The organism is Bacillus sp. JZ39, assembly GCF_053903145.1.
The window spans coordinates 3,766,219-3,881,561 of sequence record NZ_CP096389.1 but is presented as its reverse complement, the minus strand read 5'-3'; the positions used below and the strand labels follow the sequence as shown (position 1 = coordinate 3,881,561).

At 45.6% G+C, this 115,343-nt stretch carries 114 protein-coding genes, 5 pseudogenes and 4 riboswitches (2 of these 123 only partly in view); of the genes and pseudogenes, 86 read left to right on the top strand and 33 right to left on the bottom strand.

Going from position 1 to position 115,343, the window contains the following annotated elements; all coding sequences use genetic code 11:
* The 4 genes from M1D65_RS19895 to iolR form a co-directional block, all read right to left on the bottom strand.
* Window positions 1-79 carry the beginning of a YxcD family protein gene (locus M1D65_RS19895; RefSeq protein WP_003227046.1) on the bottom strand. 230 nt of this gene lie to the left of the window's left edge, so only the first 79 of its 309 coding nucleotides appear in the window; its start codon is at window positions 77-79; the stop codon falls past the left edge of the window.
* 3 nt (window positions 80-82) lie between these two features.
* Complete coding sequence (locus M1D65_RS19890; RefSeq protein ID WP_003244225.1) at window positions 83-733, bottom strand: hypothetical protein; 651 nt, start codon at window positions 731-733, stop codon at window positions 83-85.
* A 261-nt stretch (window positions 734-994) separates the two neighbouring features.
* Window positions 995-1,927: an aldo/keto reductase gene (locus M1D65_RS19885; protein ID WP_003243075.1), complete on the bottom strand. Its 933-nt coding sequence runs from the start codon at window positions 1,925-1,927 to the stop codon at window positions 995-997.
* A 53-nt stretch (window positions 1,928-1,980) separates the two neighbouring features.
* A complete protein-coding gene (iolR, locus tag M1D65_RS19880; protein ID WP_003227050.1) occupies window positions 1,981-2,736 on the bottom strand; it encodes a myo-inositol utilization transcriptional regulator IolR in 756 nt (251 codons plus the stop codon).
* Window positions 2,737-3,152: 416 nt separating this feature from the next.
* Between iolR and iolA the strand changes: the two are divergent.
* From iolA to M1D65_RS19805, 15 genes and pseudogenes are all read left to right on the top strand, one after another.
* Window positions 3,153-4,617, top strand: a pseudogene (gene iolA, locus M1D65_RS19875) (methylmalonate-semialdehyde dehydrogenase).
* Window positions 4,618-4,691: 74 nt separating this feature from the next.
* Window positions 4,692-5,507 (top strand): 5-deoxy-glucuronate isomerase, encoded by an 816-nt coding sequence (gene iolB / locus M1D65_RS19870; protein ID WP_041338083.1) that lies wholly within the window; start codon window positions 4,692-4,694, stop codon window positions 5,505-5,507.
* Window positions 5,508-5,530: 23 nt separating this feature from the next.
* Window positions 5,531-6,508, top strand: coding sequence for a 5-dehydro-2-deoxygluconokinase (gene iolC, locus M1D65_RS19865; protein WP_014478485.1), 978 nt, complete (start codon window positions 5,531-5,533; stop codon window positions 6,506-6,508).
* Window positions 6,509-6,540: 32 nt separating this feature from the next.
* Window positions 6,541-8,454 carry a 3D-(3,5/4)-trihydroxycyclohexane-1,2-dione acylhydrolase (decyclizing) gene (gene iolD / locus M1D65_RS19860; protein WP_003242642.1) on the top strand — a complete coding sequence of 638 codons (1,914 nt, stop codon included), beginning with the start codon at window positions 6,541-6,543 and terminating at the stop codon, window positions 8,452-8,454.
* 15 nt (window positions 8,455-8,469) lie between these two features.
* Entirely contained in the window at window positions 8,470-9,363 is an 894-nt protein-coding gene (gene iolE / locus M1D65_RS19855) for a myo-inosose-2 dehydratase (RefSeq protein ID WP_003227062.1), read from the top strand.
* 14 nt (window positions 9,364-9,377) lie between these two features.
* Window positions 9,378-10,694, top strand: a complete 1,317-nt coding sequence (iolF, locus tag M1D65_RS19850; protein WP_095252481.1) for a myo-inositol transporter IolF — start codon at window positions 9,378-9,380, stop codon at window positions 10,692-10,694.
* A 22-nt stretch (window positions 10,695-10,716) separates the two neighbouring features.
* On the top strand, window positions 10,717-11,751 hold the full coding sequence (gene iolG, locus M1D65_RS19845) for a bifunctional inositol 2-dehydrogenase/D-chiro-inositol 1-dehydrogenase (protein ID WP_003244482.1): 1,035 nt from the start codon (window positions 10,717-10,719) through the stop codon (window positions 11,749-11,751).
* 19 nt (window positions 11,752-11,770) lie between these two features.
* Complete coding sequence (locus M1D65_RS19840; protein WP_064671729.1) at window positions 11,771-12,640, top strand: sugar phosphate isomerase/epimerase family protein; 870 nt, start codon at window positions 11,771-11,773, stop codon at window positions 12,638-12,640.
* An 85-nt stretch (window positions 12,641-12,725) separates the two neighbouring features.
* On the top strand, window positions 12,726-13,562 hold the full coding sequence (gene iolI / locus M1D65_RS19835; RefSeq protein WP_049140862.1) for a 2-keto-myo-inositol isomerase: 837 nt from the start codon (window positions 12,726-12,728) through the stop codon (window positions 13,560-13,562).
* 20 nt (window positions 13,563-13,582) lie between these two features.
* Window positions 13,583-14,455: a 6-phospho-5-dehydro-2-deoxy-D-gluconate aldolase gene (iolJ, locus tag M1D65_RS19830; protein ID WP_014478478.1), complete on the top strand. Its 873-nt coding sequence runs from the start codon at window positions 13,583-13,585 to the stop codon at window positions 14,453-14,455.
* Window positions 14,456-14,562: 107 nt separating this feature from the next.
* Window positions 14,563-15,252: a two-component system response regulator YxdJ gene (gene yxdJ / locus M1D65_RS19825; protein ID WP_003243527.1), complete on the top strand. Its 690-nt coding sequence runs from the start codon at window positions 14,563-14,565 to the stop codon at window positions 15,250-15,252.
* On the top strand, window positions 15,249-16,226 hold the full coding sequence (yxdK, locus tag M1D65_RS19820) for a two-component system sensor histidine kinase YxdK (RefSeq protein ID WP_021481026.1): 978 nt from the start codon (window positions 15,249-15,251) through the stop codon (window positions 16,224-16,226). The genes yxdJ and yxdK overlap by 4 nt, the downstream gene beginning before the upstream one ends.
* A gap of 143 nt (window positions 16,227-16,369) precedes the next feature.
* Entirely contained in the window at window positions 16,370-17,143 is a 774-nt protein-coding gene (gene yxdL / locus M1D65_RS19815) for an ABC transporter ATP-binding protein YxdL (RefSeq protein WP_014115765.1), read from the top strand.
* Window positions 17,118-18,986, top strand: coding sequence for an ABC transporter permease YxdM (gene yxdM / locus M1D65_RS19810; protein WP_456270706.1), 1,869 nt, complete (start codon window positions 17,118-17,120; stop codon window positions 18,984-18,986). Before yxdL ends, yxdM begins: the two co-directional genes overlap by 26 nt.
* Window positions 18,987-18,999: 13 nt before the next feature.
* A complete protein-coding gene (locus tag M1D65_RS19805; protein WP_021481023.1) occupies window positions 19,000-19,347 on the top strand; it encodes a YxeA family protein in 348 nt (115 codons plus the stop codon).
* A 40-nt stretch (window positions 19,348-19,387) separates the two neighbouring features.
* Here the strand turns inward: M1D65_RS19805 and M1D65_RS19800 are convergent, their stop codons facing one another.
* Complete coding sequence (locus M1D65_RS19800; RefSeq protein ID WP_015250857.1) at window positions 19,388-20,353, bottom strand: iron-hydroxamate ABC transporter substrate-binding protein; 966 nt, start codon at window positions 20,351-20,353, stop codon at window positions 19,388-19,390.
* 177 nt (window positions 20,354-20,530) lie between these two features.
* On the opposite strand from M1D65_RS19800, the gene M1D65_RS19795 reads away from it, so the two are divergent.
* The gene (locus M1D65_RS19795; RefSeq protein WP_003227087.1) at window positions 20,531-20,929 is read left to right on the top strand and encodes a hypothetical protein; all 399 of its coding nucleotides are present in this window, start codon (window positions 20,531-20,533) and stop codon (window positions 20,927-20,929) included.
* Between the two features lie 43 nt (window positions 20,930-20,972).
* Here M1D65_RS19795 and M1D65_RS19790 read toward each other — a convergent pair whose 3' ends face one another.
* Both M1D65_RS19790 and cotNE read right to left on the bottom strand, forming a co-directional pair.
* Window positions 20,973-21,326, bottom strand: a complete 354-nt coding sequence (locus tag M1D65_RS19790; protein ID WP_003236356.1) for a hypothetical protein — start codon at window positions 21,324-21,326, stop codon at window positions 20,973-20,975.
* Between the two features lie 247 nt (window positions 21,327-21,573).
* The gene (gene cotNE, locus M1D65_RS19785; RefSeq protein WP_003227093.1) at window positions 21,574-21,939 is read right to left on the bottom strand and encodes an inner spore coat protein CotNE; all 366 of its coding nucleotides are present in this window, start codon (window positions 21,937-21,939) and stop codon (window positions 21,574-21,576) included.
* Window positions 21,940-22,029: 90 nt separating this feature from the next.
* Between cotNE and M1D65_RS19780 the strand changes: the two are divergent.
* The 17 genes and pseudogenes from M1D65_RS19780 (at window position 22,030) to M1D65_RS19700 (ending at window position 38,559) form a co-directional block, all read left to right on the top strand.
* Window positions 22,030-22,463 (top strand): annotated as a pseudogene (locus M1D65_RS19780) (DUF3255 family protein).
* Window positions 22,444-23,001, top strand: a complete 558-nt coding sequence (locus M1D65_RS19775; RefSeq protein ID WP_003242636.1) for a hypothetical protein — start codon at window positions 22,444-22,446, stop codon at window positions 22,999-23,001. The pseudogene M1D65_RS19780 and the gene M1D65_RS19775 overlap by 20 nt, the downstream one beginning before the upstream one ends.
* A gap of 39 nt (window positions 23,002-23,040) precedes the next feature.
* Window positions 23,041-23,853, top strand: a complete 813-nt coding sequence (gene yidA, locus M1D65_RS19770; protein WP_161986572.1) for a sugar-phosphatase — start codon at window positions 23,041-23,043, stop codon at window positions 23,851-23,853.
* Window positions 23,854-24,008: 155 nt separating this feature from the next.
* Window positions 24,009-24,995 (top strand): penicillin V amidase, encoded by a 987-nt coding sequence (gene yxeI, locus M1D65_RS19765; RefSeq protein WP_456270705.1) that lies wholly within the window; start codon window positions 24,009-24,011, stop codon window positions 24,993-24,995.
* A gap of 430 nt (window positions 24,996-25,425) precedes the next feature.
* The gene (locus M1D65_RS19760; RefSeq protein WP_049140871.1) at window positions 25,426-26,751 is read left to right on the top strand and encodes an LLM class flavin-dependent oxidoreductase; all 1,326 of its coding nucleotides are present in this window, start codon (window positions 25,426-25,428) and stop codon (window positions 26,749-26,751) included.
* 13 nt (window positions 26,752-26,764) lie between these two features.
* Entirely contained in the window at window positions 26,765-27,262 is a 498-nt protein-coding gene (snaB, locus tag M1D65_RS19755) for a sulfur-containing aminoacid acetyltransferase SnaB (protein ID WP_003242734.1), read from the top strand.
* Between the two features lie 24 nt (window positions 27,263-27,286).
* The gene (locus tag M1D65_RS19750; RefSeq protein ID WP_456270704.1) at window positions 27,287-28,081 is read left to right on the top strand and encodes an amino acid ABC transporter substrate-binding protein; all 795 of its coding nucleotides are present in this window, start codon (window positions 27,287-27,289) and stop codon (window positions 28,079-28,081) included.
* 22 nt (window positions 28,082-28,103) lie between these two features.
* A complete protein-coding gene (locus M1D65_RS19745; protein WP_015715006.1) occupies window positions 28,104-28,778 on the top strand; it encodes an amino acid ABC transporter permease in 675 nt (224 codons plus the stop codon).
* Window positions 28,779-28,790: 12 nt separating this feature from the next.
* The gene (locus tag M1D65_RS19740; protein WP_456270703.1) at window positions 28,791-29,540 is read left to right on the top strand and encodes an amino acid ABC transporter ATP-binding protein; all 750 of its coding nucleotides are present in this window, start codon (window positions 28,791-28,793) and stop codon (window positions 29,538-29,540) included.
* A 15-nt stretch (window positions 29,541-29,555) separates the two neighbouring features.
* Window positions 29,556-30,698, top strand: a complete 1,143-nt coding sequence (sndB, locus tag M1D65_RS19735; RefSeq protein WP_276354398.1) for an N-acetyl-sulfur-metabolite deacetylase SndB — start codon at window positions 29,556-29,558, stop codon at window positions 30,696-30,698.
* Window positions 30,695-32,032, top strand: coding sequence for an MmgE/PrpD family protein (locus tag M1D65_RS19730; RefSeq protein ID WP_276354397.1), 1,338 nt, complete (start codon window positions 30,695-30,697; stop codon window positions 32,030-32,032). The genes sndB and M1D65_RS19730 overlap by 4 nt, the downstream gene beginning before the upstream one ends.
* A gap of 69 nt (window positions 32,033-32,101) precedes the next feature.
* On the top strand, window positions 32,102-33,214 hold the full coding sequence (eutH, locus tag M1D65_RS19725; protein ID WP_029318596.1) for an ethanolamine utilization protein EutH: 1,113 nt from the start codon (window positions 32,102-32,104) through the stop codon (window positions 33,212-33,214).
* A 72-nt stretch (window positions 33,215-33,286) separates the two neighbouring features.
* Window positions 33,287-34,114 (top strand): DUF1206 domain-containing protein, encoded by an 828-nt coding sequence (locus M1D65_RS19720; protein ID WP_015385093.1) that lies wholly within the window; start codon window positions 33,287-33,289, stop codon window positions 34,112-34,114.
* A gap of 133 nt (window positions 34,115-34,247) precedes the next feature.
* On the top strand, window positions 34,248-35,189 hold the full coding sequence (gene deoR / locus M1D65_RS19715; protein WP_003227124.1) for a DNA-binding transcriptional repressor DeoR: 942 nt from the start codon (window positions 34,248-34,250) through the stop codon (window positions 35,187-35,189).
* A gap of 105 nt (window positions 35,190-35,294) precedes the next feature.
* Window positions 35,295-35,966 carry a deoxyribose-phosphate aldolase gene (gene deoC / locus M1D65_RS19710; RefSeq protein ID WP_003227127.1) on the top strand — a complete coding sequence of 224 codons (672 nt, stop codon included), beginning with the start codon at window positions 35,295-35,297 and terminating at the stop codon, window positions 35,964-35,966.
* 80 nt (window positions 35,967-36,046) lie between these two features.
* Entirely contained in the window at window positions 36,047-37,228 is a 1,182-nt protein-coding gene (gene nupC / locus M1D65_RS19705; protein ID WP_003227130.1) for a nucleoside permease NupC, read from the top strand.
* A gap of 29 nt (window positions 37,229-37,257) precedes the next feature.
* Window positions 37,258-38,559 (top strand): pyrimidine-nucleoside phosphorylase, encoded by a 1,302-nt coding sequence (locus tag M1D65_RS19700; RefSeq protein ID WP_003227132.1) that lies wholly within the window; start codon window positions 37,258-37,260, stop codon window positions 38,557-38,559.
* A gap of 43 nt (window positions 38,560-38,602) precedes the next feature.
* Here the strand turns inward: M1D65_RS19700 and M1D65_RS19695 are convergent, their stop codons facing one another.
* From M1D65_RS19695 to hutP, 6 genes are all read right to left on the bottom strand, one after another.
* Window positions 38,603-40,030 carry an amino acid permease gene (locus M1D65_RS19695; RefSeq protein WP_124072581.1) on the bottom strand — a complete coding sequence of 476 codons (1,428 nt, stop codon included), beginning with the start codon at window positions 40,028-40,030 and terminating at the stop codon, window positions 38,603-38,605.
* Window positions 40,031-40,105: 75 nt separating this feature from the next.
* A complete protein-coding gene (gene hutG, locus M1D65_RS19690) occupies window positions 40,106-41,065 on the bottom strand; it encodes a formimidoylglutamase (protein WP_064671742.1) in 960 nt (319 codons plus the stop codon).
* Window positions 41,058-42,323, bottom strand: a complete 1,266-nt coding sequence (gene hutI / locus M1D65_RS19685) for an imidazolonepropionase (RefSeq protein ID WP_456270702.1) — start codon at window positions 42,321-42,323, stop codon at window positions 41,058-41,060. Before hutI ends, hutG begins: the two co-directional genes overlap by 8 nt.
* A 12-nt stretch (window positions 42,324-42,335) precedes the next feature.
* Window positions 42,336-43,994, bottom strand: coding sequence for a urocanate hydratase (gene hutU, locus M1D65_RS19680; protein ID WP_064671744.1), 1,659 nt, complete (start codon window positions 43,992-43,994; stop codon window positions 42,336-42,338).
* Window positions 43,991-45,517, bottom strand: coding sequence for a histidine ammonia-lyase (gene hutH / locus M1D65_RS19675; RefSeq protein ID WP_015385086.1), 1,527 nt, complete (start codon window positions 45,515-45,517; stop codon window positions 43,991-43,993). The genes hutU and hutH overlap by 4 nt, the downstream gene beginning before the upstream one ends.
* Window positions 45,518-45,629: 112 nt before the next feature.
* Entirely contained in the window at window positions 45,630-46,076 is a 447-nt protein-coding gene (hutP, locus tag M1D65_RS19670) for a hut operon transcriptional regulator HutP (RefSeq protein ID WP_003243875.1), read from the bottom strand.
* Window positions 46,077-46,393: 317 nt separating this feature from the next.
* Between hutP and M1D65_RS19665 the strand changes: the two are divergent.
* The 23 genes and pseudogenes from M1D65_RS19665 (at window position 46,394) to dbpA (ending at window position 64,836) form a co-directional block, all read left to right on the top strand.
* Window positions 46,394-46,556 (top strand): annotated as a pseudogene (locus M1D65_RS19665) (hypothetical protein).
* Between the two features lie 135 nt (window positions 46,557-46,691).
* Window positions 46,692-48,101, top strand: a complete 1,410-nt coding sequence (abnB, locus tag M1D65_RS19660) for an arabinan endo-1,5-alpha-L-arabinosidase AbnB (protein ID WP_064671745.1) — start codon at window positions 46,692-46,694, stop codon at window positions 48,099-48,101.
* A 305-nt stretch (window positions 48,102-48,406) separates the two neighbouring features.
* A complete protein-coding gene (locus tag M1D65_RS19655; RefSeq protein ID WP_456270701.1) occupies window positions 48,407-48,772 on the top strand; it encodes a YwqH-like family protein in 366 nt (121 codons plus the stop codon).
* 11 nt (window positions 48,773-48,783) lie between these two features.
* Complete coding sequence (locus tag M1D65_RS19650; protein ID WP_064671747.1) at window positions 48,784-49,053, top strand: YwqI/YxiC family protein; 270 nt, start codon at window positions 48,784-48,786, stop codon at window positions 49,051-49,053.
* A gap of 19 nt (window positions 49,054-49,072) precedes the next feature.
* Window positions 49,073-50,689, top strand: coding sequence for a T7SS effector LXG polymorphic toxin (locus M1D65_RS19645; protein WP_064671748.1), 1,617 nt, complete (start codon window positions 49,073-49,075; stop codon window positions 50,687-50,689).
* Window positions 50,690-50,705: 16 nt separating this feature from the next.
* Window positions 50,706-51,044 (top strand): hypothetical protein, encoded by a 339-nt coding sequence (locus M1D65_RS19640; RefSeq protein WP_015250873.1) that lies wholly within the window; start codon window positions 50,706-50,708, stop codon window positions 51,042-51,044.
* 419 nt (window positions 51,045-51,463) lie between these two features.
* Entirely contained in the window at window positions 51,464-53,293 is a 1,830-nt protein-coding gene (bglP, locus tag M1D65_RS19635) for a PTS beta-glucoside transporter subunit IIABC (RefSeq protein WP_064671749.1), read from the top strand.
* 21 nt (window positions 53,294-53,314) lie between these two features.
* Window positions 53,315-54,724: an aryl-phospho-beta-d-glucosidase gene (gene bglH / locus M1D65_RS19630; protein ID WP_064671750.1), complete on the top strand. Its 1,410-nt coding sequence runs from the start codon at window positions 53,315-53,317 to the stop codon at window positions 54,722-54,724.
* A gap of 102 nt (window positions 54,725-54,826) precedes the next feature.
* A complete protein-coding gene (locus M1D65_RS19625; protein ID WP_003227162.1) occupies window positions 54,827-55,273 on the top strand; it encodes a universal stress protein in 447 nt (148 codons plus the stop codon).
* A 151-nt stretch (window positions 55,274-55,424) separates the two neighbouring features.
* A complete protein-coding gene (locus M1D65_RS19620; protein ID WP_038828926.1) occupies window positions 55,425-56,360 on the top strand; it encodes a DMT family transporter in 936 nt (311 codons plus the stop codon).
* Between the two features lie 636 nt (window positions 56,361-56,996).
* Window positions 56,997-57,290, top strand: a complete 294-nt coding sequence (locus M1D65_RS19615) for a DNA-binding protein (RefSeq protein ID WP_250607779.1) — start codon at window positions 56,997-56,999, stop codon at window positions 57,288-57,290.
* Between the two features lie 46 nt (window positions 57,291-57,336).
* Complete coding sequence (locus tag M1D65_RS19610; RefSeq protein WP_015714980.1) at window positions 57,337-57,753, top strand: YxiG family protein; 417 nt, start codon at window positions 57,337-57,339, stop codon at window positions 57,751-57,753.
* A 119-nt stretch (window positions 57,754-57,872) separates the two neighbouring features.
* Window positions 57,873-58,199, top strand: a pseudogene (locus M1D65_RS19605) (DNA-binding protein); the annotation flags it as partial.
* A 72-nt stretch (window positions 58,200-58,271) separates the two neighbouring features.
* Window positions 58,272-58,745: a hypothetical protein gene (locus M1D65_RS19600; RefSeq protein ID WP_282627224.1), complete on the top strand. Its 474-nt coding sequence runs from the start codon at window positions 58,272-58,274 to the stop codon at window positions 58,743-58,745.
* Window positions 58,742-59,230: a DUF2716 domain-containing protein gene (locus M1D65_RS19595; protein WP_456270700.1), complete on the top strand. Its 489-nt coding sequence runs from the start codon at window positions 58,742-58,744 to the stop codon at window positions 59,228-59,230. Before M1D65_RS19600 ends, M1D65_RS19595 begins: the two co-directional genes overlap by 4 nt.
* Before the next feature lie 25 nt (window positions 59,231-59,255).
* Window positions 59,256-60,014: an Imm26 family immunity protein gene (locus tag M1D65_RS19590; RefSeq protein WP_456270699.1), complete on the top strand. Its 759-nt coding sequence runs from the start codon at window positions 59,256-59,258 to the stop codon at window positions 60,012-60,014.
* A 20-nt stretch (window positions 60,015-60,034) separates the two neighbouring features.
* The gene (locus M1D65_RS19585) at window positions 60,035-60,517 is read left to right on the top strand and encodes a hypothetical protein (protein WP_125121039.1); all 483 of its coding nucleotides are present in this window, start codon (window positions 60,035-60,037) and stop codon (window positions 60,515-60,517) included.
* 65 nt (window positions 60,518-60,582) lie between these two features.
* Complete coding sequence (locus tag M1D65_RS19580; RefSeq protein ID WP_224588569.1) at window positions 60,583-60,867, top strand: hypothetical protein; 285 nt, start codon at window positions 60,583-60,585, stop codon at window positions 60,865-60,867.
* 18 nt (window positions 60,868-60,885) lie between these two features.
* Entirely contained in the window at window positions 60,886-61,182 is a 297-nt protein-coding gene (locus M1D65_RS19575) for a YxiJ family protein (protein WP_120027644.1), read from the top strand.
* Between the two features lie 15 nt (window positions 61,183-61,197).
* Complete coding sequence (locus M1D65_RS19570) at window positions 61,198-61,650, top strand: hypothetical protein (protein WP_456270698.1); 453 nt, start codon at window positions 61,198-61,200, stop codon at window positions 61,648-61,650.
* A 17-nt stretch (window positions 61,651-61,667) separates the two neighbouring features.
* Window positions 61,668-61,796, top strand: a pseudogene (locus tag M1D65_RS19565) (hypothetical protein); the annotation flags it as partial.
* Between the two features lie 370 nt (window positions 61,797-62,166).
* Entirely contained in the window at window positions 62,167-63,315 is a 1,149-nt protein-coding gene (locus M1D65_RS19560) for a rhamnogalacturonan acetylesterase (protein WP_456270697.1), read from the top strand.
* 81 nt (window positions 63,316-63,396) lie between these two features.
* Window positions 63,397-64,836 (top strand): ATP-dependent RNA helicase DbpA, encoded by a 1,440-nt coding sequence (dbpA, locus tag M1D65_RS19555; protein ID WP_163135975.1) that lies wholly within the window; start codon window positions 63,397-63,399, stop codon window positions 64,834-64,836.
* 18 nt (window positions 64,837-64,854) lie between these two features.
* Here the strand turns inward: dbpA and M1D65_RS19550 are convergent, their stop codons facing one another.
* A complete protein-coding gene (locus tag M1D65_RS19550; protein WP_163135973.1) occupies window positions 64,855-66,141 on the bottom strand; it encodes an MFS transporter in 1,287 nt (428 codons plus the stop codon).
* 206 nt (window positions 66,142-66,347) lie between these two features.
* On the opposite strand from M1D65_RS19550, the gene M1D65_RS19545 reads away from it, so the two are divergent.
* From M1D65_RS19545 to M1D65_RS19520, 6 genes are all read left to right on the top strand, one after another.
* A complete protein-coding gene (locus tag M1D65_RS19545; protein WP_010886641.1) occupies window positions 66,348-67,028 on the top strand; it encodes a hypothetical protein in 681 nt (226 codons plus the stop codon).
* A 95-nt stretch (window positions 67,029-67,123) separates the two neighbouring features.
* On the top strand, window positions 67,124-67,957 hold the full coding sequence (gene licT, locus M1D65_RS19540; protein WP_003242598.1) for a transcriptional antiterminator LicT: 834 nt from the start codon (window positions 67,124-67,126) through the stop codon (window positions 67,955-67,957).
* 295 nt (window positions 67,958-68,252) lie between these two features.
* A complete protein-coding gene (gene bglS / locus M1D65_RS19535) occupies window positions 68,253-68,981 on the top strand; it encodes a beta-glucanase (RefSeq protein WP_021480986.1) in 729 nt (242 codons plus the stop codon).
* Between the two features lie 205 nt (window positions 68,982-69,186).
* Window positions 69,187-69,387 carry a hypothetical protein gene (locus tag M1D65_RS19530; protein WP_276354364.1) on the top strand — a complete coding sequence of 67 codons (201 nt, stop codon included), beginning with the start codon at window positions 69,187-69,189 and terminating at the stop codon, window positions 69,385-69,387.
* Between the two features lie 361 nt (window positions 69,388-69,748).
* Window positions 69,749-70,492: a hypothetical protein gene (locus tag M1D65_RS19525; protein ID WP_243571685.1), complete on the top strand. Its 744-nt coding sequence runs from the start codon at window positions 69,749-69,751 to the stop codon at window positions 70,490-70,492.
* 69 nt (window positions 70,493-70,561) lie between these two features.
* Entirely contained in the window at window positions 70,562-70,849 is a 288-nt protein-coding gene (locus tag M1D65_RS19520; protein WP_276354362.1) for a DUF5316 family protein, read from the top strand.
* A gap of 117 nt (window positions 70,850-70,966) precedes the next feature.
* On the opposite strand, the gene citH is transcribed toward M1D65_RS19520, so the two are convergent.
* The gene (citH, locus tag M1D65_RS19515; RefSeq protein WP_276354360.1) at window positions 70,967-72,250 is read right to left on the bottom strand and encodes a citrate transporter CitH; all 1,284 of its coding nucleotides are present in this window, start codon (window positions 72,248-72,250) and stop codon (window positions 70,967-70,969) included.
* Between the two features lie 200 nt (window positions 72,251-72,450).
* Here citH and M1D65_RS19510 point away from each other — a divergent pair, with 200 nt between their 5' ends.
* From M1D65_RS19510 to M1D65_RS19500, 3 genes are all read left to right on the top strand, one after another.
* Window positions 72,451-74,511, top strand: coding sequence for a catalase (locus tag M1D65_RS19510; RefSeq protein ID WP_021480985.1), 2,061 nt, complete (start codon window positions 72,451-72,453; stop codon window positions 74,509-74,511).
* 49 nt (window positions 74,512-74,560) lie between these two features.
* Window positions 74,561-74,851, top strand: coding sequence for a hypothetical protein (locus tag M1D65_RS19505; protein ID WP_014478421.1), 291 nt, complete (start codon window positions 74,561-74,563; stop codon window positions 74,849-74,851).
* Between the two features lie 144 nt (window positions 74,852-74,995).
* The gene (locus M1D65_RS19500) at window positions 74,996-75,667 is read left to right on the top strand and encodes a DUF3298 and DUF4163 domain-containing protein (protein WP_285299734.1); all 672 of its coding nucleotides are present in this window, start codon (window positions 74,996-74,998) and stop codon (window positions 75,665-75,667) included.
* A gap of 41 nt (window positions 75,668-75,708) precedes the next feature.
* Here M1D65_RS19500 and M1D65_RS19495 read toward each other — a convergent pair whose 3' ends face one another.
* Window positions 75,709-76,902, bottom strand: a complete 1,194-nt coding sequence (locus tag M1D65_RS19495; protein WP_014478419.1) for a NupC/NupG family nucleoside CNT transporter — start codon at window positions 76,900-76,902, stop codon at window positions 75,709-75,711.
* 127 nt (window positions 76,903-77,029) lie between these two features.
* Window positions 77,030-77,131: riboswitch (purine riboswitch) on the bottom strand.
* Between the two features lie 386 nt (window positions 77,132-77,517).
* On the opposite strand from M1D65_RS19495, the gene M1D65_RS19490 reads away from it, so the two are divergent.
* From M1D65_RS19490 to M1D65_RS19470, 5 genes are all read left to right on the top strand, one after another.
* The gene (locus M1D65_RS19490) at window positions 77,518-78,366 is read left to right on the top strand and encodes a methyltransferase domain-containing protein (RefSeq protein ID WP_064671765.1); all 849 of its coding nucleotides are present in this window, start codon (window positions 77,518-77,520) and stop codon (window positions 78,364-78,366) included.
* Between the two features lie 153 nt (window positions 78,367-78,519).
* The gene (locus M1D65_RS19485) at window positions 78,520-79,938 is read left to right on the top strand and encodes a GntP family permease (RefSeq protein WP_003243205.1); all 1,419 of its coding nucleotides are present in this window, start codon (window positions 78,520-78,522) and stop codon (window positions 79,936-79,938) included.
* Window positions 79,939-79,961: 23 nt separating this feature from the next.
* Window positions 79,962-80,678, top strand: coding sequence for a CoA transferase subunit A (locus M1D65_RS19480; RefSeq protein WP_064671766.1), 717 nt, complete (start codon window positions 79,962-79,964; stop codon window positions 80,676-80,678).
* Window positions 80,675-81,325: a succinyl-CoA--3-ketoacid CoA transferase subunit B gene (locus M1D65_RS19475; RefSeq protein WP_043858944.1), complete on the top strand. Its 651-nt coding sequence runs from the start codon at window positions 80,675-80,677 to the stop codon at window positions 81,323-81,325. Before M1D65_RS19480 ends, M1D65_RS19475 begins: the two co-directional genes overlap by 4 nt.
* A 16-nt stretch (window positions 81,326-81,341) precedes the next feature.
* Window positions 81,342-82,115, top strand: coding sequence for a 3-hydroxybutyrate dehydrogenase (locus M1D65_RS19470; RefSeq protein WP_014481333.1), 774 nt, complete (start codon window positions 81,342-81,344; stop codon window positions 82,113-82,115).
* 52 nt (window positions 82,116-82,167) lie between these two features.
* Here M1D65_RS19470 and M1D65_RS19465 read toward each other — a convergent pair whose 3' ends face one another.
* The 9 genes from M1D65_RS19465 to M1D65_RS19425 form a co-directional block, all read right to left on the bottom strand.
* The gene (locus M1D65_RS19465; protein ID WP_064671767.1) at window positions 82,168-83,304 is read right to left on the bottom strand and encodes a 5-methyltetrahydropteroyltriglutamate--homocysteine S-methyltransferase; all 1,137 of its coding nucleotides are present in this window, start codon (window positions 83,302-83,304) and stop codon (window positions 82,168-82,170) included.
* Window positions 83,305-83,381: 77 nt separating this feature from the next.
* Window positions 83,382-83,488: riboswitch (SAM riboswitch) on the bottom strand.
* Window positions 83,489-83,556: 68 nt separating this feature from the next.
* Window positions 83,557-84,690, bottom strand: a complete 1,134-nt coding sequence (locus M1D65_RS19460; RefSeq protein ID WP_317906383.1) for a 5-methyltetrahydropteroyltriglutamate--homocysteine S-methyltransferase — start codon at window positions 84,688-84,690, stop codon at window positions 83,557-83,559.
* 81 nt (window positions 84,691-84,771) lie between these two features.
* Window positions 84,772-84,878: riboswitch (SAM riboswitch) on the bottom strand.
* Window positions 84,879-84,943: 65 nt separating this feature from the next.
* The gene (locus tag M1D65_RS19455; protein ID WP_047183417.1) at window positions 84,944-85,432 is read right to left on the bottom strand and encodes an LURP-one-related/scramblase family protein; all 489 of its coding nucleotides are present in this window, start codon (window positions 85,430-85,432) and stop codon (window positions 84,944-84,946) included.
* A gap of 128 nt (window positions 85,433-85,560) precedes the next feature.
* The gene (locus M1D65_RS19450) at window positions 85,561-85,824 is read right to left on the bottom strand and encodes a hypothetical protein (RefSeq protein WP_072173222.1); all 264 of its coding nucleotides are present in this window, start codon (window positions 85,822-85,824) and stop codon (window positions 85,561-85,563) included.
* 289 nt (window positions 85,825-86,113) lie between these two features.
* A complete protein-coding gene (locus tag M1D65_RS19445; RefSeq protein WP_003227241.1) occupies window positions 86,114-86,242 on the bottom strand; it encodes a hypothetical protein in 129 nt (42 codons plus the stop codon).
* 104 nt (window positions 86,243-86,346) lie between these two features.
* On the bottom strand, window positions 86,347-87,579 hold the full coding sequence (gene pepT / locus M1D65_RS19440; RefSeq protein ID WP_038429865.1) for a peptidase T: 1,233 nt from the start codon (window positions 87,577-87,579) through the stop codon (window positions 86,347-86,349).
* A gap of 49 nt (window positions 87,580-87,628) precedes the next feature.
* On the bottom strand, window positions 87,629-88,285 hold the full coding sequence (gene yxjL / locus M1D65_RS19435; RefSeq protein ID WP_064671768.1) for a two-component system response regulator YxJL: 657 nt from the start codon (window positions 88,283-88,285) through the stop codon (window positions 87,629-87,631).
* Entirely contained in the window at window positions 88,272-89,495 is a 1,224-nt protein-coding gene (locus tag M1D65_RS19430) for a sensor histidine kinase (protein WP_456270696.1), read from the bottom strand. The genes yxjL and M1D65_RS19430 overlap by 14 nt, the downstream gene beginning before the upstream one ends.
* 17 nt (window positions 89,496-89,512) lie before the next feature.
* Window positions 89,513-89,986 (bottom strand): DUF1453 family protein, encoded by a 474-nt coding sequence (locus M1D65_RS19425; protein ID WP_017697230.1) that lies wholly within the window; start codon window positions 89,984-89,986, stop codon window positions 89,513-89,515.
* 228 nt (window positions 89,987-90,214) lie between these two features.
* Between M1D65_RS19425 and galE the strand changes: the two genes are divergently transcribed.
* The gene (gene galE / locus M1D65_RS19420) at window positions 90,215-91,234 is read left to right on the top strand and encodes a UDP-glucose 4-epimerase GalE (RefSeq protein WP_064671770.1); all 1,020 of its coding nucleotides are present in this window, start codon (window positions 90,215-90,217) and stop codon (window positions 91,232-91,234) included.
* A gap of 74 nt (window positions 91,235-91,308) precedes the next feature.
* Here galE and M1D65_RS19415 read toward each other — a convergent pair whose 3' ends face one another.
* On the bottom strand, window positions 91,309-91,851 hold the full coding sequence (locus M1D65_RS19415) for a DUF4352 domain-containing protein (protein WP_120028571.1): 543 nt from the start codon (window positions 91,849-91,851) through the stop codon (window positions 91,309-91,311).
* 388 nt (window positions 91,852-92,239) lie between these two features.
* Window positions 92,240-92,342: riboswitch (guanidine-I (ykkC/yxkD leader) on the top strand.
* Between the two features lie 76 nt (window positions 92,343-92,418).
* Between M1D65_RS19415 and M1D65_RS19410 the strand changes: the two genes are divergently transcribed.
* Complete coding sequence (locus M1D65_RS19410; protein WP_003242615.1) at window positions 92,419-93,255, top strand: YitT family protein; 837 nt, start codon at window positions 92,419-92,421, stop codon at window positions 93,253-93,255.
* Window positions 93,256-93,296: 41 nt separating this feature from the next.
* Here M1D65_RS19410 and M1D65_RS19405 read toward each other — a convergent pair whose 3' ends face one another.
* Complete coding sequence (locus tag M1D65_RS19405) at window positions 93,297-94,754, bottom strand: aldehyde dehydrogenase family protein (RefSeq protein ID WP_456270695.1); 1,458 nt, start codon at window positions 94,752-94,754, stop codon at window positions 93,297-93,299.
* A gap of 183 nt (window positions 94,755-94,937) precedes the next feature.
* Here M1D65_RS19405 and M1D65_RS19400 point away from each other — a divergent pair, with 183 nt between their 5' ends.
* The 3 genes from M1D65_RS19400 (at window position 94,938) to M1D65_RS19390 (ending at window position 97,995) form a co-directional block, all read left to right on the top strand.
* A complete protein-coding gene (locus tag M1D65_RS19400) occupies window positions 94,938-95,831 on the top strand; it encodes a PucR family transcriptional regulator (protein WP_032725100.1) in 894 nt (297 codons plus the stop codon).
* 120 nt (window positions 95,832-95,951) lie between these two features.
* On the top strand, window positions 95,952-97,049 hold the full coding sequence (msmX, locus tag M1D65_RS19395) for a maltodextrin ABC transporter ATP-binding protein MsmX (RefSeq protein WP_003242648.1): 1,098 nt from the start codon (window positions 95,952-95,954) through the stop codon (window positions 97,047-97,049).
* Between the two features lie 106 nt (window positions 97,050-97,155).
* Complete coding sequence (locus M1D65_RS19390; protein WP_031315443.1) at window positions 97,156-97,995, top strand: polysaccharide deacetylase family protein; 840 nt, start codon at window positions 97,156-97,158, stop codon at window positions 97,993-97,995.
* 12 nt (window positions 97,996-98,007) lie between these two features.
* Here M1D65_RS19390 and M1D65_RS19385 read toward each other — a convergent pair whose 3' ends face one another.
* The 3 genes from M1D65_RS19385 to cimH all read right to left on the bottom strand — a co-directional run bounded on the left by M1D65_RS19385 (window position 98,008) and on the right by cimH (window position 101,425).
* A complete protein-coding gene (locus M1D65_RS19385) occupies window positions 98,008-98,205 on the bottom strand; it encodes a hypothetical protein (RefSeq protein WP_041850355.1) in 198 nt (65 codons plus the stop codon).
* A 57-nt stretch (window positions 98,206-98,262) separates the two neighbouring features.
* Entirely contained in the window at window positions 98,263-99,951 is a 1,689-nt protein-coding gene (locus M1D65_RS19380; RefSeq protein WP_326153544.1) for a M56 family metallopeptidase, read from the bottom strand.
* 121 nt (window positions 99,952-100,072) lie between these two features.
* A complete protein-coding gene (gene cimH, locus M1D65_RS19375) occupies window positions 100,073-101,425 on the bottom strand; it encodes a citrate/malate transporter CimH (RefSeq protein WP_456270694.1) in 1,353 nt (450 codons plus the stop codon).
* A 553-nt stretch (window positions 101,426-101,978) separates the two neighbouring features.
* Between cimH and cydA the strand changes: the two genes are divergently transcribed.
* The 5 genes from cydA to M1D65_RS19350 all read left to right on the top strand — a co-directional run bounded on the left by cydA (window position 101,979) and on the right by M1D65_RS19350 (window position 108,728).
* Entirely contained in the window at window positions 101,979-103,385 is a 1,407-nt protein-coding gene (gene cydA / locus M1D65_RS19370) for a cytochrome ubiquinol oxidase subunit I (RefSeq protein ID WP_003243795.1), read from the top strand.
* Entirely contained in the window at window positions 103,369-104,385 is a 1,017-nt protein-coding gene (cydB, locus tag M1D65_RS19365) for a cytochrome d ubiquinol oxidase subunit II (RefSeq protein WP_003244559.1), read from the top strand. The genes cydA and cydB overlap by 17 nt, the downstream gene beginning before the upstream one ends.
* Complete coding sequence (gene cydD / locus M1D65_RS19360; RefSeq protein WP_456270693.1) at window positions 104,385-106,088, top strand: thiol reductant ABC exporter subunit CydD; 1,704 nt, start codon at window positions 104,385-104,387, stop codon at window positions 106,086-106,088. The genes cydB and cydD overlap by 1 nt, the downstream gene beginning before the upstream one ends.
* Window positions 106,085-107,812 (top strand): thiol reductant ABC exporter subunit CydC, encoded by a 1,728-nt coding sequence (gene cydC, locus M1D65_RS19355; protein WP_456270692.1) that lies wholly within the window; start codon window positions 106,085-106,087, stop codon window positions 107,810-107,812. The genes cydD and cydC overlap by 4 nt, the downstream gene beginning before the upstream one ends.
* Before the next feature lie 85 nt (window positions 107,813-107,897).
* Window positions 107,898-108,728: an NAD(P)H-hydrate dehydratase gene (locus M1D65_RS19350; RefSeq protein ID WP_029318638.1), complete on the top strand. Its 831-nt coding sequence runs from the start codon at window positions 107,898-107,900 to the stop codon at window positions 108,726-108,728.
* Window positions 108,729-108,742: 14 nt separating this feature from the next.
* On the opposite strand, the gene M1D65_RS19345 is transcribed toward M1D65_RS19350, so the two are convergent.
* Window positions 108,743-110,116 (bottom strand): cytosine permease, encoded by a 1,374-nt coding sequence (locus M1D65_RS19345; protein ID WP_021480965.1) that lies wholly within the window; start codon window positions 110,114-110,116, stop codon window positions 108,743-108,745.
* Window positions 110,117-110,327: 211 nt separating this feature from the next.
* Here M1D65_RS19345 and sigY point away from each other — a divergent pair, with 211 nt between their 5' ends.
* From sigY to M1D65_RS19315, 6 genes are read left to right on the top strand one after another with little or no spacing between them, the layout of a single operon-like run.
* Entirely contained in the window at window positions 110,328-110,864 is a 537-nt protein-coding gene (gene sigY / locus M1D65_RS19340) for an RNA polymerase sigma factor SigY (RefSeq protein WP_014481313.1), read from the top strand.
* Window positions 110,857-111,177 carry a YxlC family protein gene (locus M1D65_RS19335; protein ID WP_021480964.1) on the top strand — a complete coding sequence of 107 codons (321 nt, stop codon included), beginning with the start codon at window positions 110,857-110,859 and terminating at the stop codon, window positions 111,175-111,177. The genes sigY and M1D65_RS19335 overlap by 8 nt, the downstream gene beginning before the upstream one ends.
* A complete protein-coding gene (gene yxlD / locus M1D65_RS19330) occupies window positions 111,174-111,380 on the top strand; it encodes a sigma Y negative regulator YxlD (protein ID WP_014481311.1) in 207 nt (68 codons plus the stop codon). The genes M1D65_RS19335 and yxlD overlap by 4 nt, the downstream gene beginning before the upstream one ends.
* Window positions 111,377-111,565 (top strand): sigma Y negative regulator YxlE, encoded by a 189-nt coding sequence (gene yxlE, locus M1D65_RS19325; protein ID WP_021480963.1) that lies wholly within the window; start codon window positions 111,377-111,379, stop codon window positions 111,563-111,565. Before yxlD ends, yxlE begins: the two co-directional genes overlap by 4 nt.
* A gap of 6 nt (window positions 111,566-111,571) precedes the next feature.
* The gene (locus tag M1D65_RS19320) at window positions 111,572-112,459 is read left to right on the top strand and encodes an ABC transporter ATP-binding protein (protein WP_064671779.1); all 888 of its coding nucleotides are present in this window, start codon (window positions 111,572-111,574) and stop codon (window positions 112,457-112,459) included.
* Entirely contained in the window at window positions 112,456-113,232 is a 777-nt protein-coding gene (locus M1D65_RS19315) for an ABC transporter permease (protein ID WP_041850362.1), read from the top strand. The genes M1D65_RS19320 and M1D65_RS19315 overlap by 4 nt, the downstream gene beginning before the upstream one ends.
* Here the strand turns inward: M1D65_RS19315 and M1D65_RS19310 are convergent.
* Both M1D65_RS19310 and katX read right to left on the bottom strand, forming a co-directional pair.
* Entirely contained in the window at window positions 113,229-114,431 is a 1,203-nt protein-coding gene (locus tag M1D65_RS19310) for an MFS transporter (RefSeq protein WP_064671780.1), read from the bottom strand. The genes M1D65_RS19315 and M1D65_RS19310 overlap by 4 nt on opposite strands.
* A gap of 104 nt (window positions 114,432-114,535) precedes the next feature.
* A protein-coding gene (gene katX, locus M1D65_RS19305) for a catalase KatX (protein WP_014478383.1) crosses the window boundary here: on the bottom strand, window positions 114,536-115,343 show its 3' portion. It continues 836 nt past the right edge of the window; 808 of the gene's 1,644 nt are visible here — the last part of the coding sequence; its start codon lies off the right edge, out of view; its stop codon occupies window positions 114,536-114,538.

Sequence of the window (115,343 nt, the reverse complement as noted above, 5' to 3'; positions counted from 1 at the left end):
CAGGGTAGATATCTTCTTCATTGGAAATATACACGCAAATTCCGTCTACAATTTCTTGCTCATTTAATATTAATCTCATTGCCTAAAATCTCCTTCTGTACGTCTTCGGTGCTTTAAATGCGCGAATCAATGCGATGACAATGATTAAAATAATAATCAAAGCGATGATATCAACGATCCAGGCAATGGGTGAAGCGCCATAAGAAACATAACCGGGGCCTCCGACTGGATGATAGGTGTAACCCCATGGGTGCATCATGCTGATCATGAACATACCCATTGTAAATCCGCTATAATATCCAAACCATCCTGATGGCGCGAAACCTGCGTGATAGTAATGATTGACTGAAACATATCGTCCGCCAACATAGGCTTTAGACGTTTTTCCGCTGTATGTCTTTCCGGTTACTTTTGATGTAGCGCCGGAAAAGGTGCCTGACGATTTTTTAGAGCTTGAGGAACTTGCCTTTTCCGAAGGCTTCTTTTTAAGCGAAATCGATGATGATGAATCGTCAGACGTCTTGGATTTTTTGCTAGAAGAGCTTGATCCTGAGCTGTAGCTTGATTTCGGGCTTGATTTATAGCTTCCGCTGTATGACGAGCTTGAACTTCGGCTGCTGTAACTAGATGATGAGCGGCCGCTAAAGCTCTTTGCATGAGAAATCGTTGATGGCAGCAGTACACCTAAAGCAACGGTTACTGCAACTAAGGCTTTTACATATTTAAGTTTCATTCTGTTTCCTCCATAGACCATCGAAACGGTCCGCTATTCTGACCAGCAAATAAAAGAAGCTGGGTCAGCTTTATTTCATATGAGCTGGATGATATGAACGTTTCATACTTTTGCTTTCTCAATCACTTTCTTTCTGAGATAAACTACCTTTATTTTATCGGATTTATGGCTCATTTTGTAAGGTTTTGCTTCAAAATCAGTTATTTAGGAATTTATCGCACAAAAAAACAGCCTTCTCCATTGGAGAAGGCTGCTTTCTTCTTATGCGAACAGCTTATCAATAAATGAAATATCCTCTTGAGAAAGCGTCACGTCGGCTGTTTTGATGTTATCAATCAGCTGATCGGCACGTTTTGCTCCCGGGATTAAAATATCAATTTCCGGTCTTGCTAAATACCAGGCCAATACGATGTGAGGGATATCCACGTTGTGTTTTTCGGCAATCGGCGCAAGCTTGTTGACCTTTCTGATATTTTCTTTGAAACGCTCACCCTTGAAGTGTTCCTGTTCGTTTCGCAGGTCGCCTTCTGGGAACGTTGTATCTTCTGTATACTTTCCTGCCAATAAACCTGATACGAGCGGGAAGTAAGGGATAAATGAAATATTATGCTCCTTCGTATACGGGAAGAATGTTTTTTCCGCTTCACGGTTTAACAGGTTGTATTCGCCTTGCAATACATCTACCAAACCGTCTTTGTTTGCTTCTTTCAATTGCTCTAAAGAGAAGTTGGATACACCGATGGAACGGATTTTTCCGGCTTTCTTCATCTCATTCAGCGCGTTAACGGCTTCATCCTTAGGCGTATGTTCGTCAGGGAAGTGAATGTAGAACAAATCGATATAATCGGTATTCAAGCGCTTCAGGCTTTCATCAACTGATTTTTTAAGAAAATCTGGTGAATTATCAAAGACAAAGTCATTGCCTTGTTTTCTGTGAGCGGCTTTTGTCGCGATGACAACATCTTCACGGTTGAATTCACGCAGCACTTCACCAATTAATTCTTCGGAACGGCCGATCCCGTAAATGTAAGCGGTGTCTAACATTGTCACGCCATTACGGATCGCCTCGCGCACCAATTCTTTTCCGGTTTCTTCATTTAGGTTCGGGTAGAGGTTATGTCCTCCGACAGCATTTGTTCCTAATCCGATAGGGAATACCTGCAAGTCTGATTTTCCGAGCTTCGCTTTTTTCATGATCTGCCTCCTAGAATAAAATGGATGATAGACTCTCAACACTATTGTAAACGTTAGGCCAGATGAATGCCGATTTGATGCTCATTGCAGTACTGCGTGTACTCGTCGTCTAATGGCTGAGAGGTCACAATGCAATGCAGCCTGTCAAACGGCGCATATGTCAGAAGCGTTGATTTTCCGAATTTAGAATGGTCAGCCAATAGATACACTTCTTTTGCTTTTTCCGAAATCCTCTTTTTAATTTCATACTCCAGCAGATCCGAGTTGGTCAATCCGTGTGTCAGCGTCGTTCCGGTAGCGGACATAAAGGCTTTGTTGATATTGTACTTATCAAGCATAGCCGGGTCGTCCATGCCGACAAAGGAGCGGGTTTTTCTCTTATAGTTGTTTCCGATAATGATTAAGTTGATATTCTTCAAAGCTGACGCCGCATTGATAATGTCTAAACTGTTGGTTAAGATGGTGACATTTTTGGCTGGATCAAGCGTATCAAGAATAGACTTTGTCGTCGTTCCTGAATCAATGAAGACCAAATCGTGATCTTCAATAAATCGGGAAGCATAATGGGCGATTTTTGTTTTTTCATCCTGGTGTTGAATGGTGCGATTTTCAAAAGGAACTAATGCGGTTTTTTCAATAGATGTTACGCCGCCGTATACTTTTTCAATCGCACCCTTTTCTGTAAGCTTGTTGATATCACGTCTGACTGTGTTTTTGGAGACATTGAACACCTGGCACAGCTCATCTAAGGAAACAGTGCCATGCGATAAAATGTACTCCTCCATTTCCTGAATCCGCATCAGTTTCATATTAAAAACTCCTTCTTGAATCTTTACGTAACATAAATATATAATAAAAACCAAAAGTTAATCAATAGTTGCTTAAAAAATGATAACATCGGTGTATATCTTTTGCAAGATTCGGCGGGCTTCTCTTACCTCTCTTACTTGATTAAAAGATTAATATAATAAAAATAATGAAAAAATTTAGTGTTTATGATTGACTTATGGGTATTATGCGATTAGAATATAACCAAGAAATGACCAAAAAGTAACCTGTTGTGCATGAAATGGTTGCTTGTATGTAAATATGCATCCGCCATTTATTTTTTTGGTTTTTTTGAAAGCGTTTAATTCTTGGCTTGCTGAAAAGTGGATATTGATATGAATCTATCCGGAACCATCCATACAAGTGTATGTGTTTACTAATGAAGGAGGCAATAAGAATGGCAGAAATCAGAAAATTAAAAAACTACATCAACGGTGAATGGGTTGAAAGCAAAACAGATCAATATGAAGATGTCGTCAATCCGGCGACGAAAGAAGTACTATGCCAAGTGCCGATTTCTACACAAGAGGATATTGATTACGCAGCGCAAACGGCTGCTGAAGCATTTAAAACATGGTCAAAGGTGGCGGTTCCGCGCCGTGCCAGAATTCTATTTAACTTCCAGCAGCTGCTGTCTCAGCATAAAGAAGAACTTGCTCATCTAATTACCATTGAAAACGGAAAAAAACACGAAAGAAGCTTTAGGTGAAGTGGGACGCGGGATTGAAAACGTAGAGTTCGCCGCTGGAGCACCTTCCCTGATGATGGGTGACTCACTTGCTTCCATCGCAACGGACGTTGAAGCGGCGAACTACCGTTACCCAATCGGAGTTGTCGGCGGAATCGCGCCATTCAACTTCCCGATGATGGTTCCTTGCTGGATGTTCCCGATGGCGATCGCGCTCGGCAACACATTTATTTTAAAGCCATCTGAGCGGACTCCGCTGTTAACAGAGAAATTGGTTGAGCTTTTTGAAAAAGCGGGCCTTCCGAAAGGGGTGTTCAACGTCGTATACGGTGCGCATGACGTTGTGAACGGCATCCTTGAGCATCCCGAAATTAAAGCAATTTCATTTGTAGGCTCCAAGCCAGTAGGCGAATACGTCTACAAAAAAGGAAGCGAAAACTTAAAACGCGTTCAATCTCTGACTGGCGCGAAAAACCATACGATTGTCTTGAACGATGCGAATCTTGAAGACACGGTCACAAACATCGTTGGAGCTGCCTTCGGTTCTGCCGGTGAACGCTGCATGGCTTGTGCGGTTGTGACAGTTGAAGAAGGAATCGCCGATGAATTTATGGCGAAGCTGCAGGAAAAAGTGGCGGACATTAAAATCGGTAATGGCCTTGATGACGGCGTGTTCTTAGGACCGGTGATTCGCGAAGACAACAAGAAGCGCACGCTCAGCTATATCGAAAAAGGTCTTGAAGAAGGTGCCAGACTCGTATGTGACGGACGTGAAAATGTGTCAGACGACGGCTACTTTGTCGGCCCGACGATCTTTGACAATGTCACAACAGAGATGACGATCTGGAAAGATGAAATTTTCGCTCCGGTCTTATCTGTCATTCGTGTGAAAAACCTGAAAGAAGCGATTGAAATCGCCAATAAGTCTGAGTTTGCGAACGGCGCCTGCTTGTTCACATCCAACTCAAACGCAATCCGCTACTTCCGTGAAAACATTGATGCGGGAATGCTAGGAATCAACCTTGGGGTGCCGGCTCCAATGGCGTTCTTCCCATTCTCAGGCTGGAAATCTTCATTCTTTGGAACGCTGCATGCGAACGGAAAAGACAGCGTCGACTTCTATACACGTAAAAAAGTGGTAACGGCAAGATATCCGGCACCTGATTTCAACTAAACGACGAACAGCCGAACGGCGTCCATGTGCGCTGTTCGGACTCATTCTGCCAATAGAAAGAGGAGGGCTTCACTATGAGTTATTTGTTGCGTAAGCCGCAGTCGCATGAAGTGTCTAATGGGGTCAAACTCGTGCACGAAGTAACGACATCCAACTCTGATCTCACTTATGTAGAGTTTAAAGTGTTAGATCTTGCATCAGGTTCAAGCTATACAGAAGAATTGAAAAAACAAGAAATCTGTATTGTGGCGGTAACGGGAAAAATTACAGTGACAGATCATGAGTCGACTTTTGAGAATATCGGCACGCGTGAAAGCGTATTTGAACGAAAACCGACAGACAGCGTCTATATGTCAAATGACCGTGCATTTGAGATCACAGCGGTCAGCGACGCAAGAGTGGCGCTTTGCTATTCTCCATCGGAAAAGCAGCTTCCGACAAAGCTGATCAAAGCGGAAGACAACGGAATTGAACATCGCGGGCAATTTTCAAACAAACGTACTGTTCATAACATTCTTCCGGATTCAGACCCTTCAGCTAACAGTCTATTAGTAGTTGAAGTCTATACAGACAGCGGCAACTGGTCCAGCTACCCGCCTCACAAACATGATCAAGACAACTTGCCGGAAGAATCTTTCTTAGAAGAAACGTACTACCATGAGTTAGACCCGGGACAGGGCTTTGTATTTCAGCGCGTATACACAGATGACCGTTCTATTGACGAGACAATGACTGTGGAAAATGAAAACGTTGTCATCGTTCCTGCGGGATACCACCCGGTAGGCGTTCCGGACGGATACACATCCTACTATTTAAATGTCATGGCAGGGCCGACGCGAAAATGGAAGTTTCATAACGACCCGGTGCATGAGTGGATTTTAGAACGCTAACAAGTGAGGAGTGGCTGTTTACGATGAAGTATACATTCAATGAAGAGAAGGCTTTTGACATTATTGCCATCGGCCGGGCATGTATTGACCTGAACGCAGTGGAATACAACCGCCCAATGGAAGAGACGATGACATTTTCCAAATACGTCGGCGGTTCACCTGCGAATATCGCGATCGGCAGCGCGAAGCTTGGCTTAAAAGCGGGCTTCATCGGCAAAATTCCGGATGACCAGCATGGAAGATTCATAGAGTCCTATATGAGAAAGACCGGCGTTGATACAACACAGATGGTTGTTGATCAAGATGGACACAAAGCAGGCCTTGCATTTACAGAAATCCTCAGCCCTGAAGAATGCAGCATTTTAATGTATCGCGATGATGTGGCGGATCTTTATCTTGAGCCTTCAGAGGTAAGCGAGGACTATATCGCAAATGCGAAAATGCTGCTTGTTTCCGGGACAGCGCTCGCCAAAAGCCCGTCACGGGAAGCGGTATTAAAAGCTGTTCAATACGCGAAGAAGCATCAGGTTAAAGTGGTGTTCGAACTGGATTACCGCCCGTATACGTGGCAGTCATCAGATGAAACAGCCGTTTATTATTCTTTGGTTGCCGAGCAGTCTGATATCGTCATCGGCACACGCGATGAATTTGATGTGATGGAAAACCGCACAGGCGGAAGCAATGAAGAATCCGTCAATCATTTATTTGGCCATTCAGCCGACCTCGTTGTCATCAAACACGGCGTCGAAGGCTCTTACGCATACAGCAAATCCGGCGAGGTATTCCGCGCCCAAGCGTACAAGACAAAAGTGCTGAAAACCTTTGGAGCTGGTGACTCCTATGCGTCAGCCTTTATCTATGGCCTTGTCAGCGGAAAAGACATTGAAACGGCATTGAAATACGGCAGTGCTTCAGCTTCCATTGTGGTGAGCAAGCACAGTTCGTCAGAAGCGATGCCGACTGCGGAAGAAATCGTACAGCTTATTGAAGCACAGTCATAATTGAAAAAGATCGAGTAAAGGTGGGATCGTTTGTGGGTAAGAAAATTCGCTTAACAACAGCGCAGGCGCTGATTAAATTCTTAAACCAGCAGTACATCCATGTTGATGGAAAGGAAGAGCCTTTTGTCGAAGGGATTTTCACAATTTTCGGTCATGGAAACGTATTAGGGATCGGGCAAGCGCTTGAGCAGGATGCAGGCCATTTGAAAGTCTATCAAGGGAAAAATGAGCAAGGAATGGCGCATGCGGCCATGGCGTACAGCAAGCAAATGCTGAGAAGAAAAATATATGCAGTGTCTACATCCGTCGGACCGGGAGCGGCTAACTTGGTGGCGGCAGCCGGTACTGCATTGGCAAACAATATCCCAGTTCTCTTGATTCCGGCAGACACATTTGCGACAAGACAGCCAGACCCTGTACTGCAGCAAATGGAGCAAGAATACAGCGCGGCGATTACGACAAACGATGCATTGAAACCTGTATCGAGATACTGGGACCGCATTACGCGCCCTGAGCAGCTGATGAGCAGTTTGCTGCGCGCGTTTGAAGTCATGACTGATCCGGCAAAAGCAGGTCCGGCAACGATTTGTATTTCTCAGGATGTTGAAGGGGAAGCATACGATTTTGATGAAAGTTTCTTCGTCAAACGGGTTCACTATATTGATCGCATGCAGCCGAGCGAGCGCGAGCTTCAAGGTGCGGCGGAGCTGATTAAATCCAGCAAAAAACCTGTGATTCTCGTCGGCGGAGGCGCAAAATATTCCGGTGCGCGCGATGAATTGGTTGCCATTTCTGAAGCCTATAACATTCCGTTAGTTGAAACGCAGGCAGGAAAGTCTACCGTTGAGGCAGATTTTGCGAACAACCTTGGTGGAATGGGCATCACAGGTACACTTGCGGCAAACAAAGCGGCCCGCCAAGCTGATTTGATTATCGGCATCGGCACAAGGTATACAGATTTTGCGACATCCTCTAAAACCGCTTTTGATTTTGATAAAGCGAAGTTTTTGAACATTAACGTCAGCCGAATGCAGGCGTATAAACTTGATGCATTCCAAGTGGTGGCGGATGCGAAAGTGACGCTTGGCAAACTGCACGGCTTGCTTGAAGGCTATGAGAGCGAGTTCGGCACAACGATCCGGGAGCTGAAGGACGAATGGCTAGCTGAACGCGAGCGTCTCAGCAAAGTGACGTTTAAGCGGGAAGCATTTGATCCGGAAATCAAAAATCACTTTTCTCAAGAGGTCCTGAATGAATATGCTGACGCGTTGAATACGGAGCTTCCGCAAACAACGGCATTGCTGACAATCAACGAGACGATTCCTGAAGACAGCGTCATCATCTGTTCAGCAGGCTCACTCCCAGGAGATTTGCAGCGTCTGTGGCATTCTAATGTTCCGAATACGTATCACCTGGAGTATGGATATTCTTGCATGGGCTATGAAGTGTCCGGGACACTCGGTCTTAAACTGGCCCACCCTGACAGAGAAGTGTATTCAATCGTCGGAGACGGCAGCTTCCTGATGCTTCATTCTGAATTGATCACGGCGATTCAGTACAACAAGAAAATCAATGTGCTGCTCTTTGACAACTCAGGATTCGGATGCATCAACAACCTGCAAATGGATCACGGCAGCGGCAGCTACTATTGCGAGTTCCGCACAGATGACAACCAAATCCTGAATGTCGATTACGCGAAAGTCGCTGAGGGATACGGCGCGAAAACCTACCGCGCAAACACAGTAGAAGAATTAAAAGCGGCGTTAGAGGATGCGAAGAAACAGGATGTATCAACATTAATTGAAATGAAGGTGCTGCCTAAAACAATGACGGACGGCTATGATAGCTGGTGGCATGTCGGGGTGGCAGAGGTATCTGAACAAGAAAGCGTTCAGAAGGCATACGAAGCAAAAGAGAAAAAGCTGGAATCTGCGAAGCAGTATTAGAGGGGAGGCACCAAGATGGGCAAAAATGAAATCCTGTGGGGAATCGCTCCCATTGGGTGGCGGAATGATGACATGCCTGAAATTGGAGCGGGAAATACACTTCAGCATTTGTTAAGTGATATCGTTGTCGCACGTTTTCAAGGCACGGAGGTCGGGGGCTTTTTCCCCGAACCTGCCATCCTGAACAAAGAGCTGAAGCTTCGGAATTTACGCATTGCAGGAAAGTGGTTCAGCAGTTTTATTTTGCGTGACGGACTTGGTGAAGCGGCAAAGACATTTACCCTGCATTGTGAGTATTTGCAGCAAGTAAACGCGGATGTCGCAGTTGTCTCTGAACAAACGTACAGCGTGCAAAGCTTGGAGAAAAACGTGTTCACAGAGAAGCCGCACTTTACGGATGATGAATGGGAGCGGCTTTGCGAAGGGCTGAATCACCTTGGCGAAATTGCCGCTCAGCATGGCTTGAAGCTTGTCTATCATCATCATCTCGGCACTGGTGTCCAAACAGCGGAAGAAGTGGACCGCCTGATGGCAGGAACTGACCCTGCGCATGTACACCTCCTCTATGATACAGGCCATGCGTATATTTCTGACGGCGATTACATGGGGATGCTTGAGAAGCATATCGGCCGCATTAAGCATGTGCACTTTAAGGATGCCCGCCTGAATGTCATGGAACAATGCAGGCTCGAAGGACAATCGTTCCGGCAATCATTTTTAAAAGGCATGTTTACGGTTCCCGGTGACGGCTGCATTGACTTTAGAGAAGTATATCAGCTGCTGTTGAAGCACAGTTATTCCGGATGGATTGTCATTGAAGCTGAACAAGACCCCGATGTTGCAAACCCGCTGGAGTATGCATTGATTGCGAGAAACTATATTGATCAGCAGTTGTTGGATCTGGCTTAATGGGGAATAAACATATGGGCAATACCAATGGAGATTCAGCCTTCAATAAACGGACAATCGCGGCAGCATTGGCCAACTATATTGATGCCGGTTCAATTGTGGCAGGCTCCGCCGGTTTATCATTATGGGTCAGTTACCTTAAGCTATCCGATACGCAAATCGGGCTGCTCGGCGCGCTGAGCGCAAATGCGATTTCTGCCGCTGTCGGTGCGCTGCTTGGCGGGTTTCTGGCTGATAAAGTCGGACGGAAGGCTGTTTATACCAATAGTATGCTGGTTTATGCACTAGGGATTTGTTTGGTCTTGTTCGGGGTTAATTTCCCCATGTTGTTAAGCGGTTACATCATTATCGGTTTATCAGTAGGAGCTGACATAACCGCGTCATGGACCATTATTGCGGAAAATGCGCCAAAGAAGAATCGGGCCAGGCATTGCGGCGTAGCACAAGTCGCTTGGGCCGCGGGCGCTGTCGTTGTACTGCTACTCTCCGTACTGGCCGGTGACTTGGGACTCCTGGGAAATAAAATTGTATTTGCCCACCTGCTTGTGATTGCGCTGATTACGTACATCCTGAGAATCAGGCTTCCGGAATCAGACGCCTGGCAGACAAAAAATCAGCCGGAGGATGCTCAGGCAGAGAAGCCGGCTGTACTGAATAAGACATCGTATTTTGATTTGCTCAAGCCTATGTATCTAAAAAGCATATTGTTTTTGATGGGTGTGTACTTGGTTTGGAACTTAGCTGCCGGGGTCATGGGCTTCTTTATGCCATACATTTATCAGCAGGTCGGCGGTGTATCTGCCAACATGGCCAACCTTTTGCAAATGGGGCTGTTTATCTTCACAGGATTGGGGGTCGCCTTGATCTTCATGCCCTTTGCCGACAAATATAGAAAAACCGTATTTGGAATCGCCGCTTTCATGGCGGTGATTGGGTGGACACTGTTTCTGCTGCCAGTTGAAGGCCTGCCGATTCTGCTCCTGTTTATTGTCGTGATCGGCATCAATAACGGAGCAGGGCAGCAAGCGAACTATCAGTTATGGGCCAGTGAAATCTTTCCTACGCAATATCGTGCTTCCGCACAAGGACTGATGTTTTTTCTTGTCCGTATTTCAATAGGGATTTGGAGTCTGTTTGTCCCAATGATTATCACCAATTTCGGCATTGGAACGATGGCTGCAATTCTTCTCGGATGTGTGACGGCCAGTATGATCATCGGGCTGCTCTTTGCGCCGAATACGTCTGGCAAGTCGCTTGAACAAATTCAAGAGGAACTCTACGGATTTCCTCAGAGCCAAGTAAAGCAAGGAACAGAAAGCAAAATCATGTAACCAACAGAAGGAGTGGCTGTCAATGAGTTTACGTATTGGCGTAATTGGAACTGGAGCAATCGGAAAAGAACATATTAACCGCATCACGAACAAGCTGTCCGGCGCAGAAATTGTAGCTGTAACGGATGTTAATCAAGAAGCTGCACAAAAGGTCGTTGAGCAATACCAATTAAACGCGACGGTTTATCCGAATGATGACAGCTTGCTTGCAGACGAAAATGTAGACGCTGTCTTAGTGACAAGCTGGGGGCCTGCGCATGAGTCAAGCGTGCTGAAAGCGATTAAAGCCCAGAAATATGTGTTCTGTGAAAAACCGCTCGCGACAACGGCTGAAGGATGCATGCGCATTGTCGAAGAAGAAATCAAAGTGGGCAAACGCCTTGTTCAAGTCGGCTTCATGCGCCGTTATGACAGCGGTTACGTACAGCTGAAGGAAGCACTCGATAACCATGTGATTGGCGAACCGCTTATGATTCACTGCGCGCACCGCAACCCGACTGTAGGAGATAACTACACAACCGATATGGCCGTAGTCGACACGCTCGTTCATGAAATTGATGTACTGCACTGGCTCGTCAACGATGACTACGAGTCCGTTCAAGTCATCTACCCGAAAAAATCGAAAAACGCGCTGCCGCATTTAAAAGATCCGCAAATCGTCGTGATTGAAACAAAAGGCGGTATCGTCATCAATGCTGAAATCTATGTGAACTGTAAATACGGCTATGACATTCAATGTGAAATCGTCGGAGAAGACGGCATCATCAAGCTTCCAGAACCATCAAGCATCAGCTTGAGAAAAGAAGGCAGATTCAGCACAGATATTCTGATGGATTGGCAGAGACGCTTTGTTGCTGCGTACGATGTGGAAATCCAAGACTTTATTGATTCGATTCAAAAGAAAGGCGAGGTCAGCGGACCGACGGCATGGGACGGCTATATTGCTGCTGTCACGACTGACGCGTGTGTAAAAGCCCAGGAATCTGGACAAAAAGAAAAGGTTGAATTGAAGGAAAAACCGGAATTCTATCAATCTTTTACAACAGTTCAAAACTAAAAAACAGAGGAGTGAAAATATGAAGTTAGCATTGGATCCATCCATGTATCGTGATGATTTAACTTTAGAGGAAACGGTCTATAAAACGGCGGAGCTTGGCTATGAATATATCGAGTTGTCTCCGCGTGAGGATTTTTGCCCGTTTTATAAATATCCGAAAGTCGATTCAGCAAAGATCAAACAATTAAAGCGCCTTTTAAGAGATACAGGTGTTAAGCTTTCATCGCTTCTTCCTCTTTACCACTGGGCGGGTCCTGATGAAGACCGCCGGCAGGCAGCGGTGCGCAATTGGAAACGGGCAATCGAAATTGCGGTTGAACTTGAAGTGGATTTGATGAACAGCGAATTCAGCGGTTCAAAATATGATCCTTTAACAAGTGAAGAAAAATTTATCAAATCCATGGATGAGCTTCTGCCAGTCTTTGAAAAAGAAGGTATTAAACTTAATCTTCAAGCCCACCCATACGATTTTATCGAAACGCACAAAGGTGCGATGGATATGATCCGCGCGCTTGACAAGGATTGGATCAATCTTGTCTACTCGACTGCGCATACGTTCTTCTATGATGACGGCAAAGGCGACATCGAGACCATGTTTGACGAAGCCGGCGACCGCCTCACACATGTTTTATTTGCAGATACCTATAATCATAAAGCGGCTCATGGTCTTCGCTATATCGTCAATCCGCCTGACGCGAAAGTAACGGTTCACCAGCATTTGGACATTGGTCAAGGCGAGGTTGATTTTGATACGATTTTCAGAAAACTGAGAGAGATGAAGTTCGACGGAATTGCGACGAATGCCGTATTTGCTTGGGTCGATGAAAGAGCGGATGAATCAAGCCGATTTATGCTTAAGAAAATAAAAGAAGAATTAGGTCTGGCATAAGCTGAGCATGGAGTTCGGCGGGATATGGCGACAGCCTTCCTGCCGAACTCCCTTCATATCTAAAACGCAGATGGGGGAGTCTGGCATGAAACTTTGTTTTAATGAAGCGACAACATTGGAAAACTCAAACCTTAAACAGGATTTAGAACTATGCGAAAAGCACGGCTATGATTATATTGAAATCCGCACAATGGATAAGCTGCCGGAGTACTTAAAAGATCATTCATTGGCAGATCTTGCGGAATATTTTCAAACCCATCACATCAAACCGCTTGCTTTAAACGCGCTTGTTTTCTTCAACAACCGTGATGAAAAGGGCCACAACGAGATCATCACTGAATTTAAAGGCATGATGGAAACATGCAAAACCCTCGGTGTGAAATATGTGGTGGCCGTTCCGCTTGTGACAGAGCAGAAGATTGTAAAAGAAGAGATCAAAAAGAGCAGTGTAGACGTGCTGACTGAGCTGTCAGATATCGCGGAGCCGTACGGCGTAAAAATCGCACTTGAATTTGTCGGCCATCCGCAATGTACGGTCAATACGTTTGAACAGGCGTATGAGATCGTAAACACAGTTAACCGTGACAATGTCGGGCTTGTCCTTGACAGTTTTCACTTCCATGCAATGGGTTCAAATATTGAGAGCTTAAAGCAGGCGGACGGAAAGAAAATCTTCATCTATCATATTGATGATACAGAAGATTTCCCAATCGGCTTTTTAACAGATGAGGATCGTGTATGGCCGGGACAAGGGGCAATTGACTTAGATGCCCACTTATCAGCACTGAAGGAAATCGGCTTCTCTGATGTTGTATCGGTTGAGCTCTTCCGGCCTGAATACTATAAGCTGACTGCTGAGGAAGCCATTCAAACAGCGAAAAAAACAACAGTGGACGTCGTATCAAAATACTTCAACATGTAATGGATAAAGGAGGGGTGGACATGGCTTTTGTATCGATGAAAGAGCTTCTTGAAGATGCAAAGCGGGAGCAATATGCAATTGGCCAGTTTAATATCAACGGCCTGCAATGGACGAAGGCGATTTTGCAGGCGGCGCAAAAGGAGCAATCACCGGTCATCGCCGCGGCTTCTGATCGCCTGGTCGACTATTTAGGCGGATTTAAAACGATTGCCGCCATGGTAGGGGCGTTAATAGAGGACATGGCAATTACCGTTCCGGTCGTGCTTCATCTCGATCACGGCAGCAGTGCGGAACGCTGCAGACAGGCCATTGATGCCGGATTCAGCTCAGTGATGATTGACGGCTCCCATCAGCCGATTGACGAGAATATCGCAATGACAAAAGAAGTCACCGATTATGCCGCAAAACACGGCGTATCAGTAGAAGCCGAAGTCGGCACGGTCGGCGGAATGGAAGACGGACTGGTCGGCGGGGTCTGCTATGCCGATATCACGGAATGTGAGCGGATCGTCAAAGAAACCAATATCGACGCGCTGGCCGCCGCCCTCGGCTCTGTACACGGCAAATATCAGGGTGAGCCGAATCTCGGATTTAAGGAAATGGAGGCTATCTCCCGCATGACTGATATTCCCCTCGTTCTTCACGGGGCATCCGGGATTCCGCAGGATCAGATCAAAAAAGCCATCACGCTCGGCCACGCGAAGATCAATATCAATACGGAATGTATGGTAGCGTGGACAGACGAAACACGCCGCATGTTCCAGGAAAACAGCGATCTGTACGAACCGCGCGGCTATTTGACACCCGGCATTGAAGCCGTGGAAGAGACAGTGCGAAGCAAAATGAGAGAGTTCGGATCAGCCGGTAAAGCAGCTAAGCAGCAGGTCGGCTAAAGAGACCAGAAACCGCCGAGATGGCGGTTTTTTTGTGCGGTGTTGCGTCCATACGCCCAAAACGATTATGATGATGGCAGCAGTGTAAGAAACGGGAGTGGTTCAGTTTGAATAAAATCATGATTGTGGAAGACAGTGAAGACATTCGCGGACTATTGCAGAATTACCTTGAAAAATACGGATATCAAACAGTGGTCGCCGCGGATTTTACAGCTGTTCTTGATGTCTTTTTGCGGGAAAAGCCCGATGTGGTGCTGCTTGATATCAATTTGCCGGCATATGACGGATATTATTGGTGCCGGCAGATCCGCCAGCACTCCACAAGCCCGATCATCTTTATTTCTGCCAGAAGCGGGGAAATGGATCAGGTGATGGCGATTGAAAATGGGGGAGACGATTATATCGAAAAACCGTTTTCTTATGATATTGTGCTGGCGAAAATCAAAAGCCAGATCCGGAGGGCGTACGGGGAGTACGCTGCAAAGCAGGGAGAGAAAGTGGTTGAATATGCTGGCGTTCAGCTCTTTGTGGAACGGTTTGAACTGCGTTTTCAGGATGAAAAAAGCGAGCTTTCTAAAAAAGAAAGCAAGCTTTTGGAAGTGCTGCTTGAGCGGGGAGAAAAGGTGACGAGTCGGGACCGTCTCATGGAAAAGACGTGGGACACCGACATATTCATCGATGATAATACACTTAACGTGTATATCACGCGGCTCAGAAAAAAACTGCGGGAGCTGAATGCGCCTGTTTCTATTGAAGCGGTGCGGGGCGAAGGCTACCAGCTGAGGGCGCAGTCATGAAGCTGTTTCTCCGGTCTCATGCAGTGCTGATTCTGCTTTTTCTCCTTCAAGGGCTGTTTGTCTTCTTTTATTACTGGTTTGCGGGTCTTCATTCTTTTTCTCACTTGTTTTACATATTGGGCGTGCAGCTTCTTATTTTGGCGGGCTATCTTGCCTATCGCTGGTACAAAGACCGCGGCGTGTATCATTGGCTCAGCTCGGGGCAGGAAGGGACGGATATCCCGTATCTCGGTTCTTCAGTGTTCTGTTCAGAGCTGTATGAAAAGCAGATGGAGCTGATCCGGCTGCAGCACCAGAAGCTCCATGAGACCGAAGCCAAGCTGGACGCGCGGGTGACGTATATGAATCAATGGGTGCACCAAGTAAAGACGCCGCTGTCGGTCATTAATTTAATCATTCAAGAAGAGGATGAGCCCGTTTTTGAACAAATCAAAAAAGAAGTCCGGCAGATTGAATTCGGGCTGGAGACGCTTCTTTATTCTTCAAGGCTCGACCTGTTTGAAAGGGATTTTAAAATTGAAGCGGTTTCCCTGTCCGAGCTTCTCCAATCAGTTATTCAAAGCTATAAACGATTTTTTATTCAATATCGCGTTTATCCGAAAATGAACGTTTGCGATGATCATCAGATTTACACCGATGCCAAATGGCTCAAATTTGCGATCGGCCAAGTGGTCACAAATGCGGTCAAGTATTCAGCAGGCAAGAGTGACAGACTTGAGCTGAATGTCTTCCGCGATGAAGACAGGACGGTGCTTGAAGTTAAAGATTACGGTGTCGGGATTCCCTCACAAGACATCAAGCGGGTGTTTGACCCTTATTACACCGGTGAAAACGGGCGGCGTTTCCAAGAATCTACGGGAATCGGCCTCCATCTCGTCAAAGAAATTACAGGTAAGCTCAATCATACGGTGGACATCAGCTCGTCTCCCGGTGAAGGGACGTCAGTTCGATTTTCATTTCTTACAAAAATGTAAGGCTGCGTTAAGAAAACAACATAGCCCGCTTTGTTTCCCCTTGATAACATGGATTTATGTCAAGGGGATTTTTATGTTGAACGTCCCGGCACTACATGAAAGCAGCCCAGATCAACAAGAATAAAACCATAAGGAGGATTTTCATGGCGAATATGCTTGAAGTCAAACATATAAATAAAACCTATAAAGGACAAGTATCCTATCAAGCCTTAAAGCAAATTTCATTTTCAATAGAAGAAGGCGAGTTCACGGCGGTGATGGGGCCGTCCGGGTCCGGAAAAACAACGCTTTTGAATATCATTTCAACGATTGACCGTCCAGATTCAGGCGATATCCTGATTCACGGAGAAAACCCGCATCGCCTGAAGCGGACAAAGCTCGCTCATTTCCGCCGCAAGCAGCTCGGATTTGTGTTTCAGGATTTCAACCTTCTGGACACGCTGACGATCGGTGAAAATATCATGCTGCCGTTAACGCTTGAAAAAGAAGCGCCGTCTGTCATGGAAGAAAAACTGCAAGGCATCGCGGCAAAGCTCGGAATCGAAAACCTGCTCAACAAACGGACGTTTGAAGTATCCGGAGGACAGCGCCAGCGTGCCGCCATCGCAAGAGCGGTCATTCATAAGCCGTCACTCATCCTGGCCGATGAACCGACTGGCAACCTTGATTCCAAAGCGTCAAAAGACGTCATGGAAACGATGCAGAGCCTGAATCAGGATGATCATGTCACGGCTTTGATGGTGACCCACGATCCTGTTGCGGCAAGCTACTGCCGCCGCGTCATCTTTATAAAAGACGGCGAACTGTTTAATGAGATTTACCGCGGGGAAAACCGCCAAGTATTTTATGAACAAATTCTCGATGTGCTGTCTATGCTGGGGGGAAACGCAAATGACCTTTCTTCAGTTCGCTTATAAAAACGTCACGAGAAACAAAAGGGCCTATCTTGCATTCTTTTTAAGCAGTGCCTTTTCCGTTTTGATTTTCTTTACCTTTGCGATGTTCTTGTTTCATCCGGCATTAAAGGAAGGCTACCTGAATAATATCGCCAAAAAAGGCTTAACCGCTGCGGAATGGATGATCTTTGTTTTTTCTTTCTTATTTGTTCTGTATTCGGTTAACGCATTTTTGAAATCGAGAAATAAAGAATTCGGCATTCTGCTCATGCAGGGCATCACGCCGGGGCAGCTGAGAAAGCTCATTACGGCGGAAAATATGATCATCGGCGTCATGTCAATTGCAGCCGGCATTATCGGAGGGTTCATTTTTTCAAAGACGTTCTTTACGGTCGGCGCTTATATTTTAGAAATGGACGCGCTGCCTTTGTATATGCCTTGGAAAGCGCTCGGTATTACGGCCTGCGGATTTCTGCTCTTATTTCTCTTTTTATCGCAGTTTACGATCCTTTTTGTCAGATCAAATACGGTTATCAAATTAATAAAGGGCACTGGCAAGGTTAAGCCGGAGCCTAAGCCGTCCGTGCTTCTGTCCTTATTCGGCATCGCCTGTCTGTGCGGCGGGTACGGCATGGTTCTGAAAGGCAATGTCCACGGGGCCGAACCGTTTATCATTTTACTGCTCACCGTCATCGGAACATATTTCTTTTTCAGCCAAAGCAGCATATGGATTCTGCGCGCGCTGAAGAAGTGGAAAACCTTTTATTTGCGCGGGAAAAATGTCATTTGGGTTTCTGACCTTGTCTATCGTCTAAAAGACAACGCCCGCCTGTTCTTTATTGTCAGCATTATTTCCGCGGTTGCGTTTACTGCGACAGGCGTGCTCGCAATGTACAAATCGACCGTCGGAGCGGAAGAGTCCGCTTATGAAATGGAGTATTTATCTTACAGCAATAATCCAAAAGAACAGACTCATTTGAAAGATATTGACCATGAACTGAAAACACACGGCTTTACGTATAAGAAAGACAAAATAGATGTTTCCTATGTTCGCTATCAGGAAGGAGAAACTGTTCCCCCTGTTTACATGATCAGTGAATCGGATGCGGCAAAATACTTCCATGTCAAAGTGAACGGCCTGAAAGAAGACGAGGCTGTCTATTTCCCGGGAACGTATGACCGCAATTTCAAAAACGAAGCGCCGGATCAGCTGAAGCTGCTGAACCAAAAAGGGGAGCTGTCTGATCAAAAACTGTCGGTAAAAGAAGTCAAAAAACCGCTGATCTCATTGAATGCCATCATCGCGGTGAATGATCAAACCTTTGATCAGCTGAAATCACTCGGTGATAAAGCGTCATTATACGGCTACAGCTATGATCATTGGAAAGACAGTCTTGAGATCAGCCAATCCTTGCAAAATGAGATTTACGGCAATTATATCGACGTGCATTCTGATTTTGCTTCAAAAGCCGGGACTTACTATGATACGGTGCAGCTGCCGAGCCTGAGTTTATTTATCGGCCTGTTTATCGCAATTGTATTCTTTGTCGCGGCAGCAAGTTTCTTATATTTCAGGTTGTTCACTGATTTAGATGAAGACCGGGAGCGCTACCGTTCACTGGCCAAAATCGGCCTGAGTGAGCGTGAAATGGCACAAAGCGTGACAATACAATTGGCGATTCTTTTCTTCTTTCCATTTGCCATTGCCGTCATGCATACACTGTTTGCCTTGAGAACATTGGCTGTGGAAGGCTATTCTGATGTCGCGGGGCCGCTCAGTCTCACCATCGGAGGGTTTTTCATTTTTCAGCTTCTATTCTTCCTCGCGGTGCGGTCAAGCTATTTGAAAAAAATGAACAAGTAAGGGGAGTGCAAAGATGAAAAAAGCAATGGCAATCCTGGCCGTCTTGGCGGCTGCTGCCGTAATATGCGGGCTTCTCTTTTTTCATAACGATGTTACAGACAGATTTAATCCGTTTATTCACCAGCAAGATGTCTATGTTCAGATTGATCGAGATGGCAGACATCTTAGTCCGGGCGGTACTGAATATACATTAGACGGATATAATGCATCCGGGAAAAAAGAAGAAGTGACCTTTTTCGCCGGCAAAGAGCTTCGGAAGAACGCGTATTTGAAGGTGAAGGCGAAAGGAAAGTATGTCGAGACTTGGGAAGAAGTCAAGTTTGAAAATATGCCGGACTCCGTACAGTCAAAATTAAAGTGAATCATCAAAAACGGCACAGCGTCATGACTGTGCCGTTTTTTTATTTTTTATTTTCTTCGGCCCGTTTGATCAGCATGTCGGTGATGATATCCACCTGTTTGCTGACAGAAATCGGGTCGTACGGGTAGAACGTGTCAAAGTCATTGATAAACACGCGATTATGTTTAACAGCGTCAAGATTTTTCCAAATAGAGGAATTCTCCAGCTTGTCGAGTGTTTTGCTTTCGCCTTTCGGGTTGTAATCCGTAATGAACATATAATCTGCGGCATACTCAGGAATAACCTCTTGAGAGAGCTGTTTCATCTCTCCTTTTTTGATGACATCTTGCTCAATTTTTTCAGGCGCTTTTAACCCAAGTGCATTGTATACAGCTTGGCCGCCGCGTCCGCCATTGTCATTGAACACCCAGAATTCGCCCTTGTCTGTGTTTTCATAAATGCCGAAGGTCGCATCTTTGTCGATGACGCCGGCAATTTTCTTCTTAGCTGCTTCCGCTTTTTTGTTAAAGTCAGCCATAAAGGATTTTGCTTTGTCTTTCGCTCCGGCGATTTCTCCGAACATGCTGACTGTGTCTTCTACGTTTTTCGCTGTGTTATAAGGTATGACAACAGTCGGAGCGATTTTCTTTAATTTATCAACATTCTCTTCATTCATGACAACAATTAAGTCAGGCTGAAGCTCCATCACTTTTTCAACGCTGATTGGATCACCGACATCCTTCACATTTTTCAGCTTTGATTTTAAAAACGGATTATCAAATGACCATGAGCCTGAGCCGACCACATTGGCCCCGACAGACAGCAATTCACCGGCATAAAAATCAGTGACGATGCGTTTCGGATGTGCAGGAATGTTGACGTTCCCTTTTGGTGATTTGTATGTTCTCATTTCTGTTTTTTCGGAAGCAGAATCGCTTGAGCTCCCTTTAGAAGCCGTGCCGCTGCAAGCGCTGACAAACATGAGAAGCAGCACAAGCATGCCCACGAGCAATATGTTCTTTTTCATCAAGAACCCTCCCACTATGTATCTCAATAGATTAGTAATGATTATCATTATCAATTAATAATATAGCAAGAAACCTGTTCCCCGTCTATCACTATTTTTAAGGGAGAAAGTTTTTCCCGTTTATGGGTGACGCGGTATGCCTAATCGATTATTATAGGTAAATAGGAGGAGAAAAATATGGGAATTACAAAAAGAGGTTCCGCTTGGGAATGGCTGCATAGCTGGTGGATGCTGTTTATTTTCATGCCTTTTGCCATTACCAGTTTTTTTGCCTTTTTATTTATTGGCATCAAGGTTAGAAATAGAAAGTGGATCATGTACGGCATCATTTATTTTTTCATTTTTGCGTTTGGTTTTGTATTGCCCGATCTGCCCGGTGTTTTTATTGTGGTCCCGTTATGGGCGGTGACCATTATTCATGGATTTAAAGTGCGCCCGCTGTATTTGATTCAGCTGGATGTCTACAAAGATCATGTGGAGGCGCGGGCTTTTGCCGAGGCAAGAAGTGAAGCCGAGAGCAGATTTCATGCACCGAAACAGTCTATTCAGGATATACATATTCGCAAAGAACAGTAAGAAAAAAAGCTCAACACTCGCATTGTGTTGAGCTTTTTATATGTTACTGCTGATAGGATTGCTGCTGAAATGGCGTGTTTTGGCCGAATGGAAGTGTAGACACATTCGTATTCATGACGCTGGATTGTCCAGTAAGTTCCTGTTGCATTTGGTTGCACATGTTGACAACCTGCTGGCACTTTTGAATCGCCATGTCATGCCCGTGCAGTGCTTGCTGAATGGTATGTGCAGCTTGTTGTTCGTGGTTTAGAATCTGCTGCAGCATTTGGATGTTTTGCTGTTCCTGATGAAGCATTTGGCGATATTGCTGGCTGCTTTGCTGTGTTTGCTGAATGAGCTGCTGAGCAGTCTGGCGGCATTGATTCAGCTGCTGCAAGCCGTGTTGTGTATTATGCATGAATGATCCCTCCATGTATCGATTGACGTGAGTCGGTATTATCATGCAACCTGAATGAAAAGAAATTCTGCAAATGAGGAACTACAATTATTTTCCTCAGCCCCTCTGTCTTTGAATGAAAACGGTAAAGATTGTATACTGGGTACAAACCCTTTTTATGTAAATGTTCCGTTTTAACATATAAGAATGGCGGAAAACGAAACCCTGAGATGGGAGAATCGTATTCCGCTTTTTTTCTTTGTTTCGCTCAGAAACCGCCTTCCCCTGCAGTAAATGGGATATTCAGCCGGTTTTCTACTGTACGGAGGCGCTGATTGAGCCGGTTTAAGCGGCGTGTATGGCGTTCAACAGCCTGGCTTAGCTGATTGACCTGTTCGGCAATCCGTGCAATTTCCCGATTTTGACGGCGGTCTTCGTTTGTCAGACGGGTTAATTCTCTTGACTGCTGTTCATTTTGCCGTTCAAGTGCTGCGATTCTTCTTTCCAATGCCGGCTGTCTGTCCATTTGGTATGGATCGTATACATCCTGCTGCGGATAAGGATTGTACTCATAGTGGCTATAGTAAGGTTCCTGCTGAGGCAGCTGAGGGCTGTAATATTGATAAGGGTTCATTATGATCAATCTCCTTGTGGGTGAATTCCTTATAACTTATGTAGTCATTGGCACAGTGGCACGGCATTCGCCCAAAAAGAGGAGGAAAGGATGGTGATCCCCTTGAGAAACAAATATGGCATTTGTTTTTAATTGCTGTATGCATCATGGTATCGGGCTGCCAGCAGCAAAAAGAAGAGACGCCGTTTTATTACGGAACGTGGGATGAGGGGCTTGCCCCCGGGCCAACGGACGGCGTGAAATCAGCAACAGTCACATTTACTGAAGACGAGGTTGTGGAAACGGAAGTGATGGAAGGAAGAGGAGAGGTACAGCTGCCTTTTATGGCATACAAGGTGATTTCCCAAAGCACTGACGGGTCTATCGAGATTCAGTACCTCGGCCCCTATTATCCGCTCAAAAGCACGCTGAAAAGAGGAGAAAACGGGACATTGATATGGGAGCAAAATGGCCAGACAAAAACGATGACAAGAATCGAATCAAAGACCGGCAGGGAGGAGAAAGATGAGAAATCAAAAAGCTGAAAGACTGGTGGCAGCGGGGCTTGTTTTACATATCATTCAATGGATATTTATATTATGGGCTTTTCTCAAAGTCAAACATTTATTTAGTGACTATACGATCTATAACCCTAATGTCATCAGCGGCTCCATGCAGTCCTTATCGTTTATACAAATGATGCGCGCTATGATGTACTCAGGGGCAATCGTGAATTATGTTTTGTTTTTTGCCCTTGTATTGCTGATTTATGGCATAGTGCTTCATGCCATCCTGATCGTTCTGGAAATGGCGGCTTACGTCATGATCAGACGGAATCCATCATCTTCATGGGGGTTCTTTTTCATCGCGGCGGGTGTGAAGCTTGCCATCTTGAATATAACCGGCATTCCTTTTCTAGCTGCCGGCTTTCTGCTGATGAAACAGAAAAAAGCAGAAAACGGCGTCAAGGCAGAAAGAAAGCGGAAACCGCGCTTGCGTATCCGAAGACAAGGGCGGCGTCTAAACAGAATCCGGAGAAAACCATCTCTTCCGGTTGAATATCAAAAAGAAAAAACGATATGATGGGACTATAGCCTGAAAACGACATGAAGGAGATGCAGGATGTACAAACTAATTGCAATTGATATGGATGGAACACTTTTAAATGATCATCATGAAGTAACAGAGGAGGTCCGCGACGCCCTTCACGCGGCAAAAGCGGAAGGTGTCAAAATTGTGCTTTGCACCGGCCGGCCTATCGGGGGCGTGCAGAGATATTTAGATGAACTGAATTTAATTGAAGAAGGCGACTATGTTATTGCGTATAATGGAGCGCTTGTTCAAAATACGCATACAAATGAAGTGGTCTCGGAGCTGTCTCTCGGTTATGATGATTTGACTTCATTATATGACCTGAGCTTAGAGCTGAAGACGCCGATGCATTTCTTTGACTCATCTAACCTGTATACGCCTAACCGGGATATTAGCGAATTTACCGTATACGAATCCTATGTGACACAGGTGCCGCTTCATTTCCGCAAGATTGACGAGGTGCCAAAAGATATTCTCATCCCGAAAGTGATGTTTATTGATAAACCGGAGAACTTAAGCCGCGTCATTACATCGATTCCAAAAGACGTGAGAGAAAAATATTCAATGGTCAAAAGCGCGCCTTTCTTTTATGAGATTCTGCACCCGGAAGCCAGCAAAGGAAATGCTGTACGCCAGCTGGCTCAGCTGCTTGGAATTGAACAGGCGGAAGTCATGTGCATAGGCGACAATGGGAACGACCTGACAATGATCGAATGGGCGGGCTGCGGGGTTGCCATGGCAAACGCCATCCCAGAAGTATTGGAAGCCGCAAACTTTCAAACGCGCTCCAATAATGAACATGGCGTTGCACATGCGATTCACGAGCTTGTTTTGGCTAAATAATAAAAAATCCAGCCTCTTAGAAGGCTGGATTTTTTCGTTTTATTTGATGTAATGTCAATTCTTTGACGAACCAATTTGACTTTCGTTATGCTGATAAAACCAATTCGTTCACAATATGTATGATATTAATCTGAATTGAAAAGGGGACTGATCAAATGTGCACAAGTCTTACATTGGAAACTGCTGACCGTAAACATGTATTAGCGAGAACAATGGATTTTGCATTTCAGCTGGGGACGGAGGTCATTCTCTATCCGCGCCGTTACAGCTGGAAGAGTGAAGCTGACGGAAAGGCCCATCAGACACAGTACGCGTTTATCGGTATGGGGAGAAAACTTGGAAATATATTATTTGCCGACGGTGTTAATGAAAGCGGTTTATCGTGTGCTGCACTTTATTTTCCTGGCTATGCGGAGTACGAAAAAACGATACGGGAAGATACCGTTCACATTGCCCCGCATGAGTTTGTGACATGGGTGCTGTCAGTCTGTAAGTCTTTGGAAGACGTAAAAGAAAAGATTCGATCTTTAACGATTGTAGAGAAAAAATTAGATCTATTGGATACAGTTTTACCGCTTCACTGGATATTGTCAGACCGGACGGGCCGAAGCCTGACGATAGAACCGAGAGCAGACGGCCTCAAAGTCTATGATAATCAACCTGGTGTCATGACGAACAGCCCCGACTTTATATGGCATGTAACCAATCTGCAGCAATATACAGGAATCAGACCGAAGCAATTAGAGAGCAAAGAGATGGGCGGATTAGCCCTTTCCGCTTTTGGCCAAGGCTTAGGAACTGTTGGTCTGCCGGGGGATTACACACCGCCTTCCCGGTTTGTCAGAGCTGTTTATTTGAAAGAACACCTAGAGCCGGCGGCCGATGAAACGAAAGGTGTAACAGCCGCTTTTCACATTTTGGCAAATATGACGATACCAAAGGGCGCAGTGATAACGGAAGAAGACGAAACTCATTATACGCAATATACTTCCGTGATGTGCAACGAAACTGGAAACTACTATTTCCACCACTATGACAATCGGCAAATCCAAAAAGTGAGTTTATTTCATGAAGACCTAGACCGCCTTGAGCCTAAAGAGTTTTCTGCTAAAGCAGAAGAGAGTATTCTAGAACTTAATTAAGATTCAATTAGCTGATTTCGGTATGAATCCGGGATCAGCTTATTTTTTTATGTGATGTCTCAGCTTCTGAATGAGTTGGAAAATGGACCGTTCTACGACGGCGACACGCGCGTTTATTAGCAAAGAGCAAAAGCGACGGCAAAATGCGTATGGTCGGAAGTAGAGATAAGGTACAAGCTACATTTATATAAAACTTGGATCAAAACGAGGTTCAGCATCAGACTGGTTTTGCCAGTATACAGGTTGCACAAATGCCGTCCCATGATACTGCGAAATTCTTTTCAGCTTAAAAAGAAAAATTTAATCTTAACTCATTGACAAACGTCCAAGACAAAGGTACATTTTGATTTATTCATATTAAACGACTAGGAATATAGGAGTTTATTTTTCGGATTATTCAGCCTAAAAACATGATAAAAGGAGTATCGTCATGACAAGCAAAAAGAAACAAATCAAATTAGGGGTATTTTTAGCAGGTACAGGCCATCATGTTGCGTCTTGGCGGCACCCGGACGCGCCGTCAGATGCGAGCATGAATTTGGATTATTTTAAAGAGCTTGCGAAAACAGCGGAGCGGGGCAAGCTGGATATGCTGTTTTTAGCGGACAGCCTTTCAATTGACAGCAAATCACATCCAAATGTATTAACAAGGTTTGAGCCATTCACCCTGCTCTCTGCTTTGGCGCAGGTCACATCAAAAATCGGACTGACAGCAACAGCCTCCACTACATACAGCGAGCCATTCCATATTGCCAGACAGTTTGCGTCATTGGATCATTTGTCCAATGGCCGTGCCGGATGGAACGTCGTCACTTCATCTATTGAATCCACAGCGCTGAATTTCAGCGGTGAAAAGCACCTTGAACACCATTTGCGCTATCAGCGGGCAGAGGAATTTGTCGAGGTTGTAAAGGGGCTTTGGGATTCATGGGAAGAGGACGCCTTTATCCGTAATAAAGAAACGGGTGAATTCTTTGACAAAGAAAAAATGCACGAGCTGAACCACAAAGGAGAATATTTCTCGGTTCGCGGACCTCTGAACGTTTCAAGAACGCCGCAGGGCCAGCCGGTCATTATCCAGGCAGGATCATCAGGAGACGGAAAAGCGCTGGCTGCCAGAACAGCAGAAGTGATCTTCACAGCACAAAACCACCTGGAATCAGCTCAGGAATTTTATCAATCTATTAAAGAACAGGCTGCGGAATTCGGACGTGATCCAGAAAAAATTGCCATTATGCCGGGTATTTTCCCAATCATTGCCGATACAGAAGAAGCAGCGCAAGCCAAATACAAGGAGCTCCAAGATCTGATTATCCCATCTGTCGGTCTGCAAATTCTCCAAAATTACTTAGGCGGAATTGATTTGTCGGCATATCCGCTTGATGGGCCGCTGCCGAAGCTTGACGCCGAAGCTTCCAATGCGGTGAAGAGCCGCTTCAAGCTTGTTCAGGAGATGGCTGAACGTGAAAATATGACGATACGAGAGCTTTACAAATACGTTGCAGGCTCCAGAGGCCACCATATCTTCGTCGGCACGCCGGAGCAGCTCGCCGACAAGATGCAGGAATGGGTGGATAAGAAAGCGTGTGACGGGTTTAACATCATGCCTCCGCTTCTTCCAGAAGGAATTGAAGTGTTTGTTGATCAAGTGGTTCCGATTTTACAGGAGCGCGGCGTGTTCAGAAAAGAATATGAAGGCACAACATTACGAGAGCACTTCGGTTTGGAAAAGCCGGTAAACCGCTATGCAAAGTAAGGAGGAACGCTAGATGAAGCCACGATACCGCCTTGCAGTTGAACGTGATGCCGAACAGCTTCTCGAGCTGACATTGCGGGCTTATGAACCGATTCGAAAGCTCGGCATTCGTTTTGCTGCCGCTCATGCGGATTTGGATTTGGTGCTGAAAAATATTCGGGAAAATGCTTGCTACGTCATGGAAGAAGACGGGCGGATCATCGCGACCATCACCTTGAGAATGCCTTGGGGAAAACAGCCGGGACCGTATGGCGTCCCGCATATCTGGTGGTTTGCTGTGGACCCCGACACCGGTAAAAAAGGAATCGGAACAAAGCTGCTTCAATGGCTGGAGGAAACAATCCTTCGCGATACGTTAAAGGTTCCGTTTGTCTCACTCGGAACAGCGGATAAGCATCCGTGGCTGATTGAGATGTACGAACGAAAAGGATATGTCCGCTCAGGTGAACAAGACCTTGGAAAAGGGCATATCACAGTCTATATGAAAAAACAATTGCGACATGATCTATAAAAATAGAAAAGGCGGGAAAATCAAATGAAGATGAAAAAATGGACAGTGCTGGTCGTTGCTGCATTATTAGCGGTGCTCTCAGCTTGCGGCAATGGAAACAGCAGCAGTAAAGAGGATGACAATGTGCTTCATGTCGGTGCGACAGGACAAAGTTACCCATTTGCTTATAAAGAAAACGGAAAGCTGACAGGCTTTGACGTGGAAGTGATGGAAGCAGTCGCTAAGAAAATTGACATGAAACTGGACTGGAAGCTGCTTGAATTCAGCGGGCTGATGGGAGAGCTTCAAACAGGCAAGCTTGACACCATTTCCAACCAGGTAGCTGTGACAGACGAACGTAAGGAAACGTATAACTTTACGAAACCATACGCTTATGCGGGAACACAGATTGTCGTCAAAAAAGACAATACAGACATCAAATCAGTAGACGATTTAAAAGGCAAGACAGTCGCAGCCGTTCTCGGTTCAAACCACGCGAAAAACCTTGAAAGCAAAGATCCTGATAAAAAAATCAATATCAAAACGTACGAAACACAAGAGGGTACGCTGAAGGATGTTGCGTACGGCCGTGTAGACGCTTATGTCAACAGCCGAACTGTATTGATCGCGCAAATCAAGAAGACCGGTTTGCCATTAAAGCTTGCAGGAGATCCGATTGTTTACGAACAGGTTGCATTCCCATTTGCCAAGGACGATGCGCACGACAAGCTCCGCAAAAAAGTCAATAAGGCGCTAGATGAATTGCGTAAAGACGGAACACTGAAAAAACTCTCTGAAAAATACTTTAATGAAGATATCAGAGTAGAACAGAAGCATTAAGAAACGGCGGTGAATCACCAGAATGAACACGATTGATTGGGAATTCATGATATCAGCGTTCCCGACTTTAATTCAGGCCCTTCCGATCACCTTGTTTATGGCAATAGCAGCTATGATTTTTGCCATTATCGGAGGACTTATTCTCGCACTCATTACAAAAAACAAAATTCCAGTGCTTCATCAGCTGTCAAAGCTGTATATATCCTTTTTCCGAGGCGTGCCGACACTTGTACAGCTGTTCTTAATCTATTACGGGCTGCCGCAGCTGTTTCCAGAGATGAGCAAAATGACAGCTCTCACAGCTGCCATCATCGGGTTAAGCTTAAAAAACGCAGCTTATTTGGCAGAAATCTTCCGGGCCGCCCTCAATTCTGTTGATGACGGGCAGCTGGAGGCGTGCCTGTCTGTCGGTATGACAAAATTTCAGGCATACAGACGGATTATTTTGCCGCAAGCGATCCGAAATGCGATCCCGGCAACGGGCAATACATTTATCGGGCTCCTGAAAGAAACGTCACTGGCCTTTACATTAGGGGTCATGGAGATGTTCGCCCAAGGGAAGATGTACGCTTCAGGAAACCTCAAATATTTTGAGACGTACTTGGCGGTTGCGATCGTCTATTGGGTTCTTACCATTATCTACAGCATGTTGCAGGACTTGTTTGAACGTGCCATGAGCAAGCCATACCGGACTTAGAGGTGAAATCAGTTGATAACAGTAAAAAATATTCGCAAAGCGTTTAAAGATCTCGTCGTGCTCGACGGAATCGATCTAGAAGTGAAACGCGGAGAAGTGGTGGCAATCATCGGTCCGTCCGGTTCCGGAAAGTCAACGCTTCTCCGGTGCTTAAATTTATTAGAGCGTCCGGATCAAGGACTTATTGAAATCGGAGAAGCCAAACTGAACGCGGAAAAGTTTACACGCAAGGAAGCATATCGGCTTCGCCAGCAAACGGCCATGGTCTTTCAAAACTACAATCTGTTTAAAAATAAAACGGCTCTGCAAAACATTACAGAAGCTTTAATCGTGGCTCAACATAAACCACGCGACGAAGCGAAACGTATTGGAATGGAGATTCTGAAACAAGTCGGTCTGGAGCATAAGGCTGACAGCTATCCGATCACAATGTCCGGCGGCCAGCAGCAGCGAATCGGCATTGCGCGGGCGCTTGCGGTCAATCCGCATGCGATTTTACTGGATGAACCAACGTCAGCGCTTGACCCTGAGCTCGTCACAGGGGTGCTTCAGGTCATCAAGTCCATTGCGGAAAAACAAACAACGATGATCATTGTTACACACGAAATGGCGTTTGCAAAAGAGGTTGCTGATCAAGTGATTTTTATGGCAGACGGCCATATTATCGAGCAGGGAACGCCAAAAGAACTGTTTGACCATCCGAAAAACGAACGGACGAAACGATTTATCAAGCAGGTGGGAGAGCCTGCAGAGCTTATATAAGAAGGGAGAAGAACAATGGCCGACACAGCGTTTCATACCTGTTTAATCAATATGCGGCGTGATCTTCATGAACATCCTGAGCTGTCATTTCAAGAGGTTGAAACGACGAAAAAAATCCGCCGCTGGCTTGAGGAGGAGCAAATCGAAATACTTGATGTTCCTCAATTGGAGACTGGCGTGATTGCAGAAATCAAAGGACGGGAAGACGGCCCCGTGATAGCAATACGAGCGGATATTGACGCGCTCCCGATCCAAGAACAGACGAATCTCCCGTTTGCATCTAAGGTTGATGGCACAATGCATGCGTGCGGACACGATTTTCATACTGCTTCTATTATTGGCACAGCGATGTTGCTGAATCAAAGAAGGGCCGAGCTGAAAGGTACAGTCCGCTTTATCTTTCAGCCGGCCGAAGAAATTGCCGCAGGAGCAAGAAAGGTTCTAGAAGCTGGCGTACTTAATGACGTTTCTGCGATTTTCGGCATGCACAATAAGCCGGATCTGCCTGTCGGAACCATTGGTGTAAAGGAAGGTCCGCTTATGGCAAGTGTTGACCGGTTTGAGATCGTCATCAAAGGGAAAGGCGGACACGCCGGCATCCCGAATAACAGTATTGATCCAATCGCTGCAGCCGGACAAATCATCAGCGGGCTGCAATCTGTGGTCAGCCGCAATATCAGCTCACTGCAAAACGCAGTCGTCAGTATCACAAGAGTACAGGCGGGCACCTCGTGGAACGTGATTCCAGACCAAGCTGAAATGGAGGGGACGGTTCGAACCTTTCAAAAAGAAGCGCGGCAGGCTGTTCCGGAGCATATGAGACGAGTGGCTGAAGGAATTGCAGCGGGCTATGGGGCACAAGCAGAATTCAAGTGGTTTCCTTATTTGCCTTCCGTTCAGAATGACGGCACATTTTTGAATGCGGCATCCGAAGCTGCGGCACGGCTTGGCTATCAAACCGTTCACGCTGAGCAGTCTCCGGGCGGAGAAGACTTCGCTCTGTATCAAGAGAAGATTCCGGGATTTTTTGTCTGGATGGGAACGAACGGGACGGAGGAGTGGCATCATCCGGCCTTTACACTGGATGAAGAAGCCCTTACGGTTGCCTCTCAATACTTTGCGGAGCTGGCGGTTATTGTATTGGAGACCATCAAATGAGCAAACAAGGGCTGACAGCAGGTCTTGCAGCGGCTGTGAGAACGTCACAACCTGAGCATTCAGTTGACGCGATTCGCGAAGCAAAAAAAGGATTACTTGATTTTACTGCCGCTTCATTCGCAGGAAGAGAAGATAAAGGAATTCAAAAGCTCCTCCGTCTGATAGAGGATGAAGGAGGCCGGCCCCTTGTTCCTATTATCGGACAGGGCAAAAAGGCCGCGCCATTACAATCCGCGATGCTGAATGGATTTATCGCCCATGCATTGGATTTTGATGATGTCCACTCCGATGTAAGAGGACACCCCAGTGCCGTCATCGTACCGGCCCTTATTGCATCTGCCGCTCGCGGACATGACGAGCGGCTTCTTGGCGCTTATATTGTTGGTGTTGAAGTGATGGCACGGCTGGGAGAATCAATTGGCAGCCGCCACTATGAAAAGGGCTGGCATAATACAGGAACGCTTGGTGCCATCGCTGCTGCCTGCGCCGTAGGTTATGCTGAGGAGCTGACTCAGGAAGAGCTGGAAAAAGCAATTGGTTTTGCGGCTACGCAATCTGCTGGGATGAGGGTGCAATTTGGAACAGAAATGAAACCGCTGCACGCCGGTTTGGCGGCTCAGGCTGGCTTGCTGGCCGTTAAGCTGGCCCAATCAGAATTTGGCGGGTCCCGCACGGCATTTGATGGAGAAACTGGTTTCTTCAGTCTGTACGGTGACGTTGAAAAAGCACAACACACTTTGCTAAACGATTGGGGGGCACCGTGGAGAATTGTGCAGCCGGGTCTATGGTTTAAAATCTATCCATTTTGTTCCGCGGCACACCATGCTGCAGATGCGGTACGACAGCTTATCTCCGAAGAAACCATTTCTGCTGCCAATACCGAACGTATTGAAGTGATATTTCCGCCAGGCGGAGATGCTGCATTGACGGAAAGATCTCCAAAAACTGGAGAGGAAGGCCGTTTCAGCGTTGAATATGTGATTGCTCTTGCTTTGCATGGACACGGCCTGACCGTTGAACATTTCAGCAACCAGCCGATCCCAAGCGGGGTTCAAACGACAATGGGGCGAATTCAGCGCATATATGACAATGCTATTCAGCCGGCTCCTCATGCCGTTCCAAAAGGCCGTTTCACGATTGTCCGGGCCTATTTATCAGACGGCCGGATTTGCGAAGCGCGTGTGGACTGCCCAAAAGGGGCGCCAGGAAATGAGCTGTCGGAAGAAGACATAATAGAAAAATTGACATTAACGGTCCCGCAAGAAAAAGCGCGGAGCATCATAACAGCCGTTGAAAAAGCCGATATAAAAGAATTTTTAGCTCATATTGAATAAGATCAACTCTATTCGGTGATTTCAGATGATATGATAAAACCAATCATACGTTTGAAAAAGGAGAAAACCATGACGGTGAATGACGCGGTTGTATTCATTTTGGCTGCCTTTTTACTATGGGGAGCGGCGGATTATTGTTTGGGAAACAGATGGGGGCTAGGCGAGCGGTTTGCGGACGGCTTTAAGGCTATGGGGCCGCTGGCGCTGTCCATGATCGGAATTGTGTCGCTGGCGCCCGTGCTGGCAGCAATCCTGATTCCCATTGTTGCTCCGTTTTACACGGCGATTGGCGCGGACCCTTCTTCCTTTGCGAACACCATTTTGGCGATTGATATGGGAGGATATGCGCTGGCTGGAGAAATGGCGAAAGATCCGCAGGCCGGGCTGTTTTCATGGGTGTTTTTAGGAACAATGATGGGGCCGGCAATCGTCTTCACGATTCCCGTCGCTCTTGGCATCATCGAAAAAGAGGATCATCCGTATTTTGCGAAAGGCATATTAATCGGGCTGTGCACAGTGCCGATCGGTTGCTTAATCGGCGGATTATGCGCAGGCTTTGACATCGGCATGATAGGTAAAAATCTTCTGATCCCGAGTCTGTTATCTGCTGTGATCGCTTTTGGGTTATGGCGATACACCGACAGAATGATTCAGTTGTTTCATCTCTTCGGGAAAGCGGTCAGTGTGGTTGCGATTATCGGGCTTGCAGCTGTTTCTGTTGAAACGATGACCGGCATTGTGCTGATTCCGGGAATGGAGAATGTCGAGACAGGGATACAAACGACAGGGACCATCGCCATTGCCTTGGCAGGGGCGTTTCCAATGACGGCTTTTATTACAAAAACCTTTAAAAAACCGCTTCAGGCCCTGGGGAAACACCTTCATTTAGATGAGACAGCAACAGCAGGATTAGTGACCTCTTTGGCGCATCATATCCCGATGCTGGCTTCATTAAAGAATATGACGCCGAGAGGAAAGGTTATCAATGTCGCGTTTGCGGTCAGCGGCGCCTTTGTACTCGGCAGCCATCTCGGTTTTGTAGCTGGAATGAAAAAAGAAATGGCGGCGGCCATGATCATTGGGAAATTAGCAGGCGGAGTCACAGCTGCCGCAGCGGCTGCTTGGATGACACCTGCACAATCAGCTAAACAGCAAAAACGTATCTCAGCCAGCCATAGCTGAGGCAGAAGCTGTTTCAACTTTGTCCAATCGGGAATGTTACAGTAAAGATTTCTGTGAAAGAGGGTTGGACACATGGCGGTGAAAGACCGGTACATGTCAAAAATAAAACAGGAAACCAAGCCTTGGATCAAACGATTCGGGAGGCTTGGTTATTTTGCATTCGGCGGCGTTTTTATTCTGCTTGGGGTTTTGGCTTTTATGACGGCTGCCGGGGCAGGCCGCGCGAAAGATTCGAGCGGAGCGCTCCAAACGCTATCACGCATGCCGTATGGGTCACTATTGCTTTTTTTAATAGGCATCGGCCTTATCGGCTATGTAATCTGGATGGTGTTAAGTGCGATCAAGGACACGGAGGGGCACGGAAACAGCAGGCGAGGCCTGTCACGGAGAATAGGAAACTTTTTCAGTGCCGCCGTTTATACATCCATCGCTTGGAATGCCTTGCGATTTGTGTTTGGCCAAGGGGACGGCGGCACTTCAGAACAGACGTGGTCCGCTTATGTATTGGCGCAGCCATTCGGCCAATGGCTCACAGGGCTTACGGGTGCGGGTTTTATCGTATTTGCGATTGTTCAATTTATGAAAGGCGTTCGGGCTGCTTTTATGAAAGAATTCGATACATCAAAAATGAACAAACAGATGATATGCATCACGAAAAACACCGGGCGCGCAGGCAATATCGCCCGCGCCATTATTTTCTCAGCCATCGGCTATTTTCTCATCAAGACAGCCATGACCGCTGATCCTGACGACACAAGAGGCTTTGACGGTGCGCTCGCCGAACTCGCGCAGCAGCCGCATGGCAAATTGATTCTATCTATATTGGCATTAGGCCTGATCCTATATGGAATGTACGCCATTATGAAAGGCATTTATCAGCATATGACCTGGGAGAAGTAAGCTCTGGGCAGGTCCGCGCCCAGAGCGTTTTTCAGTTTCTTAGAAATCAGGTGGATGAAAGTCGGCGCCAGCCTGTATAATAAAAGCAAATCAAAAGCAGTTTTATCAGGACTGATCCACAGGGAGGTGCAGAATGGATCGGGAAAAACAACAATTAAGCATAGAAGCGGCAAGGCTTTACTATCAGTCTGACTACAGTCAGCAGCAAATTGCTGAGCAGCTCAACATTTCAAGGCCAACCGTTTCCCGGCTGCTGCAATATGCAAAGGAAAAAGGGTATGTCCAGATTCGCGTCATGGACCCTTTTGAGGATTTGGATGCGCTCGGTTCCATACTTGAAGAGAAATACGGGCTCCTTGAGGCGCATGTTGTGTTTTCCCCGACACCCGATTATGCAGGAATTACACATGACCTAAGCCGCTATGGTGCAGAATATATGCATGAAACGGTAAAAGACGGCGACATTGTCGGCGTCAGCTGGGGAACCACCATGTATCAAATCGCGCAAAACATGCAGCCGAAGCAGGTAAAAGGCGTCGAGGTCGTCCAGCTAAAAGGCGGCATCAGCCATTCCCGGGTAAACACGTATTCGGCTGAAACGATTCAGCTGTTTGCAGAGGCTTTTCAAACGATGCCGCGCTATCTCCCGCTTCCCGTCGTGTTTGATAATGCGGATGTGAAGCGAATGGTGGAGAAAGACCGTCATATTGAGCGGATCATCGAGATGGGAAAGCAGGCGAATATCGCTCTCTTCACGGTGGGGACTGTCCGTGATGAAGCGCTGTTGTTCCGACTCGGATATTTTAACGAAGAAGAGAAAGCCCTGCTGAAAAAACAGGCCGTGGGGGATATTTGTTCACGCTTTTTTGATGCGAAAGGGAATATTTGCAGCAGCGCCATCAATGACCGGACCATCGGTGTTGAGCTTCAAGACCTTAGACTGAAGGAACGCTCCATTTTAGTTGCCGGCGGAAGCAGAAAAGTATCTTCCATTCACGGAGCATTAACCGGAAAATATGCCAACGTTTTAATCATTGACCAGCATACCGCGAGGGCGCTTGTTAATGATTTGTGACACGTTCAAACCTTCCGTTGAACAAAATTTCAATTACCAATTTACATATGTTCAAAAGTCGGTTATGCTAAAAAATATCTTAACAAAAAAGGAAGTGTGCGAAGGATGTCATTAGCCAACATAATTGATCATACAGCTTTGAAACCGCATACACAAAAAGCGGACATTCTAAAACTAATTGAAGAAGCGAAAACATACAAATTTGCTTCAGTATGTGTCAATCCGACATGGGTGGAGCTTGCTGCAAAAGAGCTTAAGGGAACTGGAGTCGACGTTTGTACGGTCATCGGCTTCCCGCTCGGTGCCAATACAACTGAAACAAAAGCGTTCGAAACGAAAGACGCCATTTCAAAAGGCGCCACTGAAGTGGATATGGTCATTAATATTGCCGCTTTAAAAGACAAGGAAGACGATGTAGTGGAAGCTGATATCCGCGGTGTAGTGGAAGCTGCAGCCGGAAAAGCGCTTGTCAAAGTCATTATCGAAACGTGCCTTCTGACTGATGAAGAAAAAGAACGTGCATGCCGTTTAGCGGTGTCTGCGGGAGCGGATTTCGTAAAAACATCAACAGGCTTTTCTACAGGCGGCGCAACGAAGGAAGATATCGCCTTAATGCGCAAAACAGTAGGGCCTGATATCGGCGTCAAAGCATCTGGCGGCGTCAGAACGAAAGAAGATGTAGACACAATGGTAGAGGCCGGAGCAAGCCGAATTGGCGCCAGCGCAGGCGTTTCTATCGTAAAAGGAGAAAATGCATCAGGCGGAGACAACTATTAAGAGCTGACGGAAGGCAGACTGCTTTCCGTTTTCTGAGGAAACAGTGATTGTAAGCGAATACAAATAAAGGAGAAACACATATGAAGTATTTGATTGGGATTATCGGTTTACTCGTGTTTTTAGGCCTCGCGTGGATCGCGAGCAGCGGCAAAAAAAGAATTAAGATCCGCCCAATTGTTGTTATGCTCATTTTGCAATTTATTCTTGGCTACATTCTCCTCAATACCGGAATAGGGAATTTCCTCGTGGGAGGATTTGCAAAAGGATTCGGTTACCTGCTTGAATACGCGGCAGAGGGAATTAACTTTGTGTTTGGCGGCTTGGTGAATGCGGACCAAACGACATTCTTTATGAATGTTCTCTTGCCAATCGTGTTTATATCCGCTCTGATCGGGATTCTGCAAAAGTGGAAAGTCCTCCCGTTTATTATTAGATATATTGGCCTTGCCCTCAGCAAGGTAAACGGTATGGGAAGATTGGAATCGTATAACGCAGTGGCTTCTGCGATTTTAGGGCAGTCAGAAGTATTTATCTCCTTGAAGAAAGAACTCGGTCTTTTAAATCAGCAGCGCTTGTACACGCTTTGCGCATCTGCGATGTCAACTGTGTCAATGTCGATTGTCGGCGCGTATATGACAATGCTGAAACCGGAATATGTTGTAACAGCGCTGGTCTTGAACTTATTTGGCGGTTTCATAATTGCTTCTATTATTAATCCGTACGAGGTTGCAAAAGAAGAGGATATGCTTCGTGTTGAGGAAGAAGAAAAACAATCCTTCTTCGAAGTGCTCGGAGAATACATCCTTGACGGTTTCAAAGTAGCGGTTGTCGTCGCTGCGATGCTGATTGGATTTGTCGCGATTATTGCCTTGATCAATGGCATTTTTAATGCAGTATTCGGTATTTCGTTCCAAGGCATTCTTGGATATGTGTTTGCTCCATTCGCTTTTCTTGTGGGTATCCCATGGAATGAAGCTGTTAATGCGGGAAGCATTATGGCAACAAAAATGGTATCGAATGAATTTGTCGCCATGACGTCGCTTACGCAAAACGGTTTCCATTTCAGCGGCCGTACAACAGCGATCGTATCGGTATTCCTTGTGTCATTTGCGAACTTCTCCTCAATCGGAATCATTGCCGGTGCCGTAAAAGGACTGAATGAAAAGCAAGGAAATGTCGTCGCTCGTTTCGGCTTGAAATTATTATACGGTGCTACTCTTGTCAGCTTTTTATCAGCAGCAATTGTGGGCTTGATTTACTGAACTTAATCGAAAAGGATCGGTGACCAAACATGAGAATGGTAGATATCATCATCAAAAAACAAAACGGAAAAGAACTCACCACTGAAGAAATTCAATTTTTCGTGAACGGCTATACAGACGGAAGCATTCCTGATTATCAGGCAAGCGCGCTTGCTATGGCGATTTTCTTCCAGGATATGAGTGACCGTGAACGCGCGGACTTGACGATGGCTATGGTGAACTCCGGTGAAACGATTGATCTTTCTGCCATTGAAGGAATTAAAGTGGATAAACACTCCACCGGCGGCGTCGGCGACACGACAACACTCGTTCTCGCTCCGCTTGTTGCGGCTCTTGACGTGCCGGTTGCCAAAATGTCCGGCCGCGGCCTCGGCCATACGGGCGGCACGATTGATAAGTTAGAGGCAATTGACGGCTTCCACGTGGAACTGACGAAGGATGAATTTATTAAACTTGTGAACCGCGACAAGGTTGCGGTCATCGGCCAAAGCGGCAATTTAACGCCGGCTGATAAAAAACTGTACGCGCTTCGTGATGTAACGGGAACGGTCAATTCCATTCCGCTCATTGCAAGCTCGATTATGAGCAAAAAAATCGCTGCCGGGGCGGACGCCATCGTGCTTGACGTAAAAACGGGAGCGGGCGCCTTCATGAAAACAGAAGAAGACGCAGCTGAACTTGCCAAAGCGATGGTACGCATCGGAAATAACGTCGGCCGTCAAACAATGGCTGTCATTTCAGACATGTCCCAGCCACTCGGCTTTGCGATTGGAAATGCGCTTGAAGTCAAAGAAGCGATCGACACACTCAAAGGCGAGGGGCCTGAGGATCTTCATGAGCTTGTCTTAACGCTCGGCAGCCAGATGGTTGTGCTTGCGAAAAAAGCCGATACATTGGACGAAGCGAGAGCGAAGCTGGAAGAAGTCATGAAAAACGGCAAAGCGCTTGAGAAATTCAAGGATTTCCTGAAAAACCAAGGCGGCGACAGCTCAATTGTTGACGATCCGTCTAAGCTTCCGCAAGCCGCATATCAAATTGATGTGCCTGCCAAAGAAGCGGGTGTCGTCTCTGAAATCGTTGCGGACGAAATCGGCGTCGCGGCGATGCTGTTAGGTGCCGGCCGCGCCACAAAAGAAGACGAAATCGATTTAGCCGTCGGCATCATGCTCCGCAAAAAGGTCGGCGACAAAGTAGAAAAAGGGGAACCGCTCGTAACGCTTTACGCCAACCGCGAAAACGTTGATGAAGTCATTGCAAAAGTCTATGACAACATCCGCATCGCCGCGGAAGCGAAGGCGCCGAAGCTGATTCATACGTTAATTACAGAATAAAAAATAAAGCACATCCCATGCTGGGCGGGGTGTGCTTTTTTAATTATAGGATGTGATCGGCCGGATATTCCTCTTGGCTGATTTTTTTCGCTTTTGTAACATTTCTTTTGAAATGGTAGATGAGATAGCAAAGGATGATACAAGGAACTCCGCAGAAAAGTGCGATTCTTTGATTGGGATCAAAAGCAAGACCGATACAAGAAGCAGAACATAATAAGAGAGCGGCTATAGGCATAAGAGGATAAAGCGGCGTGCGAAATGTCAGCTCTTTTACATTCCCCCCTTTTTTCAGAAATCTCTTTCGAAACAAGAGCTGGGACAAGGCAATGCTCATCCAGACCACGACTCCTGCAAATCCAGCAATTGCGACCATCACCACATAGACAGTTCCAGGGGCCACGATACTGGAAACGAGAGATAAACAAGATACAGCCATACTGATCATTAAGGCATTTAAAGGAATGCCTTTAGAGGTCACTTTCTTAAAACGGGAGCTGATCATGTTTTCATTTGCTAACGACCACATCATACGGGTCGAAGCATATAAGCCTGAATTGGCGACGGACAGCAAGGCTGTTAATATTACGAAATTCATAATATCACCGGCGTAAGGGATTCCGATCTCCGCAAATACGGCGACAAACGGGCTTTCAATGACTCCTGCTTCCTTCCACGAAATTAACCCGGATAATACGAACACAGCGCCAATGAAAAAAATCACGGTTCTCCATGCGACATTACGGATGGATCGCGGAATATCCTTTTGAGGATTTGCTGATTCACCTGCTGTGACTCCGATTAATTCTGTTCCGGAAAAGGCAAAGCTCACAGATATCATCGCGATAAATACGGCGAGAAAGCCATTTGGAAACAATCCTCCATGATCTGTGAAATTTGACAACATAGGAGCATCAGCCGTCCCGTTTAAAGAGATCAAGCCAAACATGGCGGCTCCTCCTAAAATGATAAATAAAATGATGGTGACAATCTTCACGCTGGAAAACCAAAATTCGGTTTCCGCAAATAACTTGACTGAGAATGCGTTGCATACGAAAAGGAGAGCTGCAAAAATCGCACTCCACATCCATACGCTGCTGTCAGGAAACCAGCGCTGCATGAGAATACCGGATGCGGTAAACTCAGAGCCTACCGTCACCACCCAATTGATCCAGTACATGATGCCGACCATAAAACCGGTAGATGGACCGATAAATGTTGTAGCATATTTTTGAAAAGAGCCGGTCACCGGCATGGCAACCGACAATTCGCCGAGACATTGCATGACGAGGTACATCATCAACCCGCCGATTACATAAGCGAGTATCGTACCGCCGGGTCCGGCTTGATGTAGCGTATAGCCCGTACTGAGGAAAAGTCCTGTGCCTATGACGCCTCCCAATGAGATCATAAATAGGTGCCTGCTTTTCATTGTGCGTTTTAGCTGTTGGCTGCTGTTCTCCTGAAGATTCACTGTCTCGCCCTCCTTTTAGCTGCCATTCCTTAGGCAGATGAGTTTCTTATACCCAAAATACAACCTGCCAGAAGATCACTTGAATGGGGAGAGTTTCATTCCTTTTAATGCGTGTAACAGAACATGAGCTGCAGCTCTGCTTGTCATATCTCGAAAATCGAGGGTAGGATCGACTTCAACAATTTCAATCCCGGCAACATTGGGCTGTTGTGCGATGTACTTGACTGCTTCAAGCAATTCGTCTGTATAGAGGCCGCCCGGGCCAATCGCTGGACAGCCGGGTGCATGGGACTGGTCTAAGACATCCATGTCAACAGATATAAAAATGAAATCTGTTTTATCTTGAACAACAGGCAAAATCTCTTTTATCGTTGGGATTAGTCCTGTTTCCCGGATCATGTCCATCGTGTGAATGTTCACGCTATGTTTTTTTGCATATGCTTCATAGGCCTGGCTGTTGCTGAATTCTCTGATACCCAGCTGGATCAAATGTTGACCTTCAATGATCTCTTCATCCAAAAGGCGGCGGAAGGGGGTGCCGTTTGTCGGCCCCCCGTCCTCCGTATTGCGAACATCGTGATGGGCATCAAATTGAATCACTGCTGCTGTTCCTTTCGTTTGTGCTATCGCTTTTATAGTGGAGTAGCTGATCGAGTTATCTCCCCCGAGAATGAGCGGCACCCAATCCGGATGGTCCGAAAGCAAAGCGTGCATGGTTTGGAAAATGTGATGATGTGACTTTGCGATATCAGTGACATGAATATCGATATCCCCCAGATCATATAGAAGCTCCGATACGACGTGCTCTCCAAGCTCAGCAGAATAGGCTGATGAATGTTTCAGAGACTGGCGTATTGTTCCGGGTGCAAAGCAAGCGCCTGAATGACTGATGGATGATTTTGATAGGGGGACACCTATCAACGCCGGTCCCTTAATGTCTTGGCCGTCCCATGTTGCGATCAGGTCGCTCATTTTTGTGACATCCCGGTCTTTAAACGAAGACCCGGCTTCTCTGAGAAAAGGGTACTTATCCAAGAATAGCTCCCTCCCTATTGACAACAATTGTTCCGTTTTTCATGACTTGATGTACATGATTGACCCCGTAGTGATACGGAATATACATATAGTTCGAGGCTTGCCAAATGACTAGATCAGCTGAGCGGCCGACTTTGAGCTGACCGGCTTCTTCTCCTTTCCCTATGGCGTATGCGGCATTGACTGTGACCGCGTGCCATATTTCTTCTGCAGTCATCTTCAGATGAAGCGCGGCAATCGACATGATCAGCTGGATATTTTCAGTCGGCGAGCTGCCAGGATTAAAATCCGTTGCCAAGCTGATACATACCCCTTCATCAATCATAGCTCTTGCCCTGGCGTATGTGCTTTTGCCAAGATAAAATGTCGTGCCCGGCAAGAGGACGGCGATCGTTCCTGCCTCAGCCAATTTCTTTATGCCTTCGTCCGATGCACCTACCAAATGGTCGGCTGAGACGGCCTTTAGCTCACCTGCTAATTCAGCACCTCCAAGCGGATCGATTTCATCTGCGTGTATTTTTAATCCGAAGCCTGCCTCAGCTGCTTTTTGTAAATAACGGCGGGATTGGCTGACTGTAAAAACGCCTGTTTCTGTAAAGATATCAGCGAAGCTGGCGAGCTCCAGCTCTTTGATTTCCGGCAAAAGGGAAAGCATTTGATCCAGAAATTGATCTGGATCGTTTTGATATTCGGGAGGAATCGCATGGGCTCCCATAAATGTGGAAACAAGGTCAACAGGCTGGCTTTCATGCAGTTTTTTTGCGACACGCAATTGTTTGAGCTCTGTCTCTTTTTCCAAGCCGTAGCCGCTTTTCACTTCTGCTGTGGTTGTGCCGTAGGACAGCATTCTTTGCAGATGAAAATGGGCTTTTTGCAGCAGCTCTTCTTCTGAAGCCGCCCTGGTATCCTTGACTGTAGACAGAATCCCGCCGCCCTGCGCCAGAATATCCAAATATGAAATGCCCTGAAGCTTAAGGTTCATCTCCTTTTCACGAGATCCGCCAAATACAAGATGGGTGTGCGGATCAAGGAGGCCAGGCGTTACAAGGCGTCCCGAACAGTCAATGATTTCGTCTGCCTCGTAACCGGCTTCAGCCCCTTTTTGTCCGGCGAACACAATTTTCTGTTCATGGATGCCGACAACAGCGTCTTCGATCACATGAAGATCCTGCATGCTTTTGCCTGCCCGCGGGCCGCTGCTTTCCATCGTCAAAAGCTGACCGATGTTGATGAGAATCGTATCAATTTGCTTTGGCATGTCATCACTCCTTTATTTTTGCATCGGCACGATAATGTCCTGTTCCTTCGCTACTTCAACGGCACGTTCATAACCCGCATCCGCATGACGGATAATGCCCATTCCTGGGTCGCTCGTTAAGACCCGCGCGAGCCGCTCGTCAGCCAGCTCACTTCCATCGGCCACTGCAACCATGCCGGCATGCAGGGAATAGCCCATTCCGACGCCGCCGCCATGGTGGAAGGAAACCCAGCTTGCACCCGCCGCCGTGTTGACAAGCGCATTTAGCACAGCCCAATCACCGACAGCGTCACTTCCGTCCTTCATCGCTTCTGTTTCCCGGTTTGGAGAGGCGACAGACCCGCAGTCCAAATGATCTCTCCCAATAACGACAGGCGCTTTTAGCTCCCCGGTTCTAACCAGCTCGTTAATGGCGAGGCCCATCTTTTTTCGTTCTCCATATCCAAGCCAGCAGATACGGGACGGCAAGCCTTGGAAGGTGACTTTTTCCTGTGCCATATCAATCCAGCGGTGAAGGGCTTTATTTGTCGGGAACAGCTCTTTTAATAACGCATCCGTACGGTAAATATCTGCCGGATCTCCGGAAAGCGCCGCCCAACGGAACGGCCCTTTTCCTTCACAGAATAAGGGGCGGATGTAGGCAGGGACAAACCCCGGAAAATCGAAGGCATTCTCCAGCCCTTCATCCTTTGCGACTTGCCGGATATTGTTGCCGTAGTCAAATACAATAGAGCCCTTTTGCTGAAAGGCCAGCATGGCTTCGACATGTTTTTTCATGCTTTGCTTCGCAAGGCGCACGTAAAGCTCTGGAGTGTCTTGACGCAAACGGTCAGCTTCATCAAGGGAATAGCCCTCGGGAACATAACCGATTAAAGGGTCATGGGCAGATGTCTGATCTGTCACAATATCAATTTTGACGCCTCGGTTCAAAAGTGTGTGATGCACCTCAGCTGCGTTTCCGAGAAGTGCAATGGACAAAGGTTTTCCTGCCCGCTTTGCCTCTTCAGCCCAAGCTAAGGCTTCCTCAATCGATGCTGTTTTTCGATCGCAGTATTTTGTTTCGATCCGCTTGTCGATGCGTTTCTCGTCAACCTCGACGGCAATCACGACGCCTTCATTCATCGTGACTGACAGCGGCTGGGCGCCTCCCATTCCGCCGAGACCCGCTGTCAGCGTCAACGTTCCTTTTAAGCTGCCCCCGAAGTGCTGTCGCGCCAGCTCAGCGAAGGTTTCATAGGTTCCTTGCAATATGCCTTGTGAGCCAATGTAAATCCAGCTGCCAGCCGTCATCTGTCCGTACATCATTAACCCTTTTTTCTCAAGTTCGTGGAAATGCTCCCAGTCTGCCCACTTCGGAACAAGAACAGAATTTGCTAGGAGCACGCGCGGAGCCTGCGGGTGTGTACGGAACATGCCAACGGGCTTTCCGGATTGCACGAGCAAGGTTTCATCATTTTTTAATGTTTTCAAGGAATGCTCAATGGCGTGAAATGCGTCCCAATCCCGTGCGGCTTTGCCGATCCCGCCATATACGATGAGGTCCTCCGGCTTCTCGGCGACTTCTGGATCAAGGTTGTTTCGAAGCATCCGAAGCACTGCCTCTTGCTCCCATCCTAAGCATTCAAGCTCTGTTCCTCTGTTGGCACGGATTGATTTTTTTACATCAGTCATATGTTCATCCCCCTTAGTTCTTTATTCTGATGATCAGGTATTAAAGATTCTTTCTTCAGCCAGTCAGTCAAGCGTTCAATGTCATAGGAAAATACACGGTCCTGCTGAATGGACGGCACGACTTTTCTCATTTCTTGAAAAAGTTGTTTCGTATAGGACGCTGCATGTTCTATGCCTCTGTATTCAACCGCCTGCAATGCGCAAATCGCTTCGATCGCAATGACTCTCCTTGTATTTGCAATTACCTGATAAGCATGCCGAGCGGCGATGGTTCCCATGCTGACATGGTCCTCTTGGTTGGCGGATGACGGAATGGAATCCACACTTGCAGGATGGGCCAGTGTTTTATTTTCAGAAACGAGTGAGGCCGCGGCGTACTGCATGATCATTGCACCGGATTGCAGACCGGGATGAGGGCTCAGGAACGGCGGCAGGTCATTCAGCTGCGGATTCACAAGTCGTTCGATCCTGCGCTCTGCGATATTCGCAAGCTCTGATATTGCGATTTTCAGAAAATCCATGGCAAAGGCGATCGGCTGTCCGTGAAAGTTTCCGCCGGAAATCACTTTGTCACCGTCATTGAAAATGAGTGGATTGTCTGTAGCTGCGTTCATTTCAATCTCTAATTTTTCTTTGACATAGCCTAGTGTCTGCCAAGTCGCACCGTGTACTTGCGGAATACAGCGCAATGAATAGGCATCCTGAACCCGCAGTTCTCCCTGGGAGGTTGTCAGGCCGCTGTCAGATAGATAAAAGCGAATTCGTTCTGCGACATCGATCTGCTCCTGATAGCCGCGGGCTGAGTGAATATCCTCGTCAAATGCATCGATAATTCCCCGCAAACCTTCAATCGTTAAGCTGGCAATGCGTTCTGTTTGATAGGCTAGTTTCTCAGCTTCAATGTAGGCGACCACTCCCATTGCAGTCATGGCCTGAGTCCCGTTAATCAAGGCAAGCCCTTCCTTGGATGTCAGCGTTACCGGTTGAATACCTGCTTTTTTCAAGCCTGTCATTGCCGGCATTCTTTCCCCCTCAAAAAAGACTTCTCCTTGCCCGATCAGCGCAAGCGCCAGGTGGGAAAGCGGCGCCAGATCTCCGCTTGCGCCAAGTGATCCCTGCTGGGGGATGACAGGATGGACGCGTTTATTTAAAAAAGCAAGCAACTGTTCGATCAGCTCAGCGCGTACACCGGAAAAGCCTTTTAACAGCGCATTGGCACGCAAAAGCAGCATTGCCCTGGAAACACACTCAGGAAAAGGGTCGCCGACTCCGCAGGCATGAGAAAGGATTAAATTCAGCTGCAGCGCCGCCGAGTCTTCTTTCTGAATCAGGACATCGCTGAATTTGCCAAATCCGGTGTTGATGCCGTAGATTGTCTTTTCGTCGCGTACAATCCGTTCCACTGCCGCTCTGCTTTTTTTCACGCGCTCCATACTTTCCTCGGAAGCCGCTGCCTCCTCAAAATCAAACAGCACACGAGCGACGTCGGCTGTTGTCAATGAAGAACCGTCTAAAGTCACCATAAGCCCAACTCCTTTTTCTTTACTTTGGTAAAGCGCCCATACAAAAAGGAGCTATGCTGTGAACATCTGTTTTCACGCATAGCCCCCTATCGTCTAAGATCTATGGGCTGTTTCATATGTGATTAATTCCAACACCGAATGTCTCGTGCTCAAGACCTTTAATCGGCGCCCCGATTGTTCCGTAAAGCGAGACAGCAATCCAATCGCCTTCTGCTTCACTTTCATAAGGATTTCCCCTCAAAACGGCAAACCTCAAGCCCACCGTCCGAAGCAGCGATCCCAGCAGCATTTCACCTCTGGTCACGCCATGCAAAGCCTCCATCGTCGCATGATAAAGCGCATGTGACTCCCGATAACCCTCAGATTGAATGACACCGCTCTTTTTGGAAGCGGTTTCAATTGCGGCTACTACTTTATGCGCGTCCATTGATCCTACCTTGCCAAGACAGACCTTCCATCCGTCTCGCTCCAGCTCCTCAACCTGCGTACTCTCTTCCGCCTCATTCAGCAGCAGGAGAACAGACAGCCGGCCGATCCGACGCTCTTTATGCAGTGTCATATGAATCACTCAATTCCTAAAAATTCTGATAACTATTAACTGAGTATTATATTAATTGGTTCAGCAGCAGAAGTCAAAAGGTTTTTTACAGTCTTTAACAAGTTAGATTGCTATTGTAATAGCGCGACGCAGAAAGCAGAACAGGTTTTTTCAGCGATTGCACACGATATCCAGACAAGGAGGCAAGCGCCGCTGTCTAACTCTCAATATGCGTTTACAAAGTCGCATTTTTCGTAAGGCGTTTTATAAAGAGCCAGCCGAATGACTCCGGTGTTGACGGGCAATCAGGCATCATCTTAAAAAACGCCGACAACGAAATGACTGTATCACAGTCGATGCAAAACCTGACAAAGCAGTTATTACATGTACGCGAATGAAAAACAGAGTGATGAAAGAAGGAGAAACAGCAAAAGAGTTGAACTATGAAGGAGAGGATATGCAAGCAGCAGTTCTGCGCAAAACAGACAGACATCAGTCTGACTATGTAAGAGAACAGTGAGAAATCACCTATCTGTTTGAATATGAAAACATTCGGCTGTTTTAATAGGCCGGGGTATCTTCATAGGGAAATGTAAGCGTTTAAAATTTAATAAAAAAGAGAGGCGAATTGTTTAGATGTTCAACCGATTGTTCCGTGTATGTTTTCTTGCAGCTCTTATCATGACCTTCACCCTCCCAAACTCCGTCTATGCACAAAAACCTGTATTTAAAGAAGTCAGCGTCCATGACCCTTCCATCATTGAAACAAACGGCACCTTTTATGTTTTTGGATCTCATCTCGCTTCAGCAAAAACAAATGACCTTATGCAATGGCAGCAGCTGACCAACAGCGTAAGCAATGACAACCCACTTATTCCGAATGTCTATGAAGAATTAAAAGAAACCTTCGAATGGGCCCAATCGGATACTCTTTGGGCGGCTGACGTCACGCAGCTGGCGGACGGCAAATACTACATGTACTACAACGCCTGCCGCGGCGACTCACCAAGATCCGCCATGGGTGTTGCCGTCGCTGACAACATCGAAGGGCCATACAAAAACAAAGGCATCTTTTTGAAATCAGGAATGGAAGGCACAAGCAACGATGGAACACCGTATGACGCAACAAAACATCCGAATGTCGTCGACCCGCATACCTTCTTTGATAAAGACGGCAAGCTGTGGATGGTGTATGGATCATACTCAGGCGGCATTTTCATACTTGAAATGAATCCGAAAACGGGCTTCCCGCTTCCTGGACAGGGATACGGGAAAAAACTGCTTGGCGGCAACCATAGCAGAATCGAAGGCCCGTATGTTCTCTACAATCCAGACACCCAATACTACTACTTATACCTATCATATGGCGGTCTTGATGCAACAGGCGGCTATAACATCCGTGTGGCCCGCTCCAAGAAACCAGACGGCCCTTATTATGATGCAGAAGGCAATCCAATGCTTGATGTCCGCGGCAAAGAAGGCACATTCTTCGACGACCGTTCCATCGAACCATACGGCGTCAAACTCATGGGCAGTTACACTTTTGAAACAGAAAATGAAAAAGGCACCGGGTACGTCTCACCAGGCCACAACTCCGCATATTATGACGAAAAAACCGGGCGTTCCTATTTAATCTTCCACACCCGCTTCCCGGGCAGGGGTGAAGAACACGAAGTCAGAGTCCACCAATTGTTCATGAACAAAGACGGCTGGCCGGTAGCAGCGCCATATCGTTATGCGGGCGAAACATTGAAAGAAGTAAAACAAAAAGACATCACAGGAACATACAAACTTATCCAGCACGGAAAAGACATCTCAGCCGACATCAAACAAACCATCAACATCCAGCTCAACAAAAACCACACCATTTCCGGGGAAATGACCGGAACATGGAAGAAAACCGGAAAAAATACCGCCGATATCACGTTACCAGGCAAGAAGTATAACGGGGTATTTTTACGCCAGTGGGATTCGATGAGAGAGAAGAACGTCATGACGTTTAGTGTGTTGAATGGCAGCGGTGAGGCTGTATGGGGATCTAAATAAGATGGAGAAGGCGCCTTCTAGAGAAGGCGCTTTTTTATGAGCTTTATTGACTATAAGAAATGGTTGAGCGAGAGAAAAAACAGAAGTGATAGCGTGGTTCAAGACCTAAACGAAAAGTCCCCATCATGATGATTCTCCCTCTTACAAAGTTATGAAATTGAATTTTTAGCTATTTAGAACCGGGATAAAGTTCCTCAAGACAATCCTTTTTACCTATTTATCCAATATGACCCATCATGTAATATGAAAATAGTCTGTATTGTAAAGAATTGACACAGTTTGATAGAAACACGAGGTGTTGCGGCATGCATAGTGAAATGTTGTTACATTCGGTAAAAGCCGACTTACATGAAAAGCAGGAACAGATCCATCAATTAAAACGAGTGCTGCACGAAATCAGGCAAATCAAACACGAATTCTCCGAGGCCCAGCATCTCATTCACCGGCCTCATCTTAACCGGGAGGCATGGAGAGGAATACATGCTCAGCGGTTTGAAGATATTCGTGAAGGAATGAACAAAGCATATCAGCAAATCAAAAGCGATCAAGTCATCGGAATCATCGAAAGCATAGAAGGAAAAATCCACTCATTAGAGGGCGATGTCTATTCCATAAGACGCCAAATTACGAGGATAGAGCATGAAATAGAGAAGGAAAAACATAAAAAGTGAGGTGAGCACAAATGGCACAGGAAATTAAAATGGTGTATGGCACAGTGAAGAAAGGGCTTTCTCAGCTCAAGAATTCAGCTGCACTCAAGTCCTCCTTGCCCGGCCATCTCTCAGGCAGAAACCATTTGAATGTTGTGAAGTCCATCGAGCAATTAAATAAGGACATCAAAGAGCTCACTGAAGCATATGCGTCTGTTCTGGCCAAGCATATCGCACAAACGGAAAGCGCGATAAACGCCATGAAGGAAACGGACGAAAACATATCATCTTCCATGAAATAAAGCGCGGGAGGACAAGGGATTGAAAACATTAGATGTCCACGCTCTTCACGAGGGCATTCAGCATACGATTGAGAAACTGGACAAGCAAAAACAACAGCTGGAGAAGCTGGAAAAAAGCGTTGAGCATCTGGCAGGCATGAAGGACGCGCTGAAAGGAAAAGGCGGAGATGCCATCCGGACCTTTTACGAGGAGTGCCACAAGCCTTTTCTCCTTTTCTTTGGCATGTTTATCGACGAATACAAAAAAGTGCTGAAACAAACACAGCATGCGATTTCCTCTGTAGAATCTGACTCCCACGGCATGATCGCAGAGGCTTTTCTCTCACACGATGCGAGACATGGGGTCAAGCATGCACGAGAAGTGACAGAGCAGCTCACTGACGCAGTCAATCGCCAGACATCAGCCATAGATCACATCGTCAGCCTGCCGACAGTCAATGATACCTTTTTCCGAATGGAGACAGAACAGGCTGAGCGACTGATTTCAGACACCCTGAATAAGCTCTTTCAATTTGACGGCCATCAAACTCAAGCACTAGAAACCGCAAAATCAGATTTTCAAACGATGAAAAAATATATAGACCAGCTCGAAACCATGTACACCGGCCCGAAAATTGAAATCACAGGCTACAAAAGCGGCTCCATCCTGAAATCACAGGAAGAAGAAAACATCAACCAAACCTTCGGCGCGATTAACCCGCAAATGAAGCAGGCGGATGATTCTCCGATGGAGATGATGTTGAAGAAATTAGCCGAGAATGAAAAGTCTAAAGTGGATTCAGTTGTCAAAACGGGTGATTCTAAAAAGGTAAGTAAAAATATCATCGTTATCAATGGTAAAGTGTATAATACGAGTGAACATAGAGAACATATAAAAACTGATTTCTCAAATGCAGAGGTTAAGCAAGTCGTTTATAATGATACACTTTACAATGTATACATATCTGGTAATGACATGAAGCTTGAACCTGTCGTCTCGCTTTCGGACATTAAAGTGGATGAGAATGGATATGTGAAAATTTTAGAGACAGCTGTAGAACTTACCGGCGTGTATGATCTTTTTAAGGCAGCCACGGGCAGAGATCCGGTATCAGGCGAAAAAGTCACAGGAAAAGACCGTGTTGTTGCCTCCATAAACTCAGTACCATTTGCCAAAATAGCTAAGTTAGAAAAGTTAATAGATATTAATAAACTTATTAATGATGGGAAAAAGGCTAAGAAGGCTGCGGAAGTTAAAAACGTTGCTAAGGATACGGGTAATGGTGTACCTTCTTATGGAAAGAAGTCAGTACCTAAAGGACCTTACAGAGAAGTACATGGATTCCCAGTTAAAGTAAAGCCAGGTGCTCAAGAGAAACATATTCCTAATACGCCAAATTACAAACAAGAAATAGCAAATGGTAAAAACAAGAGTATTTTCTATGGTGATAATAAAACAGCACAGGAATTGCTTGATAAGTTTGCAGGAAAAGGTCAACTACTACCAAACGGTAAAAAAGAAAGAGTAGACTTTGGTAAACCAATTGGAAAATACTATGATCGTGATACTGGTGAATACATTGAAACTACTAGAGGAATGATTCATTACGGAAAAGACGGAGCGCATATAGTGCCTTCAGAACCATTAAAGAAGTAATAAGAGGAGGATATACATGGAATATGATCCTTTAATAAAAGCGTTAAAAGAGTATAAAGATAGTGACTTGATAATAGAGTGGGATAGTGGATTAAAGATTATTGGTGAACCAGACACACTCTTTGAAACAGACAATGGGTTGGATGACGATGATGTGAATTTTATCGAATATTATGCAGTTACATTTCAAGTAAATGATATTTTAGCTCATCCTACTAGTGAAGAAAGTAGTTTATATAATTGGTTAATACAAAAGAAAGGTTCATTAGTTGAAATTTCACTTTATGATGATCCGCCAAGTGCAGTTTTTTTAACTGACGGAGAAAGTATATGGAAAAGGGATAGTCAAAAATAAAACATATACCTTGATGGGCTAATGCCTTTCAAGGTTTTTTACTTTTATATTAAGTCAGCTGATATATTTGATAGTATTTTCGGAAAAATAAAACAAAATATACAAAATGGCTTACCGTTATAAAAAATAGTCCTTATTGAGCAATCACCTTAGTCAACACCAAAAATGAAAGCGTTGACATCACGCAAATCTAGTGCTAAAGTATACCTACAAACAAATACAGCGACCCGTCAGGATTGTTACTGCGAAAGCAGGCAAAACCTAAATGGTGCAGGTGCAGGAGGAGACTCTCGCAATCTGTGTCATTTAGGTTTTTTTTATTCTCTTTTAGGAGGTGATGCAGCATTTGATAGAAAAAAAGCTGGTGAAAGGCGGCCACCTTTCATCCAGCAGTCCCCCCATAAAAAGGAGGTATACACATGGATTATGATAAATTATCGAAGGACATATTACAACTCGTAGGCGGTGAAGACAACGTTCAGCGCGTGATCCACTGCATGACGAGGCTGCGTTTTAATCTTCATGACAACGCGAAGGCGGATCGCAGTCAGCTGGAGCAGCTGCCGGGGGTGATGGGCACCAATATCAGCGGCGAGCAGTTTCAAATCATTATCGGAAACGATGTGCCGAAGGTGTATCAGGCGATTGTGCGGCACAGCAATCTCAGTGATGAAAAGAGCGCTGGTTCATCCTCTCAGAAAAAGAATGTGCTGAGTGCGGTCTTTGATGTGATTTCTGGTGTGTTTACCCCGATTTTGCCTGCGATTGCGGGAGCGGGGATGATCAAAGGGCTTGTTGCGCTGGCAGTTACGTTTGGCTGGATGGCGGAGAAGAGCCAGGTTCATGTCATTTTAACGGCTGTCGGTGACGGCGCGTTCTACTTCCTGCCGCTCCTGCTAGCGATGAGTGCGGCGAGAAAATTCGGAAGCAATCCGTACGTAGCGGCTGCCATTGCGGCGGCGATCCTGCATCCGGATTTGACAGCCCTGCTCGGTGCGGGGAAACCGATTTCCTTTATCGGGCTTCCTGTAACCGCTGCCACTTATTCGTCAACGGTCATCCCGATTTTGCTGGCGATTTGGATTGCTTCATACGTGGAAAAATGGATTGACCGTTTTACACACGCATCTCTCAAATTGATTGTGGTTCCGACATTCACGCTATTGATTGTCGTGCCGCTGACATTGATTACAGTCGGTCCGCTTGGCGCTATTTTAGGAGAATACTTGTCTTCTGGGGTCAATTATTTGTTTGATCATGCAGGGCTTGTGGCAATGATTTTGCTGGCGGGTACATTCTCTTTAATCATTATGACGGGCATGCACTATGCCTTTGTGCCGATCATGATCAACAATATCGCTCAAAACGGTCACGATTATTTACTGCCGGCTATGTTTTTGGCGAATATGGGGCAGGCGGGAGCATCATTTGCCGTCTTCCTTCGCTCCAGAAACAAAAAATTTAAATCACTTGCGCTTACCACAAGCATCACGGCGCTGATGGGGATTACAGAACCTGCGATGTACGGCGTGAATATGCGATTGAAAAAGCCGTTTGCGGCCGCTTTGATTGGCGGTGCAGCCGGTGGCGCGTTTTACGGCATGACGGGTGTTGCTTCCTATATCGTCGGGGGGAATGCAGGTCTCCCGAGCATCCCTGTCTTTATCGGCCCAACGTTTATTTACGCGATGATCGGCCTTGTGATTGCGTTTGCGGCGGGAACAGCAGCTGCGTATTTGCTTGGATTCGAGGATGTGCCTTCTGACGGCAGCCAGCAGCCGGCAGTGCATGAGGGCAGCAGAGAGATCATTCACAGCCCGATTAAGGGAGAAGTGAAAGCCTTAAGTGAAGTCAAAGATGGAGTGTTTTCTGCCGGGATCATGGGAAAAGGATTTGCCATTGAGCCTGAAGAAGGAGAAGTTGTGTCGCCTGTTCGTGGAAGCGTTACCACCGTTTTTAAAACAAAACACGCAATTGGCATTACGAGTGATCAGGGAGCTGAAATACTCATACACATTGGATTGGACACGGTAAAGCTGGAGGGACAATGGTTCACGGCTCACGTCAAAGAAGGCGACAAGGTCGCACCGGGAGATCCGCTCGTGTCCTTTGATCTGGAGCAAATCAAAGCCGCGGGATATGACGTTATTACCCCGGTGATTGTGACCAACACAGACCAATATTCGTTTTCGCCGGTGAAAGAGATCGGTAAAGTGCAGCCAAAAGAAGCGCTGCTTGCTTTATCTTAAAAAACTGATGGGGTGATCAATATGAGTTCAAATGCAAAACGATTTCCAGAAGGATTTTTATGGGGCGGCGCAGTTGCTGCCAACCAAGTGGAGGGTGCTTATAACGAGGGTGGTAAGGGGCTTTCGACAGCTGACGTATCGCCGAACGGGATCATGTCTCCATTTGATGAATCAATGACTTCCTTGAATCTGTATCACAACGGGATTGACTTTTATCATCGTTATAAAGAGGATATCGCCTTATTTGCAGAAATGGGATTTAAGGCGTTCCGCACATCGATTGCGTGGACGAGAATTTTTCCGAATGGCGATGAAGAGGAGCCCAATGAAGACGGTCTCAGATTTTATGATGATCTGTTTGATGAGCTGTTAAAGCATCATATTGAGCCTGTCGTAACCATCTCTCATTATGAGATGCCGCTCGGTTTAGTGAAAAATTATGGCGGCTGGAAGAATCGCAAAGTCATAGAGTTTTATGAACGCTATGCCAAAACGGTTTTCAAACGCTATCAACACAAAGTGAAGTATTGGATGACGTTTAATGAAATTAACGTAGTGCTCCATGCGCCATTTACCGGAGGCGGTCTTGTTTTTGAAGAAGGAGAAAACAAATTAAACGCGATGTACCAGGCGGCACACCACCAATTTGTGGCCAGTGCTCTTGCTGTCAAAGCGGGTCACGACATCATTCCTGATTCGAAAATCGGCTGTATGATAGCGGCAACGACAACCTATCCGATGACTTCTAAGCCGGAGGATGTCTTCGCGGCAATGGAGAATGAGCGCAAAACACTTTTCTTCTCAGATGTTCAGGCAAGAGGCGCATACCCGGGATATATGAAACGCTATCTGGCAGAAAACAATATTGAAATTGAAATGGCTGAAGGCGATGAAGAGCTCATGAAAGAACATACTGTGGATTATATTGGATTCAGCTACTACATGTCGATGGCGGCAAGCACAGATCCGGAAGAGCTTGCAAAATCAGGGGGCAACCTGCTGGGCGGAGTCAAAAACCCTTACCTCAAATCATCAGAATGGGGCTGGCAAATTGATCCAAAAGGCTTGCGCATCACGCTCAACACCTTATACGACCGTTATCAGAAGCCGCTGTTCATCGTTGAAAACGGCCTTGGCGCTGTAGACAAGGTTGAAGAGGACGGCACGATTCAGGACGATTACAGAATCAACTATCTGCGTGATCATTTATTTGAAGCGCGCGAAGCCATTGCGGACGGCGTTGAATTAATCGGATACACATCATGGGGGCCAATTGACCTTGTCAGTGCATCTACTGCGGAAATGAAAAAACGCTACGGTTTCATTTATGTGGACAGGGACAATGAAGGAAATGGAACATTTAACCGCATCAAGAAAAAAAGCTTCAACTGGTATCAGCAGGTTATCGCCACAAACGGAGAGAGTCTCTGACAAATTTTTGAAAACTCATGCGCTTCAATTGACAATAACGAAATGCAGACGGACAATAAAAGAGAAAGATGAACCACCCACAGTCCGAAAGGCGGGAAGAGCATGTTTAACAAAATGTTAGTAGCGATTGACGGATCAGACATGAGTGCAAAAGCGCTTGATGCCGCAGTGCATTTGGCAAAAGAGCAGCAAGCGGAACTAAGCATTCTTCATGTGGGGAGAGAAGCCGTCGTCACGACTTCTTCTCTGACGGGAATTGTCTATGTGCCTGAACACTTTATTGATGAAATCAGGAACGAGGTTAAAAAAGAGGGCCTGAAAATCCTTGAAAATGCAAAAGAAAAAGCAGCCGAAAAAGGCGTTCAAGCTGAAACCATTTACGCGAATGGCGAGCCGGCGCATGAGATACTAAATCACGCAAAAGAGAAAGGCGTCAGCCTGATTGTAGTTGGCAGCCGGGGGATCAGCGGCCTGAAAGAAATGATGCTTGGAAGCGTCAGCCATAAAGTGTCTCAATTATCAACATGCCCGGTTTTGATTGTTCGATAGATTTGTAAAAAAAGCGCCCTTGGGCGCTTTTTTTTATTTAGAATAGAAGTGTTATAATATCTACATGTAAAAAAGAGGAATTTTATGTGTAGATTTCTGAATTCATAAAAAACAGTTTATGCTATGCAGTACTGGAGGTAGAATACGTTTGATGCAACAGGATCTTTCCATATCGTCAAAACAAAAATCAACAGCCGTAATCAAAATGGTCATCTCTATGGTGATTTTCGGCTCCATCGGCTTTTTCTCAGAGCATACCAATCTGCCGTCATTTGAATTAGTCTTTGTCCGCTGCCTTTGCGCGACGCTGTTTTTAGGTCTTTGCTGGCTGGCGTCCGGCCAGTATAAAACTGAAAAATGGAGCAAGAGAGACGTGCTGCAAACATTGGCGTGCGGTTTCTTTCTTGTATTCAACTGGGTGTTTTTATTTAAGTCTTTTGAAGAAACGTCCGTTACAATTGCCATCTCCGTTTATCATCTAGCGCCGGTGCTTGTTCTTCTTCTGGGGAGCTTCTTCTACAGAGAGAAATTAAATGTGATCTCCGTCAGCTCCATTATCATCTGCTTTCTGGGAACTGCGCTGATTTCCGGGATTAACGGCAGCACTTCATTGACACAGCTGATGGGATCAGGGATCATATGGGCAGTTCTCGCCGCACTGTTTTATGCGTTCACCACTTTATTGGGAAAAGGCATTCACAATCTCAGTCCTTACACGACCACCTTCTTGCAGACGGGTTTAGGGGTTATCATCCTGATTCCGTTTATTCACTTTGGTGCTTTTGCTGACCTATCTCAGGGAAACTGGATTATGGTGGTATCTACCGGCATCATCCATACGGGTATTGTATATTTGTTGTTTTTTGACAGTTTGCGATTTTTATCGACGAAATTTATTTCAATCATTGTATTTCTCGACCCCGCTGTCGCGATCGTGCTCGATACCGTCTTCACAGGCTTCCGCCCTGACCTCTATCAAACGCTTGGCATCATGCTGATCTTTGCGGGTATGGCCTTGACGCTTGTCAGGAGGCAGGGGAAGGCGAATGTGACAGCTGAGGGTACGGATATTGAACAAATGCAATAATGGAAAAAGTAAAAAGGCCTATGCGGCCTTTTTTGATTCTTAAAATAACATAAACATTCTAGAAAAATATTGTAATCCTATTCCAATGAAGCTAACATGTTAAATCAATAATACAGTTATTTCAAATTATTGGTGCGGAAAAAAGGCTTTCTCAATTAGTAAAAGGAAAAGTGAATGTACTATTTTGATGAAATATCAACTCTTATTGACTATGATTAGCTTAAAAAAAATATAAAACAATAGAGCGTATAATATATTGAAAACTTAGTTGGTATTAAAAAGCGATAGTAATGATTATATATACTCTGCAAGAATCTAAAAATGCAAATGTTGCTCATGAGAATATCATTTTACTAAAAAGACGTTAAGTTAAAGGTTATATTGAGCAGAGTTCATTTAACAGAAAAAACACTTGTTAAAGATTTACTGAATGGGGTCTTCTGCCAAATAGAAATAATAGACTCCGAGACTATCAGAATAGGGACAATAAACAGAGAAAATATTCTAAATATCATTTAACAATTATTTAATAATTTGTTTGGATCTTCAAAGCGAATAATAGAATTCATTCGGTAGAGGATCTTTACCGAATTGTCTGTTGATCATCTGATTGCTTAGCAGGCTTTAATAAAATAAATAGAATTATCGGTATACCAAACGAAGATTGAGTGCGTGGTGATCAATTTGACCGAGCCAAAACTACTAGAATGCATAAATAAAATCAAAAGTGTCTTAAATGGACAAACAACAAGAGAAGAAGTGTCGGATTGGGCTGGAACTTATGTTCATGCGGATGACCCCGAAGTAGAAGATGATAGAGTCTGGAGTATGTTAATCCTTCTAAGTGGGATTGATTTGAAAGATTCTCCTGAAACTTATTTACATTCAACAGATGATTTAAATGATTGGATCAAACAATATATGGAGTAATTTGTGTTTGGTGGTAAGGTGTTATTGATTAAAAAAGAGGCAGGAGATGACAATGTACAAAACAATTAGTGAATGGGTTGATTACATTGATGAGGGGTGCAGTGTCCTTTATTTAGATTTTAATGTGTTTAAAAAAGAGCTCTCACTTAATATAAAGGTTTTTGAAAGTGAAGCTGAATATACCCATAAAATATTATTTCAAAATGTGGCATCCGCTTATTATAGTGCAGATGTTGGCGACATGAGATTGGAAAAAATAGATCCGGAAGAATACAATTGGCAAGTATTTGAGATGAGTTATCATCCAGAAGGAATCGGGAATCTATCAAATTCTATAATTCCGGAGTATCAATCAAATGCTAACTTTCTTATTGACATGAACAGAATGCTGATTGCTATAGAAGCTGAAACAGTTCGCTTTGATGATCAATCGTTTTATGCATATCAATTAAACACTAAATGATTTAAGGCTGAATTGGAAAGTAGATTTATCCCAAAACGATTAATGAAACTAGGCTGTCCGTTACTAATAGCTAATAAATGCTTAATTATCACTTCATTTCTAACCTGGGAGCATAACAAATGAAAAGATTAAAAATGAATAAAATCATCAACATGGACACCCAAGATTGTTTTTTCCATGCTGATCCACTGGGGCGTGTCTACATTGGAAAAGGTGTGAAAGGTGATGTGACCATTTCAATCTATGATCCTTCCGGTGATGTTCGGGATTTTAGAGTGAAAGAGCAGATTGCATATAGCGATATTCAGCTCTTCCAACAATGTGCAGATGGCTATGTCTTCGTTTATTACGAATCGTATGAGCCGAAGGTAAAGGTTTTTTCAGAAGAGGGAAGGGTGAAAAGTGCTTTTCCCTTGCCTTCAGGGGTTTCCTGCTGCCTTTTGGATGAGAAACAAAACCTTTGGGTCGGTTTAAATGATGAAGGCATTTATGATGATGAAAATCCCAACGGCCATAGTGTGTGGTGTTTTACGTTAGATGGTCAGCAGAAGGAAATACACATTGATAGAAAGCTCGAAGAAATGGATGCGCCGGCTGTAGATGATTGTTATGGACTTGCAGAAAAAAACGGCTTGATTTATATGCTGTATTACGGAGATGCAGTCATTGCCGCGTTTGACGACACGGTCGTGAGACGGGTATGGATTCTGTCGGATAAAGAGCCGAACTCAGAAGCATTTTATCAGCTTGCGATATCTGAAGAAGGTTTTTTGGTTGGGACGTTCAATTGTTACAGTGAAGAGCTTGAGTCGTCTCTTTATTTGATTTCTGCCGATGTGAGTCAAGAGATGGAAGAGATAACATGCTGTGACTCGAACGGTGAAGCCCTAGACGTTCAACAGCTGAAACTGACGAGTAACGCTGTTTACGCAGTGGCCTCTTCTGGTGTTTATAAGCAGGATATCCAATATGGTGTAGGGATGAGATCATGATGAATTGGCGCGCTTTAAGTCAGACAAAACAAGACCGCATCTGGTCAGAAGTGAACAAGCTCATAAAATGGAAACCCGGAAGCAGATGTCATCACATCATCCCGTCTGATCCATATCAAGTGTTTGATATTTCTAGCGGGATGAGCGGTAAAGCCAGTAATGATGATGTGGTCAGAGTGCTGAATGATTTAGAGACTTCGATTTTAAAAGCATTTCAATCATGTACTGGAAAACACGATGTGATGTACGCATTAGACTGGCAGCATGACGGATATACCTTTAGTCCTCATCAGGCAATGCCTCAGGATGAATTTGGTGAATGGCCTGTTCCCGTATTTCCAAACGGAGACTATTATTTCTTCTTTCATCAGGACTTCTCTTGGGGACTTTTGGGAGACCCGTGGAAATGTACAATCACAGTGTTTGGTGAGGAGCTGTTGGAGGCGATTGATCATGATCCGCCTATCTTGTTTCAAAATAGATGAGTGTTCTGAAAAACGGAGGTGAAACATGGGCTTTTGGGAAGAAAAATATAAAAATAAAAAGATATTCGTAAGTGATGATGGTTTGGATATTTGTCACGACGCCATCGAAGATTTTCACGCTGTGTTCCTTGAACAATTGGATCGTAAGCCTACTCTAAATGAATTTGTTTATACCCTCTTTCAGGTATTAAACTCAGACGGCGATTCGCTTTTTAAAGAATTAGAAGGAAAACAAGTCACTGACATCAACCTAAAGATGAAAAAAAGAACTACTTTAAGTGAAGTTAGGCCTGGTGTTGTCATTGAAATCCCTTTACGGAAAATCAATCAGTTCACATATGCATTAGTGGTAAAAGGAGATTTAGCAACAGATAAAAATGATGATATTCTCATTCAGTATTTTGATATTTTTACAGATCAACGCTTGAGTAAAAAAGACATTTCTCTCATGATGGCAGAAAAGCAAAGAACCCTTTTTATTGCGAATACAGGATATACAGGCTTTCTTCAGGGGAATTGGAAGGTTGTTTCCAAGGTGCCGATAGATTTGATGAAAAAATTTGATCATTCTACTATAACATTTGTCATGTATGAAGATGGAAAATACCTCATTAGCCAAGACGATTCATTAGCGGCAGAGAGTGATTTAATAGAGGTTGATAAAAAACGGGGGAAGACCTTTAGCAACCCGATTGGGCTATTTGGTCACCTTAGTATTGAGGATATTCTTTATCAATATTTCAAGGGAACCTCGATGGAGGAATTGATTAAGTATGAGTTGTAAGAAGTTATGGTGGAGATCATATGAGCAGATTTTGTCTGGAATATACTGATTCTACTCTTTTTCATTTAAGTGATTTTTTTACCCAATTCCCCCTACGTATCACTGAGTATCATTGGGTCATTGGCGATATTTTAAATATGATGGATGTATCCTCGGATAAGGATCATTGGAACGATATCATTGGCGAGCGTGAAGACTATCTTTTTATCACAGGTGAGGAATTTCATCGTATATTAAATGAATATGAGATTTATGTGATATTTTCTATTTTAACTGCTGTGCCTAAAGAGACGATACTGTATGATATAACACAAGTTCCGTTTGTTGATGGGAATGCTGACTTTTATGAAGATGATTATATCTCCCCTGTGAAAGAATGTATTTTCGAAGTCGGTTTCTTTGATTCAACAGATATTATATTTACAGTGACCGATGAAAACATAGAAAGAATGTTGAAGGATTCTTTTCCTGACTTGAAGCCTTACTGTGAGTATGGAGTATAGGGAAGCCATCAACGGAGGAATCGAAATTGGCAGATGAGTCGAGTATTTCAGGAGCTACTCCTATTTTGTTTCAACATATCAAGAAATGGCGTTTTTATCGGGAAACAGATCACGTTCTTGGTATCATTTATACGATTGAGTTAGCAGCTGTTTATCATTCACGTACGATTGTTGTCATATTCAAAGACGTTTCAGTCGTTACGATACGAGAAATCGAAACCCTATCGAATCTATCAGATGGACTTCTCCATATTGAAATGCAACCACAAGGCACGTACCTTGTGGAAGAATGGGAAGAGCAGACATTCCGCTTTTATTGCCGGCAATATGAGGTGATGGAAGTTGAATAGGGTGAGGAGAGGATCAACGTGCTTCAAAAACTGAGAAAAAGACAGCAAGAGCTTGAAGAAACGCCGTATCCTGATGAATTGTACGGCTTTGAAGCGGAAATCTATGAGTTTTTTATGCTAGTTGATGGCAGTTTGGGTTATGTGCTGGCGAATAAAAGGATGCCCGGGCATCAGTGGCGTTCGTTGGAGAAAAGCTTTTTTGAGCTGTATCCTGACATACTTCCGGATATGATCAAAAACGATAAGGATCTGTATCATCACATTCTCTTGTATGAACAAGTCAGACAAGAGATTTGCGTGGCGCTATCCAACTGATAAGGGGAAGATTTTATGGAAATAACCTCTATAAGCAGTATTGGCAATTTGGACATGATCGAGCTTAAGCCTGACCAAACCGTTATGGCATGCGAACTTGAAGATGCAGAGTCGTTTTATCGTTTTTGGGCAGGGCTTGCCTACGATCGAATCATGATACAGGTAATAACGACTGGTTCGTTTATAGAAGACCTGTCCGAGTATTTTGAAGGTCATGCTTACAAGGTGACGAAACTGGCCAAAAGGGAATTCCATTTCCAATCCATATTACAGGAAGCAGACCGGGATATTGCAGATTTTCTCTTTCTGCTAGCTTCCATCAATGAGGATGTTTTTCTGATCAATGATCCTCAACCGGATAAAAGCTATTTTTCAGAAGGGAAGCTCCAGTGCCTAACGGAATCAGGCGAACGGATCGTGTGGTTTGAATACGATGCTGTAGACATCTATATGGTTGGCGGTAACTAAAAATAGGAGGAATTCATTTGAATATCACACAATACGAGAAAATGAAAAAACATCTTTCTGATGCGGATACAGGTCCATTTACATTAAACGAGTTTTCTTTCTATATGAAAGAAGATGATCGTTATATTCAAATTCCTGTGTTTGAATTAAAACTATCAGCTCAAACCTGTGACATTCATTTGCGGTTTGAAGACATTAGTGCATCAAAGCTGGATGACCTTGAATCCATCGATGCGGTTGAGTTGGAGATTGAACCGACTGACGATCAATGGGAAAGACTCCGTTATTATGTGTATGATCAAGAAGATCAGATGAGTTTCTATTGCGGAGGTTGGGATGTGATCAAGTGTGACAAGAAGTCACACTGATTTTCCCCTTTTTTGCTTGAGACCCCCCTTTTTAAATATGGCACATCAATTTTATTTTTCAACGCCATTTTTTCTGCATTCAGTCATCATAAAGAAACAATCATCGAGTATGCATTAATGTATGCGTTTTCATAGAGGGGGAGTCTTGATGAAAAAATGGATGGTAGCGGTTTTTGTGATGATGCTGATGCTGTGTTTTGGCGGGAATGAGAGTGTGAAGGCAGCGGAGCCGAAGGTGTATCAGTTTGACTTTGGAAGCGGTTCAGTGGAGCCTGATTATATTGGTGTCAGGGCGTCTGATCGGTATGACCGGTCAAAGGGCTACGGTTTTCAAACACCGGAGAATATGAGGGATGTGGCGGCATCCGGGACTGGTGTGAAGAGTGATGCGGTTCAGTTTTTAGCGTATGGGACGAAAAGCAATAACACGTTTAATGTGGATCTCCCGAATGGCCTTTATGAGGTGAAGGTGACGCTTGGCAATACGGCAAGGGCCAGTGTGGCGGCGGAGGGCGTGTTTCAGGTCATTAATATGACAGGGGATGGCGCGGAGGATACGTTCCAAATTCCCGTCACCGACGGGCAGCTGAATCTGCTGGTGACAGAGGGGAAAGCTGGCACCGCTTTTACGCTTAGCGCCTTGAAAATAAAGAAATTGTCTGATCAGCCGGTGACGAACCGAACCATTTATGTCGGCGGCGACTCGACGGTGTGCAATTATTATCCGCTCAACAGCAGCAAGCAGGCGGGCTGGGGGCAGATGCTGCCTCACTATATCGATAAACACACCTTTCAAGTGAGAAACATGGCGTCCGGCGGGCAGATCGCGAGAGGGTTCAGAAATGATGGACAGCTTGAGGCGATCCTGAAGTATATTAAACCGGGAGATTATTTTATATTGCAGCTTGGCATTAATGACACAAATCCGAAGCATAATGAATCTGAAGCGGAGTTTAAAGAGATGATGCGTGATATGATTCGTCAGGTGAAAGCGAAAGGAGCGGACGTCATCCTATCAACGCCCCAGGGCCGGGCAACCGATTTTACTTCTGAAGGCATCCATTCGTCTGTAAACAGATGGTACAGGGCCTCTATTTTGGCTTTGGTCGAAGAGGAAAAAACACACCTCATTGACTTAAATGTCCTCAGCTCGGCATACTTTACATCGATCGGTCCGGAAAAAACACTCGCGCTTTATATGGACGGAGATACGCTTCATCCGAACCGCGCTGGGGCTGACGCACTGGCGCGATTGGCTGTTCAGGAGCTAAAACGCCAGGGAATCGATGGCTTTTAATACATCATTTTTCGTCAAAACACATATGCCTTCGTCAATTAGAGTATAATGAGAACATCTGCAAGAGACAGGAGTTTATACATGAGTCATTTTAAAAACTATCAAATCAGTCATGACATTTTACGAGCATTGGAAGGACTGGGATATACAGAACCGACCAAGGTGCAGCAGAGCGTGATCCCCGCTGCCCTTGAACGAAAGGATCTTGTCGTCAAATCACAGACGGGAAGCGGGAAAACGGCTTCGTTCGGGATTCCTCTCTGTGAGCTGGCGGATTGGGATGAAAACAAGCCGCAGGCGCTTATTTTAACACCGACCCGTGAGCTTGCGGTGCAAGTAAAGGAAGATATCACGAACATCGGACGATTTAAACGGATCAAAGCGACAGCCGTATTTGGAAAATCCTCCTTTGATAAACAAAAAGCTGAGCTTAAGCAAAAAAGCCACATTGTTGTCGGCACGCCGGGACGTGTTCTGGATCATATCGAAAAAGGCACGCTGCCGTTGGATCGTCTCTCTTATTTGGTCATTGATGAAGCGGATGAGATGCTGAATATGGGCTTCATTGAGCAGGTGGAGGCGATTATCAAGCATCTGCCGACTGAGCGCACGACGATGCTGTTTTCGGCGACGCTTCCGCAGGATATCGAGAAGCTGAGCCGTCAATATATGCAAAACCCCGAGCATATCGAAGTCAAAGCGGCCGGCCTAACCACAAGAAATATTGAACATGCGGTGATTCAAGTAAGAGAAGAGAATAAATTTTCATTGCTGAAAGATGTGCTGATGACGGAGAATCCCGACAGCTGCATCATTTTCTGCCGAACGAAAGAGCACGTCAATCAGCTGACCGATGAATTGGATGACTTAGGATATCCATGTGATAAAATTCACGGCGGAATGATTCAGGAAGACCGATTCGACGTCATGAATGAATTTAAACGTAGCGAGTACCGTTACTTAGTGGCGACGGATGTCGCCGCGCGCGGGATTGATATTGAAAATATCTCCCTTGTCATCAACTATGATCTGCCGCTTGAAAAAGAAAGCTATGTCCACCGCACGGGCCGAACGGGACGCGCAGGGAACAAAGGAAAGGCCATTTCGTTTGTCACGGCCTTCGAAAAACGGTTTTTAGCCGACATTGAAGAATATATCGGATTCGAAATCCAAAAAATAGAAGCACCTTCTCAAGAGGAAGTGGCAAGGAAGAAACCAGAATTTCTAGCTAAACTGAATGACCGTCCGGAAAGCAAAAAGGACAAAAGCGAAGAGCTGAATAAAGACATTATGAAGCTGTATTTTAACGGCGGAAAGAAAAAGAAAATCAGAGCCGTTGATTTTGTAGGAACGATTGCCAAAATTGACGGTGTGTCAGCTGACGACATCGGCATCATCACGATCATGGATAACGCCTCATATGTTGAGATTTTAAATGGTAAAGGCCCTCATGTTCTCAAAGTGATGAAGAACACAACCGTCAAAGGGAAACAGCTGAAGGTGAATAAAGCGAATAAATGATGAATGACCTGCTCCCAGTTAAAGGGGCAGGTCATTTTGCTGCTGGCTGACATCTGTGCTGGTTTCCTCAGGAACAAAGGCAAGAATCACAATACCAATCACAAACAAAATGATTAGGCTGAACACGGCAGTCGAGGATTTCCCGGTCAGCTGGGCGGTAACGGCAATGAGCAGCGGCCCCATAATTGAGGCGAATTTTCCAAAAATGTTGTAAAAACCGAAGAATTCATTAGCGTGGCGCTTTGGCACAAGCTTGGCGAAATAGGAACGGCTTAGGGCTTGAATACCGCCCTGCGAGGTGGCGACAAGCATAGCCAGTATCCAGAAATCAATCGTTGTCTTCATAAAATAGGCATACACGCAGACGATCATATAAATGACGATCCCGACGTACAGCATGGTCTTCCCCGTGAAGCGTTCTGCCAGTTTTCCGTATACAATCGAAAACGGTGCAGCGACCACCTGGGTGACAAATAGGATGATCAGGAGGCTTGAGGAACCGATCCCTAAATCTGATCCATAGGATGTCGACATCGTAATAATCGTGCCGACTCCGTCGATATAAAAGAAATAAGCGAGCAAGAAGAGGAAAAGTGCCCGGTATTGCCTGATCCGTTTCATCGTTTGGCCGAGCCGCTTAAAGCTGTTGATGACAATATGAGGTTCTTTTTTGATGTAATAGCGTTGATGGACATGTTTAATCATTGGGATGGTGAACAGCCCCCACCAGGCAGCCGTTATGAAGAAGGACAGCTGGCTTGCGGCCGATACAGACACTGGAATAGTCTCTGCTTGTGCGAGCAGGATGACAGCAATACTGATGATAAATGGAATCGTGCTTCCAATGTATCCTAAGCCAAAACCCCGTGCCGAGACGAGATTCATCCGCTTCTCAGGCGTGACGTCCACGAGAAAGGCATCATAAAACACATTGGCGCCGGAAAAACCGATAGCCGATACCGTATAAAACAGCAACAATAGCAGCCAATGTTCACTAGGGATAAAGGCGAGCATCGCGGTGCTGGCGACACCGGCTGACACAAAGAAACCGAAGAACTTTTTCTTGCACCCTTCATAGTCGGCGATTGTGCCTAAAATAGGGCCGAGCATCGCAAGAATAAACGTTGAAATCGCAATGGTATAGCCCAGATAGGCAGTCGATTGAGCGGCGCTGACACCGCTTTCCGCAGCTGCTGATTTATAAAATAACGGAAATACCGCGGTGGTCACGACAATTGAGTAAGCTGAATTTGCCCAGTCATATAACACCCAGCTGTTTTCTTGTTTCGTAAAACGTTTCATCATCAGAGCCCCTCTCCGGTAACGATACTTCTATTGTACGAGAAATGGGCCTGAAAAGAATGGAATGCACGTCAATTTTTACAAAATATTTATGTTTTTTCGCTTCAAATCATACTTTTGATTTATTGCTGGGGTTAGGTGCATCTGGTACCATTTAACTATATTTTATGGTATTTTCCAGAAGGGATTCAGCAGAGAGGAGACAGAGCATGAGGCGAATAGGCTTGTGTATAAGCCTGCTGGTCACAGTTCTTGTGATGAGCGCATGCGAAAGTGAAGGTGAGGCTCAGATGTTCGCAGACTGTGATCAAAAGACAGTAAAACAAACCGCAGCCAAACCGATGAGCAGTAAGAAAAAGCAGGATTTCCAAGCCCTCGCAAGCGACAGGCAGCTGGCCATTGTGTTCAGTTCCATGATACAAGTGAGCGAAGCATTTGATTATGGAATCGGCAATCCAGAATACTTCGTGCGAATCAGCATGACTGAAGAAGAAGCAGACATTGCGAAGGAGAATCTCGAATCGATTAAGCTTGAGAACAAATCGCTCAAAAAACAAAACAGCGAGGCGGTTGCCTTGCTTCAAAAAACGCGTAATCAAGATATGAGCCGCATCGAAATTCAGCAGCTGACAGAAAATAGAGCCGGTTTTTTTGAGACCGCAGACAGTATGATCAAACTCATCAACCAAGTCACACCGAAAAACGCGAAGAAGACAAGACAGCAGCTGGATCAGCTGAAAAAACAATATACACAATACAGTGCTGAAAGCATTAAAATCATGAACAGCATTGTCAAAAAGCAGAAAGCTGACAAGGCATCATTTGAACGCCATCTGGAGGCGCTGCTTCAAAAACAGCCCGGGCAGCAGGTACGGAGTGAATTGTACTGACCAGCTTCCGTCTTTCCCTGATGATATTGACCTAGTACAAAAAGAATGTACAATCAAGATATAGTCTGTTCTTAGTAGATTTGGAGGGACATGCCATGAAAATTGCGAAGGTGATCAACAATAATGTGATCAGCGTGGTCAATGAACAGGGGAAAGAATTGGTCGTCATGGGCAGGGGGCTCGCGTTTCAGAAAAAGTCCGGCGATGATGTCGATGAAGCCCGCATTGAGAAAGTGTTCACGCTCGATAACAAGGATGTATCAGAAAAGTTCAAAACCCTTTTGTATGATATACCGATCGAGTGCATGGAAGTATCCGAAGAGATTATCAGCTACGCGAAATTACAGCTCGGCAAAAAGCTCAACGACAGCATCTATGTGTCGCTGACCGATCATATTAACTTTGCCATCCAGCGCAACCAGAAAGGGCTTGATATCAAAAACGCCTTGCTGTGGGAAACAAAACGGCTCTACAAAGACGAATTTGCGATCGGCAAAGAAGCGTTGGTTATGGTAAAAAACAAGACTGGTGTGTCTCTGCCAGAGGATGAAGCAGGCTTTATTGCTCTGCATATTGTAAATGCCGAGCTGAATGAAGAGATGCCCAATATTATCAACATTACAAAAGTCATGCAAGAGATTTTGAGTATTGTAAAATACCATTTTAAGATTGAATTCAACGAAGAATCGCTTCACTATTATCGGTTCGTCACCCACTTAAAGTTTTTCGCGCAGCGTCTTTTTAACGGCACTCACATGGAAAGCCAGGACGATTTTTTGCTGGATACAGTGAAAGAAAAGTATCATCGCGCGTATGAATGCACGAAGAAAATCCAAACCTACATTGAGCGGGAGTATGAGCACAAGCTCACAAGTGACGAGCTGCTGTATTTAACCATTCACATAGAAAGGGTAGTTAAACAAGCATAATGAGAGCGCTGACATTTTTGTTTCCTTGTGTTCACTTTTTCTTACATTCACATATGAAAATGGTAGGATTGTTACTGATAAAGCAGGCAAAACCTAAATTACAATGAGTGCGGATCATCTCTGTCTGTGCTGATGGTAATTTAGGTTTTTATTTTTTTCAGAGGAAAGATGATGATAGTTACAGGATTCAAGTCAGTAAGATTCGATATTATCATTATTTTGACCGATGTTCCCTTTTACAAGAATCATGTAAGATCAACATAGAAAACGCTTTCAATGAAAGGGGAATGCCAATATGCCTTATCTGAAACGAGTGTTGCTGCTTCTTGTCACTGGATTGTTTATGAGTTTGTTTGCAGTCACTTCTACTGCCTCAGCTCAAACAGGTGGATCGTTTTTTGACCCTTTTAACGGCTATAACTCCGGTTTTTGGCAAAAAGCAGATGGTTATTCGAATGGAAATATGTTCAACTGCACGTGGCGGGCTAATAACGTATCAGTGACGTCATTGGGTGAAATGCGTTTAGCGCTAACAAGCCCATCTTATAACAAGTTTGACTGCGGGGAAAACCGTTCTGTTCAAACATATGGCTATGGACTTTATGAAGTCAGAATGAAACCAGCTAAAAACACAGGGATCGTTTCATCGTTCTTCACTTACACAGGTCCAACAGATGGAACTCCTTGGGATGAGATTGATATCGAATTTTTAGGAAAAGACACAACGAAGGTTCAATTTAACTATTATACAAATGGTGCAGGAAACCATGAGAAGATTGTTGATCTCGGGTTTGATGCAGCCAATGCCTATCATACGTATGCATTCGATTGGCAGCCAAACTCTATTAAATGGTATGTCGATGGGCAATTAAAACATACTGCAACAAACCAAATTCCGACAACACCTGGAAAGATCATGATGAACTTGTGGAATGGCACGGGTGTCGATGAATGGCTTGGCTCCTACAATGGTGTAAATCCGCTATATGCTCATTATGACTGGGTGCGCTATACAAAAAAATAATGCCAAATGTGAAAGAGCCTGCTGCAATATAGCAGGCTCTTATGATTGTAATGAGATTGAAATGATGTCAGCCCTCTGTTGATTCATATTCTGTCATTCTACCAATCTTTCTGTTTCATTCACTAAAATCAGCTTTCTAGCCGCTGATGTCCTCTGCAAAAATGGGCTTGGCGCTTTCGGTCAATTAGAAGAAAACGTTAAGGTAATGACAATTACCGCATTGATTAATATCGAACAAATTCAATGGGCGATCACAAACGGCATAGATGAGTTCTGCTACTTCCCGTGGTCGGCCATTGACTTGATATCTAGTCCAGGCTACTTGGAACGCTACAACGGTATTTACGTGAACCAGAAAAGCTCTTCTTGTATAAAGAGCAGATTGCTGCAAACGGTGGATCATTAAAATAAAAGTCAGGCTGTTCAACCGAAACCCCTACTGTAGAACAGCCTGTTTTTTTGTGTGAATAATTGGAGATTCTATGAAGAAATTGTGGTAGTTTTTAGATTTTGGATTTATTAGTCAAGTTGGATCTTTGATTAAGTGAATCGCGCATTTTGAGAAGTTATAAAAGCGATTTCTATCATCTGAACTAAAACAAAAACAGATCCAATAAAGGGTTCTATTTTTGTTTTAGTTATTACATATAAATGGACCCGATTCCAACAATATCTTTTAAGGTAATTTTAAGGATTTACCTATATAAAAAGTGGTACTATTAAATAGTTGTTAAATATATCTATAAATTTCAAAAAGGTGGTACACAATGAAAGTATTAAAGTCCTGTATTTTAACTTTACTCGCAATTACTATCATTCTGTCCTTAAACATCAACTCAGCAGTAGCTGCTGAAAGGACAGATGAATTTAAAGTAGTAAAGAAAAACAAAGAAATTACCGATCCTTCAAAATTGTTAGATAGAGCAAAAAAACATATTTTAGAAGATACGGATAAAGTAAAGCAAAAACGAGGAACAGGAACTTTCTCAACACAATCAGTAGACTTTAAAAACAACCAGAAAACATATGAAACTTCTCAACTATTAGAAACCAAAACAAATAACAAAGGCGAAAAAATCGAAACATATAACTTTACAACGTTAGCGGTAAGTGACGGTAGTGGGAGCTATTCTGATGAGAAATGGGATTCTACACATGGAGCAAAAGCATATCAAACAGTAAAATACCAGAAGTACAGAGGTTCTGGTGGAAGAATTTATTACAAACTTACAAAAGTTTCTGGAGGCTGGAAAATTAGTGATTGGCACTATACAGCATCTGGCATGAAAGTTGGATTTGCAGCAATAGGAGTAACTGAAAGTCATGGTGTAATAAACAAAGCTAAATATCAATATCCTAAGGGTTTGACTTATAGCTATACTCCACCATCATGGTATCCTATTGCCAGAACTGGGGTTAGCGCAAGTAAATTTGGAGCTACATCTTATATTAAACTGAAAAAATCAGGCAGTAAATCTTGGGAACTTTTCTTAAACAATCTAATGTGGTAAGTGTTATAATAAAAAAGCCTCTATGAGGCTTTTTTTATAACCCTAATACTTTAGAAAAGGACGATTTCAATGAAATTTTTAATTTTAGGTGTAATTTTGGCAGCAGTTGAAGGCGTTATTGGTTACCTTTTTAGAGGAAATATATCTTATGAATCAATATTTGGTACAGTATCAATTATTATAATAGGGATAGCTGTTTTAATCTCAGGATTAGCGGTAAGTGGTGATAGACAACGAGCAAACCATTACTCTGAAACAAAGGAAAACAGACAGTTTAGAATAAAAAACACGTTAAATTTGATAATACTCGCGATACCATCTGTTATTGTTGTAATTTTCCTACTCAGCACAAAATAAAAAAGCTCCTTTTAAGGATGCTTTTTTATTTTGTTTATTATTTTTCTAAATGAACCGTCACCTCTAGTTTTTTCTTATTATAATCTTTTAAACAGTGAATTTTCAGCACTCAAAAGTTCAAGAAAACGAAATAATCCCAATCAAAAGCGCCGCAATCGTCATCACAATCGTTGTTCCCACGGCCCATTTAATAGTGAATTTTTGATGGTCGCCAAAGCTGACGCCTGCCATTCCTACCAAAAGATAGGTGGAAGGCACAAGCGGGCTGAGCAGATGCACAGGCTGCCCCAGCAAGGAGGCCCTTCCGATTTCAGCGGCGTCTATTCCGTAAGCGGAAGCGGCTTCGGCGATGATGGGAAGGACACCGAAGTAAAAGGCGTCATTCGACATGAAAAAGGTGAAGGGCATGCTGACGATCGCAGTGATCAACGGCAGGTGCGGGCCCATGGCATCAGGGATGAGTGAAACGAGAGAATGCGCCATGGCATCGACCATTTTTGTGCCGGAGAGAATGCCTGTGAATATGCCCGCAGCAAACACCATTGAGACAACGTTTAACGCATTACCCGCATGCGCCGAGATTCGTTTCTGCTGCTCTTTGACATTTGGATAGTTGACCATCAAGGCGACGGCGAACGCAGTCATAAAAAGAACAGGGAGCGGCAGCAGGCTGGTGATCAGTGCGGCCATCAGAGCGACAGTCAGCAGCAGGTTAAACCATTGAAGAGCGGGGCGCTTGAGCGGTGCGGCCTCCGGATCGGAAGACGGTGCGTGATCAATCGAAATGACGCCGAGCCGCTTCCGCTCTTTCTTTCCGAGGATATAAGCAACGGCGATCACCCAGAGAATGCCGGCGATTATAGCGGGAATCAGCGGCGTGAAGACCTCTGACGTGTCCAATTTTAAGGAAGCCAAAACCCTCGCAGTCGGCCCGCCCCACGGGATAATATTCATAACCCCCGAACCGAGCATCGCTATTCCCGCTAACACCAAACGGTTCATGCCGAGCCGTTTGTAGAGAGGCAGCATCGCTGCAATGGTAATCATATAGGTTGTTGTCCCATCTCCGTCCAGCGAAATGGTCATGGTCAGAACCGCTGTGCCTACGGCGATTTTTAACGGATCTCCTTTGACAAACGATAAGATTTTGGCAATGAGAGGATCAAACAGGCCTGAGTCAATCATAATGCCGAAATACAGGATGGCGAATAACAGCATGATACCGGTAGGGGCGAGGTCTGTAACGCCCTGAATCATCATCTCGCCGAGATCTTTGCCAAATCCGCAGATCAGGGCGAACACAATAGGAACCACAATCAAAGCAATAAGAGCGGAAAGCCGGTTAGACATAATAAGGTACATAAAGACAATCATCATCACAAAACCGAGTATGGCAAGCATGATATGACCTCCCCTATTCAACAGCTTTTTTGGTAAGCGCTTCCATCCTTTCTTTCTGTGAAGAAGGCTTATTTCAAATGTGTATGACCGCATATTTATATGTAGACCAAAAATCCTAATGAGCGGATTAGCAGTTTATATGAAGAACGCCACGGGTAAATGTGCTGTAGAATGTTTCGTTTTAAAAAGGGGGAACAGACATGAGTGATGACCAAAACAAACGTGTAAATGAACACTCAAAGGACGAGCAGCTTGAGCAGTACAGGACCGATAACAGCGGGAAGAAAATGACGACAAACCAAGGCTTGCGGGTGTCAGAGGATGAGCATTCGTTAAAAGCCGGGGTTCGCGGCCCGACGCTGATGGAGGATTTTCACTTCCGGGAGAAAATGACGCACTTTGACCATGAGAGGATTCCGGAGCGCGTTGTGCATGCGCGCGGATTTGGCGTGCATGGCTTTTTTCAGGTTTACGAACCAATGACGGAATATACACGGGCCAAATTTCTTCAGGACCCTTCGGTGAAGACACCGGTATTTGTCCGTTTCTCTACGGTTGCGGGTTCTAAAGGCTCCGCAGACACGGTGCGGGATGCCAGAGGCTTTGCGACAAAATTTTATACTGAAGAAGGAAACTATGACCTTGTGGGAAATAACATTCCGGTGTTTTTCATTCAGGACGCAATCAAATTTCCGGATTTGGTTCACGCGTTTAAGCCTGAGCCACACAATGAAATGCCTCAGGCCGCGACTGCCCATGATACGTTTTGGGATTTTGTCGCCAATAACCCTGAGTCTGCCCACATGGTGATGTGGACGATGTCTGATAGAGGCATCCCCCGCAGCTACCGAATGATGGAGGGCTTCGGCGTGCACACGTTCCGTTTTGTCAATGAACAAGGAAAGGCACGTTTCGTGAAATTTCACTGGAAGCCGGTGCTCGGCGTGCATTCTCTCGTATGGGATGAAGCGCAGAAAATTGCAGGGAAAGATCCGGATTTCCATCGCCGTGACCTGTGGGAAACAATTGAAAACGGCGGCAAGGTTGAATACGAGCTCGGCGTGCAGATGATTGATGAGGAAGATGAATTCAAGTTTGATTTTGATATTCTTGATCCGACTAAGCTGTGGCCGGAAGAGCTTGTGCCGGTGAAGATCATTGGGAAAATGACGCTGAACCGCAACCAGGATAATGTGTTTGCGGAAACAGAACAAGTCGCATTCCACCCGGGAAATGTCGTGCCGGGCATCGACTTTACAAATGACCCGCTCCTGCAGGGACGGCTTTTCTCTTATACAGACACACAGCTCATCCGTCTTGGCGGTCCGAACTTCCATGAGCTTCCGATTAACCGGCCTGTATGTCCATTCCATAACAATCAATACGACGGCTATCACCGGATGACGATCAATAAGGGACCTGTCGCTTATCATAAAAACTCTCTGCAAAACAATGATCCGTCGCCAGCGACAGCTGAAGAAGGCGGCTACGTCCACTATCAGGAAAAAGTCGAGGGCAAAAAAATCCGCCAGCGAAGCGACAGCTTCAACGATTATTACTCACAGGCGAAGCTTTTCTGGAACAGCATGTCTCCTGTGGAGAAACAGCACATCATTTCTGCTTTCTGCTTCGAGGTCGGGAAGGTCAAAAGCAAAGACGTACAGCGGCAAGTCGTTGATGTCTTCAGCAATGTCGATGCAGATTTAGCAGAAGAAATCGCCAAAGGAGTAGGCGTGGCGACGCCCGCGAAGCGTAAAGCATCTAAAGAAATTCTTACTTCGCCTGCGTTAAGCCAAGCCCGTACAGTGAAAACTGCGTCAACAAGAAAAGTCGCTGTACTCGCCGGAAACGGATTTCATGAAAAAGAGCTGCAAACAGTGCTGGAAGCCTTAAAGCAAGAAGGAATCACAGTGGATATCATCAGTCAAAATCTGGGGTATATGACAAGCGGCAGCGGACAGCAGCTTGAGGCCAGCGGCACGTTCCTGACGGTTGATTCTGTTCTGTATGATGCCGTCTATGCCGCAGGGGGGCTGGAGTTAAAAGACAACAAACAAGCGATGGCGTTTATCAGAGAAGCTTACAATCACTACAAGGCGATCGGTGCGGCAAATGAAGGAATTGACCTTCTTCAATCCTCTGTCGGGACAACAGAGGGACCAGGCATCGTAACGGCTGAAGAAGAACCTGACTACACCGCTTTCAGCAAGGCATTTATCGATGCGATTGCTGCTCATCGCCATTGGGATAGACGAATTTGACCGGCTCCTGTATCTTTAAGGAAGATACTTTTCATAAGGAGCATGGCAAATGAACGAAAAACAGCTAGCTGAAGCTTACGAACGCGATGAAAATATGATGATTTTGGTGTTTGCCCAATGGTGCGTGAACCATGATCTTGATCCGATGGAGCTGTACGCCAAAGCGTATCCGCAGCAAAAGCTGAATGAAAGCTTGAAAAAAACCATGGACGATCTGGTCGTGCCAAAACACGAAGCAGAGCACATTCCGGACCAGACTGTCATTGCGGTATTAGAGATGTTCGGAAATACAGATTTGGCACAGGCCGTTCATGAAGCGATTTCTGGGCGCAAACAGTAAAAAAAGAGACATCCTGTGTCTCTTTTTTTATTGGAAAAATCATGCTGTTAGACCTAGAAACTTCTTTCAATTTAATCAGTCTATAAAAGTGTGTATTGCTTAAATAAGGGAATGTTAAACAACGACATCAAAGGAGGAGATCGTATGAAATGGAATAACATGCTGAAAGCAGCGGGGATTGCAGTCTTGCTTTTTTCCGTAGTTGCATATGCGGCCCCATCTCTAAAAGCAGTTCAAACGAAAACACCGACTGTCAGCACTCATACGTACAAAAAGATCAAGGAGTTAACGTATCCACAAGTGCATCACGTCGGGAATGCCGCGTTTGAAAAGAAAATCAATCAAGAGCTGGAAGCCTACATTGAACAATCGTATCAGGAATACATGAAAAACAAAAAAGCAGGCGAACAGCAAGGCTTTAAAACGGAATATCAAACATCCTTCAGCGTCAAATACAATGCGGCAGGCAAGCTCAGCATTCAAACACTCAATTATATCTATTCAGGCGGCGCCCACGGTTTAACGTCTGTCCAGTCCTTCAACTATGACTTGAAAGCACAAAAGCGGGTGACGCTGGATCAGATTTTGAACACCAATACAAAAGTCAGCAAAACGAGAGATTACCTATATAGCTATATCAAAAAACACGATGAGCTGTTTTTCCCTGATGTTAAGAAAGAGGATATAACCCTAAACAAAGACACAATGTTTTACTTTACGGCAAACGGGATCGCCATCGTCTTTGGTCAGTATGACTTGGGGCCTTATGCAGCGGGAATCCGGGATGTGCAGGTGCCAGCCTCTATTTATCAATAATGAAAAGAGCCATATCCGAAAAGGGATATGGCTGAATGTTTCTACCACACAAACAGGCCGACAATCGCAGCACTTAATAAAGATACCGCAATTCCGCTGACGAGCAGTTTCCACACGTTTCTCCCGATGACCGTTGACTTTTCTCCGTCAAGGATCGAATTGTACGTGCCGTAAATCATGCCGACCGTACTGAAGTTTGCAAAGGACGTCAGGAATGTCGTCGCCACCGCAACGGTGTGAGGCGGAAGGGATTTGAGATTGTTTTTCAAGTCAAGCATCGCAACAAACTCGTTCGTTGCTAATTTCATGCCCATCAGCTGAGCGACATACATCGCATCGTGCACTGGCAATCCAAGCAGGAATGCGAACGGACTGAACAGATAAGCAAAAATCGTCTGGATGGTCAGGCCGTGTACGAAAACGCCAAGAATGCCATTAACTGCTGACGTTAATGCGACATATCCGATCACCATTGCCAAAATAACGATCACCATGTTCATGCCGACAAGCATACTGTTAGAAATCGTAGAGAAAAAGTCTTTCTTCTCTTCTTTAGGCGGTGTATAGATGATATCTTCATCCTCCGGCACGTGAACAGGATTCAGCAGGTTTGCGATAATCAGCGCGTTTAAGCAGTTCAAAGGAATGGCTGTAAACACGTATGTCGCAGGCACCATTGAAAGATAAGATCCGATAATGGAGCCGCTGATGCTGCTCATGCTCATTAAGCCGAATGTGAGCAGGCGGTTGTTGCTTAAAACCGTTAGCTGCTGGCGGATAACCGCAAGTGCTTCGGTATTTCCAAGAAACATCATTTGAATAGAGAAAAAGCTTTCTAATTTCGGCAAGCGGGAAGCCTTTGAAATCACCCATCCGATTTTATCAATCAGCCAAGGCAAAATGCCGAAATACGTTAAAATATCAAAGAATGTGACGATAAAGATAATTGGAAGAAGCGCACTAAAGAAAAAGTCTACTGTTTCATTCGCCATCACTGACGGAAAGGCAAACGCGATACCGTCACTGGCGCAAGCAATTAGCCAAGTGAAGAAATCACCGATTTTACCGATGGCCCAGCTTCCGACTTTTGTTCCCAGCATAAACCAAGTAATCAGCAATTCCAGAACAATTAACGTCATGATCGGGCGCCACTTGATTTTCTTTTTCTGCGGAGAACATAGGAATACAACTGCCATAATCACAATGAGACCGACAAGGTTTAGTAAAAAGTACATGATAGCAACTCCTATGAGGGTTATTATGGAAACAAAAAAAGCTCTTATCCTTCACAAATTCTGGAAGTGCAGAAAGTGTGAAAAATAAGAGCAAACAGAAAAGAACTTGTCCTTTTCAACTCGTTCAAATTTATTCAAACTTTCTTGTAGTCTAGTTTTTTACGGTTACTAGGTAGAAACAATCAGACCATATTACTGATCATATACAAGAATGTCTTTTTCTAAGATGATAGCAGTATTTTATCCTTTCACTTTTTGAAAATCAACCTTTTTAACTATTTTCACAATAATAAAATTTATATTCTAAAATGAGAAAATAAAGGAAAAACATGTCGGATTGCTATGCTGATATGATGTTGGCGGGATACCAGCATGTCAGTACTGATTTTTCCTCACCATAAGATTCCAGCTCCTGGAGATTTGTTGTATGATGGAAATGGGGAAACCCATACAGCAGAAAGGGAGTTTTTTTCATGATTATCCAATTCATTCGTTATAGATAATGACAGGTGTAGACAAACTGCCAGACCTGGCCAATTTTTGAGATAGGCCTAGGTTTATTTGTCTATGCCTTTTTCATTTATCTAAAAATGAATGAATGGGGTGTTTTTTATCATGAAGCGAACAGTTGATTTCAGCATGTTTCGATGCCCGCTCTGCGATTCTTCTATGGATGCGGCATCAGGGAAAAGCTTGATTTGTACAGAACGAGGACATACATTTGATTTATCTCGGCACGGCTACGTGAACTTTCTGACGAAGCCGGTCAAAACCAGTTACGGTGCTGAGCTTTTTGAAGCGAGGAGCAGGCTGATTGGAGAATGTGGTTTTTTTGAGCCGCTCCATGATGCGATTGCAGAACTCATCAGTCATCCCAAATCTGGTCATGAGGCATTTACCATCCTGGACAGCGGTTGCGGTGAGGGTTCTCATTTGAATGCGCTTTGCGGGTTTGATTATGCAGGGAAAGCAGCGGTAGGAACCGGCATCGATCTTTCGAAAGATGGGATCTTAAAAGCTTCTAAGGCATTCAAAGATCAGATGTGGGCGGTTGCCGATGTGGCGCGTGCTCCTTTTCATGATCGCCAATTTGATGTTGTGCTGTCTATTTTTTCCCCGTCCAATTATGCAGAGTTTCATAGACTGCTGAAGAATGATGGCATGCTCGTAAAAGTAGTGCCGCGAAGCGACTATTTAATAGAATTAAGGCAATTTTTATATGCTGATTCACCAAGGCGCACGTATTCCAATGCGGCAGCTGTTGAGCGTTTTACAGCACATGCGGCGCACAGCCATCCTGTCAGGCTGCGCTATGTAAAATCACTTGACCAGCAGGCGATCCACTGGCTTCTCAAGATGACGCCGCTTGCCTGGTCGGCGCCGAAAGACCGAGTCAGCGTGCTGAAAGAGATGAAATCAGCCGATATTACGGTTGATGTTGATATCCTAGTAGGAATGAAATGAATGGCAGAGGAAAGCTCCGAAAAAAGGAGCTTTCCTTTTTTAATCGGAATAGTTGGCCCACGCTTCTCGTACATATGGAAAGGGGACGGAAACAGCCGATGCGGACAGGTTTTTGTAAACGCTTTCTAGTTCGCGGAAACGGGGGATGTGTGTGTGGAACTGATCATCATTCTATTGGCGTTAGGTTTGCTGATGTTTACGGCGTATCGGGGATTTTCTGTCATATTGTTTGCGCCGATTTGCGCGTTATTCGCGGTGCTGCTGACAGATCCAAGCCATGTGCTTCCTTTTTTCTCATCAATTTTTATGGAGAAGATGGCTGGTTTTATTAAATTGTATTTCCCAGTGTTTTTGCTCGGTGCCATTTTTGGAAAGGTCGTTGAAATGGCCGGGCTTGCGGCATCAATCGCGAAAACAATTGTCCGGCTTGTCGGGGCAAAAAGAGCGATACTTGCCATTGTGCTGATGGGCGCTGTCTTGACGTACAGCGGCGTCAGCCTGTTTGTTGTCGTATTTGCCGTATATCCTTTTGCGAAAAACATGTTCCAAGAAGCAAACATACCAAAACGCCTCATCCCGGGAACGATTGCTTTAGGGGCTTTTACGTTTACGATGGACGCACTTCCGGGAACGCCGCAAATCCAAAATGTCATCCCGACGTCGTTTTTCAAAACAGACATTTATGCCGCCCCTTGGCTGGGCTTGATGGGCGCAGTGATTGTGCTGGCAGCTGGGATGCTCTATTTGGAATCAAGGCGGAAGAAAGCGCAGGCATCTGGCGAAGGCTATGGCGGTTTTGATTCGCAGAATGCTCCTGCTCCTGAATCGATTGAGTCCGCGGCTGAACCGGACAAAAGCCCGATTCGGCACGCGCTTGCCTTTGTCCCGCTTATTCTCGTTGGTGCAGTGAATAAATATTTCACCATTTACCTGCCAAAGTGGTATCCGAATGGATTTGATTTTTCTTCCATAGGATTAAAGGAGTTCGGCAGGCTTGATATTTCTTCAGCGGCTGCTATTTGGTCGGTGGAGATTGCTTTAGTGATTGGCATCATCACAACGATTTTATTTGATTGGAGAAGTGTGTTTGCCCAATTGAAGGAAGGGCTGAATGAAGGAATTGGCGGCGCCTTGCTGGCATCTATGAATACGGGTGCCGAGTACGGGTTCGGCGGCATTATCGCCGCGCTGCCGGGGTTTCATAAGCTGAGCAGCGGAATTTCACATACTTTTACCGATCCGCTTGTAAATGGCGCCGTTACGACAACTGCGCTGGCGGGAATCACCGGCTCGGCTTCAGGAGGAATGGGCATTGCGTTAAGCGCGATGTCAGAACAATACTTACAGGCGATTCAGGCTTACAATATTCCGCCAGAGGTGATGCATCGGGTCATTTCAATGGCATCAGGCGGGATGGACACACTGCCGCATAATGGCGCTGTTATCACGCTTCTGGCCGTGACGGGTTTGACACACCGGCAATCCTATCGCGATATTTTTGCGATCACGCTCATTAAAACGGCTGCCGTATTTGCTGTGATCGCGATTTACAGCCTGACTGGTCTAGTGTAGAAGAAAACGAAAGGGGCATCAATATGGGAAAAGTGCTGTCATCAAGCAAGGAAGCTGCGAAATTGATTCATGATGGGGATACGCTGATCGCGGGAGGATTTGGGCTGTGCGGCATCCCTGAACAGCTTATTTTGTCTATAAGAGATCAGGGAGTAAAGGATTTAACCGTTGTCAGCAATAACTGCGGAGTCGATGACTGGGGGCTTGGTTTGCTTTTGGCTAACAAGCAAATCAAGAAAATGATCGCTTCCTATGTCGGTGAAAATAAAATTTTTGAGCGGCAGTTTTTAAGCGGAGAGCTTGAGGTCGAGCTTGTTCCCCAAGGAACGCTCGCTGAGAGAATTCGTGCAGGCGGTGCAGGCATACCGGGATTTTATACGGCGACAGGCGTCGGCACCTCCATAGCCGAGGGAAAAGAACATAAAACATTCGGCGGCAGGACTTATGTGATGGAGCGAGGCATTACCGGCGATGTGGCGATCGTCAAAGCGTGGAAAGCGGACACCATGGGCAATTTGGTTTTTAGGAAAACGGCGAGAAATTTCAATCCCATTGCCGCCATGGCAGGCAAGATCACGATTGCCGAGGCGGAAGAAATCGTGGAAGCAGGAGAGCTCGATCCAGATCACATCCATACGCCGGGAATTTACGTACAGCATGTCGTGCTTGGCGCGAGCCAAGAAAAACGGATTGAAAAACGAACAGTTCAGCAAGCATCGGGAAAGGGTGAGGCCAAGTGAAGGAAGCGAGAAAACGAATGGTCAAACGGGCTGTACAAGAAATCAAGGACGGCATGAATGTGAATCTCGGGATTGGAATGCCGACGCTTGTCGCAAATGAGATACCCGATGGCGTTCACGTCATGCTTCAGTCGGAAAACGGCTTGCTCGGAATTGGCCCCTATCCTCTGGAAGGAACGGAAGACGCGGATTTGATCAATGCGGGAAAGGAAACGATCACTGAAGTGACCGGCGCCTCTTATTTTGACAGCGCTGAGTCATTCGCGATGATAAGAGGCGGGCATATCGATTTGGCTATTCTCGGCGGAATGGAGGTTTCGGAGCAGGGGGATTTGGCCAATTGGATGATCCCGGGCAAAATGGTAAAAGGGATGGGCGGCGCCATGGATCTCGTCAACGGGGCGAAACGAATCGTTGTCATCATGGATCACGTCAATAAGCATGGTGAATCAAAGGTGAAAAAAACATGCTCCCTTCCGCTGACAGGCCAGAAAGTCGTGCACAGGCTGATTACGGATTTGGCTGTATTTGATTTTGTGAACGGCCGCATGACACTGACGGAGCTTCAGGATGGTGTCACAATTGAAGAGGTTTATGAAAAAACAGAAGCTGATTTCGCTGTAAGCCAGTCTGTACTCAATTCTTAATGGGAAGGTGTTTGACATGAGAAAACAAGTCGCCTTGGTGACAGGGGCTGCCGGCGGAATCGGATTCGAAATGGCAAGAGAATTCGCCCGGGAAGGTGCCAGCGTCATCGTTTCAGACCTCCGTCCGGAAGCATGTGAAAAAGCAGCCTCCAAGCTTGCAGAAGAAGGCTTTGACGCGGCGGCCATTCCGTATGATGTGACAAAGGAAGCGCAAGTTGCTGATACGGTGAACGTCATCCAAAAACAATACGGCCGCTTGGATATTCTGGTGAACAATGCCGGTATTCAGCACGTCGCTCCGATTGAAGAGTTTCCGACAGACACCTTTGAACAGCTGATCAAGGTCATGCTGACGGCCCCCTTTATTGCAATGAAGCATGTTTTTCCGATCATGAAAAAACAGCAGTTTGGCAGAATCATTAATATCGCGTCTGTTAATGGATTAGTCGGCTTTGCAGGGAAATCCGCTTATAATAGCGCCAAGCACGGCGTCATTGGACTCACAAAAGTAGGGGCGCTGGAAGGCGCGCCCCACGGCATTACAGTCAATGCGCTCTGCCCGGGTTATGTCGATACCCAGCTTGTACGCAATCAGCTTAGCGATCTATCGAAAACTAGAAATGTCCCTTACGACTCTGTACTTGAACAAGTCATTTTTCCGCTTGTGCCGCAAAAGCGACTGCTTTCCGTCAAGGAAATTGCGGATTATGCCGTGTTTTTGGCAAGCGAGAAGGCGAAGGGCGTCACTGGGCAGGCTGTCGTCCTTGATGGGGGCTACACCGCACAGTGACATAAAAAAACACACTTGCTCCGCTAGGGAATCAAGTGTGTTTTTTCTTTGCTTATTTCCAAACATCATTAGCGATCTCAACCACATGGCGGAGCTTCGCCCATTGCTCTTCTTCAGTCAGCTTGTTGCCTTCCTCAGTTGAAGCAAATCCGCATTGAGGGCTGAGGCAAAGCTGGTCTAAGCTTACATAACGGGACGCTTCTTCGATACGGCGTTTCACGTCATCCGGATTTTCAAGCTCACCGAATTTAGATGTCACTAAGCCAAGAACAAGCTGAAGATCAGACCGTTTTACATAACGGAGCGGCTCAAATCCGCCTGAGCGTGAATCATCATACTCTAAGAAAAGTCCGTCAAGATTCAAGCCGTCAAAAATGGTTTCGGCTGCTGCGTCATAGCCGCCTTCCGCTGTCCAAGTGGACTGGAAGTTGCCGCGGCAAATATGCATGGTTACCGTCAAGTCATCCGGGCGGTCTGCAATCGCGTCGTTAATCGATTTCGCAAACAGCTGGCGAAGCTCATCAGGCGTTGTTCCGAACGCTTCGATTTGTTTTAAGCCTTTTTCTGATAAGAAAACGGCCCACGCTGTATCATCAAGCTGGAGGTAGCGGCAGCCTCTGTCATAAAACGCTTGAATCGCTTTTTTATATGCTTTGGATACATCATGCTGGAAAAGGTGATAGTCGTTTTTGTATGCACCTTTTTCCAATTTCCCGCGGAAAAACAGCATATTCGGGCTTGGAATGGTCATCTTTGGCGTCGCGTCACCGGCAATGCTATGGAGAAATGAGTAATCTTCAAGCATTGGGTGAGTTGAAAAGTCGATATCGCCTGTGACTTTAATGCCGCGTGCTTTTGTCTGTACGTTATGGAATTGAATGCCTTGCTCAGGAGTAAACGGCTCAACGCCATCTAAGTTTTCCAGGAAATCAAAGTGCCACCATGCTCTGCGGAATTCACCGTCTGTCACGACGTTCAGGCCGGTTTCCTTCTGTTTTTCCACAATGCGGATGATTTCATCGTTTTCAATTTGGCGAAGCTGCTCTGCGGTCATTTCGCCGGCCGCTTTTTGCAGCCGCGCTTTTTTGACGGGCTCAGATCTTAGCAGGCTTCCGACTTGATCCGCGCGAAACGGCGGTTTTTTTCTTTGAAGTGATTTTTGTTCTGCGGGTGTTGTTTGTTGTGACATGTTGTCCATTCCTTCTTTCCATTCAAATGTAAAAAAGCTCTTCCTTTGGATAAGGAAGAGCTTGCGTGACAATCTCAACCTTATCTTCAAGAGCAATCATTGCTCTAAAGGATTTAGCACCATTCTGTTAAACAGCGGTTGCCGGGTATCGCAGGGCCAGTCCCTCCACCTCTCTTGATAAGGAAAACCTTTTTATGAAATTTTCTGATAGTATCTATTATTCACACATTTTCTATTTCTGTCAATGATAGATTATCTCCACACATCGTTGGCAATGTCGATGACATGGCGAAGCTTTGCCCATTGCTGCTCCTCTGTCAGAAGGTTGCCTTCTTCTGTAGAGGCGAAACCGCACTGCGGGCTCAGGCATAGCTGGTCCAAGCTGACAAAACGCGCGGCTTCATTGATACGGCGTTTCACATCTTCAGGATTTTCAAGCTCGCCGTATTTCGATGTGATCAAGCCGAGCACAATTTGCAGATCCTTGCGCTTCACAAAACGGAGCGGATCAAAGTTTCCGGAGCGGTCATCATCGTATTCCAAGAAAAGGCCGTCAAGGTTTAAGCCGTCCAAAATCGTTTCCGCTACAGCGTCGTACCCTCCTGATGCCGCCCAGGTTGAGCGGAAGTTGCCGCGGCAAATGTGCATTGTGATCGTTAAATCGTCAGGCCGGTCTGCGACGGCATCGTTAATTGTTTTAGCAAATATGGCTGGCAATGTTTCTGGATCACCGCCGAGCGCCCGGACAACCTCTCTGCCTTTTTCCTCAAAGAAGAGAGCCCATGACGTATCATCGAGCTGGAGATAACGGCAGCCAGCATCATAGAAGGCTTTGATTGCTTTTTTGTATGCTTGGGCCAGGTCATGAAAATATTCCTCTTGATCGTCATAAATCCCTTTATCCGCCTTTTCGCCAAAAAACAGCATATTTGGGCTGGGAATGGTCAATTTTGGCGTCGCGTTACCGGCAATCTCATGTAAAAATTGATAATCAGCAAGCGCTGGGTGGCTCGTAAAATCGAGTTTTCCCGTCACTTTGATGCTGCGCGCTTTCGTTTTTGTGTTATGGAACTGAATTCCCTCAGCCGGAATGAACGGTTCCACACCGTCAAGTCCTTCTAGGAAGTCATAATGCCACCAAGAACGCCGGAATTCCCCGTCTGTTACCACGTTGAGACCGATTTCTTTTTGTTTTTCCACGATGCGGGTGATCTCTTGATTTTCGATATCACGAAGCTGTTCCGCTGTCATCTCACCAGCCGCTTTTTTTTGCCGGGATTCCTTCACCGGAACGGAACGAAGCAAACTGCCGACATGATCGGCGCGGAAAGGTGCTTTGTGTTGTTTTTCTGTTTTTTGTCCTGCAACATTCGTTTGTTGAGCCATGTTATTCGCCTCTTTTCTGAAATAATGAGCATGTAAAAAGCTCTTCCTTTGTGAAGGAAGAGCTTGAACGATCAAATCTCCGCCTCATCTGCAAGAACGCAATGTTCTTAAGGATTTAGCACCATTCTGTTTGAAACAGCGGTTGCCGGGTATCATAGGGCCAGTCCCTCCACCTCTCTTGATAAGGTACAACTTCATATTCAGATTTCAATTATCTTAATATTATTACTTTTGCATCAATTGTCAATGCTTTTTAGAAAATACTTTCATCTTCATCGTTATATAAAACCATATCAAGCACGATAGCGATGGCAGTGCAAATCAGAACATCTTCCTCGTTTGCAATCTGCAAGTGATAGGAATCACCCCAACTGAGCCACTTTTTGCTCACTGACATCCGGACACTTTCCCCGTCCGTCAGCTGGAATTCATCCCTCCATAAATCACCATCGATTTCCCAGTTAAGCCCGGAAATCACAAATTTCGGTTTGAAAAACGTTACTTTCTTCGTTACCTCACAAACTGTTTTCCCGCCAATTGAAATCTCATAGCGCGGCAATAAAGACATTAGTTTTTGTTCTATGGAAACGAGCGTTTTCCCAGATGAGTCTGTCATTTGTAATGAGTCTCCTAACGAGAAAAAACGCCCCTCCACCTTGAATGTTTCTTGTTCATCCCGGTCATAAATGTGAAATGCATCTTTAAATGAGAACATTTTTTGTTTCATAAATAACTCGATCATTGCTGAAGTCTCCTTTGGGTTTGCCTTGTATGAAATTACGGATAGGTGGCGAAAAGGTTTCAGGCTCTAAATCAAAACAATTTTAAAAGGCTGCGTGATTCAGCAGCCTTTTCATTTGAAATATAGAATTAGGAAAGATGCATCCGGCGTTTTTGGCGGATGGCGTCAAGGTCGATTAGGTTGTTGTGATGAGGTGCGGCTGCTGGCAGAGGGCTTGTCTTTTGCGGTTTGCGGCGATTGTCCTTGCTGAAAGAAAAAAGAAGATAGCCGCATAATGCGATGATAATAAATAGGATCATATTACATACCTCCCAAAAAAAGTTTTGGTACTCTCTATTGTACGGATAAAAAGTCAAAAAGTATTCAAAAAATTCTAAATCAATAAATAACAAGAAACTGTCCCTCTAAAACAGTATAACCTGATGACCTGAAAATAGTCTTGAATCACGCTGTTTGCTCTTGTTGATGATTGGTTCTATAGTTACTATCGACGATAAAATAAATTCCTTTATATAACTTTTAACCTAAGTTTGCGTAATTCGAATTGCCTGTTTTTGGGTGCTGTATTCTTGCTTGTTTGGTTTATACCCTATTTTGCGGAATTGAACACAAAAAACCCAAATTACGGAGCATTTGGGCGGTACGGGTGAATAGGGATTGTATTTAGGGGATTTGAATGTTTTATTTGAAGAAGCGTTTGAACATTTTTCTGATTTTTTGAAATGGGCTGGATTTCTTTTGCATGTTAAGCGGCCTGGAAATGATCCATTTTTTCAAGAGACTCTTTGCAGCGATTGCATGTTTTGTCATTGTTTTTCCTCCTCATTTGTTGATACTTGTTTTACGGAGGACGCGTTTAAAATGTTTCATTTTCACACAAAAAAGCCAGTCCTTTTTTGGACTGGCTTTTGGCATTATGCTTGCGCTTCAAACTGCTTTGCAATCTCAACGATGACATTTACGGCTTTGACCATGTTATCAACTGAGATGTATTCAAATTTGCCGTGGAAATTTTCCCCGCCTGTAAAGATGTTTGGCGTCGGAAGCCCCATGTAGGACAGCTGCGATCCGTCGGTGCCGCCGCGGATGGGAGAAATCTTCGGTTCGATGCCGAGGTTTTCCATCGCTTGCTTGGCAATGTTGACGATTTCGATGACAGGTTCAATTTTCTCTCTCATATTGTAGTATTGGTCGTTCATATCCAGCAGAATCCGGTCTTGCCCGTATTCGTTTTGAAGTTCTTCAACGGCACGCTTCATTGTTTCTTTTCTGTTTTGGAAATTCTCTTTGTCAAAGTCTCTGATAATGTAGTGGAGCTTTGTTTCCTCTACGTCTCCTTGAATCGACAGCAGGTGGTAGAAGCCTTCATAGCCTTCCGTATATTCAGGCGCTTCGTCTGCCGGCAGCAGGCTGTTCAGCTTCATCGCGATTTTCGCAGAGTTGATCATTTTTCCTTTAGCTGTTCCGGGATGTACGTTGTTGCCTTTAATCGTAATTTTTGCGGCAGCGGCATTGAAGCTTTCATATTCAAGCTCGCCGAGCGGCCCGCCGTCAACCGTGTAGGCAAAGGATGCATTGAACCGTTTCACATCAAATTTGTGCGGCCCTCTTCCGATTTCTTCATCAGGCGTAAAGGCGACTCTGATTGTGCCGTGCTTGATTTCAGGGTGTTTGATGAGGTAATCCATGGCTGTCATGATTTCAGCGATACCGGCCTTATTGTCTGCGCCGAGAAGGGTGGTGCCGTCTGTGGTGATGAGTGTATGGCCCTTATAGCCGGACAGCTCAGGAAATTGATCAGGTGACAGGGTGACCTGCAGCTTTTCGTTAAGAACGATGTCTTTTCCATCATAGCTTTCGATGATTTGCGGATTCACGTTTTTGCCGGTAAAGTCTGTAGCGGTGTCGACGTGAGCGAGAAAGCCGATTGTCGGCACGTCTTTTTCAGTGTTGGAGGGAAGAGTTGCCATGACATAGCCGTTTTCATCAATGGCTGCATCCTGCATGCCGATGGACTTCAATTCATCAACGAGCATGTTTCCTAATGTCAATTGGCCGGGTGTGGAAGGACAAGTGTCAACGGATTCATCGGACTGTGTGTCGACTTTTACATATGTAGTAAACCGTTCAATGATTTCTTCTTTCATTTCCAATCATCTCCTTTGTCTTATTTTAGCATGGCGGGATGAGAGATTTCTATTGCACAATACCGTTTCGAATGGCAAAAACGACTGCCTGTGTCCGGTCTTGGGCATTGCATTTTTGCAGGATGCGGTGCACGTGGGTTTTCACAGTGCTTTCACTGACGAAAAGCTTTTCAGCAATATCCTCATTTCTCAGTCCGTAGGCCATTTGCTGAAGAACCTCAAGCTCTCTTTTGGTGAACGGCTCTGCCAGTTCTTCTGGATGGGGCTGTTGCTTCGCCCGAAATGTCTCACTGATAATTTTAGCAGCTGTGACTGTACGGAAAATCGCCTCGCCTCTGGCCGCAGCGCGAATCGCATCTATCAACTCTTCAGGAAGTGTATCCTTCAGCAGATAGCCGACTGCGCCCGCACGGATGCCTTCAAATACGTATTCCTCCGTGTCAAAGGTCGTTAAAATGACAATCTTTGTATCTGGAAGGGCGGATATGATGTCTTTCGCCGCTTCGATGCCTGAGCAATGCGGCATCTGGACATCCATGAGGATGACATCGGGTTTTGTTTGTTTTGCGAGTGCTATAATATCGCAACCGTCGCCGGCCTCACCAGAAACCGTCATATCCGGCTGTGCGTTGATGATGTAGCGGAAGCCTTCACGCACAAGCGGCTGATCATCGGCAAGCGCGACGTGTATTTTATCTTTGTTCATCTTTTTGCTCCTTATGCGTTGTCATGAGCGGCAATGACAGCTCAATTTTCAGGCCGCTCGGCTGTACGGCACTGAAAGTAAGGGAACCGCCTGCTTTTTCTGCGCGCTCTTTCATTCCTGTCAGGCCAAATCCATAAGTAAGGCTGCCGGTGAATTGTCCGTCGTCGGTGACTGTGACATAGAGATGGGACTTGTCGTTAGAAATGACGGCCGCCGCATGAGAAGCGTCAGCGTGACGAATGATATTGGTCAGCGCTTCCTGCAAGATGCGGTAGATCGTTTCGCTCACGTTTGGAGGCCAAGACTCTTCTGACAGTCCGGCAGTATCTAAAGAAACGTGCAAGCCGCTCCGTTCCTCCACTTGATGAATGAGCCCCCGCAAAGCGGTAAGCCCCACCATCGATTCACTACGGCCCATTTGGTGAACGACAGACCGTACTTCTTGAAGACATTCCCTGGCGACACTCAGTACATTTTGAATGACTTTTTCTGAATCCTCCTTGCTGCTTTTGAGGATATAGGGAAGAGATTGAAGCTGAACAATCACAGAAGTCAGCTCGTGACCGATACTGTCATGAATGTCGCGGGCGATTCTTGTACGTTCCTCAAGGACCGCGTACCTTAATGAAAGAACAGAAGCCTCCTGCAGCTCTGCATGCGCTTTCTGGAGTTCTTTATGAGCATGCTCCAGCTGCACATGCATTTTTGCCAATTCAGCATGATTCCGTTCAGCCTCCTTTCTCGCTTCTCGTCTGAAACGCATGGAGGAGAAGAAGACGTAGAGTCCGATCATGATCGAGATGTTGCTGATGATATCGTCCCAGCTGCTGTCAAAAACAGAATACAAAAAGAAAGCATTGCCCCCAATTAGGCACACTGTAAGGATCAAAGACAGCCGTGCAGGAAGCTTTATGGCTTCATAAACCATTAAAAATACGAGTAAAAAAAAGGCGGCTCCCTGCTCTTGGCCGGAAACAGCCCAAAGAAAAACGGTCAGGATCCAAAGCCCGACGAATATGCTCAAACTAACAGCGGTGGATGCCACATAGGGAATGATCCAAATGAATGCTAAGTATACCGCAAATACAAATGCTAACAAAATGGGATCAGCCTTAGTTGGATGAGATAAAAATTGTATGCAATTCAAAATGAGAATAAGGCTCGGCACAAGCTTCTTGTAGTAGTGCCGAGCCGGAGTTTGTCCGTTCATGCTGGTCCTTCTTTCGGTTATTGAATGGATACTTTGCCGGCGGTCAGCCGTCTGTATGCTTTGTAAAGCATGATGTTGCGGGCTGTGATGGTGCCGAGGGGAACGAAGAACATAGAATGAATAATGGCAATAAACATCTCGTTGCTCTCAGGCAGCCATGTTCTCGCGGCCATGCGCAAAGAAAGTATCACTAGAATGAGGATAACACTCCCAAGTGAGCCGCGTGAAGTGACCTTTCCGGTTTCCGGGTGAATCCGTACATTTACCATCTTCCCAATGCCAAACCCGCAGGCCAGCCCGATCAATAATAAAATGCCGCTGATCGCCACATGTAATACGGAATGAAAATACGCCGGCTGAAACGATGCTGATACGCCCCATAAGAGCAGCAGCGGAATGATCAGCAACTTCCCGGGTCTGACAGCTCTCTCTCGGTACATCGATAAAATAATAAGAATCAATACAATAAAAATATATGGGCTCATCGCCATGTCATCAAATCCTTTCTGCATTAAGCATAGCGAAAAAGGGAAAGGAAAACGTCAACCGGCAGATTGATTTTTCAGCTGCTATACTTGTTCGCGCTGCATAAAGGTATGAAAATGCTGATAATATATGAAGAAACTATTAATAAACGATTAAACTTCTTAAAAATGGATGTGGACCGGTTCTAAACACTATATAATGAAAACAGGTCATTTTTTAGGAGGGTTTAAATCATGGCAATACTTGTTACTGGCGGTGCCGGGTACATTGGCAGCCACACATGTGTTGAACTATTGAACAGCGGCTACGAGATTGTTGTTCTTGATAATCTGTCCAACAGTTCAGCTGAAGCGCTGAACCGTGTCAAGGAGATTACAGGAAAAGATTTAACGTTCTACGAAGCGGATTTATTGGACCGGGAAGCGGTAGATGCGGTTTTTGCTGAAAATGAAATCGAAGCTGTGATTCATTTTGCAGGGTTAAAAGCAGTCGGTGAATCTGTTGCGATTCCCCTCAAATATTATCATAACAATTTGACAGGAACGTTTATTTTATGCGAGGCCATGGAGAAATACGGCGTCAAGAAAATCGTATTCAGTTCATCTGCGACAGTATACGGCGTTCCGGAAACATCGCCGATTACGGAAGACTTTCCATTAGGTGCGACAAACCCTTATGGACAGACGAAGCTCATGCTTGAACAAATATTGCGTGATTTGCATACAGCCGACAATGAGTGGAGCGTTGCGCTGCTTCGTTACTTTAACCCGTTCGGCGCGCATCCAAGCGGACGGATCGGTGAAGACCCGAACGGAATCCCAAATAACCTTATGCCGTATGTGGCACAGGTAGCAGTCGGGAAGCTCGAGCAATTAAGCGTATTCGGAAATGACTATCCGACAAAAGACGGGACAGGCGTACGCGATTATATTCACGTCGTTGATCTCGCAGAAGGCCACGTCAAGGCGCTGGAAAAAGTATTGAACTCTACAGGAGCCGATGCATACAACCTTGGAACAGGCACAGGCTACAGCGTGCTTGAAATGGTCAAAGCCTTTGAAAAAGTGTCAGGGAAAGAGGTTCCGTACCGTTTTGCGGACCGCCGTCCGGGAGACATCGCCACATGCTTTGCAGATCCTGCGAAAGCCAAGCGGGAACTGGGCTGGGAAGCGAAACGCGGCCTTGAGGAAATGTGTGCTGATTCCTGGAGATGGCAGTCTTCTAATGTGAATGGGTATAAGAGTGCGGAATAAGAATGGAGGCCTTCTCAATAGAGAAGGCCTTTTTTAAAGAACAAGGGTGCCTGAACAGGCACCCTTGTTAGCTGTTATTTGATTTTCACAATAACATCATTACTGAATTTTAGTTTCCAAGTGCCTTTTGCATAAGCTTCCTTGTCCACCTCAAATGCTTTCACATCTGTTACTTTAATATTAGGATTTAGATCACTTAATATTTTAGAGTTGTCAACTTTTGTCTCAGTTGCATAGGTTGAAGAAGCATCGATATCAGCATCATAAGAAGTGCCATCAGCATCAACTAATTTAACAGTTGGAATTGAAAAAGAGCTAATCGGCTTTTTAGATACGTTTTTAATTGTATATTGAACTGCTACAATTGTACCACCATCAGATGCTTTCTTTTCAACATATTGAGTACCGACAGTATCTCTGTCCTCTACCTTCGTAACTGTTACTTCAGTTTTTTCAGTTTTTACGGTATCACCGATATTGTATGTTTTTTCAGTTTCTGCTTTGCTGCTGCTTGATGTTTTGGAAGTGGCTTCTGAGCCGCCTCCGCCGCCAATCATATTACCGATAATAATGATGACAACAACTGCGAGAATAAACGTAATGATTTTATGTCGCATAAAAAAGTTACGTTGATCCTTACCGCAGTTAGGACATTTTTTTACACCCTTTGCAATTTCTTGACCGCAAGCTTTACAGGGTACTAGTTTTCCTGCCATTATATTTCCTCCTATGTAATAAAATGTACGAAACATATGTACTATAATGCCTATATTATTTCACTTAGTCAATATAAAATTATGAATTTCTTATAATTATTATCATTTATAGTTACATTCGCTTGTAAAATATATGCTTTTTTTCTTATCGGTTATATCTGTTCTTTTTTAATAGATAAATCGTATTTTCTTCCAGCTTATCTGATGAAAACTCCGCAAATACCCCTTGAACCAATTCGAACCGTCCCTTATAATGCTAATATTGGAAAGTGAAAAGGATATGATAAAAACAGTGGTTTTCTAGGGTTCCGCAATGCAAATTGGACTGTGACCGAGAGAAAACACATAGCAGCTTGGCTGTTATGACACGGTGGGATAAAAGCCCGGGAGTTTCTGCTCTTTTTCGAGAGCGTTCTCCTGGGTTTTTTTATTTGCTAGAACAGAACAATGAGAAGGAGTGTTTTCGTGATGAAAAAGAGAATGCTGGATGTACTTATGCTTGTGATTGGCGCTTTTTTCTTCGCGCTTGCGGTTAATTTATTTGCGATTCCCAATGATCTTGGGGAAGGCGGAGTCACTGGGATTACGCTGATATTGTATTATCTGTTTCAATGGTCTCCAGGTGTCACGAACTTTATCTTAAATGCGTTTTTGCTTTTAATCGGCTACAAGTTTCTGGATGGAAAAACAACGGTTTATACGATCATTGCGGTTGCGGCAAATTCGCTTTTTCTTCATCTGACACATGGGTGGAGCATTCCGTCTGATGAATTGATCATTAATACGATTTTCGCAGGTGTATTTGCGGGAGTCGGGATCGGCATGATTATCCGGGTCGGCGGGACGACGGCTGGTTCCGCGATTCTGGCCAGAATTGCTAATAAATATTTAGACTGGAATATCAGCTATGCACTCTTGTTTTTTGATTTAATCGTAGTATTTAGCTCTTATTTTATTATTGGTGCAGAAAAAATGATGTTTACGATCGTGATGCTGTATATCGGTACCAAAGTGATGGATTTCATTATTGAAGGTTTGAATACGAAAAAAGCCATTACGGTCATTTCAGAAAATAAGAGTGAGATTGCAGAGCAGGTAAATACCTTGATGGATCGGGGCGTGACGATTTTATCAGGGAAGGGAAATTATACGGGCCAATCAAAAGAGATTTTGTATATCGTCATTAACAAACAGGAGCTGTCTATGCTGAAAAAAATCATTAGAAGCTGCGACAAAAAAGCGTTTGTGATCGTTCATGACGTACGCGATGTGTTTGGCGAAGGGTTTGTGGATATATCTAAATAAAGAAAAATCCCTCTGTACTTGAAGCAGAGGGATTTTTTCATTTAGAACGGATATTTGCGGTATTGCTTCTGTATCGAAATCCATTTGGTCACGGTAAATTCCTCGACGACCCACGGATTACCGAAGCGGCCGACACCGCTTGCTTTGTTGCCGCCAAAGGCAATATTCGGCGAATCATTGACGGACTGGTCGTTGACATGGGTCATGCCGCTGTCAATTTGCAGGGCGAACTTTTCGCCTTTTTCTAAATCAGAAGTGAAAACCGCAGAGCTGAGGCCGTATTCAGTATCATTTGCCATGTCAATCGCTTCCTGGTCGCTGCCAGCTTTAATAATGGTTGCGATTGGGGCAAACAGCTCCGTTTGGGCAATTTTGCTGTTGTTGTCCGCACCGACAAAGACGTACGGCGTCAGCACGTTTCCGACGCGTTTTCCTTCAACCGCAAGCTCAATGCCGTCTGCCTTTGCCTGCTCAATGATCTCTAGCGCTTTCTCGATTTGGCGCTCGTTGATCAGCGGGCCGACAACGGTTTTCGGATCGGTTTGATCGCCGTACGGAAGCTGTTTGACACGGGCGGTGAACTTTTCTACAAACTCATCGTACACATCTTGATGAACGATGATCCTGTTGATAATCATACAGATTTGTCCCTGGTGAATAAATTTTCCGAAAATCGCGGCATCCACAGCACGATCGACATCCGCATCTGAAAGAACGGCAAATGGATTGTTGCCGCCGAGTTCAAGGGCCATTCGTTTGAAGGCGCGACCGGCGATTTCACCGATGTGGCGCCCGACTGCGGTTGATCCCGTAAAGCTGATTAATCTCGGGATTGGATTGGTGAGCATGCCGTCCCCGATTTCCTTTACATCCGTCAGCATGACGTTAAGGACACCGGCAGGAAGACCGGCGTGTTCAAACGCTTTCGCAATGATGGTCCCGCCGGAAATAGCAGTTTGGATATCAGGCTTGTGAACAACACTGTTACCCAGCGCAATTGCGGGCGCAATGGATCTCATAGATAAATTCATTGGAAAATTAAATGGAGAAATCGATGAAATGACACCTAGCGGAAGGCGGTAAATCTTATTGGTTTTCCCTTCAATGTCGGATGGCACCTCTTTGACGCCGCCTAATTCACCAGTATACGTCAAGGCTTCATCTAAAATCGCAATCGTTTGTTCCAGCTCGATTGTTGATTTAATGATCGTTCCGCCAGTTTCGCGGGCGATCATCATGATGATGTCATCACGGTTTTCCTGTAAATAGCCGCGCGCTTTTTGCAGGACGGCTTTTCGGTCTTCCGTTGTGCTCTTGGCCCACTCTTTTTGGGCTTTCTGTGCAATGTCAAACGCATCCTCCAGCTGTTTGCCCGTTGCCAAAGATGCTGTTGTGATCACAGACTGGTCATACGGATTCAAAATGTCCTCCGTACGTCCGCTTTCTCCCTCAGTCCATTTTCCGTTGATAAAACTTTTGTTTAACGTTTCGAAACTCATAAGATGACCCTCCTTTGGTCTTGCATATCCTCTTCTATTTCCGCTGAAGCCAATATGTAAACGAATGAGGTTTCCCTTTCAGTTTCTCGTCTATCTATACCGGATATACTCTTTTTTAGTGGAGAACATGTGTGTTTCGCCTTATACTGAATATACAGATCCTTACATAAGAGAGGAGACTCTATGAAATCGCTGCTGGCTATTTATCCCGGTTCGATTGTGTCTGAGGAGCTTTGCATAAGGGAAGGCTGTCTATGTTTTTTTGATGAGAGCAATCAGAGATATATCTCCATTCCGAAAACAGAGATCAGTGAAAAAGAAGTATTGGTGCTGCAGTCATTTTTGACGCCTGCGGATGAGGGCAATCAACTGTCTATGAAATCACCTGAGGAAAACAAGTGGTTTTCATTCCTTTTTTCCAGAGGGGAATTGCCGGCGTATATAAAGAAACGGACGAGATTTGTTCACTTTCATTTATTCGGCAAAATAGAAAGGACGTCCTTTACGGAAGCGGTTCGCCATTTTTGGCCGGTGTCTTTTGTGATTGTGTGGATCCATGAGGACAGAGGCGTGATTGTCGAGCAGGAAAGTGAAGCGGCGGCGGAGAAGGACGAACTGGAATCGCTCGCTAAGGTTCTTGAAAGTGATTTCTACTTCAGTGTCCGTTTTTACGCCGGAAGATTTTACGAGCCGGATGAGTGTCTGCGAAAACATTTCGCTCGTGAACAGGCGTATTTCCTGTTTGCTGAAAAACGGCTGCCTCAGGTGCAGAGTGTGACCTTTGAGATGATCTTTCCTTTTCTATTATTAGAAACAGAAAAAGAAAAACTGGAAACGCTGCTCTCTGAAGAAGCTGAGCTTTTATTTGGAAGTGAAGCTGAGCTAAGGAAGACCATTAAGCTGTTTATTGAAAACAACTCAAACGTCACATTAACAGCGAAAAAGCTGCATCTGCATCGCAACAGCCTGCAATATCGGATTGATAAATTTATTGAGCGGTCAGGAATAGATATCAAATCGTACAAAGGCGCGCTTCTTGCCTATTTTATCTGCCTGCAAAATGAAAGTTCAGAATAAATTGGAAATATGCACGAAAAATGGCTGGGTGATTTTATGAACGCTGCCCATTTTAGCGAGAGAGAATTGCTGTTACACTCAATATAAGAAAGCGTTTACAATAACAAAGGGGGATGTTAGATGGCTGAATTGCGGATGGAGCACATTTATAAATTTTATGATCAAAAGGAACCGGCGGTTGATGACTTTAACCTTCATATTGCCGATAAGGAATTTATCGTATTCGTCGGCCCGTCCGGCTGCGGGAAATCAACGACGCTGCGAATGGTCGCAGGACTTGAAGAAATTTCGAAAGGCGATTTTTATATTGAAGGAAAACGGGTCAATGATGTAGCGCCAAAGGACAGGGATATCGCGATGGTATTTCAAAACTACGCGCTCTATCCGCATATGACGGTCTACGATAATATCGCGTTCGGGCTCAAGCTTCGGAAAATGCCGAAGCCTGAAATCAAAAAAAGAGTAGAGGAAGCGGCTAAAATTCTCGGACTGGAGGAATATTTGCACCGTAAACCGAAAGCGCTGTCAGGTGGACAGAGACAGCGGGTCGCGCTGGGCCGGGCAATCGTGCGGGATGCAAAGGTGTTCCTGATGGATGAGCCTTTGTCAAACCTGGACGCGAAGCTGAGGGTGCAAATGCGGGCGGAAATCATTAAGCTCCACCAGAGACTGCAGACTACAACGATTTATGTGACACATGACCAGACAGAAGCGCTGACGATGGCGACACGGATCGTAGTCATGAAAGATGGGAAAATTCAGCAGATCGGGACGCCGAAGGATGTATACGAGTTCCCTGAAAACGTCTTTGTCGGCGGGTTTATCGGATCACCAGCGATGAACTTTTTCAAAGGGAAGCTCACGGATGGCTTAATCAAAATCGGTTCTGCGGCATTAACCGTCCCGGAAGGAAAAATGAAAGTGCTGCGTGAAAAAGGCTACATCGGCAAAGAGGTCATCTTTGGCATCCGTCCTGAGGATATCCATGATGAATTGATTGTCGTCGAATCATATAAGAACTCTTCGATTAAGGCGAAAATCAATGTTGCAGAGCTGCTCGGTTCTGAAATCATGATTTATTCGCAGATCGACAACCAAGACTTTATTGCGCGGATCGACGCCCGCCTCGATATTCAATCGGGCGATGAACTGACGGTCGCATTTGATATGAACAAAGGCCATTTCTTTGACAGTGAGACAGAAGTGAGAATCCGATAAGATCAAAAAACCGGACATGGAGACATGTCCGGTTTTTTTGCTATTGAAAATCTCAGAATCAAACCGATGAAATAGGAGGAAGAAATAGACAGAAAGCAGGAGAACGATGAAACGATTGTTTTTAAGCATCTTTCTTTTGGGCAGCTGTTTGGCTCTTGCGGCTTGCGCTGATCAAGAGGCGAATGCAGAGCAGCCGATGCCAAAAGCGGAACAAAAGAAACCGGAAAAAAAGGCAGTACAAGTTCAGAAAAAAGAAGACGATACATCCGCATGGATCAAAACAGAGAAACCGGCAAAGCTGCCGATTTTGATGTACCACAGCATTTCTTCAGGAAACAGCCTCCGTGTGCCAAAAAAAGAATTCGAGGCGCATATGAAGTGGCTTCATGATAACGGCTATCAGACATTAACGCCGAAAGAGGCGTATCTCATGCTGACGCAGGATAAAAAACCGAGTGAGAAGTGCGTGCTGATCACATTTGATGACGGGTACACCGACAATTATCAAGATGCGTATCCGGTGCTGAAAAAGTACGGGATGAAGGCAACGATTTTTATGATCGGCAAATCGATCGGACATAAGCACCATCTGACAGAGGAACAAATGAAGGAAATGGCACAGCACGGCATATCGATTGAAAGCCATACGATTGACCACCTTGAACTGAACGGATTAACGCCTCAACAGCAGCAAAGTGAGATGGCTGATTCGAAAAAGCTGTTTGACAACATGTTTCATCAGCAAACCACCATCATCAGCTATCCGGTAGGGCGCTACAATGAGGAGACGCTGAAGGCCGCTGAAAAAACAGGCTATCAAATGGGCGTGACGACAGAACCGGGCGCGGCTTCGAGAGACCAGGGAATGTATGCCCTCCATCGTGTGCGCGTGTCCCCAGGCATGTCGGGCTCGGCTTTTGGTGCGTACATCGAATCAATGAAATAAAAAAGGCGGCGTTTAATCGCCGCCCCCTCCGCCGCCACAGCCGGAATCGCTGAAACCTCCGTCACTGCTGCATCCATCATGGTGTGAGCTATGATCTGAATAACCGAAATACCCGCTGTCCGCCTGCTGGCGGCTTTTATTATCCGATGACTGCGGCTGAATGACTGAAAGAAAAACAATAATAGCTATTATCAATAAGATCACTATCACTTCTGGTCACTCCCTTTTTTCACCATATCTGTTATACGGATGAAACGCTGACCGGTTTCATTTCAAAGTGATTGATTCTTTCAGGCGGTCTCTGAGCCAGCGCTTTAGCACCCCACGTCCTTTGTTTGACAATAAAGTGCCGACACGCCAATACATAGGGGGATGAGGAGCGAACTGAAAATCAATCAGTCTGAAAAGCCAGCTTTTATCACGGGTGAGAGAATCAATTTGAAGCTCGTCTTCACCTGCTTCAGAGCTGTAGGCACTTTGTTTCTGTATGTCCTCATCCTGCCGAACCGCCAAGATTCTCAAGGCTTCAGCCATTTGTTTGTAACCGCCCTCCAGCAATGATGCGCCAAGATTGTCAGCACGCACCTCCATCCATTGTGAACAAAAGGATTGATAGAGCTGGAATAGGATAATGATTGCCATAATGAAAGCCCAAAGCACAATTTTATGGGCCTCGGGATGGGTGATATGCTGCTCAAACAAGAGGAAAATCCCAACGACAGCTCCAAGATATAGAAAACGCAAAAGCTGTGAAGACAGAACGTCACGTTTTTTGATATGAATCGCCTCATGGGCCAGAATGCCTTCAATGACACGCTGTGGAAGTGTTAGTGTGGCGCTTGTCAGGATGACCATTGACCTCCCGACATTCATGCCTACTGCCATTCCGTTGTAATCATCACTCTCCGTTTCGTATATGCGGACATGGGAAATGCCGGCCGATCGAAAAATCTTATCGGCCGCTGCCTGTACATGCGGATGATGACAAGGCTTGGCGTCCATCGCCGCCCGCAACACACGGTCTGACATATACATGTTGAATACCCAATACAGGATTACGGCAACAGCCATGACCCATGGAGAGGCGTGTAATGCGTATAACGCGAGCACCAATAAGGCGTAAGCGGATACCCCTTTTACGCTGGCGGCAAAATAAAGCTTACCGAGCAGCCGCTTCACATTTTTTCTATGATAAAACGGCAAAACAGAAATTACATTGTCCACATCGTTTTCTGCATCTGTGTACTCCTGGAGAATTGTTTTCCATTTTTGCGGTTCCTTCACCGTCAGAAACAGTGTTTCGCCGGGAAGAGACAGTTTAATGACTTGCTGAAAGCTTGTTGTTAAATCTAGACGTGATGAATACATCGTCAGAAGCGGATGGAGCTTTAAGAGATCTGCCGTTGATTCAAGCTGAATGGCCTTCAAATCGGAAAGCGGGTATGTACGGGTTTCATAGTGTGAGCAGATATGCAATTTTTCTAAGGCTGCTGAATAAAAAACCTTTACGCTAAAAACATTCAGTGTTCGCTTCACCAGTGCCCCTCCGCCGGAGATCATGCCGAAAAGGATTACATATTTGAGAGGGCTTGTGTCAGGTCCATAGATGAAAAAAATAACAGCCCCTGCAAACACAATGGCGGTCAGCGTAATGTCTGACAGGAGACGTGTTTTGTTTCTGGCCAGCTCGATTTCCTGCCAGTCTCCCGAAGGTTTTTCCGCACGCTCTGAAACAATGAGATCCATTGCGGTCCAATAGCAGAAGAACATTGTCGCGATTGAGACTATGCCGTCCATGAATGAGAGATGAGAGAAGATGTAAACCGCAGCGCCGACCCAAAGAACAATATCAATCCAGAAGTCTACGGCCGGAATGAATTTTGCTGCCAGGGCTGATATCAAATAAAATCCCAGCCCGAGAAGCATAAAGAGAAATAGATGAGTTCCCATAGGCATGCCATATTCCTTTCTATCTAGTATTTCCAACTATTACTATAGCATGAGGCGGGAATTTGCAAAAATATGGACATGCAAAAAAGCAAGCTCTTTCGTTTGACGAAGAACTTGCTTGCGGGGATCAATAAAACTGGTGCAGCAGCAATAAGGTTAAGGATACTGTAATCGCGCCCCCGATGCGGGTAGACACTTGGGCGAAAGGCATTAGCTCAAGCCTTTCAGCGGCGCTTAAAATGGCAACGTCACCCGTGCCGCCTTGCCCAGAATGACACGCATTGATTATGGCGGTTTCAATCGGATACATGTTCAGCCATTTTCCAGTGAAGAAGCCAACGGTCATCATGGTCACAACGACAGACAGAATCGTGATAATATTGCTGAGGTTAAAAGCGGCGACAAGCTTGTCCCACGGAGTCATGGATACCCCAATCGCAAAGAGAAGCGGGTAGGTCACAGCTGTTGAAAAGAAGCGGGACACTCCAAACGCGCCATTTTCAATTGAGGCAGGCACCAATCTGAACAGCTTGATTAGAACAGCCAGTAACAGCATGGCAACGGGTGCCGGAAAACCGAAAAAATCGTGAGCGAGCATGCCGACTAAGTATAAAGAAACAGCAAGGATACCGCCTGACGCAAATAAAGAAAGGTTGAACATTTGCTGTCCGCTTTGAGATTCCTCCAGCGCAGGGGACTCTTCTTCGGAGCGGTCCACTTTGCCGTTGCCTGTCCATTCCGGTTTTTTCTTTCCGATTCTGTTCAGCAATCCCGCTAGAATAATCGCGCACAGGCTGCCCAGCATAATCGATGGCAGAACAAGTGCAAACGCTTCCCCTTGAGAAATGGGCATGATGTCAGAATATCCGATGGACAGCGGGATAGCGCCTTCTCCGACTCCTCCAGCCATAATCGGAATGACAATGTACAGCAGGGTATGCTGAAATCCGAGTCCGAGCAATGTCCCGACAGCCAGTCCGACAATAGCGGCTGTGACAGAACCGACAATAAGCGGAATAAAAATTTTCATGAATGCTTTTACGAGTGTTTCTCTTTTCATGCCGAGAATGCTTCCGACGACAATACCGGCGATAAACAAATATAGAAAGTTTGAGTTTTCTGTAAATTCTGTGGTGGATTTGACGATATCATTAGGCAGCAGGTGATAGTACACGACAGCGGACGGAATAAAAGTAGCTAGGATGGCCGGGCCGCCGATAGAACGCACAATCGGTATCGATTTGCCGATTTGGGCAAAGGTAAACCCGAAAAACGCCATGACGGCAATGGATGTCAAAATGTCACTTTTTACATCGTGATGCATAACAAAAACAGTGATTAATATAAACAGCAAGGCATACACAGGAAGCGGTATGATGCCTACTTTTATATTCATGGCTTTCGCAAACCAATTCTCTTTTCGAACCCCTTCGTGAATTGTATCCGTTTGCAATTGCATTTGTGTTTGAAGCTCTCCCATTGAAAAACCTCCCCTATTCTTGATGCAGTGAAATTGTTCACTATGTTAAGTATACTAAAAAATTGAAATTATTAATATATTAAAAATTTACTATTCAACTTTTCTCCACTTGCCGGTTCAAATGAAAAGAGGCATCCTGCCTAAAATCTGTTTATGACGGAGTGCTGAGAAACGAGTGCTGGTGCAGGGCAAGCATTTTGTTCGCAAGGAACGATGTGTTGATGTACGATAATAAAGGGTCATTTATCCTAGCAGCCGACATAAATAAGCAACAAAATAGACAAAAATCCGTCACATTGGGCGGGACTTTTTAGGTATTTTAGGCTTTATTTTTGAAATGAATCGTTGTAAAGTACTTAATATGAACCAGTCAGAGATTGTGTCATTTGGTCAGTCTGGCAATCTTGCATCATATTGGATGACTTTTTGACACATTTGTGAAATATTGAGCAATATTTTTTTCGTCTATTTTGTGAATTACTGATCAAAGTCTCGGTTCTATTTGTGAAGTAGTGAGCAAATTACAGTTTTAACCGGAAATGGAGGAGAAAGCATGAGTGAATTGGTATTAGCCCGCATACAGTTTGCATCAACAACGTTGTTTCACTTCTTGTTTGTGCCGATGTCTATCGGGCTTGTGTTTATGGTTGCGTTGATGGAGACTCTTTATCTTGTAAAGAAAAATGAGCTGTATCTCAAAATGGCAAAGTTTTGGGGACACTTATTCTTAATAAATTTCGCAGTCGGTGTTGTAACAGGGATTTTGCAAGAATTCCAGTTTGGACTGAACTGGTCTGATTACTCCCGTTTTGTCGGAGATGTATTTGGCGCGCCGCTTGCGATTGAAGCATTATTGGCGTTTTTCATGGAGTCTATTTTTATCGGATTATGGATTTTTGGCTGGGACCGCCTGCCGAAGAAAATTCACGCTCTCTGCATATGGCTCGTATCATTCGGAACGATCATGTCATCTTTCTGGATTTTAACAGCAAACTCCTTTATGCAGGAGCCGGTCGGCTTTACGATCAAAAACGGCCGTGCGGAAATGAATGATTTTGGCGCGTTGATTACAAACCCTCAGCTTTGGGTTGAATTCCCGCACGTCATTTTCGGTGCGCTTGCCACTGGAGCTTTCTTTATTGCCGGAGTGAGTGCTTTTAAACTGCTGAAGAAAAAAGAAGTGCCGTTCTTTAAGCAATCTTTTAAACTCGCAATGATCGTCGGCCTTTGTGCCGGTCTTGGCGTCGGCCTTAGCGGACACATGCAGGCTGAGCACTTGATGGAATCACAGCCGATGAAAATGGCTGCCAGTGAAGGCCTATGGGAAGACAGCGGTGACCCTGCTGCTTGGACCGCTTTTGCGACGATCGATACAAAAAATGAAAAAAGCTCAAATGAAATCAAAGTTCCTTATGCCTTGAGCTACTTGGCTTATCAGAAATTCAGCGGAAGTGTCAAAGGGATGAAAACCCTTCAGGCTGAGTACGAAAAAATATACGGAAAAGGCGACTACATTCCGCCAGTGAAAACGACATTCTGGAGCTTCCGTATCATGGTTGGCGCAGGCGTTGTCATGATCCTTGCTGCGTTAGGCGGCCTCTGGTTAAACCGCCGCAAAAAGCTTGAAAACAGCAAATGGTATTTGCGCATCATGATTGCTTTGATTTCCTTCCCGTTTCTTGCGAACTCCGCGGGCTGGATTATGACAGAAATCGGACGTCAGCCTTGGACGGTTATGGGTTTAATGACAACGGCTCAATCCGTGTCGCCTAACGTAACAGCGGGTTCCTTGTTATTCTCAATCATCGCATTCGGTGTGATGTACATGATTCTGGGCGCGCTGCTTGTCTTCTTGTTTATCCGTGAGATTAAAAAAGGTGCGGAGCATGATAATCATCATGATGTGCCTGTATCAACAGATCCATTTAGTCAGGAGGTATACCATGGCATCTCTTCATGATCTTTGGTTTATACTCGTTGCTGTATTGTTTGTAGGATTCTTCTTTTTGGAAGGCTTTGATTTCGGGGTCGGCATGGCGACCCGTTTTCTTGGCCATAATGAATTAGAACGCAGAGTGCTGATCAACACGATCGGGCCGTTCTGGGACGCGAATGAAGTCTGGCTTTTGACTGGCGCAGGCGCCATTTTCGCGGCATTCCCAAACTGGTATGCAACGATGCTCAGCGGTTATTACATTCCGTTTGTCATAGTGCTGCTTGCGTTAATGGGCCGCGGGGTCGCGTTTGAGTTCCGCGGCAAGGTGGATCATTTAAAATGGGTAAAGGTTTGGGACTGGGTCGTTTTCTTCGGCAGTCTGATTCCTCCGTTTGTGCTTGGTGTGCTGTTCACGACATTATTCCGCGGGATGCCGATTGATGCCGACATGAACATTCACGCACATGTATCTGATTATATCAATGTATATTCTATACTTGGCGGTGTGACGGTAACACTTCTTTGCTTCCAGCATGGATTAATGTTTATCACGCTGCGTACGATTGGTGATTTGCAAAACCGCGCCCGGAAAATGGCGCAAAAGATAATGGGTGTTGTTTTTGTAGCGGTTCTTGCCTTCGCGGCCCTTTCTGCGTATCAGACAGACATGTTTACACGCCGCGGCGAGATTACCATTCCGCTCGCTGTTTTGATTGTCATCTGCTTTATGCTCGCGGCTGTATTTATTCGCAAGAAAAAAGACGGCTGGACATTTGGGATGACAGGCGCTGGTCTGGCGCTGACCGTGGGAATGATCTTTATTTCCCTATTCCCCCGCGTAATGGTCAGCTCGCTTCATAGCGCATACGATTTAACAGTAGCTAACGCTTCTTCCGGAGATTATTCGCTTAAAGTCATGTCAATTGCAGCATTAACGCTACTGCCGTTCGTCATCGGCAGCCAGATCTGGAGCTATTATGTCTTCCGGAAGCGCGTCAGCCATAAGGAGCCTATGACTTATTAATGGGAAAAGACCTGTTTCGATATAAAGGAATGAAGCGGATTCTCACCTTGATTACTTGTTTAACGCTGATTCAGACAGCCGCCATTATTATGCAGGCAGAGTGGCTGAGTGAGGCCGTAACCGGACTGTTCAACGGGAAGGGCATTACCTCCCTTTTTCCGGTGATCGGCTTTTTCCTCATCGCTTTTATCGCCCGGCACGGGGTGACGGTGGCGCGACAGAAAATCGTCTATCAATACGCCGCCCGGACAGGAGCAGATTTGAGAAAAAGTTTTCTTGATCAGCTGTTCCGATTAGGCCCCCGCTTTGCAAAGAAAGAGGGGACGGGGCAAATGGTGACGCTGGCGATGGAAGGCATCAGCCAGTTCCGCCGCTACCTGGAGCTGTTTCTGCCGAAAATGGTCAGCATGGCGATTGTGCCTGCGGCGGTTGTCATTTATGTGTTTTTTCAGGATCGCACATCAGCCATCATTTTAGTGGCGGCTATGCCGATTCTGATCATCTTTATGATTCTCCTCGGCCTTGTCGCGCAGAGAAAAGCGGATCGTCAGTGGAAATCCTATCAGAGACTTTCCAATCATTTTGTTGATTCTCTTCGCGGGCTGGAGACATTGCGTTTCCTAGGTTTGAGCAAGTCACACAGCAAAAATATTTTCTATGTGAGTGAGCGGTATCGCAAGGCAACGATGAGCACACTCCGGGTGGCGTTTTTGTCATCATTCGCCCTCGATTTTTTCACGATGCTGTCGGTGGCGACAGTCGCAGTATTTCTGGGCCTGCGCCTTATTGACGGCGATATTTTGCTTGGCCCCGCTTTAACGGCGCTTATTCTGGCGCCTGAGTATTTTTTGCCGGTGCGGGAAGTGGGGAATGATTATCATGCAACGCTGAACGGCCAGGAAGCAGGAAAAACCATTCAAGAGATTTTGTCGCAGCCAGGTTTTAAAGAAGAGACGCCGCTTCAGCTCGAGGATTGGTCCGATCAGGATGAGCTGAAGCTGTCAGGCGTGTCAGTCGGCCGTTCGGTGTCTGATATTCATCTCTCATTTAAGGGCAAGAAAAAAATCGGCATTATCGGTGCAAGCGGCGCCGGAAAATCAACATTAATTGATATTCTCGGCGGATTTTTGGAGCCGGATGGCGGGATGATTGAGGTTAATGGTACAAGCCGGTCCCATTTGCAGGACGGCAGCTGGCAGAAGAACCTTCTGTACATCCCCCAGCATCCGTACATTTTTGATGATACGCTTGGCAATAACATTCGCTTCTACCATCCAAGCGCTTCGGCAGAGGATACAGCCCGTGCTGCTGCGGCGGCGGGACTGGCGGAGCTGGTGGATAGCCTTCCTGAAGGATTAGAGGGGCGGATCGGGGAAGGCGGCCGGGCGCTCAGCGGCGGCCAGGCACAGCGTGTCGCGCTGGCCCGCGCCTTTTTGGGAAACCGTCCGATCCTGCTGCTGGATGAGCCGACCGCCCATCTTGATATCGAAACAGAATATGAAATAAAAGAAACGATGCTGGATTTATTTGAGGATAAGCTCGTCTTTCTCGCGACTCACCGCCTTCACTGGATGCTCGATATGGACGAAATTATCGTGCTGGACGGAGGCAGGGTTGCGGAAATCGGGACTCACAATGAACTGCTGGAGAAAAACGGTGTGTATACCAAACTCGTGAAGGCACAACTGGGGGAAAGAGCATGAAGAAAGAAGAATGGATTTTGCCGTATATCAAGCAAAATGCCCGCCTGTTTGTTCTGGTTATCTTTTTGGGCGCGGTGACGATTTTTTCTGCTGCTTTTCTCATGTTCACCTCAGGGTTTTTGATTTCTAAAGCGGCGACAAGGCCGGAAAACATTCTGCTCATTTATGTGCCGATTGTCGCAGTGCGCACCTTTGGGATTGCGCGCTCTGTATCGCGATATGTGGAACGGCTCGTCGGGCATCACATCATTTTGAAAATCGTATCCGACATGCGCGTCCGCCTTTACAATATGCTTGAGCCGGGTGCTTTGATGCTGCGTTCCCGTTTTCGCACGGGGGATATGCTCGGCATTTTGTCTGAGGATATTGAGCATTTGCAGGATGCTTTCTTAAAAACGATTTTTCCTGCGATCTCAGCCTTGCTCCTGTATGCTGTGTCAGTGATAGCGCTCGGCTTCTTCTCTTGGCCATTTGCCATATTGCTTGCGCTTTATTTGTTTGTTCTTGTTGTATTGTTTCCGGTTGTGTCTTTGCTCGTGACGAGAGCGAAGAATGCGAAGCTGAAAAGCGGACGGAATGTGCTGTACAGCCGTCTGACAGATGCCGTGATGGGTGTCAGCGACTGGATGTTCAGCGGACGCCGGCATGCTTTTATTGATGCTTATGAAAAAGAGGAACATGATTGGTTTGAGCTTGAACGGAAAAAACAACGCTTTACAAGATGGCGGGATTTTGCTGCGCAATGCCTTGTCGCCGGCCTTATTTTGCTGATGCTGTTTTGGACGGCGGGACAGCAAGCAGACGGCGAGCTTGCTAAAACAATGATTGCCGCTTTTGTGCTAGTGGTGTTTCCGTTGACGGAAGCCTTTTTGCCGCTTTCGGATGCCTTAGGCGAAGTGCCGGGCTATCAGGATTCTATCAGACGCATGAACAAGGTGGCTCCTCAGCCGGAGGCGTCACAAACAGAATCAGGGGCTCAAATGCTCGATCTTCAAGATGTCACCTTGGCCTTTCGTGATGTGACGTTTTCTTATGATAACAGCAGCCAAGTGCTTGACAACTTTTCCTTTACGCTGCGCCAAGGAGAAAAAATGGCGCTGCTCGGCCGAAGCGGCTCTGGGAAATCAACATCGCTTGCATTAATCGAGGGCGCCTTGAAACCGGACTCCGGTTCTGTTACGTTAAACGGAGTGGAGACAGCGCTGTTAAAGGATCAGATTGCGAATGCGGTGGCCGTGTTAAATCAAAAACCGCACCTGTTTGATACAAGTATTTTGAACAACATCAGGCTCGGAAACGGAGAAGCAAGCGACGAGGATGTGCGCCGCGCCGCAAAGCAGGTCAAGCTGCATGACTACATTGAGTCATTGCCTGACGGATATCATACCTCTGTACAGGAAACGGGCATCCGTTTTTCCGGTGGAGAGCGCCAGCGGATCGCGCTTGCGAGGATTTTACTGCAGGATACACCGATCATCATCCTCGATGAGCCAACAGTCGGCCTCGATCCTATTACCGAACGTGAATTGATGGAAACGGTGTTTGAGGTGCTGAAAGGAAAAACGATTTTATGGATTACCCACCATCTCGCGGGAGTGGAAGCGGCTGATAAAATCGTATTTCTCGAAAACGGCAAAACAGAAATGGAAGGAACCCATGAGGAGCTGCTGGCGGCAAACGAACGATATCGCCGTCTATATCACCTTGATGTTCCTGTAAAATAGAAGACAGCCCTAAAAGGCTGTCTTTTTTGTTTGAAAAAGAAAAGGGACAGGAAAAATAGGAAAAGAAAGCAGAGGAGGGATAGAGATGAATGTTCCATTTTGGACGGAAGAGCATGTAAGGGCCACGCTTCCTGAAAGAGATGCGGAGAGCCATAAAGGCACGTACGGTACGGCTTTGCTGCTGGCTGGAAGTGACGACATGCCGGGGGCAGCGCTGCTTGCAGGGCTTGGGGCCATGCGGAGCGGTCTCGGCAAGCTTGTCATCGGTACATCAGAAAGCGTAATCCCGCTAATTGTTCCTGTTTTGCCCGAGGCGACCTATTGGCGTGACGGCTGGAAAAAGGCGGCGGATGCTCAGCTTGAAGAGACGTACCGAGCCATTGCCATCGGATCGGGCCTTCCGCAAACGGAAAGCGTACAGCAGGCAGTCGATCATGTGCTTACGGCTGATTGTCCTGTTATTTTGGATGCCGGAGCGCTGGCGAAGCGCACATATCCGAAACGGGAGGCCCCCGTCATCCTCACGCCGCACCCGGGCGAGTTTTCCCGAATGACAGGGGTGCCCGTGAACGAATTGCAGAAAAAAAGAGCGGAATATGCAAAGGAGTGGGCGGCTCAGCTGCAGACTGTCATTGTGTTAAAAGGAAACCAAACCGTCATCGCGTTTCCTGATGGAGACTGCTGGCTCAATCCAACCGGAAACGGGGCGCTCGCCAAGGGCGGAACCGGTGACACACTGACGGGCATGATATTGGGGATGCTCTGCTGCCATGAAGATCCAAAGCACGCCATATTAAACGCGGTCTATTTGCATGGTGCGTGCGCCGAGCTCTGGACGGACGAGCACTCCGCTCATACGTTGCTCGCTCATGAGCTATCTGACATCCTGCCCCGCGTGTGGAAACGATTTGAATGATAAAAAAGCTGTCTTCAGAGAGAAGACAGCTTTTCTTGATACCCCGCCCGTTTTTTCAGACGCGGTTTCATTAATGCATAGTAAAGCACAGAAGGCACGGCCAAGCCGATAATCCATGCGATGTCTCCGCCGCCAAACATTTTGGCAAGCGGTCCGATGTAAAAGCTTGTGTTGATAAACGGGATTTCCAGCAAGATAGACAGAACGAACGCAATTGTGGTGATCCAATTGACCTTTCCATAAGGCCCGTTTACGTCGAACATGGCTTTGACTTGATACTTTCCGTGGCGGACGAAGTAGTAATCGACTAAATTGATTGCCGTCCACGGAATTAAGAAATAACTGATGAAAAAGATAAAATTCAAAAACAGTTCCATAAAATTGCTCTGTCCCAGTAGGCTTAAGACTGTGCCGACAAGCGTGACACCCAGGATCATGATGATTCTGACTTTGGGCGTGACTTTTAATTTCAGAAACGGCTCCAGCGTTGTTGTCGTGGACATGAAAGCCCCATACAGGTTAAAAACATTGATTGCCATTTGCCCAAATAACACAATGATCAGCATAATAAACGAGAAGGGACCGAACAATTGGACAATCTGGCTGCCTGAATTTGCCGTAAAGTCAGGAAGTGAGGTTGTCAGCAATGCGCCGAGCAGCATCATCCAGATGGAGCTGACAGATGTACCTGCATAGCTGTACCAAAATGTTTTTGAAGCCGGTGTTTTAACTGGCAGATATCTTGAATAATCGGCAACATACGGCGCGTAGGCAAGCTGCCACGTCGCAACTGCGCTGACTGCCACCAAGAAAATTGGCAGATCAATCGCTCCGGGAATCCAGCTGCCTGCCGGAATCGGCAATTGAAAAATGAGAATCGTTGCAGCAAAAAATACAGCAAAAGAGGTCCAAGAAAGGATTTTTTGCATTTTGTGAATCAAATCATGGCCGAAAATGGTGAGTAAAAAACATACGGCACTTAAGCCTATAATGCTCCATGAACCCGGGATGGGAACAAAGCTGCTTAAGGTTCCGGCCGCCAGAATCGTGCTGCTTGCGAAGAAACCAAGGTAGATAAACATGACTAAGAAGAGGGGAAGAATCGCTCCGATTACGCCGAATTGGGCACGGCTTTGAATCATTTGCGGGATGCCTAGCTGAGGGCCTTGCGCGGAATGAGACGCCATAAATATGGCACCGATTAAGGTTCCGCAAATAATAGCGGCAACACTCCAAAACAGATTAAGTCCCATTGCAACGGGAATCGTGCCGGTCACTAACGTGGTGATATGCATATTAGCCCCGAACCATACGGGAAATAAATCTTTCGCTTTACCATGTCTTTCTTCATTCGGAATATATTCAATCGTTCGCCTTTCTACTTTCAATGCATCGTCCTCCATATTGGATGTTTTTTTGAAATCGACATAAAGTCATAGCTTAACAGACTATGAGGGGGTTTACAAATAAGGATATGCAGCCAAACGGCCGGGAAGCTTGATCTGTCAATGGCTGAAAAGAATTGTAAAAAAGATGAACGCTTTTGAATCCGGTGTCGTCTCATAAGGCAGAAAAACAAAAAAGGGGGGATCATGGTCATTGGATACACAAGAAGAACAGCGGCTGATACAGCAGGCGAAAGAGGGAAACGACGAGGCGTTTACAGCCCTTTTCCACTATCACTATTCTTTCTTATATAAATACTTGTTAAAGCTTTCCCTTCACCCCGATCTCAGCGAGGAACTTGTTCAGGAAACCTTTCTGAAAGGGTACATCCATTTAAGAAGCTTTCAGGGCCGTTCAAAATTCTCCACGTGGCTGATCTCCATTGCATCGCGGCTCTATCTCGATCACCAGAAAAAGAGAAAGAGAGAATGGAAACGGAATCAGACAGTTACGGAGGAAACAATCCGCAAGATCAAGTGGGACGTGTCGGCGAAAGGGGCAGAGTGGAGCGAAACGCTCGATCTGTTTTCAAAGCTGGACCCTAAACTGCGCACACCAGTTTTATTAAGGCATTACTACGGCTATACCTACGCCGAAATCGGGATGATGCTTCAAATCAAAGAAGGCACTGTAAAGTCCAGAGTTCATAAAGGGCTCCAGCAAATCAGAAAGGAGTGGGACGATGAATAAAGAAAAGCTTCCTGATCATTTAAAGTCAGAATGGAAAAAAATTGATCAAACAGCCAATCCCTCTATACCGACTCAAAAAGAACTGCTTCACCAGCTGTCACAAATGAAAGCTGAATACAGAAAAAAACTTCTTCAAGAGATCATTTTATTTGTATTTTGTGCGCTGATGGTTGTGAGTGCTGCAATCTTTGCTTTCACTCAAGCTCCTGCTGTGTTTATTGTGCTTCAGGTTTGTGTGCTTGCGGTGCTGCCGATTTTGATTGCGGCTGAGAAAAAAAGGCATCTCGGCGAATGCGAGGTGAAACGCAGATGACACAAACAGAAATTGTCATAACGGTTGCGGCTTATCTCATCGTATTGGCGCAGGGAATCTTTTTATTTATTGATGCGAAAAAACGAAATCGCATGGCATGGATTTGGGGAATTGTCGGACTGATTACAGCACCGATGCCTCTGATTTGTTATTACTTTTTTGTCATTAGGCCGGATCGGAAGAAAAGGGGGATCAAGCAATGAATATTTCTTGGGAAATGATTTTGCCGCTGGTTGTATTACAGCTGGCTTTGGCGGTTTTTGCCCTCATCAGCTGTATAAAAGAAGAGCGGACGAACGGGCCAAAGTGGATGTGGGCTGCAATCATCGTATGTATCAATATTATCGGGCCGGTTTTGTTTTTTACCGTCGGCAGAAAGCAAAGGTAAGCCGATATGCTGTCTATTGAATCATTATGCAAATCGTACAGGCACCATGAAGCTGTAAAGAATGTCAGTTTTCACGTGAATGAAAATGAGTGTGTCGCACTATTAGGACCTAATGGAGCCGGCAAAACCACGACTCTGCAAATGCTGGCCGGACTGCTTTCGCCAACCTCTGGAACCATAAAGCTGTTAGGAGAGAAAAAGCTGGATCGGCGTTTGATTGGGTACCTCCCGCAGTATCCTGCTTTTTATTCGTGGATGACCGCAAATGAATTTTTGACATTTGCGGGGAGACTGTCCGGCCTTTCGAAGAGAAAATGCCAAGAGGAAATCGGTGAGATGCTGGAATTTGTCGGTTTGCACGAAGCGGCGCACAAAAGGATCGGGGGCTATTCAGGAGGCATGAAACAAAGACTCGGTCTGGCACAGGCACTGCTCCATAAACCGAAGTTTTTGATATTGGATGAACCGGTGTCTGCACTTGATCCGACAGGGCGGTTCGAGGTGCTGGACATGATGCGGGAGCTGAAAAAGCATATGGCCGTTCTGTTTTCTACACATGTTTTGCACGATGCAGAGCAGGTGTGTGATCAAGTGGTGATTATGAAAAACGGTGAAATTTCATGGAAAGGCGAGTTACAGGAGCTGAAACAACAGCAGCAAACGAACGTTTTTACCCTTTCAGTGAAAGAGAAGCTGGAAGGCTGGCTTGAAGAGAAGCCTTACGTCTCAGCTATTGTCTATAAAAATCCGTCCCAAGCTGTTTTCGAGCTGCCTGATATACACGTTGGCCGGTCATTATTAAGTGACTGTATCCGAAAGGGATTGACCGTCACCCGATTTGAACAGAAAACGGAGTCTCTAGAAGACGTCTATCTAAAGGTGGTGCACGCATGAAGGTGATGATGGCGCTATTGCAGAAGGAGTGGCTGGAAGGATGGAAAAGCGGCAAGCTGATTTGGCTGCCGATTGCGATGATGATCGTCGGGCTGACACAGCCGCTGACCATTTATTATATGCCGGAAATCATCGCACATGGAGGGAATCTTCCTGACGGCATGAAAATTAGTTTTACGACGCCCTCCGGGTCTGAAGTGATGGTCAGCACGCTTTCTCAATTCAACACGCTTGGCATGGCTCTGGTCATCTTTAGCGTGATGGGCAGTGTAGCCAATGAAAGAAATCAAGGGGTAACAGCGCTGATTATGTCGCGGCCTGTGACGGCAGCCCATTATATCGTGAGTAAATGGCTCATCCAAAGCGTGATCGGCATTATGTCGTTTGCAGCTGGATACGGGCTTGCTTATTATTACGTTCGGCTGCTGTTTGAGGACGCATCATTCAGCCGCTTTGCTGCAAGCCTTGGCCTTTACGCGCTTTGGGTGATATTTATTGTGACCGCCGGCCTTGCCGGAAGTACGATATTCCGGTCTGTCGGAGCAGCTGCGGCTTGCGGGATCGGGCTCACAGCAGCCGTTTCCTTTGCTGTTTCACTATTTCCAGATGGTGCGAAGTGGCTTCCAGCTGAGATTTGCAAGCAGGCGGAGCATATCCTTCTTCATGGAGAGCAGGCAGATTTTTTCGGATGGTCACTCACTTTCTCCATTCTGTGCATCATGCTTCTGGCCGTGTTTTCTGTGTGGCGCTTCCGGCGGTATGAAAGCTATTAATTGATCATGTTACGTTTTTGCGCGAGCATCACAAAAAAGGCGGCAAATGCCAGAGACCCGGCTCCATAAAAAACTCCTGCAAGCCCGATAAGCTGTGCGATTTTTCCGGCAAGAAGGGGCCCGAGGAAGATGCCTAGCGCATAAAATGATTGATAAAACCCCATCACTGACATTTTTAAACGGGCAGAACTGATTTTGACGACATGGCTTAGCAGCAGAGGAAAAACGAAGCCGAGCGCCAGCCCAATACAGGCGTGTGTGATGCAAACCGTGAACAATGCAGCTGAATAAGGAACGTATAGCAGACAGACCCCGGTGACTGCGAAACTAATGAGCATCACGGAGTAAGCGATACGGCTTGTAAATCGCAGAAACACAAAGCTTAATGTGGCGGCTGCGTGTGGGAGGAAAAAGGCGCTCATCACCCAAAGCAGCTCCGCGTCGCCCATTCCGAGCTGATTCATGTAAAGCGGCGTAAAACCAAACACTGTGATAAATAATACGGCATGGGCCGTCATAGACAGGATGGTGAAAAGCTTCAGCTTTGGCAGCCGCAATGTATCTTTGATGTACTGATTGACACGAATGGTGTCACGGTTTGCGGGAGGAGCAGACGGATCCTTAATAAAGCAGCAGATCACCAGACCTGCGACCGAGGCTGCCAGCGCCATCCAAAACGGGACCTGCCTGCCTAAATGGGCTGCCGCAAGCCCGCAGAACACAATGCTGGCAAACTGAGGCATGACGGTAAAAAACTGCATGATGCCCATTGCTTTTGATGCATTGCCATTGTTGAAATAATGTGCGTATAAAATGGTCGCCATCACCCACATAGAAGCAGTGATTCCCGCGAAAAGCCGGGCGGCCAGCACGAAGAAGAAAGAATCAAACATCAGAAAAAGCAGGCTGCTGAGGACGGAAAAGCCGAACCCGGCAATTAACAATTGCTTGCGCAAGGAAAACAGGATGTCTGACACAAGGCCGAGCGGGAATCGCAGAAGGATTTGCGTGACCCCGTAGCTGCCGAGAATGATGCCGATTGCGCCATATGAAAAGTGCAGATCCTCCAAATACAGACTGAATACAGGAACGTAAATATAGCCTGAAAACCAGAAACAAAATACCATGCATAAAAAAACGGCGTGATCTAAAGCGCCGATTGTTTTTTTCTGAGGAATCAAGTCCTGCTGTAATTCCATCGTATCTCTCCACCCCTTTCCTTCCAAGTACAACACAATTATTGAAAGCGTTTCAATAGAAAAATAAAAAAACAGGGCTTCTAAAAAAGCCCTGTTCGCTGTTTTTAATACGGATCAGACGGATGACTCTCCTGTTCAGCCTGCTTTGCAGCCTGTTCCGTTTCAGTTGTGCCGATCGGCCCGTTGCTGTTGTTTTCGGAAACCTTTTTTAGCCCTTCTGCTACGCGTTTTCCGTAGTCAGGATCAGCTTTTGTGAAATTCTCAATCATTTGATCCTGAATTTCTTTTCGGCACGTAGAAAGCGTATTCACCAAATTCGTAATCAATTCGTTCCGCTCAAATTCAGTAAATCTCCGGTACGTTTCTCCAGCCTGTCCGAAGTTGTTTGTTCTGTCAATCGCTTCACGCTTTACATCACCTTCGATATGCGGCGTATGGTCTTTTCCGTCCTGCTTCGCTTCCTTCAGCCCGCCCATAATGGATGGCTCGTAGTTGACGTGCGGGTTTTGTCCTTCTGCTCTATCGACCCGATATTGCATTTGCCCGCCTTCCTGGTTGGTGGCGACATGCTTTTTCGGCGAGTTGATCGGAAGCTGCAGGTAATTTGCGCCTACACGGTAGCGCTGCGTATCAGAGTAGGCAAACGTACGCCCCTGGAGCAATTTGTCGTCTGAAAAATCAAGCCCGTCGACAAGCACTCCCGTTCCAAATGAAGCTTGCTCCACTTCCGCATGGTAGTTTTCCGGATTTTTGTTCAGCACCAATTTGCCGATCGGTTTCCATGGGAAATCGTCTTTATACCACAGTTTTGTCGGATCGAGAGGATCAAAGTCCAGTTCAGGATGCTCATCATCGCTCATGATTTGAGCATACACTTCCCACTCTGGATAATCGCCATTTTCAATCGCGTCA

Coding starts and splice junctions, on each gene's coding strand:
- M1D65_RS19890 (WP_003244225.1), bottom strand. CDS start 733: ATGAAACTTAAATATGTAAAAGCCTTAGTTGCAGTAACCGTTGCTTTA.
- M1D65_RS19885 (WP_003243075.1), bottom strand. CDS start 1,927: ATGAAAAAAGCGAAGCTCGGAAAATCAGACTTGCAGGTATTCCCTATC.
- iolR (WP_003227050.1), bottom strand. CDS start 2,736: ATGAAACTGATGCGGATTCAGGAAATGGAGGAGTACATTTTATCGCAT.
- iolB (WP_041338083.1), top strand. CDS start 4,692: ATGAGTTATTTGTTGCGTAAGCCGCAGTCGCATGAAGTGTCTAATGGG.
- iolC (WP_014478485.1), top strand. CDS start 5,531: ATGAAGTATACATTCAATGAAGAGAAGGCTTTTGACATTATTGCCATC.
- iolE (WP_003227062.1), top strand. CDS start 8,470: ATGGGCAAAAATGAAATCCTGTGGGGAATCGCTCCCATTGGGTGGCGG.
- iolF (WP_095252481.1), top strand. CDS start 9,378: ATGGGCAATACCAATGGAGATTCAGCCTTCAATAAACGGACAATCGCG.
- iolG (WP_003244482.1), top strand. CDS start 10,717: ATGAGTTTACGTATTGGCGTAATTGGAACTGGAGCAATCGGAAAAGAA.
- M1D65_RS19840 (WP_064671729.1), top strand. CDS start 11,771: ATGAAGTTAGCATTGGATCCATCCATGTATCGTGATGATTTAACTTTA.
- iolI (WP_049140862.1), top strand. CDS start 12,726: ATGAAACTTTGTTTTAATGAAGCGACAACATTGGAAAACTCAAACCTT.
- iolJ (WP_014478478.1), top strand. CDS start 13,583: ATGGCTTTTGTATCGATGAAAGAGCTTCTTGAAGATGCAAAGCGGGAG.
- yxdK (WP_021481026.1), top strand. CDS start 15,249: ATGAAGCTGTTTCTCCGGTCTCATGCAGTGCTGATTCTGCTTTTTCTC.
- yxdL (WP_014115765.1), top strand. CDS start 16,370: ATGGCGAATATGCTTGAAGTCAAACATATAAATAAAACCTATAAAGGA.
- yxdM (WP_456270706.1), top strand. CDS start 17,118: ATGACCTTTCTTCAGTTCGCTTATAAAAACGTCACGAGAAACAAAAGG.
- M1D65_RS19805 (WP_021481023.1), top strand. CDS start 19,000: ATGAAAAAAGCAATGGCAATCCTGGCCGTCTTGGCGGCTGCTGCCGTA.
- M1D65_RS19800 (WP_015250857.1), bottom strand. CDS start 20,353: ATGAAAAAGAACATATTGCTCGTGGGCATGCTTGTGCTGCTTCTCATG.
- M1D65_RS19795 (WP_003227087.1), top strand. CDS start 20,531: ATGGGAATTACAAAAAGAGGTTCCGCTTGGGAATGGCTGCATAGCTGG.
- M1D65_RS19790 (WP_003236356.1), bottom strand. CDS start 21,326: ATGCATAATACACAACACGGCTTGCAGCAGCTGAATCAATGCCGCCAG.
- cotNE (WP_003227093.1), bottom strand. CDS start 21,939: ATGAACCCTTATCAATATTACAGCCCTCAGCTGCCTCAGCAGGAACCT.
- M1D65_RS19775 (WP_003242636.1), top strand. CDS start 22,444: ATGAGAAATCAAAAAGCTGAAAGACTGGTGGCAGCGGGGCTTGTTTTA.
- yidA (WP_161986572.1), top strand. CDS start 23,041: ATGTACAAACTAATTGCAATTGATATGGATGGAACACTTTTAAATGAT.
- yxeI (WP_456270705.1), top strand. CDS start 24,009: ATGTGCACAAGTCTTACATTGGAAACTGCTGACCGTAAACATGTATTA.
- M1D65_RS19760 (WP_049140871.1), top strand. CDS start 25,426: ATGACAAGCAAAAAGAAACAAATCAAATTAGGGGTATTTTTAGCAGGT.
- snaB (WP_003242734.1), top strand. CDS start 26,765: ATGAAGCCACGATACCGCCTTGCAGTTGAACGTGATGCCGAACAGCTT.
- M1D65_RS19750 (WP_456270704.1), top strand. CDS start 27,287: ATGAAGATGAAAAAATGGACAGTGCTGGTCGTTGCTGCATTATTAGCG.
- M1D65_RS19745 (WP_015715006.1), top strand. CDS start 28,104: ATGAACACGATTGATTGGGAATTCATGATATCAGCGTTCCCGACTTTA.
- sndB (WP_276354398.1), top strand. CDS start 29,556: ATGGCCGACACAGCGTTTCATACCTGTTTAATCAATATGCGGCGTGAT.
- M1D65_RS19730 (WP_276354397.1), top strand. CDS start 30,695: ATGAGCAAACAAGGGCTGACAGCAGGTCTTGCAGCGGCTGTGAGAACG.
- eutH (WP_029318596.1), top strand. CDS start 32,102: ATGACGGTGAATGACGCGGTTGTATTCATTTTGGCTGCCTTTTTACTA.
- M1D65_RS19720 (WP_015385093.1), top strand. CDS start 33,287: ATGGCGGTGAAAGACCGGTACATGTCAAAAATAAAACAGGAAACCAAG.
- deoR (WP_003227124.1), top strand. CDS start 34,248: ATGGATCGGGAAAAACAACAATTAAGCATAGAAGCGGCAAGGCTTTAC.
- deoC (WP_003227127.1), top strand. CDS start 35,295: ATGTCATTAGCCAACATAATTGATCATACAGCTTTGAAACCGCATACA.
- nupC (WP_003227130.1), top strand. CDS start 36,047: ATGAAGTATTTGATTGGGATTATCGGTTTACTCGTGTTTTTAGGCCTC.
- M1D65_RS19700 (WP_003227132.1), top strand. CDS start 37,258: ATGAGAATGGTAGATATCATCATCAAAAAACAAAACGGAAAAGAACTC.
- hutI (WP_456270702.1), bottom strand. CDS start 42,323: ATGCCAAAGCAAATTGATACGATTCTCATCAACATCGGTCAGCTTTTG.
- hutU (WP_064671744.1), bottom strand. CDS start 43,994: ATGACTGATGTAAAAAAATCAATCCGTGCCAACAGAGGAACAGAGCTT.
- hutH (WP_015385086.1), bottom strand. CDS start 45,517: ATGGTGACTTTAGACGGTTCTTCATTGACAACAGCCGACGTCGCTCGT.
- hutP (WP_003243875.1), bottom strand. CDS start 46,076: ATGACACTGCATAAAGAGCGTCGGATCGGCCGGCTGTCTGTTCTCCTG.
- abnB (WP_064671745.1), top strand. CDS start 46,692: ATGTTCAACCGATTGTTCCGTGTATGTTTTCTTGCAGCTCTTATCATG.
- M1D65_RS19655 (WP_456270701.1), top strand. CDS start 48,407: ATGCATAGTGAAATGTTGTTACATTCGGTAAAAGCCGACTTACATGAA.
- M1D65_RS19650 (WP_064671747.1), top strand. CDS start 48,784: ATGGCACAGGAAATTAAAATGGTGTATGGCACAGTGAAGAAAGGGCTT.
- M1D65_RS19640 (WP_015250873.1), top strand. CDS start 50,706: ATGGAATATGATCCTTTAATAAAAGCGTTAAAAGAGTATAAAGATAGT.
- bglP (WP_064671749.1), top strand. CDS start 51,464: ATGGATTATGATAAATTATCGAAGGACATATTACAACTCGTAGGCGGT.
- bglH (WP_064671750.1), top strand. CDS start 53,315: ATGAGTTCAAATGCAAAACGATTTCCAGAAGGATTTTTATGGGGCGGC.
- M1D65_RS19625 (WP_003227162.1), top strand. CDS start 54,827: ATGTTTAACAAAATGTTAGTAGCGATTGACGGATCAGACATGAGTGCA.
- M1D65_RS19620 (WP_038828926.1), top strand. CDS start 55,425: ATGCAACAGGATCTTTCCATATCGTCAAAACAAAAATCAACAGCCGTA.
- M1D65_RS19610 (WP_015714980.1), top strand. CDS start 57,337: ATGACAATGTACAAAACAATTAGTGAATGGGTTGATTACATTGATGAG.
- M1D65_RS19595 (WP_456270700.1), top strand. CDS start 58,742: ATGATGAATTGGCGCGCTTTAAGTCAGACAAAACAAGACCGCATCTGG.
- M1D65_RS19590 (WP_456270699.1), top strand. CDS start 59,256: ATGGGCTTTTGGGAAGAAAAATATAAAAATAAAAAGATATTCGTAAGT.
- M1D65_RS19585 (WP_125121039.1), top strand. CDS start 60,035: ATGAGCAGATTTTGTCTGGAATATACTGATTCTACTCTTTTTCATTTA.
- M1D65_RS19570 (WP_456270698.1), top strand. CDS start 61,198: ATGGAAATAACCTCTATAAGCAGTATTGGCAATTTGGACATGATCGAG.
- M1D65_RS19560 (WP_456270697.1), top strand. CDS start 62,167: ATGAAAAAATGGATGGTAGCGGTTTTTGTGATGATGCTGATGCTGTGT.
- dbpA (WP_163135975.1), top strand. CDS start 63,397: ATGAGTCATTTTAAAAACTATCAAATCAGTCATGACATTTTACGAGCA.
- M1D65_RS19550 (WP_163135973.1), bottom strand. CDS start 66,141: ATGATGAAACGTTTTACGAAACAAGAAAACAGCTGGGTGTTATATGAC.
- M1D65_RS19545 (WP_010886641.1), top strand. CDS start 66,348: ATGAGGCGAATAGGCTTGTGTATAAGCCTGCTGGTCACAGTTCTTGTG.
- licT (WP_003242598.1), top strand. CDS start 67,124: ATGAAAATTGCGAAGGTGATCAACAATAATGTGATCAGCGTGGTCAAT.
- bglS (WP_021480986.1), top strand. CDS start 68,253: ATGCCTTATCTGAAACGAGTGTTGCTGCTTCTTGTCACTGGATTGTTT.
- M1D65_RS19530 (WP_276354364.1), top strand. CDS start 69,187: ATGACAATTACCGCATTGATTAATATCGAACAAATTCAATGGGCGATC.
- M1D65_RS19525 (WP_243571685.1), top strand. CDS start 69,749: ATGAAAGTATTAAAGTCCTGTATTTTAACTTTACTCGCAATTACTATC.
- M1D65_RS19520 (WP_276354362.1), top strand. CDS start 70,562: ATGAAATTTTTAATTTTAGGTGTAATTTTGGCAGCAGTTGAAGGCGTT.
- citH (WP_276354360.1), bottom strand. CDS start 72,250: ATGCTTGCCATACTCGGTTTTGTGATGATGATTGTCTTTATGTACCTT.
- M1D65_RS19510 (WP_021480985.1), top strand. CDS start 72,451: ATGAGTGATGACCAAAACAAACGTGTAAATGAACACTCAAAGGACGAG.
- M1D65_RS19505 (WP_014478421.1), top strand. CDS start 74,561: ATGAACGAAAAACAGCTAGCTGAAGCTTACGAACGCGATGAAAATATG.
- M1D65_RS19500 (WP_285299734.1), top strand. CDS start 74,996: ATGAAATGGAATAACATGCTGAAAGCAGCGGGGATTGCAGTCTTGCTT.
- M1D65_RS19495 (WP_014478419.1), bottom strand. CDS start 76,902: ATGTACTTTTTACTAAACCTTGTCGGTCTCATTGTGATTATGGCAGTT.
- M1D65_RS19490 (WP_064671765.1), top strand. CDS start 77,518: ATGAAGCGAACAGTTGATTTCAGCATGTTTCGATGCCCGCTCTGCGAT.
- M1D65_RS19480 (WP_064671766.1), top strand. CDS start 79,962: ATGGGAAAAGTGCTGTCATCAAGCAAGGAAGCTGCGAAATTGATTCAT.
- M1D65_RS19470 (WP_014481333.1), top strand. CDS start 81,342: ATGAGAAAACAAGTCGCCTTGGTGACAGGGGCTGCCGGCGGAATCGGA.
- M1D65_RS19465 (WP_064671767.1), bottom strand. CDS start 83,304: ATGTCACAACAAACAACACCCGCAGAACAAAAATCACTTCAAAGAAAA.
- M1D65_RS19460 (WP_317906383.1), bottom strand. CDS start 84,690: ATGGCTCAACAAACGAATGTTGCAGGACAAAAAACAGAAAAACAACAC.
- M1D65_RS19455 (WP_047183417.1), bottom strand. CDS start 85,432: ATGATCGAGTTATTTATGAAACAAAAAATGTTCTCATTTAAAGATGCA.
- M1D65_RS19445 (WP_003227241.1), bottom strand. CDS start 86,242: ATGACAAAACATGCAATCGCTGCAAAGAGTCTCTTGAAAAAATGGATC.
- pepT (WP_038429865.1), bottom strand. CDS start 87,579: ATGAAAGAAGAAATCATTGAACGGTTTACTACATATGTAAAAGTCGAC.
- yxjL (WP_064671768.1), bottom strand. CDS start 88,285: ATGAACAAAGATAAAATACACGTCGCGCTTGCCGATGATCAGCCGCTT.
- M1D65_RS19430 (WP_456270696.1), bottom strand. CDS start 89,495: ATGAACGGACAAACTCCGGCTCGGCACTACTACAAGAAGCTTGTGCCG.
- M1D65_RS19425 (WP_017697230.1), bottom strand. CDS start 89,986: ATGGCGATGAGCCCATATATTTTTATTGTATTGATTCTTATTATTTTA.
- galE (WP_064671770.1), top strand. CDS start 90,215: ATGGCAATACTTGTTACTGGCGGTGCCGGGTACATTGGCAGCCACACA.
- M1D65_RS19415 (WP_120028571.1), bottom strand. CDS start 91,851: ATGCGACATAAAATCATTACGTTTATTCTCGCAGTTGTTGTCATCATT.
- M1D65_RS19410 (WP_003242615.1), top strand. CDS start 92,419: ATGAAAAAGAGAATGCTGGATGTACTTATGCTTGTGATTGGCGCTTTT.
- M1D65_RS19405 (WP_456270695.1), bottom strand. CDS start 94,754: ATGAGTTTCGAAACGTTAAACAAAAGTTTTATCAACGGAAAATGGACT.
- M1D65_RS19400 (WP_032725100.1), top strand. CDS start 94,938: ATGAAATCGCTGCTGGCTATTTATCCCGGTTCGATTGTGTCTGAGGAG.
- msmX (WP_003242648.1), top strand. CDS start 95,952: ATGGCTGAATTGCGGATGGAGCACATTTATAAATTTTATGATCAAAAG.
- M1D65_RS19390 (WP_031315443.1), top strand. CDS start 97,156: ATGAAACGATTGTTTTTAAGCATCTTTCTTTTGGGCAGCTGTTTGGCT.
- M1D65_RS19380 (WP_326153544.1), bottom strand. CDS start 99,951: ATGCCTATGGGAACTCATCTATTTCTCTTTATGCTTCTCGGGCTGGGA.
- cimH (WP_456270694.1), bottom strand. CDS start 101,425: ATGGGAGAGCTTCAAACACAAATGCAATTGCAAACGGATACAATTCAC.
- cydA (WP_003243795.1), top strand. CDS start 101,979: ATGAGTGAATTGGTATTAGCCCGCATACAGTTTGCATCAACAACGTTG.
- cydB (WP_003244559.1), top strand. CDS start 103,369: ATGGCATCTCTTCATGATCTTTGGTTTATACTCGTTGCTGTATTGTTT.
- cydD (WP_456270693.1), top strand. CDS start 104,385: ATGGGAAAAGACCTGTTTCGATATAAAGGAATGAAGCGGATTCTCACC.
- cydC (WP_456270692.1), top strand. CDS start 106,085: ATGAAGAAAGAAGAATGGATTTTGCCGTATATCAAGCAAAATGCCCGC.
- M1D65_RS19350 (WP_029318638.1), top strand. CDS start 107,898: ATGAATGTTCCATTTTGGACGGAAGAGCATGTAAGGGCCACGCTTCCT.
- M1D65_RS19335 (WP_021480964.1), top strand. CDS start 110,857: ATGAATAAAGAAAAGCTTCCTGATCATTTAAAGTCAGAATGGAAAAAA.
- yxlD (WP_014481311.1), top strand. CDS start 111,174: ATGACACAAACAGAAATTGTCATAACGGTTGCGGCTTATCTCATCGTA.
- yxlE (WP_021480963.1), top strand. CDS start 111,377: ATGAATATTTCTTGGGAAATGATTTTGCCGCTGGTTGTATTACAGCTG.
- M1D65_RS19320 (WP_064671779.1), top strand. CDS start 111,572: ATGCTGTCTATTGAATCATTATGCAAATCGTACAGGCACCATGAAGCT.
- M1D65_RS19315 (WP_041850362.1), top strand. CDS start 112,456: ATGAAGGTGATGATGGCGCTATTGCAGAAGGAGTGGCTGGAAGGATGG.
- M1D65_RS19310 (WP_064671780.1), bottom strand. CDS start 114,431: ATGGAATTACAGCAGGACTTGATTCCTCAGAAAAAAACAATCGGCGCT.